General features: G+C 60.5%; 70 protein-coding genes, 2 pseudogenes and 1 riboswitch. Of the genes and pseudogenes, 41 read left to right on the forward strand and 31 right to left on the reverse strand.

Annotated features, from left to right (window positions below; genetic code table 11):
* Positions 1-205: 205 nt before the first annotated feature.
* The 7 genes from ACIOMR_RS12230 (at position 206) to msrA (ending at position 6946) form a co-directional block, all read left to right on the forward strand.
* Positions 206-1171, forward strand: a complete 966-nt coding sequence (locus ACIOMR_RS12230) for an amino acid ABC transporter permease (RefSeq protein ID WP_008434702.1) — start codon at positions 206-208, stop codon at positions 1169-1171.
* Between the two features lie 15 nt (positions 1172-1186).
* Positions 1187-1951 carry an amino acid ABC transporter ATP-binding protein gene (locus tag ACIOMR_RS12235; RefSeq protein ID WP_023658742.1) on the forward strand — a complete coding sequence of 255 codons (765 nt, stop codon included), beginning with the start codon at positions 1187-1189 and terminating at the stop codon, positions 1949-1951.
* A 74-nt stretch (positions 1952-2025) separates the two neighbouring features.
* Positions 2026-2865 carry a transporter substrate-binding domain-containing protein gene (locus ACIOMR_RS12240; RefSeq protein WP_003215621.1) on the forward strand — a complete coding sequence of 280 codons (840 nt, stop codon included), beginning with the start codon at positions 2026-2028 and terminating at the stop codon, positions 2863-2865.
* An 82-nt stretch (positions 2866-2947) separates the two neighbouring features.
* Positions 2948-4255: an FAD-binding oxidoreductase gene (locus tag ACIOMR_RS12245; RefSeq protein ID WP_008434708.1), complete on the forward strand. Its 1308-nt coding sequence runs from the start codon at positions 2948-2950 to the stop codon at positions 4253-4255.
* A 27-nt stretch (positions 4256-4282) separates the two neighbouring features.
* Positions 4283-4753 carry an Lrp/AsnC family transcriptional regulator gene (locus ACIOMR_RS12250; protein WP_003215617.1) on the forward strand — a complete coding sequence of 157 codons (471 nt, stop codon included), beginning with the start codon at positions 4283-4285 and terminating at the stop codon, positions 4751-4753.
* A gap of 202 nt (positions 4754-4955) precedes the next feature.
* A complete protein-coding gene (locus tag ACIOMR_RS12255; RefSeq protein WP_003215615.1) occupies positions 4956-6443 on the forward strand; it encodes an MFS transporter in 1488 nt (495 codons plus the stop codon).
* Positions 6440-6946: a peptide-methionine (S)-S-oxide reductase MsrA gene (msrA, locus tag ACIOMR_RS12260; protein WP_003215613.1), complete on the forward strand. Its 507-nt coding sequence runs from the start codon at positions 6440-6442 to the stop codon at positions 6944-6946. Before ACIOMR_RS12255 ends, msrA begins: the two co-directional genes overlap by 4 nt.
* Positions 6947-7085: 139 nt before the next feature.
* Here the strand turns inward: msrA and ACIOMR_RS12265 are convergent, their stop codons facing one another.
* The 4 genes from ACIOMR_RS12265 to ACIOMR_RS12280 form a co-directional block, all read right to left on the reverse strand.
* Entirely contained in the window at positions 7086-8429 is a 1344-nt protein-coding gene (locus ACIOMR_RS12265; protein WP_003215611.1) for a cytochrome c, read from the reverse strand.
* Between the two features lie 17 nt (positions 8430-8446).
* Positions 8447-10699 carry a molybdopterin cofactor-binding domain-containing protein gene (locus ACIOMR_RS12270; protein WP_401194320.1) on the reverse strand — a complete coding sequence of 751 codons (2253 nt, stop codon included), beginning with the start codon at positions 10697-10699 and terminating at the stop codon, positions 8447-8449.
* Entirely contained in the window at positions 10699-11154 is a 456-nt protein-coding gene (locus ACIOMR_RS12275) for a (2Fe-2S)-binding protein (RefSeq protein ID WP_003215609.1), read from the reverse strand. The genes ACIOMR_RS12270 and ACIOMR_RS12275 overlap by 1 nt, the downstream gene beginning before the upstream one ends.
* Before the next feature lie 250 nt (positions 11155-11404).
* The gene (locus ACIOMR_RS12280) at positions 11405-12298 is read right to left on the reverse strand and encodes a LysR family transcriptional regulator (RefSeq protein ID WP_023658741.1); all 894 of its coding nucleotides are present in this window, start codon (positions 12296-12298) and stop codon (positions 11405-11407) included.
* Positions 12299-12392: 94 nt separating this feature from the next.
* Between ACIOMR_RS12280 and ACIOMR_RS12285 the strand changes: the two genes are divergently transcribed.
* From ACIOMR_RS12285 to ACIOMR_RS12300, 4 genes are all read left to right on the forward strand, one after another.
* On the forward strand, positions 12393-13577 hold the full coding sequence (locus ACIOMR_RS12285) for an MFS transporter (RefSeq protein ID WP_177080259.1): 1185 nt from the start codon (positions 12393-12395) through the stop codon (positions 13575-13577).
* Between the two features lie 184 nt (positions 13578-13761).
* On the forward strand, positions 13762-14283 hold the full coding sequence (locus ACIOMR_RS12290; RefSeq protein WP_102605921.1) for a helix-turn-helix domain-containing protein: 522 nt from the start codon (positions 13762-13764) through the stop codon (positions 14281-14283).
* 22 nt (positions 14284-14305) lie between these two features.
* Positions 14306-15415 carry an HlyD family secretion protein gene (locus tag ACIOMR_RS12295; protein ID WP_008434719.1) on the forward strand — a complete coding sequence of 370 codons (1110 nt, stop codon included), beginning with the start codon at positions 14306-14308 and terminating at the stop codon, positions 15413-15415.
* Complete coding sequence (locus tag ACIOMR_RS12300; RefSeq protein ID WP_401194326.1) at positions 15412-16977, forward strand: DHA2 family efflux MFS transporter permease subunit; 1566 nt, start codon at positions 15412-15414, stop codon at positions 16975-16977. Before ACIOMR_RS12295 ends, ACIOMR_RS12300 begins: the two co-directional genes overlap by 4 nt.
* A gap of 9 nt (positions 16978-16986) precedes the next feature.
* Here the strand turns inward: ACIOMR_RS12300 and ACIOMR_RS12305 are convergent, their stop codons facing one another.
* Positions 16987-17766 carry an SDR family oxidoreductase gene (locus ACIOMR_RS12305; protein ID WP_401194328.1) on the reverse strand — a complete coding sequence of 260 codons (780 nt, stop codon included), beginning with the start codon at positions 17764-17766 and terminating at the stop codon, positions 16987-16989.
* Between the two features lie 109 nt (positions 17767-17875).
* Between ACIOMR_RS12305 and ACIOMR_RS12310 the strand changes: the two genes are divergently transcribed.
* A complete protein-coding gene (locus tag ACIOMR_RS12310) occupies positions 17876-18316 on the forward strand; it encodes a helix-turn-helix domain-containing protein (RefSeq protein WP_003215603.1) in 441 nt (146 codons plus the stop codon).
* Here the strand turns inward: ACIOMR_RS12310 and ACIOMR_RS12315 are convergent.
* Together ACIOMR_RS12315 and ACIOMR_RS12320 are read right to left on the reverse strand one after the other, a co-directional pair.
* A complete protein-coding gene (locus tag ACIOMR_RS12315) occupies positions 18311-18844 on the reverse strand; it encodes a hypothetical protein (protein WP_178965921.1) in 534 nt (177 codons plus the stop codon). The two genes, ACIOMR_RS12310 and ACIOMR_RS12315, sit on opposite strands and share 6 nt — an antisense overlap.
* A 46-nt stretch (positions 18845-18890) precedes the next feature.
* Complete coding sequence (locus ACIOMR_RS12320; RefSeq protein WP_008434728.1) at positions 18891-19052, reverse strand: DUF2986 domain-containing protein; 162 nt, start codon at positions 19050-19052, stop codon at positions 18891-18893.
* Between the two features lie 145 nt (positions 19053-19197).
* On the opposite strand from ACIOMR_RS12320, the gene ACIOMR_RS12325 reads away from it, so the two are divergent.
* The gene (locus ACIOMR_RS12325) at positions 19198-19824 is read left to right on the forward strand and encodes a glutathione S-transferase family protein (protein WP_102368774.1); all 627 of its coding nucleotides are present in this window, start codon (positions 19198-19200) and stop codon (positions 19822-19824) included.
* A gap of 95 nt (positions 19825-19919) precedes the next feature.
* On the forward strand, positions 19920-20546 hold the full coding sequence (locus ACIOMR_RS12330; protein ID WP_102368773.1) for a LysE family translocator: 627 nt from the start codon (positions 19920-19922) through the stop codon (positions 20544-20546).
* Here the strand turns inward: ACIOMR_RS12330 and ACIOMR_RS12335 are convergent.
* Positions 20543-21406: a sensor domain-containing diguanylate cyclase gene (locus ACIOMR_RS12335; protein ID WP_087694680.1), complete on the reverse strand. Its 864-nt coding sequence runs from the start codon at positions 21404-21406 to the stop codon at positions 20543-20545. The two genes, ACIOMR_RS12330 and ACIOMR_RS12335, sit on opposite strands and share 4 nt — an antisense overlap.
* Before the next feature lie 97 nt (positions 21407-21503).
* On the opposite strand from ACIOMR_RS12335, the gene ACIOMR_RS12340 reads away from it, so the two are divergent.
* Complete coding sequence (locus tag ACIOMR_RS12340; protein WP_177122453.1) at positions 21504-21719, forward strand: hypothetical protein; 216 nt, start codon at positions 21504-21506, stop codon at positions 21717-21719.
* Complete coding sequence (locus ACIOMR_RS12345; RefSeq protein ID WP_008434733.1) at positions 21716-22288, forward strand: helix-turn-helix domain-containing protein; 573 nt, start codon at positions 21716-21718, stop codon at positions 22286-22288. The genes ACIOMR_RS12340 and ACIOMR_RS12345 overlap by 4 nt, the downstream gene beginning before the upstream one ends.
* A 17-nt stretch (positions 22289-22305) precedes the next feature.
* On the opposite strand, the gene ACIOMR_RS12350 is transcribed toward ACIOMR_RS12345, so the two are convergent.
* Positions 22306-22914 carry a LysE family translocator gene (locus ACIOMR_RS12350; protein WP_087694681.1) on the reverse strand — a complete coding sequence of 203 codons (609 nt, stop codon included), beginning with the start codon at positions 22912-22914 and terminating at the stop codon, positions 22306-22308.
* Positions 22915-23028: 114 nt separating this feature from the next.
* On the opposite strand from ACIOMR_RS12350, the gene ACIOMR_RS12355 reads away from it, so the two are divergent.
* The 3 genes from ACIOMR_RS12355 (at position 23029) to ACIOMR_RS12365 (ending at position 25348) form a co-directional block, all read left to right on the forward strand.
* Positions 23029-23892: a LysR family transcriptional regulator gene (locus tag ACIOMR_RS12355; protein WP_177019879.1), complete on the forward strand. Its 864-nt coding sequence runs from the start codon at positions 23029-23031 to the stop codon at positions 23890-23892.
* Between the two features lie 101 nt (positions 23893-23993).
* Positions 23994-24533: a kinase inhibitor gene (locus ACIOMR_RS12360; protein WP_401194336.1), complete on the forward strand. Its 540-nt coding sequence runs from the start codon at positions 23994-23996 to the stop codon at positions 24531-24533.
* A gap of 5 nt (positions 24534-24538) precedes the next feature.
* Entirely contained in the window at positions 24539-25348 is an 810-nt protein-coding gene (locus ACIOMR_RS12365; protein ID WP_401194339.1) for a helix-turn-helix transcriptional regulator, read from the forward strand.
* 135 nt (positions 25349-25483) lie between these two features.
* Here the strand turns inward: ACIOMR_RS12365 and ACIOMR_RS12370 are convergent, their stop codons facing one another.
* A complete protein-coding gene (locus ACIOMR_RS12370; protein WP_401194342.1) occupies positions 25484-26743 on the reverse strand; it encodes a serine hydrolase domain-containing protein in 1260 nt (419 codons plus the stop codon).
* 319 nt (positions 26744-27062) lie between these two features.
* On the opposite strand from ACIOMR_RS12370, the gene ACIOMR_RS12375 reads away from it, so the two are divergent.
* The 6 genes from ACIOMR_RS12375 to ACIOMR_RS12400 all read left to right on the forward strand — a co-directional run bounded on the left by ACIOMR_RS12375 (position 27063) and on the right by ACIOMR_RS12400 (position 32996).
* On the forward strand, positions 27063-28289 hold the full coding sequence (locus tag ACIOMR_RS12375) for an MFS transporter (RefSeq protein ID WP_003209751.1): 1227 nt from the start codon (positions 27063-27065) through the stop codon (positions 28287-28289).
* 357 nt (positions 28290-28646) lie between these two features.
* Entirely contained in the window at positions 28647-28988 is a 342-nt protein-coding gene (locus tag ACIOMR_RS12380) for a DUF6124 family protein (protein ID WP_401194345.1), read from the forward strand.
* A 411-nt stretch (positions 28989-29399) separates the two neighbouring features.
* A complete protein-coding gene (locus tag ACIOMR_RS12385; protein WP_401194348.1) occupies positions 29400-30458 on the forward strand; it encodes a DNA cytosine methyltransferase in 1059 nt (352 codons plus the stop codon).
* A gap of 2 nt (positions 30459-30460) precedes the next feature.
* Positions 30461-31513 carry a DUF262 domain-containing protein gene (locus tag ACIOMR_RS12390; protein WP_401194351.1) on the forward strand — a complete coding sequence of 351 codons (1053 nt, stop codon included), beginning with the start codon at positions 30461-30463 and terminating at the stop codon, positions 31511-31513.
* The gene (locus tag ACIOMR_RS12395) at positions 31510-32184 is read left to right on the forward strand and encodes an MAE_28990/MAE_18760 family HEPN-like nuclease (protein ID WP_401194354.1); all 675 of its coding nucleotides are present in this window, start codon (positions 31510-31512) and stop codon (positions 32182-32184) included. Before ACIOMR_RS12390 ends, ACIOMR_RS12395 begins: the two co-directional genes overlap by 4 nt.
* Before the next feature lie 515 nt (positions 32185-32699).
* On the forward strand, positions 32700-32996 hold the full coding sequence (locus ACIOMR_RS12400) for an HNH endonuclease (RefSeq protein ID WP_401194411.1): 297 nt from the start codon (positions 32700-32702) through the stop codon (positions 32994-32996).
* Between the two features lie 307 nt (positions 32997-33303).
* On the opposite strand, the gene ACIOMR_RS12405 is transcribed toward ACIOMR_RS12400, so the two are convergent.
* Both ACIOMR_RS12405 and yiaY read right to left on the reverse strand, forming a co-directional pair.
* On the reverse strand, positions 33304-34230 hold the full coding sequence (locus tag ACIOMR_RS12405; protein WP_401194357.1) for a DUF4238 domain-containing protein: 927 nt from the start codon (positions 34228-34230) through the stop codon (positions 33304-33306).
* Between the two features lie 397 nt (positions 34231-34627).
* Positions 34628-35776 (reverse strand): L-threonine dehydrogenase, encoded by a 1149-nt coding sequence (gene yiaY / locus ACIOMR_RS12410; RefSeq protein ID WP_102368759.1) that lies wholly within the window; start codon positions 35774-35776, stop codon positions 34628-34630.
* A gap of 389 nt (positions 35777-36165) precedes the next feature.
* Between yiaY and ACIOMR_RS12415 the strand changes: the two are divergent.
* Positions 36166-36294 (forward strand): annotated as a pseudogene (locus tag ACIOMR_RS12415) (DUF6691 family protein); the annotation flags it as partial.
* Between the two features lie 47 nt (positions 36295-36341).
* Positions 36342-37118: a nucleotidyltransferase domain-containing protein gene (locus ACIOMR_RS12420; protein WP_401194360.1), complete on the forward strand. Its 777-nt coding sequence runs from the start codon at positions 36342-36344 to the stop codon at positions 37116-37118.
* A gap of 225 nt (positions 37119-37343) precedes the next feature.
* On the opposite strand, the gene ACIOMR_RS12425 is transcribed toward ACIOMR_RS12420, so the two are convergent.
* Positions 37344-37643, reverse strand: a complete 300-nt coding sequence (locus ACIOMR_RS12425) for a hypothetical protein (protein WP_401194363.1) — start codon at positions 37641-37643, stop codon at positions 37344-37346.
* 1239 nt (positions 37644-38882) lie between these two features.
* On the opposite strand from ACIOMR_RS12425, the gene ACIOMR_RS12430 reads away from it, so the two are divergent.
* Positions 38883-40379, forward strand: coding sequence for a methyl-accepting chemotaxis protein (locus ACIOMR_RS12430; protein WP_401194366.1), 1497 nt, complete (start codon positions 38883-38885; stop codon positions 40377-40379).
* A 385-nt stretch (positions 40380-40764) separates the two neighbouring features.
* Complete coding sequence (locus ACIOMR_RS12435; RefSeq protein ID WP_177036103.1) at positions 40765-41565, forward strand: GNAT family N-acetyltransferase; 801 nt, start codon at positions 40765-40767, stop codon at positions 41563-41565.
* Between the two features lie 102 nt (positions 41566-41667).
* On the opposite strand, the gene ACIOMR_RS12440 is transcribed toward ACIOMR_RS12435, so the two are convergent.
* Positions 41668-42609: a LysR family transcriptional regulator gene (locus tag ACIOMR_RS12440; protein ID WP_177036102.1), complete on the reverse strand. Its 942-nt coding sequence runs from the start codon at positions 42607-42609 to the stop codon at positions 41668-41670.
* Between the two features lie 98 nt (positions 42610-42707).
* On the opposite strand from ACIOMR_RS12440, the gene ACIOMR_RS12445 reads away from it, so the two are divergent.
* On the forward strand, positions 42708-43907 hold the full coding sequence (locus tag ACIOMR_RS12445) for an MFS transporter (protein ID WP_401194370.1): 1200 nt from the start codon (positions 42708-42710) through the stop codon (positions 43905-43907).
* 440 nt (positions 43908-44347) lie between these two features.
* On the opposite strand, the gene ACIOMR_RS12450 is transcribed toward ACIOMR_RS12445, so the two are convergent.
* Complete coding sequence (locus ACIOMR_RS12450; protein WP_003210527.1) at positions 44348-45112, reverse strand: sulfite exporter TauE/SafE family protein; 765 nt, start codon at positions 45110-45112, stop codon at positions 44348-44350.
* Positions 45097-45759: an FMN-binding negative transcriptional regulator gene (locus ACIOMR_RS12455; protein WP_401194373.1), complete on the reverse strand. Its 663-nt coding sequence runs from the start codon at positions 45757-45759 to the stop codon at positions 45097-45099. The genes ACIOMR_RS12450 and ACIOMR_RS12455 overlap by 16 nt, the downstream gene beginning before the upstream one ends.
* Between ACIOMR_RS12455 and ACIOMR_RS12460 the strand changes: the two genes are divergently transcribed.
* The 5 genes and pseudogenes from ACIOMR_RS12460 (at position 45758) to ACIOMR_RS12480 (ending at position 53514) form a co-directional block, all read left to right on the forward strand.
* The gene (locus ACIOMR_RS12460) at positions 45758-47380 is read left to right on the forward strand and encodes a PLP-dependent aminotransferase family protein (protein ID WP_401194376.1); all 1623 of its coding nucleotides are present in this window, start codon (positions 45758-45760) and stop codon (positions 47378-47380) included. The two genes, ACIOMR_RS12455 and ACIOMR_RS12460, sit on opposite strands and share 2 nt — an antisense overlap.
* 297 nt (positions 47381-47677) lie before the next feature.
* On the forward strand, positions 47678-48181 hold the full coding sequence (locus ACIOMR_RS12465; protein ID WP_003210521.1) for an RNA polymerase sigma factor: 504 nt from the start codon (positions 47678-47680) through the stop codon (positions 48179-48181).
* Complete coding sequence (locus ACIOMR_RS12470; protein WP_003210519.1) at positions 48178-49017, forward strand: FecR family protein; 840 nt, start codon at positions 48178-48180, stop codon at positions 49015-49017. Before ACIOMR_RS12465 ends, ACIOMR_RS12470 begins: the two co-directional genes overlap by 4 nt.
* Before the next feature lie 109 nt (positions 49018-49126).
* Positions 49127-51508, forward strand: coding sequence for a TonB-dependent receptor (locus tag ACIOMR_RS12475; RefSeq protein WP_003210517.1), 2382 nt, complete (start codon positions 49127-49129; stop codon positions 51506-51508).
* A gap of 574 nt (positions 51509-52082) precedes the next feature.
* Positions 52083-53514: pseudogene (locus ACIOMR_RS12480) on the forward strand (IS1182 family transposase).
* A 256-nt stretch (positions 53515-53770) separates the two neighbouring features.
* Here the strand turns inward: ACIOMR_RS12480 and ACIOMR_RS12485 are convergent.
* Entirely contained in the window at positions 53771-54247 is a 477-nt protein-coding gene (locus ACIOMR_RS12485) for a GNAT family N-acetyltransferase (protein ID WP_003214507.1), read from the reverse strand.
* Positions 54248-54865: 618 nt separating this feature from the next.
* On the reverse strand, positions 54866-55174 hold the full coding sequence (locus ACIOMR_RS12490) for a hypothetical protein (RefSeq protein ID WP_003210510.1): 309 nt from the start codon (positions 55172-55174) through the stop codon (positions 54866-54868).
* A 333-nt stretch (positions 55175-55507) separates the two neighbouring features.
* On the opposite strand from ACIOMR_RS12490, the gene ACIOMR_RS12495 reads away from it, so the two are divergent.
* Together ACIOMR_RS12495 and ACIOMR_RS12500 are read left to right on the forward strand one after the other, a co-directional pair.
* Positions 55508-56269 carry a BPL-N domain-containing protein gene (locus tag ACIOMR_RS12495; protein WP_401194381.1) on the forward strand — a complete coding sequence of 254 codons (762 nt, stop codon included), beginning with the start codon at positions 55508-55510 and terminating at the stop codon, positions 56267-56269.
* A 163-nt stretch (positions 56270-56432) separates the two neighbouring features.
* Positions 56433-57485, forward strand: a complete 1053-nt coding sequence (locus ACIOMR_RS12500; protein ID WP_177080274.1) for a DUF1176 domain-containing protein — start codon at positions 56433-56435, stop codon at positions 57483-57485.
* Positions 57486-57559: 74 nt separating this feature from the next.
* On the opposite strand, the gene ACIOMR_RS12505 is transcribed toward ACIOMR_RS12500, so the two are convergent.
* Genes ACIOMR_RS12505 through ACIOMR_RS12515 form a run of 3 tightly spaced genes read right to left on the reverse strand, consistent with a single transcriptional unit; the run spans position 57560 to position 60117 of the window.
* Complete coding sequence (locus ACIOMR_RS12505) at positions 57560-58216, reverse strand: hypothetical protein (protein ID WP_177045014.1); 657 nt, start codon at positions 58214-58216, stop codon at positions 57560-57562.
* Complete coding sequence (locus ACIOMR_RS12510) at positions 58213-59685, reverse strand: M48 family metallopeptidase (protein WP_023658733.1); 1473 nt, start codon at positions 59683-59685, stop codon at positions 58213-58215. Before ACIOMR_RS12510 ends, ACIOMR_RS12505 begins: the two co-directional genes overlap by 4 nt.
* A gap of 3 nt (positions 59686-59688) precedes the next feature.
* Positions 59689-60117, reverse strand: a complete 429-nt coding sequence (locus tag ACIOMR_RS12515) for a hypothetical protein (protein WP_003210496.1) — start codon at positions 60115-60117, stop codon at positions 59689-59691.
* A gap of 161 nt (positions 60118-60278) precedes the next feature.
* Here ACIOMR_RS12515 and ACIOMR_RS12520 point away from each other — a divergent pair, with 161 nt between their 5' ends.
* Entirely contained in the window at positions 60279-61226 is a 948-nt protein-coding gene (locus tag ACIOMR_RS12520; protein ID WP_087694703.1) for an AraC family transcriptional regulator, read from the forward strand.
* Between the two features lie 37 nt (positions 61227-61263).
* On the opposite strand, the gene uvrA is transcribed toward ACIOMR_RS12520, so the two are convergent.
* From uvrA to lexA, 6 genes are all read right to left on the reverse strand, one after another.
* Positions 61264-63792, reverse strand: a complete 2529-nt coding sequence (gene uvrA / locus ACIOMR_RS12525; RefSeq protein WP_401194386.1) for an excinuclease ABC subunit UvrA — start codon at positions 63790-63792, stop codon at positions 61264-61266.
* A gap of 165 nt (positions 63793-63957) precedes the next feature.
* A complete protein-coding gene (locus tag ACIOMR_RS12530; protein ID WP_087694705.1) occupies positions 63958-65667 on the reverse strand; it encodes an ATP-binding protein in 1710 nt (569 codons plus the stop codon).
* A 113-nt stretch (positions 65668-65780) separates the two neighbouring features.
* Positions 65781-68870, reverse strand: coding sequence for an error-prone DNA polymerase (locus ACIOMR_RS12535; RefSeq protein WP_401194390.1), 3090 nt, complete (start codon positions 68868-68870; stop codon positions 65781-65783).
* Positions 68846-70261 carry a Y-family DNA polymerase gene (locus ACIOMR_RS12540; protein WP_401194393.1) on the reverse strand — a complete coding sequence of 472 codons (1416 nt, stop codon included), beginning with the start codon at positions 70259-70261 and terminating at the stop codon, positions 68846-68848. The genes ACIOMR_RS12535 and ACIOMR_RS12540 overlap by 25 nt, the downstream gene beginning before the upstream one ends.
* A gap of 7 nt (positions 70262-70268) precedes the next feature.
* Positions 70269-70880, reverse strand: a complete 612-nt coding sequence (imuA, locus tag ACIOMR_RS12545) for a translesion DNA synthesis-associated protein ImuA (RefSeq protein ID WP_087694708.1) — start codon at positions 70878-70880, stop codon at positions 70269-70271.
* Complete coding sequence (lexA, locus tag ACIOMR_RS12550; RefSeq protein WP_003210482.1) at positions 70880-71497, reverse strand: transcriptional repressor LexA; 618 nt, start codon at positions 71495-71497, stop codon at positions 70880-70882. The genes imuA and lexA overlap by 1 nt, the downstream gene beginning before the upstream one ends.
* A gap of 101 nt (positions 71498-71598) precedes the next feature.
* Positions 71599-71806, forward strand: a riboswitch (cobalamin riboswitch).
* A gap of 93 nt (positions 71807-71899) precedes the next feature.
* On the opposite strand from lexA, the gene ACIOMR_RS12555 reads away from it, so the two are divergent.
* Genes ACIOMR_RS12555 through ACIOMR_RS12565 form a run of 3 tightly spaced genes read left to right on the forward strand, consistent with a single transcriptional unit; the run spans position 71900 to position 75095 of the window.
* A complete protein-coding gene (locus ACIOMR_RS12555) occupies positions 71900-73834 on the forward strand; it encodes a TonB-dependent receptor plug domain-containing protein (RefSeq protein WP_401194398.1) in 1935 nt (644 codons plus the stop codon).
* 11 nt (positions 73835-73845) lie between these two features.
* A complete protein-coding gene (locus tag ACIOMR_RS12560) occupies positions 73846-74178 on the forward strand; it encodes a ferredoxin (protein ID WP_003210478.1) in 333 nt (110 codons plus the stop codon).
* Positions 74175-75095 (forward strand): ABC transporter substrate-binding protein, encoded by a 921-nt coding sequence (locus ACIOMR_RS12565; RefSeq protein WP_401194401.1) that lies wholly within the window; start codon positions 74175-74177, stop codon positions 75093-75095. Before ACIOMR_RS12560 ends, ACIOMR_RS12565 begins: the two co-directional genes overlap by 4 nt.
* A 292-nt stretch (positions 75096-75387) precedes the next feature.
* On the opposite strand, the gene ACIOMR_RS12570 is transcribed toward ACIOMR_RS12565, so the two are convergent.
* The 4 genes from ACIOMR_RS12570 to gspE form a co-directional block, all read right to left on the reverse strand.
* The gene (locus ACIOMR_RS12570) at positions 75388-87951 is read right to left on the reverse strand and encodes a filamentous haemagglutinin family protein (RefSeq protein WP_401194403.1); all 12564 of its coding nucleotides are present in this window, start codon (positions 87949-87951) and stop codon (positions 75388-75390) included.
* A gap of 201 nt (positions 87952-88152) precedes the next feature.
* Positions 88153-89316: a substrate-binding domain-containing protein gene (locus tag ACIOMR_RS12575; RefSeq protein WP_003210472.1), complete on the reverse strand. Its 1164-nt coding sequence runs from the start codon at positions 89314-89316 to the stop codon at positions 88153-88155.
* Between the two features lie 421 nt (positions 89317-89737).
* On the reverse strand, positions 89738-90949 hold the full coding sequence (gspF, locus tag ACIOMR_RS12580) for a type II secretion system inner membrane protein GspF (RefSeq protein WP_401194406.1): 1212 nt from the start codon (positions 90947-90949) through the stop codon (positions 89738-89740).
* Positions 90949-92367, reverse strand: coding sequence for a type II secretion system ATPase GspE (gspE, locus tag ACIOMR_RS12585; RefSeq protein WP_008432561.1), 1419 nt, complete (start codon positions 92365-92367; stop codon positions 90949-90951). The genes gspF and gspE overlap by 1 nt, the downstream gene beginning before the upstream one ends.
* Positions 92368-92626: the final 259 nt, after the last annotated feature.

Consider the following 92626-nt stretch of genomic DNA (forward strand, 5'->3'; position numbering starts at 1 on the left):
CTGGGGCGATGAATGCCCATGAGTCTGGCGCGAAATGATTGCTGGCGAAAGCCTGATGACTCCGCCCGGCATATGTACGGCTTCCCTCCCCTCATACGCTCATAAAAACCGCAAATCCCAACATTGCGCAGGGTGCCGCCCGGCATTTCGTCAACCCATAATGGGCTTACAACAATAAAGGGGCTCACCCCGGGGCGCGTAAGCCATGTACAGAGACCATATCGTCAAGACCCGCATGACGGACAGCGCGGTATTCATGGGCGCGGTGGCCGTGGTGATTTTCATCATCACGCTCGCCTGCGGCGTCGGTGAAGGCCGCCTCTCCCACTTGATGGGCCCCATCGTTCTCGACCTGAAGGCACCACTGGCACGAGATATTGCAGTGGGCGGCACGTTCACCCTGACGGTGGTGCTGAACCTGTTCATCCTTGGCCGCTTTCCCTTACGCGCGCAGATCATCACGGTCTGGTGCGAGTTGCTGGTGCTGTTCCTGTTGTTCTTCGACACCTTCAACCTTTCCTACAGTTTCATCGCGACCAAAATCGGCTTCATGATCACCCAGGGGGTGTTCACCACCGTCTACGTGTCGGCGATTTCGATTGCGATTGCGTTCGTCCTGGCGCTGCTGGGCGCCACCGCGCGCTTGTCTTCCAACGGCTTCGCGATTGCGATTGCGAGCTTCTATACCTCGTTTTTCCGCGGTGTTCCGCTGCTGATCCAGATCTATCTGATTTACCTGGGCATCCCTCAACTGGGCTATGTCGTCGGAGCGGTTCCAGCCGGGATCCTGGCGCTCTCGCTGTGTTATGGCGCCTACATGACGGAGATCTTCCGCGCCGGTATCAGCAGCATCTCGCGGGGCCAGTGGGAAGCCTCGCGGGCGATTGGCCTGAACCCGTTCCAGACGATGACCCGGGTGATTCTCCCGCAGTCCATGCGCTTGATCATTCCGCCAACGGGCAACCAGTTCATCTCGATGCTCAAGGACAGTTCGCTGGTGTCGGTGATCGGCGTCTGGGAGCTGATGTTCCTGGCACGAACCCAGGGACGCGCCGAGTTCCGGCACCTGGAAATGCTGATCACCGCCGCCGTGCTGTATTGGCTGCTGTCGATCGTGCTGGAAACCGTCCAGGCCCGCCTGGAAAAGCACTTCAACCGCGCCCATCGCTGAATCAGGAGCATGACGATGAATCAGCCCTCAATAGTCCCGGCTCCATACCCTGCGATATCGATCCAGGACATGCACAAATGGTATGGCGATTTTTATGTGCTCAAGGGCATCGACCTGCACATTGCCAGCGGTGAAATCGTGGTGGTCTGCGGGCCGTCGGGCTCCGGCAAGTCCACGTTGATTCGCTGCCTGAACCTGCTGGAAGACTTCCAGAAAGGCCACGTGTTCATCGAGGGCACCGAGTTGACCCGTGATGCCGCCTGCGTGGCGGGCATACGGCGCCAGGTCGGCATGGTGTTCCAGCAGTTCAACCTGTTCCCGCACATGACGGTGCTGGAGAACCTCATGGTGGGACCGCGCCTGGTGAGCAAGCTCAGCGAGCCCCAGGCCCGCGAGCTGGCCTATGAATACCTGGACCGAGTGCGCATCGGGAACCAGGCCGACAAATACCCCAGCCAGCTCTCGGGCGGCCAGCAGCAGCGCGTCGCCATTGCCCGGGCCTTGTGCATGCGCCCGCGCATCATGCTGTTCGACGAGCCCACGTCGGCCCTTGACCCCGAGATGGTCAAGGAGGTGCTGGACGTGATGGGCGAACTGGCCCAGGACGGCATCACCATGGTCTGCGTCACCCACGAGATGGGATTCGCCCGGCGGGTGGCCGACCGGATCATCTTCATGGATCAGGGCTGCATCATCGAGCAAGCCAAACCCACCGAGTTTTTTGACAACCCGCAGCACGAGCGTGCCCGGGAATTCCTGTCGCAGATTCTCAGCCACTGAGCAGCACCGTCGAACCTTGCGAAGTCACCGATAAAAACAACAGGCACCGCACTCAAGATACTGGAGGCTTACCCATGATCTCGTTCACTCGCTTCTTCACCGCAGCCGCTGTCGCCACCGCCCTCACCAGCCTCACAGGCGCGGCCTGGGCGGGCTCGACCCTCGACCGCATCCATGAAACCAAGGTGATCAAGGTGGCCACCTCGGCCAACTGGCCACCGCAATCGTTCCTGGGCCCGGACAATAAGCTGCAAGGCTTCGATATCGACGTCGCCAGCGAAATCGGCAAACGCCTGGGCAGCAAAGTCGACTTCGTGACGCCCGAATACGGGATCATCACCGCCGGGCGCTGGTCGAGCCGCTGGGACCTGTCGGTCGGCTCCATGACCCCGACTACCGAGCGCACCCGGGTGCTCGACTTCCCCGCGATCTACTACTACACGCCGTATGTATTCGCGGTGCACAAGGACGCGGCCGAGACCAAAGTGGCGGACCTGAACGGCAAGATCATCGGCGTCGAAGCCGGTACGACTTCGGAGGACTATATCAACCGCCGCCTGAAGATCGACGCCGCCGATGTGCCGCCGTTCACTTACGAAGTCACCCCCGGCGAAGTTCGCACGTACGGCGACAGCATGGGCCCGCTGGATGACCTGCGCATGGGAGACGGGGTGCGCCTGAACGCAACCCTGTCCGCCCTGCCCACCATCGTCGCCGCCGTCAAGAATGGCTACCCCATCGTCAGGGTGGAAGGCAAACCCGCCTACTACGAACCCCTGGCCATCGCCGTGGACAAGGGCGACGAGGCGTTCAACAGCGCGCTGACCAAGATCGTCGCCGACATGAAAGCCGACGGCACGCTCAAGCAATTGTCAGAGAAATGGTACGGCGCCGACCTCACCCAGGTGCAGTAAAAACCCCCACAGGCCGTACAGGCGCCCCGTCCTCGACGCGGCGCGCTGTATGCCTGCGCCGCGAAAAAGGACGGCCGACTTCATGTACACCTATAACAACAATTACTACACCGCCACGATGCGCGACACGACTGAACGCCAGGCGCTGTGTGGCAACGCCCGGGCCGATGTGTGCGTGATTGGCGCCGGGCTGGCGGGGCTGAGCACGGCGTGGGAGCTGGTCTCCCGCGGGCAGTCGGTGGTGCTGCTGGATGCCGGTCGCGTGGCCTGGGGAGCGTCGGGGCGCAACGGTGGCTTCGTGCTCCAGGGCTGGTCCGAAGGGTTGGCCGCCATCGAGCGACGCTGCGGCAAACCGACGGCCGCCGCGCTGTTCAAACTGTCGCTTGAAGGCGTCGAGATTGTTCGGGGCATGATCGCCCATCATCAGTTGCCCGGCTGCACGCCAACCCCGGGAAAACTGAGTGTGGTGCGCTACGAGGATGGCGACAACCTGCAGCGTGTGCGGGACAAAATGGCCGCGGATTTCGACTTTCACCTCGACTACCTGGATCGCCAGGCGGTGCGCGAAAAGCTCAAGACCGAGCGGTATTTCCAGGCGCTGCGCGACAACCATGGCTTTCACTTCCACCCCTTGAACTATTGCCTCGGCCTGGCCCGACTGATCGAGCAAAGTGGTGGCAAAATCCATGAACGCTCGCCCATGACCGCCGTCGAAAGCCGCAACGGGCGACACCGGGTCATCACCGATCAGGGCACTGTCGATTGTGCCCACGTGGTGTACTGCTGCGGCGGCTATGGGGGGCCTGAGTTCGGCAAATTACGCCGCGCCTTCCTGCCGATCGCGACCTATGCAGTGCTGACCGAGCACCTGGGCGATCGCCTGGCCGAGGCGGTCTGTACCTCCGATGCCGTGGGCGATAACCGTCGGGCCTCGGACTATTACCGCATCGTCGAGGGCGACCGCCTGCTCTGGGGCGGCCGCATTACCACGCGCAACCTGCAGGATGAGAAACGCCTGGGGCAATTGCTGACGCAGGATATCCTCGACGTTTATCCGCAACTGCGCGGCATCAGGATCGACAAGGCCTGGTCCGGGTTGATGGGTTATGCGCGGCACAAGATGCCGCACATTGGCCCGCTGGGGCAGGGATTGTGGGCGTGTACATCATTTGGTGGCCATGGTATGAACACCGCGCCGATCGGCGCACGCGTCATCGCCGAGGCGATCTGCGGCGAAACCGATCGCTACCGCCTGTTCGATGCCTACGGCCTGGAATGGAATGGCGGCCCCCTGGGCCCGGCGGCCGCACAAACGGTTTACGCCGGCCTGAAAATGATGGATATGTTTCAGGAAAAGCGCTCACAACACAGGGCGACTCATAAAAACTGAACCCCAGCGAGGGTCAAGGACGTGTCCATGGATACGCAGAATCCCGGTCCACTGTTTAACCTCACCGACAAGGACAGGCAATTGCTTGGCCTGCTGCAAGCCAACGCACGCGAACCCACCGCGTCATTGGCCCGCAAGCTCGGGGTCTCGCGCTCTGCGGTGCAGGAGCGGATTACCCGCCTGGAAAAGGCCGGCGTCATCACCGGCTACAGCGTGCGCATCGACCAGGACCGGCTTCAGCAGACGGTGACCTGCTTTACCATGACCTCCTGCACCAACAAGAGCTACACCGATGTGATGACCTCGCTGCGCAGGATGGAAGCGGTGCAGGCCGTTTACGCGGTCTCGGGAGAGTCCGATTTCATCATTCACCTGGCCACCGCCACCCTGAGCGAACTCAATGCCGAGCTCATCAGGATCAACATGATCAAAGGGGTGGCGCACACCGCTTCGCATATCGTGATGGAAACCAAGTTCAGCCGGAAACTGATGGTGTGAAGTGCTGCCGGCCGTGGGAAACCGCGCGTCTCACGCTCCCCCCTCGGCTGCCATAGGAACTCAGCCACCTGACAAGTCATTCCTTGCAAAATAATTCGCCTCAACGCAATATTAAAAGCAATTGCTTGGTTAATTACCTCAAGCCTGACGCTTATGCCCTTCGCCGGCTTCCATACCGCGAACGCATTACAAGGAATCGTTGATGCAAACCCAAGACAGCAGTTGGGGCGAGTTGCTTAGCGGCAAGAACGCCACCCGCTCCATTGCCCTTTCAGGCGGCATCGCGCTGTATGCCACCAACACCTACATCGCCACCACCATCCTGCCGTCGGTGGTTGCCGAAATCGGCGGCCTGGCGCTTTATGCGTGGAGCACCACACTGTACGTGGTGGCCTCGATCCTCGGTTCCGCCCTCACCTCCAAGCTGTTGCAACGCACCGGTCCACGGCTGGCGTATGCGCTGGCCACACTGGTGTTCATGGTAGGCGTGCTGATCTGTGCCCTGGCGCCGAACATGCCGGTGATGCTCGCGGGGCGCTCCATCCAGGGGCTGGGCGGCGGGGTCTTGCTGGCCCTGTGTTACTCGATGATCCAACTGGTGTTCGAAGAGCGCCTGTGGCCGCGCGCAATGGCACTGGTGTCGGGGATGTGGGGCGTGGCGACGCTCGTCGGGCCGGCGGTGGGTGGTGTGTTTGCCGAGATGGACGCGTGGCGCCTGGCCTTCGGCTCGATGGTGCCGGTGAGCCTGGCGTACATGGTACTCACCAGCCGCGCCCTGCCCCCGCGCGACACCACGGCGACCGCCACCGCCCGTTTGCCGGTGCCGCAACTGGTGCTGCTGGCGGGCGCGGTGCTGGCGGTGTGTGCCGGCAGCGTCTCGGCGCTGCCGAGCTGGAACCTGTTGGGTATCGCCACCTGCGTCGTGCTGGTGGTGCTGTTGATCCGCAAGGAGTCCAGCGCCACCGTGCGTCTTTTGCCCCGGGATGCATTGAAGTTCAGCACCCCGCTCTGCGCGCTTTATGCGACCACCTGCCTGTTGGTGATCGGCATGAGCAGCGAGATCTTCATGCCGTACTTTCTGCAGCACTTGCATGGCCAGTCGCCGCTGATCGCCGGTTACATGGCCGCGCTGATGGCGGCCGGCTGGACGGTCTCGGAAATCATCAGCTCCGGCTGGACCGGCCGCGGTCCACATCGCGCCATCATCGCGGGGCCGCTGTTTATCGTGGCGGGCTTGATGATGCTGGCGATCACTACGCCCATCGCCAGCCAGGGCGAATGGACATTGCTGGCCCCTATCTGCCTGGGGCTGTTCCTGGTGGGGTTCGGCATCGGCCTGGGTTGGCCGCACCTGCTGACGCGCATCCTGCAAGTGGCTTCGGAACAGGACAAGGACACGGCCGCTTCGTCGATCACCACCCTGCAACTGTTCGCCATGGCCATGGGCGCGGCGCTGGCGGGGGTGATCTCGAACATGGCGGGCATCAATGAAGTGGCGGGCAATGGCGGCATCGCCCATGCCGCGCGCTGGCTGTTCGCGCTGTTTACCCTGGCACCCGTGTTGGCGCTGTTGATGGCGCTGCGGGCAACGCGGACAAAGCCGATCGAAGGCGCGCCCCTCGACCTTGGAATCGTCCAACCAGCCCCCATAACTAGCGAGGTATCCAACAAGGGGAAGCACAGACCATGACCAACCCGACCGAAACCGCCCTGCTCGCCGGCGGCTGCTTCTGGGGCATGCAAGACCTGCTGCGCCGCTACCCCGGCGTGCTGCACACGCGGGTCGGCTACACCGGCGGCGATGTGCCGAATGCCACGTATCGCAACCACGGCAACCATGCCGAAGCCATCGAGATCGTCTTCGACCCGACGGTGATCACTTACCGGCAGATCCTCGAGTTCTTTTTCCAGATCCACGACCCCAGCACGCCCAACCGCCAGGGCAACGACCTGGGCCCCAGCTACCGTTCGGCGATTTATTACCTGAGCGAACAGCAACGCGACATCGCTGAAGACACCGCCGCCGACGTCGACGCCTCAAAACTGTGGCCGGGCCGTGTCGTCACCGAGATCGAACCGGCGGGGCCGTTCTGGGAGGCGGAGCCGGAGCATCAGGATTACCTGGAGCGGATTCCGAATGGCTACACCTGCCACTTCATCCGACCCAACTGGAAACTGCCGAAACGCGGTTGAAAATGTGGGAGCGGGCTTGCTCGCGAAGGCGGTGTGTCAGTCAGCAAGTTCTTCACTGACCCACCGCTTTCGCGAGCAAGCCCGCTCCCACATAAAGCAGTTCCTACACAAAGCGCCTCCCTCACAAGGCGCATTTCCCTCAGCGCATTTGCAGAATGATCGGGCTGCTGCTCGCCGGGCCCGTGTGCTCACGCAACTTGCCCACCGCCTTGGCATCCACCGCCCCACCCTGATTGCCCCAGGTGCCGCGCACAAACGTCAGCACTTCAGCAATCTCCTGGTCCGACAACTGCTCACGGAACGCCGGCATGCGATAAGCGTCCGCCACATTGGCCGCCACTACGCGCTGCGAGCCATTGAGGGTGATGTTGATCGCCGAGGCGTCCTCCTTGGCCAGTGCGGAGGTGGCGCCCGCCAGCGGCGGCATCCAGTCCGGTTGCCCTTTGCCTTCCAGCCCGTGGCACGAGGCGCAGCGGGTCACATAGGTATGCGCACCCGGCGCATCCAGGCGTTGCGCAGCCGACACCGCCTGATACTGCCAGGCCGCACCATCGCGCTGCTCGTCGCCCGGCAACGACCGCAGATAGCGTGCAATCGCCGCCAGGTCATCGTCGCTCATGAACTGCGTGGAGTTGTTGAACGCCTCGGTCATCGAGCCATAAACCACCGCATGTTTGTTGCGACCGGTCTTGAGGAACTGCACCACTTCCGGCTCGCTCCAGCGCCCCAGGCCGGTGTTGGGATCGTCCCGCAGGCTCGGTGCGTACCAGCCGTCGAGCAAGCCACCGGCCAGGTACGGCTTGCCACTTTCATCCAGAGCCTTTTCGTTGAAGGCCAGGCCCCGTGGCGTGTGGCAACTGCCGCAATGCCCCGGGCCCTGCACGATGTAGGCCCCCCGGTTCCACAGTTCATCCTTCCCGGCCTTCGCGACATACGGCTTGCTGTCGGTAAACACGCCATTCCACAGCGCGATCGGCCACCGCATATTCAATGGCCACGGGATCGAACTCTTGATATTGGCCTGCTGCACCGGCGCCACGCCCTTCATGAAGAACGCGTACAGGGCGCGCACATCATCGTCGCTGAGCTTGGCATAGGACGGGTACGGCATCGCCGGATACAGGCGGCGCCCACCCGGCGCGACACCCTGGCGCACCGCGCGGTCGAAGTCGGCGAGGCTGTAGCTGCCAATGCCGGTTTCCGGGTCTGGCGTGACGTTGGTGGCGTGGATCGCCCCCAGCGGCGTGGCCATTTCCAGGCCACCGGCAAAGGGCTTGCCGTTGGGCACGCTGTGGCACGCCACACAGTCGCTGAGCCGGGCGACATACTCGCCTCGGGCGACCAGCGCCGGGTCCGTGGCGACGGGCTCGGCCCCCAGCGGCGAGACAGGCTCGCGGGTGACATACCAGGCCAGCAGGCCTGCGGCGACCAGGCACGGCAGCGCCAGCCAGCCAACGGTTCTTGCGAATCGACGGTTGTTCATAAGTGCTCAGGCCCCGGTCAGTTGAAGGAGTGGCGGCTTAACGGCATGCTGCGAACACGCTGCCCGGTCAACGCCGCGACGGCGTTGGCCACGGCAGGCGCCACGGCGGGCAGCGGCGGTTCGCCAATACCGCCCATTTTTTCCCCGCTCTCGATCACGCGCACGTGCACCCGGGCCATCCGCGAAGGCGGCAGCACCGGGTACAAATCGTAGTTACGCGCCCGAGGCAAGCCGTCCACATACACCGCTTCCTCCAACAGCACCTGGGACAAGCCCAGCGACACCGCCCCATTCACCTGCGCCTCGACAATCGCCGGGTTGACGATGCTGCCCGGGTCGACTGCCTGCCAGATGTCGTGCACCTTGACCTGGCCGTTCTCGATCGACACCTCGGCAATCACCGCCGTCTGGGTGCCGAACGGTGACGCCATCGCCACCCCGCGTGCGCGCTTGCTGCCGTCCTCGGCAACAAACGGCCCACGTTTCCAGCCACCCGACAACTCGCCCACCGCCTTCAGCAGGGTGGTCAGCCGCTGGTTATCCCGCAACAGATGCAGGCGCAACTCGAACGGGTCCTTGCCCCCCTTGTCGGCCAGTTCATCCAGGAAAGATTCGTAGAAAAAGTCATTCAGCGAATTGCCCACCGAACGCCAGTAGCCCAGCATCACCGGGCCCTTCACATAGATCTGTGCGATACGCTTGTTGGGAATCGCATAGGACTTGCCGGACAGTCCCTCAAGGGCCGTCGGGTCGAGCTTCTCGCCCTGCTTGCCCGCCAGGGCCTCGGTTGGCCCCTCCGTGGCACTCACCGCTTCAATCGCCACCGGCCAGCCGTCGCTGTCCAGCGCCCCACGGAAATTCACCGCTGCGACCGGGCGCAGCACATCCCGCAGGAATTCTTCTTCGCGGCTCCAGATCAACTTCACCGGGCGCCCCACCGCCTTGGCCAACTCGATGGCCTGCGGGTAAGGACTGGCCGAGTCATACAGGAAGTGCCGCCCGAAAAAACCACCCAACAACGGCGAATGCAGGGTAATCCGCTCCGGGGCCAGGCCGGTGCGCTTGGCGATATCGGCCAGGAACATGTCCTGCGCCTGATTCGGCAGCCAGATCTCCAGCGAACCGTCAGGGTTGAAGCGCGCCAGCGCCGAAGGCGGCTCCAACTGGGCATGGTGCAGGTACTGGTTGTGGTAAGTGGCCTCGACCCTGGTCTTGGCATTGGCCAGCGTGCCGGCCACGTCGCCCTCGTTCTCATCATCACGGGCCGGGCCGGTTTCTGCGGCCAAGCGCTTGAAATGCTCGTCGCTGGAAAAGTCCTTCGGCATCCCGCGCACCTTGGAATCAGCCGTCGGCTCCAGCCAGTCGACCTGAATCGACTCCACCGCACGCTTGGCATGCCACCAACGCTCGGCCACCACCGCCACCGCACCGGGCAGGCGATGCACCGAATGCACGCCCGGCATGGCCTTGACCTGGTCTTCGTTGCGCAGGCTGCCCACGGTCATGCCGAGTCGGGGCGCATGCTGCACGGCGGCATGGAGCATGCCGTCGACCTTCATATCAATGCTGTACAGCGCCTTGCCGGTGGACTTGTCATACGCATCGAGACGCTTCACCGGCTTGCCGATCCAACGGAACTGGCTTGGGTCGCGCAGCTTCACACTGGACACATCCGGTACCGGCAGGTCCATTGCCCGCCCGGCCAACTCGCCATACGCAAGGGAACGCCCGGACGCCGCGTGTACCACCTTGCCCGGCTCGGTCGACAGCTCGCTCACCGGAACCTTCAGCGCCTGCGCCCCGGCCTCCAGCAACATGGCCCGGGCCAGCGCACCCAGCCGGCGCATCGTGGGGTAACTCATCCGCACCGACATACTGCCGCCGGTGATGCGCATGCCGTTCTCCATCACCACAAAGGCTTCACCGGGCGGGGCACACTCAACCAGGAACGTGGCCGGGTCGGCGTCCAACTCCTCGCCGACAATCTGCGCCATCGCGGTGAACGTGCCCTGGCCGCCTTCGATAAACGGGCTGAGCAAACGAATCGTGTTGTCCGGGCGAATCTCCAGGAAGGCCGGCACCTGTGTACCGCGTTCGGCGGTGGCCGCGGCGGTGGCCGCCTGCACTCGGCCAGACCCCAGCGGCAGGCCAAAACCGATCACCAGCGCGCCCACGGCCGTACTGGCCAGGAAGCGACGGCGGGACAGGTTCACCGGGTCAGTCAGCGCCGCGACCAAGGGCAGCGCAGTGGGATCAATGCGAATGTTCATCAGGCCTCTCCCTTCTGCGCAAGGTCATGCACGGCGGCATGAATGGCGTTATAGGTGCCACAGCGACAGAGGTTGACCATGGCGGCCTCGATCTGCGCATCACTGGGCTTGGGCGTGTGCTTGAGCAGCGCGGTGGCCGCCATTACCTGGCCGGATTGGCAGTAGCCGCATTGGGCGACCTGGTATTCGACCCAGGTGGCGACGACCCGCTTGCCGACGTCATCGGACTCGATGGCTTCGATGGTGGTGATTTCGCGGCCGACCACGCCGGAAACGGGCGTGACGCAGGAACGCACGACATTGCCGTCCACAAGTACCGAACACGCACCGCATTGCGCCAGGCCGCAGCCGTATTTGGTGCCGGTCATGCCCAGGTTGTCGCGGATGACCCAGAGCAGGGGCGTGTCGGGTTCGGCGTCGACTTGGTGGGTCTGCTGGTTAATTCGTAATTCCATGGCTCACCCGCTGATCATCGGTTGGTGTTGCATTTTTTAGTATTTTTAGACGGCAAGACGGGGCCTCGCCGATGGGCATCGATGGCCCGTCTGGTTCGCGCGCGCGTGGTTTGACTAGTCTAGCGGGCGATGGGAATGACTTTAGACCCTGGTTCATCAAGGCGCTATGCAGGGGTGGGCAAGATCGCAGGATTAGGCAAGTATTCAAGAGGATTGCGTCAGGAGGAGCGGCCTGTGGTGTCAGTGGCGGTCACGCCGGGTGGTGTTCCACCAGAAAGTCGACAAATGCCCTGACCCGCGCAGGCATCGCCGCGCCGCCGACGAACACCGCGTGAATCGGCTCCTGGTCTCCGGGGTTGTACGCTTCAAGCAACGGCACCAGATCACCGCTGGCCAGGTCATCTGCCACGCTGAATGCGCCAATGCGCGCGATGCCGGCACCCAGCTTGGCCAACTGGGACAATACCTCCCCGCTGTTACCCTCGATCGTACCCGACACCTGCAGCGAAAAATCGCGCCCGTCCACGCGAAACGGCCAGTCGGGCGCTGCCCGGCGGAAGTTGAAACGCAGGCAGTTGTGGTTGAGCAAATCCTGCGGCACCTGCGGTGTGCCATGACGCGCCAGGTAGTCCGGGGAAGCGACTATGACCTCGCCGATGGAGCCGATAAGGCGAGCGGTCAAGGGGCTGTCGGCCAATTGACCGAAGCGGATTGCAACGTCCGCTTGCCCGCCCAGGATATCCACCACCTCATCCTCCAGCCGCAACTCAACCACGATGGCCGGGTAGCGCGCGCTGAACGCGGCAACCAGCGGCACGATCGACAGCCGCCCGTGTGCGAGCGCCGCGCTGACCCTCAGCCGCCCCCGTGGCGCGCCCTGGTCGGTGATCGCATCCTCGACTTCGGCCATGTCCGCCAGGATCCGCCGGGCGCCGCGCAAATACGCTTCGCCTTCGGCCGTGAGCGTGATCGCCCGGGTGGTGCGCAGCAGCAGGCGGGTGCCTATGCGCCCCTCGATGCGGGTGATGATGCGGCTGATGGATGACGGCGTGAGGCCCAGCACCCGAGCCGCCCCCGAGAGGCTGCCCTGCTCCGCGACCATGGCGAACACCGCCATCTCCCCCGACCGACCGCCTATGTCCACTTGTGATCTCCACGCAAAGCTGTAGTGCCCCGCCGAGGGCTACCGCCTGAAAAGTCGTGATTGTAGCATTTGATACAAAGATGAGGAGTCACCTATGCGTATCAACCCACCCCTTGTAGCGCTGTCCATCGGCGCCTTCGGCATCGGGGTCACCGAGTTTGCCCCCATGGGCATGTTGCCCGGGATCGCCGCCGACCTCGGTGTTTCCATTCCCGCCGCCGGGCTGCTGGTCAGCGCCTATGCCATGGGCGTGCTGATCGGCGCCCCGATCATGACCCTCGCGACAGCCAGGGTGGCGCGCCGGTATCTGCTGGTGGGCCTGATGGCCATTTTCACCCTGGGTAATCTGCTGTCCGCCCTGGCCACCGACTACCAGACCCTGATGGTCGCCCGGTTGGTGACATCGCTGAATCACGGGGCATTCTTCGGCATCGGCTCCATCGTGGCAGCGAGTGTGGTGGCGCCCGACAAACGCGCGGGGGCCGTCGCCGCGATGTTCCTCGGGCTAACCCTGGCGACCATCGGTGGCGTGCCCCTGGCAACCTGGTTCGGCGAGAACTTCGGCTGGCGTACGGCGTTCTGGGGCATCAGCGGGCTCGGGGCGTTCGTGATGGTGGCCCTGTGGTGGGCACTACCGAATACGCCCGCTCCAAAAGGGGGAAGCCTGATGGCCGAAATCCGCGTACTGGGTCGCGGGCCGGTACTGGCAGCGCTGGCGTTGACCGTGGTGGGGTCCAGCGCCATGTTCACGGTGTTTACCTATATCGCGCCGATTCTGCGGGATGTCACCCACGCCTCGACCAACTTCGTCACCGCAATGCTCGTGCTGTTCGGGATCGGCCTGACCCTCGGCAACGTCTGGGGCGGCAGGTCTGCGGATCGTTCGGTGGACCGCACCCTGATAACGTCGCTCGTGGTCCTGATTGCCGTGCTGCTGGCCTTCTCTGTGCTCATGCAATGGCCGCTGCCCGCCGCCTTGTCGATCCTGCTGTGGGGCGCCGCCAGCTTTGCGCTGGTACCTCCCCTGCAGATGCGCGTGATGGAAGCCGCCAAGGATGCGCCCAACCTGGCCTCGGCGATGAACATCGGTGCGTTCAACTTCGGTAACGCCATTGGCGCGGCGCTGGGGGGAGCAGTGATCAACGCAGGGCTGGGCTACCCGGCCATTTCGCTGGCTGGCGCGATCATGGCGGCCCTGGGTTTGCTGATGGTGCTGGGCCTTGGCTGGCGCTCGCGGCGCGCAGGTTCACGTATCTGCCAGGAACCGGCGCAGGCATAAAGACAGCCGCGCTTAAACGCCCCCCTACACCCTCCCCTCTGAAAAGCCCCGAATCCCGGGGCTTTTTTGCGTCTGCCTGGCCGCCATCCATCGCTGCAAAAAATTTCAACTAGTGACTTTCATTATGAAATCCACTGTGCAATATTACTTGCGTAATATTTGGCAACAGTTCCCGGAGTCCCTCATGAAGAAAGCCAGCTTCCAACCCATGTCCTGCCCGGTCGCCCGTGCCCTGGAGCACATCGGTGATGGTTGGAGCCTGTTGATCCTGCGTGATGCGTTCTACGGGCTGCGCCGTTTCGACGAGTTCCTGCAGAGCCTCGGGATCGCCTCGAACACCCTGACCCGCCGCCTGAATGCGTTGGTGGCCGGCGGCTTGCTGGAACGGCGCCCGTACCAGGACAACCCGCCGCGCCATGAGTACCACCTCACCGAAGCGGGCCGGGACTTGCGCCAGGTCATCCTCACGCTGATGGCCTGGGGCGCGCGGCATGCCGAGGGCTCGACCAAAGTGTTTCTCGCCGACGAGTCCACCGGGCGCCCGGTGGTGCTGGCGTTGATGGATGCCAACACCGGCAAACCCATCACCCGTGCGGGCCACCGCGTACATGTCAGCGCCGATGCCGAACCGCTGACCCTGTGGCGCGCACGAACCGGCCGGGCCTACGCCGAAAAAGACCAGTTGGTCAGCCCCTTCCCCCACTAATATTCAACGAGGTCATTTCGTCATGGACGCTCCAGTCAGCGCTGTGCCCGAACCCACCCAACCATCCCGGCGCAAACAGGTTTTACGCCTGGGGCTGCTGACCCTGGCCGTGGCGGGCGGCGTGTGGTACGCCAGTCACTGGTGGCTGGTCAGCCGGTTTATCGAAGACACCGACGACGCCTATGTCGGGGCGGATGTGACGGTGATCAGCGCCAAAGTGCCGGGCTATATCAGCGAAGTGACGGTGCAGGACAACCAGTTCGTACGGGCCGGCGACGTACTGGCGCGCATCGATGTGCGCGACTACCGCACGGCCTTGGCCAAGGCCGACGGCGCCGTGGCCGCGCAACAGGCCTCGCTCGCCAACCTCGACGCCACCGAACAACTGCAACTGGCCGTGATCAACCAGGCCAAGGCGCAGATCGACGCCACCGATGCCGAAGCACAACGGGCCGGCGACGATCAAACGCGTTACCAGAACCTGGTGCGCAGCCAGGCCGTATCGGTCGAAAGCGCACAACGGGTCAGCGCCGTATGGAAGACCGCCCGCGCCGACCACTCCCGGGCACAGGCCGGGTTGATGGCGGCGCGCCGGCAAATCGACGTGATTGAAACCCAGCGCGGCCAGGCGCGTGCCGCGTTGCAACAGGCGCAGGCCGAACGCGACCAGGCGCAATTGAACATCAGCTACACCGAACTGCGGGCGCCGGTGGATGGTTACGTGGGCAACCGCCGCGCCCGGGTAGGTGCCTACGCCGCGGCCGGCAGCCAACTGATCTCGGTGGTGCCCGCGAAAGGATTGTGGGTGGATGCCAACTTCAAGGAAGACCAATTGGGGCGCCTGCAGGTCGGGCAAAGCGTGAGCATCCGCGCCGACATCCTCCCCGGTCGTGAATTCCACGGGCACATCGAGAGCCTGGCCCCTGCCACCGGGGCGCAATTCAGTGTGCTGCCGCCGGAAAACGCCACCGGCAACTTCACCAAGATCGTGCAGCGAGTGCCGGTGCGCGTGCGCCTCGACAGCAATGACGCCGACTTCGGCGCCCTGCGTCCGGGCCTGTCGGTGATGGCGAAGGTCAACACCGATGAGGCGTTCGAGGACCAGGCCAGCGCCCTCAAGGCCCAGCTATGAACAGCCCGTTGCCCGCCCTCAGCACCGCACAAAAGGTCGCGGCCTTCGCCACCATGTGCGTGGGCATGTTCATCGCCTTGATCGATATCCAGATCGTCTCCGCCTCCCTCAAGGACATCGGCGGCGGGTTGTCTGCCGGCGCGGACGATACGGCGTGGGTGCAGACCGCCTACCTGATCGCGGAAATCATCGTGATCCCCATGTCAGGCTGGCTCTCCCGGGTGATGAGCACGCGCTGGCTGTTCGCGGCGTCGGCGGCCGGGTTCACCTTGACCAGCCTGCTGTGCGCGATGGCCTGGAACATCCAGAGCATGATCGCGTTTCGCGCCTTGCAGGGGTTCCTAGGGGGCTCGATGATTCCGTTGGTGTTCACCACCGCGTTCATGTACTTCAACGGCAAGCAGCGGGTGATCGCCGCCTCCACCATCGGCGCCATCGCGTCCCTGGCCCCCACATTGGGCCCGGCCGTGGGCGGTTGGATCACCGACATCTCCTCCTGGCACTGGCTGTTCTACATCAACCTGCTGCCCGGCCTCTTCGTGACCTTTGCGGTGCCGATGCTGGTCAAGGTCGACCGCCCCAACCCGTCATTGCTCAAGGGCGCCGACTATATCGGCATGGCGTTGATGGCGGTGTTTCTCGGCTGCCTGGAATACACCCTTGAAGAGGGCCCGCGCTGGAACTGGTTCAGCGACAGCACCATCTCGACCACTGCCTGGATAGCCGCCATCAGCGGCGGGCTGTTTATCTGGCGTTGCCTGGAGATCAAGGAGCCGATCGTCGACCTGCGCGCGCTTCGGGACAGGAACTTCGCCTTGGGCTGCCTGTTTTCATTTATCACCGGCATCGGCATTTTCGCCACCATCTACCTCACGCCGCTGTTTCTCGGGCGGGTGCGCGGGTACGGCTCGCTGGATATCGGCCTGGCGGTGTTTTCCACGGGGGTGTTCCAGTTGCTGGCGATCCCGGTGTACGCCTTGCTGGCCAATCGTTTCGACCTGCGCTGGATTTTGATGTTCGGGTTGTCGTTATTCGCCCTGTCGATGTGGGACTTCTCCCCCATCACCCACGACTGGGGCGCCAAGGAGCTGCTGCTGCCCCAAGCCATACGCGGGTTTGCTCAACAAATGGCAGTGCCGCCGGTGGTCACCCTGACCCTCGGCGCACTGGCCCCCGACCGCCTGAAGCTCGCCTCGGGCCTGTTCAACCTGATGCGCAACCTCGGCGGCGCCATCGGCATCGCCGCCTGCGCCACGGTGCTCAATGACCGCACCAACCTGCACTTCCTGCGCCTGGCTGAACACCTGAACATCCGGAACGAATCGATGAATGTGTGGCTTGACCAGCTTTCCGGGAATGCCCAGTTGCTGGGACAAAACAGCCTGGATTCGAGCCAGTTCGCGCTGAGTCAGCTGTGGGCGCTGACCTGGCGCGAGGCGCAAACGCTGACCTATGCGGACGCATTCCTGATGATCATGGTGTGCTTTGTCATCGCGGTGCTGCTGGTGCCGTTGATGCGCAAGGTGCAGCCGCCGAAGCAGCCGTCTGCGGATGCGCATTGAATCGTCCGATCATGTTGAAGGCCGCAACGGCGCCAGCCGGCTGAGCTTGGTCATCTGTTTGAATATCAGGCCAGGCGCAACCCGGCTGGCTACCTTCAGCACCTTGCTCAACCCCGGGCATATGTCCAGTTGGCCGGCTTCGATTTGCCGGATGCAGTGCTGCACCATCAGCACCGGGTCCATGCCTTTTTCGTTCTTCATTTCTTCCGCGAACTCGGCCCTGAGCAGCGGTGTTTCGGTGCCGGGTGGGGCAAGCTCCACCACGGTGACGGCGCTGTGCTGAAGCTGTGCCCGCAGGCACTGGGTGTAAGCGTGCAATGCGGACTTGGACGCACTGTAGACGGGCGCCGCCGGAAACGGCACAAACGCCAGCCCGGACGAGACGTTAACAATCAAACCGCGCGGGTGCTTGAGCAGCCAGGGAAGAAACTGCTGGATCATCCGGATCGGGCCGTTCAGGTTGATCTCGATCTCTTCAGTCACGTCCGCCAGCGCCCGCTCTCCGGCCAGCTTGATATTGCGCATCACGCCCGCGTTATTCACCAGCGTATCGAGCCCAGGGAACTGACCGGTGACTGCCGCAAACAGCGTTTGGATGCTGGCGGGGTCGCGCACGTCGCTTTGAAACGTGTGCAGGCTCGGCAGCAGTTGCCGCGCCTCGTCCAGCCTGTGCTGATCGCGGCCCGTCACGATCACGGTATTGCCTCGTGCCACAAGCTGGCGGGCAAGCTCAAGCCCAATACCACTCGAACCTCCCGTCACTAGCACTGTTCGTCCGGTCATCTTCATCGAAACTCTCCAATGGTGGGTCACACGCAAGGAGCTTGAGGGATACACTGGCCTTAAGTAAGTAGGCACCCAAAAGATCTATACGCACCTGAAAGAGAGTGTCCAACGAATGAACAAACACCCTGGCTTTACCGACGAGCAGATTGCCGCCGCCCAGTTTTATGCCCGGCAAACACCCCCGAAGGATCTGGACCCACGGATCGCGCCCCTGGTGACCGACCTGATAGGTCGCGTTGCAGACAAATGGACCATGCTGATTCTTGAAGCCTTGATCGAGACGACGCCGCTGCGCTTCACGCGCCTGAGTGAGCGAGTCGGCGGCATCAGCCAGAAAATGCTGACGCAGACTTTGCGGGGGATGGAGAGGGACGGCCTGGTGGTGCGCAAGGTCTACCCCGTCGTACCGCCGAAGGTTGAATACAGCCTGACAACCCTCGGCTTTACGCTGGGTGCCGCCTTTTGTGGCGTGTGGGTCTGGGCGGCAAATAACCTGGAGGAGATTGAACAGGCACGGGCGGATTTCGATCTACGGTGCAACACCGAGTCATAAGGCCGCAAGGTACTGGAGCACCTCTCCAATCCCGTCAATATCGGGAGCCTCGCTCACGGCGGCTTGCGGGCTGCACCATGGGTAACTCAGGCCGGACACCCAGCTCATCACGCTCCCCAGGTCTGACGCCGGCAGTGTCTTCATATGCTCGATGGTAATCGTCAGCCTTTCGACCAGCCCCGCTTCGGCATTGAACTGCCATTCATACACACCACACCCAACCCGGGCTTCTCCCGAGTTCTTGTCGGACATGCCCACCAGCCATTTGCACTGATAGGTTTTGGCCCCCGCCTGCGGTGGCTGCCCCAGGCAAAACGTATAGACGTTTTCAAAGGTCTGCCCGAACCGCCTCACCAGCACATCGCCGATGCCGCCCATCCCTTCGACGTGGGGCGGAAACGAGATGGACCCGGTGCGCACCACCATGTCCAGGATTGCCTCGGGAACAAACGCCCGGCTGAGCAAATGCGGGCGGTTGCCGTCCTTGGCGAGTATGTAGTGCTGAATCGCGAGTTGAGCAGTGTTCATGGTTTTTCCGTCGATTCCCTATCAGGTAATGCTTAGGCCTTCTGGATCAGCTCTCAGAGGTAACAACAGGCTCATCACCGGACTCGGCAGCCAGCTTCAATCGGTCTGCTTTGCTGATGTATTTATCCTTTTTGGCCGGTGCCAATTTGGCGCTGGCCTTTTTGGCCTTGGCCTTGAACAGCTGCTGTAGTTTTTTTTGACGATTCATGTTTTCTATCCGGTGTGTAATCAGTACTTGCCGGCGAGATTATCCATCTTTCATGCCTTTATCGAAGCACATTTAATTCACGGCACTCCACAGCGCCACAGCGGTCTGTCCCTATACGTCCCTATTCTCGCCCAGCGGAGCCACCATGATCATTGTCCACCACCTCAACAACTCCCGTTCGCAACGCATCCTGTGGCTGCTCGAAGAACTCGGCCTGCCCTACGAGCTCAAGCGCTACCAGCGCGACCCGAAAACCAACCTCGCGCCCCCTGAACTCAAGGCGATCAATGCCCTGGGCAAATCACCGGTGATTCAAGACGGTCCCCACGTGGTGATCGAGTCCGGCGCCATCATCGACTACCTGATTCGCCGCCATGGTAACGGCCGCCTGCAACCGGATCCGGCCACTGCCACCTATGACGAATACGTGCAATGGCTGCACTTCGCCGAAGGTTCGGCCATGCTGCCACTGATGCTCAACCTGTACGTCGGGCGCCTGGGTGACGCGGGTGCGCCGTTGCATCCGCGTATCGAATCCGAGGTGGCGAACTACCTGGGTTATCTGGACAACGCACTGGGGCTCACGCCGTACCTGGTGGGTGACGAATTGACCGGCGCGGATATCCAGATGAGCTTCATCGGCGAAATCGCCCGGGCTCAGGGCAAGCTGCAGGCCTACCCGAATGTGGCGGCGTGGGTGCAACGCTTTCAGGAACGGCCGGCGTATCGCAAGGCGCTGGAACAGGGTGGCGCATACGCGTTCGCGAAGTAAAAGGCCAGGCGGTTCCGGCGGGTGTTCATCTGTATTGCGTTAATCCCCGGGATGAGGATTACTGTAGGACGCATCCGGCATTGAGATAACACAGCATGTTCGAACTCGCCCCCATCCTGACGTATGTCGCCGTGGTCATCGGCCTTTTCCTGATTCCCGGCCCAGCCGTGCTGCTGGTGATCACCCGCACCCTCCAGGGTGGGCGCAAGGTCGGGATTGCCACCGGGCTGGGGGTGGCCTCGGGCGACCTGATCCATACGCTGTGCGCGGCGCTCGGCCTGTCGGCCATCCTGATGACCTCGGCCGTGGCGTTTAACGTGGTCAAAATCGTCGGTGCCTGCTACCTGATCTACCTGGGCATACGTGCGTTTATGGCCAAGCCTGGCGCCACCACGCGCAAAGACCTGCCCACCGTGACCTCGACCCAGGCGTATTTCCAGGCGGTGGGTGCCGAAGTGCTGAACCCGAAAACCGCGATTTTCTTCCTGGCCTTCCTGCCGCAGTTTATTCACCCGGAATCGGGTTCTTCCCTGGCGCAGTTCGCGGTGTTGGGGTTGATCTTCTCGGGGCTCAGTGCGGTGTACACCACGCTGATTTCGCTGGCGATTCGTCCGTTGAGCCAATGGATGGTGGGCCTTTCAAGGCTGCGCCGTTGGGAGGGAAAGATCATTGGGACGTTGTTCATGGGATTGGGGCTGAAGATTGCTTTCCAGCAGCGTTAATCGGTTGCAAACCGCTGCCTTTTAACCCGGTACATCTCACCATCCGCGTGGCTGAGCAGGCTGTCGGCATCTGCCCCATCCGCCGGGTAAAACGCTACGCCGATACTGCAGGACGGCATCTTGACCGCGCCAAACTCAGCGCTCAGGGGCTGGGTCATCACCGCAACTATCTGCTGCACTTTGGCCGACACGGCTTCCGGTGACTGAATATCCGTCAGCAGCACGGTGAATTCATCCCCGCCCATCCGGGCCACCAGGTCGCTCTCACGCACACACCCTTCCAACCGTCGTGCAATCACGCAAAGCACGCGGTCGCCCACGGCATGCCCGTACACATCATTGATGGCCTTGAAGTCATTCACGTCCAGAAACAGCAAGGCCAGAGGACTTTTGTGGTGGTGAGCGGCTTGCAGGGCCTCGTCCAACCGGTCATTGAACAGCGAGCGATTGGTGAGAGCCGTCAACGGGTCGTGATGGGCGAGGAAACGCAGCTCTTCCTCCGCCTGCGTCAGGGCGGTTACGTCCCGCGCAACACCGATCCGCGCCCCCACTTCCTCGGACCAGAAGGCCGCCCACAGAATGTGCACCACACTGCCATCCTTGCGGATATAGCGGTTGCGGAAGTCGACGTGGGGTTTGCCATTCATGACCCGCACAATCGACGCCCGGGTGCGGGCCAGGTCTTCAGGGTGCATGTAGTGGGTGATCAGGGTGCCGGTCAGCTCCTCGGCGCGGTACCCCAGCAGCGCTTCGCAGGCATCACTCACAAACACGATCTGGTTTTCACTGTCGACCACGAACACCGTATCCAGCATCAAGTGGATCAGTTTGGGATAGAGGGCTTGCAGGTCAACGGGCATAGGTCTGGGGAGCGTCTGGTTCGGATTGGGCGATCATAGCCCGATCCCGAAGGATGGCGAAAAGGAATCATAGCGGCCCGCAGAATGACCCCCGGCAATGTTGCTGCGCCAACTGCGTCGCCACCAGCAGGCTGCGCCACCCTTCAAGGTCGTAGGAGAGCGCCCGCCAGAGCAGCCACGGCCAATAGTCGCAGAGGTGGAACACGCACCAGATCATTCGACACTCGGTTTTTATAATGAACGAATGATTGCTATGCTGAACACCCAGCAACAAAGCGTCAACCCATTTATGGATGATTTGAAGAACAAATGACCGACATAACGAACAATCTCAATCCAAGCCGAATCGACCTGCTGGCCCTGTCGATCAAGCGCGAACGCCAGGCTGCGGGGCTTTCATTGACTGAACTGGCAAAACGCGCAGGCGTGGCGAAGTCGACCTTGTCCCAACTGGAGTCCGGCATCGGCAACCCCAGCATCGAGACCCTGTGGTCGTTGGCCACGGCGATGGGCTTGCAGGTGACCCGGTTCTTCGAACAACCCCAGCAACACCTGCGGGTAATTCGCGCCAACGAGGGCCTGACCACCTATACCGAAACCGGCCACTACGCGGCCACACTGCTTGCGGATTGCCCGGCGGGCGTGCGTCGCGATATCTACCGGCTAAAGGTACAGCCGGGCGAAGCGCGCCTGTCTCAGCCCCACCCTGCCGGCACCGTCGAGCACGTGCTGCTGTGCAGCGGCAGCGCGAATATCGGCCCGGCCGGTGCGCCTGTGCTGCTGCACGCCGGCGACTACATCAGCTACCTGGCGAATGCGCCCCATGTGTTCGAAGCACTTGAGGCGGATACCACGGCGGTGATGGTGATCGAACATCCCTAAGCCGCGGGGATGTGCCCTCAGGCATGGATAGGCAGGGCCAACCCGAACAGCACAAAAAACCCGCCGCAGACTTTATTGAATCGGCGCCCGGTTCGCGCCAGCCAGGGCCGTACCCGGTGCGCGGCGCTGGCCACCAGGTACTCGACGATGAACTCCACCACGGCGTAGGTCAGGGCGATGGTGAGTGTCTGCGCGATGATGCTCCGGTGCGGGTCCAGGAACGGTGGAATAAACGCGGTGAACAGCAGCAAGGCCTTGGGGTTCGAGATCGCCGATACCAGCCCTTGGCGGAACAGCGGCCAGCTCCGCGAGCTGGTAGTTCCGGTCGCCTCAAGGCTGACCGGTGCCGCCCGCCACAGCCCGAAGCCCAGCCAGATCAGGTACAGCCCACCCGCCACCTTCAAGGCCGTGAATAGGCTGGCCGACGCCTGGATCAGCGCACCCAACCCCAACGCACACAGCGCCAGCACAATCGCAAAACCGAGCACGCCACCGCTGATGGTGAACAGCGTTTTGCGGCTGCCGTGAAGCGCACCGTGGGTCAGCGCCAATAACGCATTGGGCCCTGGCACCACCGAGATGCCGAAGCAGGTAACCAGGTAAAGCAACCAGGTATCAAAGGGCATGGATCCGATCCAGAAGGTGTTGGTTCAAGGCAGAATATTGCGGGTGAACAAGCGTCCATGAAAAGCGCATAATTCAGGCCTTAGCCATTCGATTAACGAATAGAGGTCAGCGCGATGCCCGCCAGCGATTTGCAACTCGATTGGCTCAAATGCTTTGTGGCCGTGGTGGATGCCGGCTCGTTGTCTGGCGCCGCCCACGAGGTCAACCGCTCGCAGTCCGCCGTCAGCATGCAGATGAAGAAACTCGAAGCCGCCCTTGGGCGACAGCTCTTGAGTCGCGGCCCGAGGCACCTGCAACTGACTGCCGATGGCCAGACGCTGCTGAGCTACGCCCGGCGCATGCTCGCCCTGCACGCTGAAACCCAGGCGGCGTTTCACGGTGAAGAGCTGACCGGGCGCATCCGCCTTGGCGTTGCCGAAGACTACGCGGCCCGGTACCTCACGCCGCTGCTCAAGCGCTATTCGCCGCGCTACGCCGGTGTGGAAATCGAACTGACCTGTGAACAGTCGACCACGCTGATCCCGCAGTTGCGCAGCGGCGATCTTGACCTAGCGCTGGTGTCTCGGGACTCGCCCCAAAGCGGCACCTTCCTGTTCAAGGAGCCCATGGTATGGGTAGGTTCACCGCAGTTCGAACTGTGGCGGCGCGACCCGATCCCCATCGCCGTCTACGAAAGCGCAAGCCTCGCCCGGCGGTATGCGGTGAACGCACTCACCCAGCAAGGCCGCGAATTCAAGGTGGTGTACAACAGCTCCAGCCTTGCCGGCCAGGTGGCCGCCGTCGAGGGCGGGCTCGCGATTGCCGCGATCACCCAATGCACCGTGCAGGATTCGCTTCAGGTACTCGGTGACGAGCACGGTTTGGGCAGCATTGAGCCCATGGAGGTTTCGATTCTGCGTAGCCGGGCGTCCCGCGGGTCCAAAGCGGTCAATAGCCTGCATGCGTTCATCATCCGGACGCTGAGGGCTCAGCCTTAGTGGGCAGAGCGTTTCGGCACAATCATCGAGCGCTTCGGCGCAGTGCCGTGCCTACGCGCTGTTTAGGATCAAGGCTCAAACCATGCCTGGACATCACCGCAATGAAACTCAAAGCACTTGCCCCCGCGATCACCCTGATCATGGCCGCCAGCGGACACGCCGCCAGCTTCTCACTCAGCAGCCCGGACATTGCCGACCAACGCCCGCTGACGCACCTGCAGGAATTCAACGGCTTCGGCTGCAGCGGCGGCAACACCTCCCCTGCCCTGTCCTGGGCCAACGCCCCGGCGGGTACCAAAAGCTTCGCCATCACCGTCTACGATCCCGACGCACCGACCGGCAGCGGCTGGTGGCACTGGACGGTGGTGAACCTGCCCGTCACCGTCTCCAGCCTGCCGAGCAATGTCGGCACCCACCTGCCGGCCGGGGCAGTGCAAGGCCGCACGGACTACGGCCAACCCGGCTTCGGCGGCGCCTGCCCGCCCGTGGGTGATAAACCGCATCGCTATCAATTCACCGTGTGGGCGTTGAAAGTCGACACCCTGCCGATCGACAATCAATCCAGCGGCGCCCTGGTCGGCTACATGCTCAATGCCAACAGCTTGGCCAAGGCCACAATCACGGCCCCTTACGGACGCTAGTCACGATGGATGTTCACGAAGGTCTGCGGCACCGGGAAAGCATCATCGAAAGCTGCGTGATCAGGGCCCGGCAACATCACACCCTGCAACGCGTGCCGGTCTTCATGAGCGCCCTTTGCCGCGTGCGCCAGGGGCAAAAACTGATGCAGTGGGATGAGCGCGAAATGCGCGCCGGCCCACAGCACCTGATTCTACTGCCGGCAGGCCGCGAGCTTGGGGTGACCAATTTTCCCGGTGCCCAGGGTGACTACATCGCTGATGTGGTGTCGTTTCCGGTGCCGGTGTTGCGTAACTTCGTTGCCCGGTATGGCGCGCAGTTCAAGGGCAGCATGCATGCCGACCTGTGCGTACGCCTGGACAAACAGACCCGACAAGCCTGGGACCAACTGCTGACCGCACTGAGCACCGGCGCCCCGGCGGCCCTGTGCACCCACTATGGCGAGGCCGTGTTGCTCTGCCTGTGCCTGGCCGGCCAGGCGGGACCGTTGCTGATGGATCGCAACGACCCCTTGAGTGAACGCGTGCAGCGGTTGATCGGCAGCAACCTGTCCAGGGACTGGACCGTTGCCACGGTCGCGCAGCAGCTGAATCTGGGGGAATCGACGTTGCGTCGGCAGCTGGCCAATGAGGATGCGAGCTTCAGGGCCATCCTGGAAAATGTTCGGCTGGGGGCGGCGTTGCAACAGCTGCAAACCTCCAGGGATTCCATCGGGGAGATTTCCAGTGCGTGCGGGTATGCGTCGGCGTCGCGGTTTGCGGTGAGGTTCAAGTCACATTATGGGCTTTCACCGCGGTCGTTGCGGGCGGCGATGTGAGGTACACACTACCTGAGTAGCCCATAACCTGTGGCGAGGGAGCTTGCTCCCGCTGGACTGCGCAGCAGGCCCATTTTTTTGGGGCCGCTGCGCGCCCCAGCGGGAGCAAGCTCCCTCGCCACAGGTACTTCGCGGTTATTGAAGCGCTTTGGCAACCGCATCAAAGGCAAACATATCGTCGATCACCTTGCCACCCGTGGGTTTGGTCTGCGCCTGCCACACCACAATCACCACATTCCTGGTCGGATTGATGTAGAGGTACTGACCAAACGTACCGGCCGCCGTAAAGGCTTTATCCGCTTTGGAGGCGTCGGTCCAACCTGGCCACCACATGGACGCAAAGTCACCATACGCCGCATCTGAACCCGTAGTCGCGCTGGCAAAACTCAACCAGCCTTCAGGCAACACTGGCTGCCCACCGGCCTTGCCACCGCTAAGCACGAACTGCCCAAAACGCCCGTAATCCTCAAGCGTCGCGCTGATACCGCTGCCGCCCACTTCATTGCCATTGAGGCCGTCGAGCCACCACTTGGCATCGGTTTGCATGCCGTAAGGCGCCCAGATCTTCTCGCTCAGGTATTGCGTCAGTGGCTTGCCCACCGCAGCGCTCACCAGTTGCCCCAACACTTGAGTTTCACCGGTGCTGTAGTTGGTGCGCGTACCAGGCGGCGCCGCCGTTTGCAGGCTGGCCATGAATTTCAGGAGCGACCCCGGTACTTGCTCGCTGCGCAGTTTGATCAAGTGGCGCTCGTCCGAGGTAGGGTCCGTGTATTGCTCGTTCCACTTGATCCCGGAGCGCATGGACAGGATCTGGCGCACGGTGACCTGGTCATAACCGCTACCGGCCAACGCGGGTAAATAACGGGTGACCTTGTCATCCAGGCTCTTGATGGCGCCGTCCTGCAGCGCCGCGCCCACCAGCGTCGAGGTGATGGACTTGGCCACCGACATCGACATCCACCGGGTGTCGGCGGTGTTGCCTTTTTCATAACGCTCATCGACTATCTTGCCGTCCTTGAGCACCAACAGCCCGGTTACCCGGTTGATCGCCACGTAGTCATCGAGGCTGTAATGCTTGCCTTTGTAGTCAAAGGCAACCGGCCCAAGTGGCTGGCTGCTACGGGGTAACGGGAACGGATGGCCGCCCGCCTTGATCGTGCGCGTCGGGAACAACCGGTCGGTATTACGGAAGGTAGTGACGGCCAAGTCCTCGCTGAGCCTGCCGTCATAGATGGCCTGCACGTCGCCGATCGGTTCCTGTGCATGGGGATAAGGCTTCGCGGGATCCGGGGTGGCCGCGCAGGCGGTTAACGACAGCGCAAGTGTCGACGCACACACCAACACATGAAGCGCGCTGCGTTCAACCGGGGATGAAGCGCGATGAAGCACGGGCATAAACACCTCTTTATTATTGTTTGATCGGCCTTGAAACGCTTCGGCACGTAAGCAAAACCGACATGCCGAGGCTCAGGATGCAGCGGGGGATTTTTTCTGGCGCGCGGGATCGGGCCGGATTACGCGCGGAGTCGGGCCATGGGCAATCGAGAGGGTCTACACGGAAGAGAACGCTCTACGCAGGCAGTCTTATCAACGAGACTGATGATTACTATCGAACCGGTCGCCTATTGGCTTACCAAAACCGATTCCTATAATCGCCTCCACTTTCTCCCTCCCGTCTGCCCGCAGGCGAAATCTCCTCCCGGAACCCAACACCATGCCAAGCGCAAGCCGGGCCCCTAGCGGCCTCCCCGAACATAATCAACAAACAGTCCTGCAGCAGTGGCTGGCGATTCTTTCCGTTGCCGTGGGCGCCTTCGCCCTGGTCACCAGCGAGTTCCTGCCGGTGGGCGTACTCAACGACGTCGCCGCCGACCTCGGCATCAGCGCCGGCCACGCCGGGCTGATGGTCACCCTGCCCGGCATCATGGCCGCCCTCGCCGCCCCGTTGCTGTCGGTGGGCATTGGCGCCATGGACCGTCGCTACCTGCTGATCGGCCTGACCCTGATCATGATCATCGCCAACATGGTGGTGGCCTACGCCAGCGACTTCAGCCTGCTGCTGTTCGGCCGCGTCCTGCTGGGCATCAGCATCGGCGGCTTCTGGGCCACCGCCATCGCCCTCAGCGGCCGCCTGGCGCCCAAGGGCGTCGGCGTAGCGAAGGCCACCTCGATCATCATGATGGGCGTGACCCTGGCCACCGTGCTCGGCGTACCCGTCGGCACCTGGCTGAGCGGCCTGATGGGCTGGCGCATGACCTTCCTCGTCACCGCACTGGTGGGCATCCCGGTACTGCTGGCACAGATGTTCCTGCTGCCCCGCCTCGAACCGGAAAAAGCCATTCGCATCGCCGACCTGCCGGCCCTGTTCATCAACCCACAAGCCCGGGTTGGCTTGATCGCCGTGCTGCTGATCGGCCTGGCGCACTTTGCCGCGTACACCTACGTCGCGCCGTTCTTCAAAAACAGCTCCGGCTTCGACGGCCCGACCATTGGCTCCCTGCTGCTGCTCTACGGCGTGGCCGGCGTAATGGGCAACGTCTTCGCCGGCTTCGCCGCCAACCGCAGCGTGCGCCACACCTTGCTGCTGGTCGCGCTGATGATCGGCACCAGCACCGCCCTGTTCCCCTACTTCGCCACCGGCATGAGCGGCGCAGTAATGCTGATCGCCCTGTGGGGCTTTGCTTTCGGTGCCTTCCCGGCCTGCGCGAGCATCTGGATGTTCGTGGTTGCGCCCAAGGATGTGGAACGGGGCATGCCGCTGTTCGTCGCGTTGTTCCAGGTGATCATTGCCGTGGGCTCGTTCTTTGGTGGGCAGATCGTCGACAAGATGGGGACGTCGGTGCTGTTGAGTTTGGCGACCGCGTTGGTGGGCGCCGGGTTTGTGACGGTGCTGGTGTTGGGGCGCAAGGTGAGTAATAGCTTGGCGGCCCAGCCTGCTTGAGAAAGGAAAACGGGACTGATGGATTTCAGTCCCGTGGCTTGAGGCTGTGAGCACGGCGCCTTGCTCCATTGCCTACAGTTGCGTCAGAATCCGCCGGCTTGTGCACCTGGGTTGGGGTCTCTAAGGTTGCTCGGTCGCTGAAACCTCAGTGATCGGGTTTAGTAGCCCGAGGTTTAACTCTAAGAGCATGAGCTTCCTCCATCAGACGTACCCGTCTGTGCTTGATGGTGGCTGTGTGCAGGGCGCCCTCGGGCGCGCCGGCTTCCTTGGAGTTCCCCGGTCTACTAACCTGCGCACAGCTGCCACCCCTTTGTTTAGTAGCCAAGGGGTGATGGCCCAGAATAGGTAATTCCAAGTATGTTCAAGGTAACGCCGAATCCTCCGGGAACTCCCGATTTGAAACTCAACCAAGCCGCGCACCGTGCCTTGGATCACTATCTCAATCCCTCCTCCACCAAAACCACCCCGCCGTCGGGTGCGCTGTTCAGTGTGGCTGCTGACGCCAGCAGTGAAAGTCTGATTACCAATAGCTATGAAACCTTCGCCTCGGTCAGCGCGTTGCTGCTTGATCTGTCGGATGAGCTGAGCGGGAAAGACCGTGATGTGGCGTTGGCGATTCACCAGCTCAGTGAGTTGGGGGTGTTGTTGATGGGGAAGTTGATGGATCGGGAGGTCCCGTGTAGCTCAAATCAGACGTAGTCCAATAGGACTTACCGTTCAGTGCACGCAATCGATTAGCCGCTGGGGCGTTGTAGGCATCTACAGCGACTCAGCGACGGCACACGTGCCAAGGCACTGCTTTTCTCCGGCTATGCTGAATGTCGGCTTTCAGCAATAGCAGACGTTTAGGTTGCGGATGAACTCATTGAAGCTGTAATCCTGCTCTGTCGCGAATGAGCGTAAGCTCTGCGCCAGGCGTGGTTGAGCCAATTATGAGCTGCATCCGCTCGCAAAATTAAAAAAAACTGCATACCATACCGAAATTTTATACGCACCGCCTTATGCAATCTGTGATGGAGCGTAAGCGGCGAATTTGATGGCCTGGGTTCACGTAAATGCCATAAATAATGGCGTGAATGTAGTTAAGGAAAAATACGTGGATATATTCTCTTGAATCTAAGCAAATCGATAAAAATTGTAGATTTGTTTTGCGGAATGGGGGGGTTGACCATCGGAGCCCTCCAAGCAGCGAAAGAGCTCGCATTGGACTTTGAAATAAGCTTTGCCTGCGATATAGATAAAACAACTTCAGATTTTTTTAGCAAAAACTTTGATAAATATTTAAAAGAATATTATCAAGGTGATATTTCAAAAATTATCAGTGACGATTTTTTGAGTGCCTCAACTACATTTGAACGAAAAATAGCAAAGAACTTAAAGGATATTGATTTTCTTTTTGCAGGCCCGCCATGTCAAGGGCACTCCAACTTGAATAATCATAGTCGGAGAGAGGATCCTAGAAACGCTCTTTATCTGAACACAATAAAAGTTATACAGCTTTGCGCTCCTAAATATTTCATTATTGAGAATGTTCCTTCAGTCGTGCATTCCAAAGAAAGCGTAATTGAACGGTCAAAAAAACTTCTTCTTGGTTATGGTTACGAGGTCGAAGAGGTAGTTGTTGAATTTAAAATGCTTGGCATACCGCAAAGCAGGAAGCGCCACGTTATGCTCGGAAGTTTAAACAACGACCTTCAGTCAGTCATTAAGGGTATATATACTAACGAAAAGTCTATGCTTTGTGACGTTCTGAAAGATCTGATTGGAATTGAAAGTAAAGAAATATTTGATACTTCCTCAAAGATGAGCGAAACCAATCTCAAACGCGCAGATTTCTTGTATTCTACCGACTCCTATGATCTCCCCAACGAGTTACGCCCCCCATGTCATCAAGGTCAGCACTCGTATAAATCAATGTATGGAAGATTAAAGTGGAATGATGTAGCGCAAACAATTACAGGCGGTTTTGGCTCAATGGGGCAAGGCCGGTTTTTGCATCCATTAGAGAGGCGAGTAATTACGCCTCACGAAGCAGCAAGAATTCAAGGCTTGCCGGACTGGCTTGACTATACACGCGTATCAAAAAGATCAGAACTTCAGAAAATGATAGGTAATGCTGTTCCACCAGCACTATCGAAAAGATTCGTGCTGAGCACACAAGGACGATGACATTGACAAACATAATTGAAATGGAAAAAGATGATCTGGCGCTTGTAGATGAGCAAATCTCTAGCTTTCAGTCCACAATTGCTTATGACACAAAGGAGTATGTTGTAGAAGTAATTGTAAAGAGATTCAATGATAAAAAATTATTTGTTCCGCCTTATCAGAGGAATTTTGTATGGCAAGGGCAACGAAAAACAAAATTCATTGAGTCCGTACTTATGGGACTACCTATTCCATTTATGTTTGGGGTACAGTGCGAAGATGGAACAGTTGAAATTCTTGATGGCGCCCAAAGAATACAAACTCTAAAGCAATTTATCGACAATGAACACCAACTAAAAAATCTAGATCGATTAGATCTGCTAGAGGGATTCTACTTCAAGGATTTACCAACTTCTCAACAGAATAAATTCTTGGATCGTACTATGAGAATGGTAGTGCTTCCCTCCTCGGTAAGTCTCGGTGTTCGACTTGATATGTTTGAGAGGATTAATACGGGAAGCCAAGAACTAAAGGCCTCTGAAATTAGGCGCGGGGCTTATTCGGGTAAATTTTCTAAGTTTATTGAGCGATGCGCAAGTGATGAGCAGTTTATAAAGCTTTGCCCTATATCGGAAAGTTCAAAGTCTCGCCGTGAGCACGAGGAACTGGTCTTGCGGTACTTTGCCTATAGCGATAGGTATGCCGAATTTAAGCATAGCGTTAAAGGTTTTCTGAACGAATACCTTATAGAGATGAATGACGCTAACTATATTGAGGAGGAGCTTTGGCAGAGTTTTAAAAGAATGTTGGATTTTGTTGAGGGTTCCTTTGAGGGAGGGTTTGCTAAATCTGCAACTGCGACGTCCACACCGCGAGTTCGTTTTGAGGCACTAGCTATTGGGTCAAACCTAGCCCTGATTGAAAAGCCAGAGCTCACACCAATCGATGGGGGTTTACTAACTTCAAGTAAAGAGTTCTCAGTTCTCACTACATCTCATGGAAGCAACTCCGGTCCAAGATTGAGAGCAAGGATCAACTATGTAAAGGAGTACATTCTAAATGGTGATCAAGTATGAATCACTTTCTTGAGGAGTATCAAAAAAGAAAGCTAGAGATAAGGTCATATCTAGGATTGGCGGCATTTATCAGTGGAGATAATGTCACGCTAATTAATGATGATGGGCGCTCTCATCAGATCAGTTTGCTGGAAGCTACTACTTTAAAAGCGACGTTCTATCTTGTGCTTTATAATCTCGTCGAAGCTACCGTGCGTGAAGGCGTGCGAAGCATTTATCATAAAATTAGTGACGAGGGGCTATCCTTTCTTGAACTCAATGAAAAACTCCAAGAGATCTGGTGGCAATCACATCACGAATCAATAACTGCCACGCCCCGAGATTCTTTGATTAGTAAGGTTTATGAGGTTTACTGCCTTTGCAGAACCGAGAGCAGTCCTGCATTTCAAGATTTCATTGCAGGAGTATCTGGAAATCTTGATGCAGAGGGCGTTCGGTCTGTGTGCCGGAAATACGGAATAGAAACAATCGCAGACGGACGGGATTTAAAGACAGTAAAAGATAATAGGAACTGGCTGGCTCATGGGAATAAATCCTTCTCAGAGGTGGGTAAGGACTCAACCCCTTCAGAACTAAAAAACGCCATGGAAAAGGTTTTTGTTTTTTTAGACTCATATGTATCAAACGTAACAGATTATCTTGCGAATTCCAAATACTCTATTGCAGTTTAGGTGCGGTTTTAGGGGCCAAACCCTTAAGGTAAATTCTTCTTGGATTCAGCTCGCTGGACTAATACAGCGTGCTCTATGCTTGGGCTGGATGTATCGATTGACAATTCATAATGCTATTTTGCGACGGTGATAGAAATGAACTCAGCGTATGCTTTCGATCTCAAGCTTGTATGCGGTGGTTACGGTTATTTCTCAACTTTCACGCTTGGTAGCGCGCCTGGCTTGGGTGGTTTAGAAGCTCGGATGTCAAGAGTTGTCGACTCTGGATTGTTCGCCGCAGAATTGCAAGAGCTTGGTTTGACATATTTTGAGGTTCACGATGAAGAAAGCTTTTATGACTGGACTTGCATACAGGGATGGGTTTTAGCCGAGAGAGATTTTGTCCGGAAACATATGAGTAAGTGGATCAAAAAACGCGACTGCCTCATTTCCCCTTCGGCTCGTTCACGGACGTAGCACTGGAATCGCCATCCGTACGAAAAAGAACATTTCGTGGCAAGTTCAAAGAAAAAATCGTGGAGCGCGATGGTAATAAGTGTTTGCTGTGCAAATGTAGCGCAGAGTTAACCCGGCAGCACGTTATGCCCTATTCCCGAGGCGGCGAAACTAGTCCTAGGAACTTGGTAACTCTATGCGAGACTTGTAATCAGCATATGGGTGCAGAAACTAACAGAGAACTCTACGATTTAGCAGACTTGCGTCACTCCTATGCCCCTTCTCTCGCAAAAGTTTCTGATTGGAGTGATCGAGCCATTCTTCGTGCCGCGAGGTTTTCACGTAATATCATGCATACTCGTTGTGAACTATATTAATTTTCTCACACTATGACATCTAATGATTTGAGTGTTTTTTTCTAAAAGTTCGTTTTTTCGGTCACGCTATTGTATCGACCGGTTAAATCCGATAGGTGACCCACGAATCTTTTTATTCGCTGAATGTGCGTGGAATTACATACAATATCGAAAAATGGCGACGAGGAAAACCTCATCAGGTGGTTCACAGCTTTAGGCCGGTATCGGTCACTCTCGGCCGTCTATCTTCAAACACTTCGGTAATCGCGTGCGTCTGGATTAAGCCGCTCCGTGAGGCGGCGTCGGCTTTAATAAGTTGTGAGATTGGTTACACCAACTTATTACCCGACTGCATAGCACCACCCTTGGCGATGTAATTAAAACTGCTTTTGGATGCAAAGACACGCTGGTAGCTGTTTGCGATAATCTTGCTATTTAACATTGCCACTAGATGTTTATTTGTCGTTTTTACGCCATCTGCTCCGCGAAACTCCCCAATCAAAGCAAGACTCTTGGATACCGGAAAATAGACCATTGTATCTGGCGAGCCAAATCCAGGTGACATAAAAGGGAATGATGCCGGATTATGAAAGGTCAAGCTAACAGGATTATCAGCGGTAATAAACTCTCCCGCATCGTCGCCAGCCTCTAATACAATCCAATTTCTTTGATGAAGTAACTCTGTGATTCTCTGCATTCCAACCAGCTCCACATGTATCTGATGCTCTCTGGATACGGATATTTTAAAAGCACCTTGCTCATATAGAGCTTTCATCTCTTCAAAGGTCTTACCTCCTGAAACATCCTCACCTGTATCTTTTTTGATTTGAGCAACCTGAAAGTCCCAACGCTCTTTTGACTCAAAAGTCATTGCCATTATGTGATTTGCAATCTGGGCTTGTGGTTTAGCCAAATGCTCTCGCATCTCTGGGGACTTGATTGCTAACATACCAATCAATTCTAAAATTATACCCTTCGTCTCACCAGAAAAATCAGAAGTTTCTTCAAGCTTTTTGAGTGCCGTTGCTGCTTTACTCTCAAAGTTGGATTGTGTTTTTTCAATAATTTCTGGATCTATGCCATTAATTTCCACACGATTAAAATCGCGAGTGCCGCCAATATTTCTTGGCGTTGATTCAAATTTCTTATTGCTCTTTAAGTCCAAAACTAGGAGCTTTGATTTTTTAGCGCTACCTTGCGTGAAACCCTTTAAGTAACACTGGGATAGATAATGGTGATGTCTTGAGGTACTCAATTTTTCGCTCCTGAGTATAAATAATACAAAAAAATACCATAGATTTATTCGACAACCCTAAAAATGTCGTTGTTCGTATGAGAATTACTGTGAGGGAAAGATGGGCGTGGACAATTGCAACGTCGGATTAGGCAAAATAAATTTTCAAATTGCCTGATATGGGATGCTAAAAGCATATGGCTGAATGATCGTTTATGGCCGTCAGCTGTCCGCTGCGAGGTGCATCTAGTGGTCGAAAGCAGCCTCTAGTGGCTGGCTGCTATTGGCCGACAGTTGCCCCTCCTGACACACCGCCGGCCAGCCAGTGAGCCCCTTCAACCCTATCGGTTAACAAAACCCAAACACCCCGCACTTCAACCAAAGGCGGGGCGTTCTCTCCAGCATCACTTCACATCAATCACATCGCCGTATGAAAAATCTGCTCAATCTCATCCTGATTGGCAGGGCGCGGATTGGTAAAACCGCAGGCATCTTTCATGGCATTGGCTGCCAGGGTCGGAATATCGTCAGCCTTCACACCCAGCTCAACGAGCCCGCTCGGAATCCCCACATCCGCAGACAGTTTACGGATGGCCGTGATAGCCGCCGCAGCACCCTTCTCCGCATCGAGCTGCTGAGTCTCAACCCCCATCGCATGGGCGATATCCTTAAACCGGGCCGGGCACACGCTGGCGTTGAAGCTCGACACATGGGGCAGCAGGATCGCGTTGCACACGCCGTGAGGCAGGTCGTAGAAACCGCCCAGCTGGTGCGCCATGGCGTGCACGTAACCCAGCGAAGCATTGTTGAAGGCCATGCCGGCAAGGAATTGCGCGTAGGCCATGTTTTCCCGGGCGGTCATGTTGTCACCCTGGGCAACGGCGGTGCGCAGGTTGGCCGAGATCAGTTCGATGGCCTTGAGTGCGCAGGCATCGGTGATCGGCGTGGCTGCGGTCGACACGTAGGCTTCGACCGCGTGGGTCAGTGCGTCCATGCCGGTGGCGGCGGTCAGGCCTTTGGGCATGGCGGCCATCAGCGAAGGGTCGTTGACGGATAACAGAGGGGTGACGTTGCGGTCGACGATGGCCATTTTCACGTGGCGGACTTCGTCGGTGATGATACAGAAACGGGTCATTTCACTCGCGGTGCCGGCGGTGGTGTTGATGGCGATCAGTGGCATTTGTGGTTTGGCGGATTGGTCCACGCCTTCGTAGTCGCTGATGTGCCCGCCGTTGGCGGCGCACAGGGCAATGCCCTTAGCGCAGTCATGGGGGGAACCGCCGCCCAGGGAAATAATGAAATCACAGTCGCTGCGGGCCAGCAGTTCCAGGCCCTTCTCCACGTTGCTGACGGTCGGATTCGGTTTGGCGCCGTCAAACAGGGTGGAGTCGATGTCTTGCTGGGCCAACAGGCCAGCGACCTTGGCCGCCACGCCGGCTTTGGCCAGGCCGGCATCGGTGACGATCAAGGCTTTGCGGAACCCGTACTTGCGGATTGCGAGCATCGCCTCGTCGAGGCTGCCAATGCCCATCATGTTCACGGAAGGAATGAAGAAGGTGCTACTCATGATAAATCCTCTTTTTATTATGGAGACACGGGAGTCAGTGAGGTTTTCTACTCATCTCGCAGGTGATGCGGCGCCTCTTGTTGTCATCGTTGACGATCACAAAGCTGAGCCTAAACCTATGGCGTCAGACCGAAATGGTCCTTTAGCGGGCATTGACACCTCCTTTAGTACTGGAAGCAGGGCTTCACCATTCCATGGGGGGCGGCAGCAAAATCTGACTTGCGCAGACCCAGCCCCGCACGGATGGTTATGATGGTTCGCTGATCAACAGCCCTCACCCACTCTCCTGTGCAGGAACTGCAAAATGAGCATTGCTTGGATCAACTTCACGCCTTGGGCTTCATTAGGCGCAGGCGCCTTGATCGGGCTGTCCGTCAGCGTGTTTGTTCTCGGGTATCTGCCCTGGGCCTGCGGTCGCCCTTCTGTTTACCGGGCACTGGCAAATTCTCATCTTCGTAGTGGCGATGCTGGCGGGTATGTACGTGTTTTCCAGCCTGGAAGGCCGGCGCACGTCTTGATGGGGTTTGACCCCGATTTTTACTGAGCACCACTCACGGACGGCTTCATGGAACGACTCCAACCTCGTGGCATTGATGCGGACGGTTATATCCTCGCCGTGTCCAACGTCGAGACGCAGCCACAGTTTCAGGCTTTGCTGACGGACGTTTGCATGACGCTCGCGCGGCCGGAACCTTTGCTGGACGGGATTTATCTTTATGGCAGTGTCGCTAGAGGCGACGCCGTGCCGGGGGTTTCTGACCTTGACCTAACCCTTATTCTGCACAGCCCTCCTACCTCGCAGGATCTGGAAATGCTGGAGTCGAAAAGGCGCACGCTGGAAAGTCGGCATGCCGAAGTCACCAAGATCGATTTCGATATCGGTAGTCGTGCTGAAGTATTGGCACCTGACAATCGATTGAGCTGGGGGTATTGGCTCAAGCATCACTGTCGTCGCTTATGGGGCAATGATCTGACCCAACGCTTCGACCGGTTCAAGCCGTCGCGCGATATCGCCATTGCCGTGAATGGTGACTTTGAATCCGTACTGACCCGGTATGCCGACCTTATCGACCAGGCGACCACTCCGACGCAATCGCTGCGCTTGCAGCGAGAAGCTTCGCGCAAACTCATCCGGTCAACTCAAGTGCTTCGCTCTGAACAGGACCTGATGTGGCCGCAAACACTGGAAGAGCTTGTCGAGCAGTTTGTTCAGCATTACCCGAGTATGAGAATGCAGATCTCTTTTTTCTTGTCCCAGGCAAGGAACCCGGATGCCAAGCCAAAGAAATTTACGACTCAGCTCCATGATTTTTTGACCTGGATGGCTACACAAACCGGTTGAATCCATAACGCGCCTATGAAATCAGGGGCGATTCATGTACCTACAGACGGGTTATCACGCATGCCATTACCGCGAAATTCGATATCCATAACCTGTTGGCTGCTCCGTGGTGTTACTGAATTGAGTGAGTCACCCTAAGCGATCCAGGATCACCATCGAAAGATACGCCTCCAAGCGACAACAGGCCTTGGATCAACTCCCCATAAATGGCCGATACTCCTCTTCTTATTGATGAGTATCAGCCTCCTCTGCGGGATAAAACTCGCCCTCCTTCCCCATTTTTTTCAGCCGTTCGCGCACAATTACCTCAACGCTGGCTAAGGCGGTTTGATCGTCAGGGTTGACCAACTGCAAGCATAGGCGTTGGACATTCTGATCGTGGGTGCCCTCGCTCATCATCTCGTGGGTGAAGACCTGTTCGCCACGCCATAGGCATAGCTGGGTATGCGTCCCGCCAAGCCATATTTCGTTGATTGATCCAAGGTCGGTGGTCGCTAGTTGATCGACGGTGATTGTCTTATCCATTGCGCTGTACCTTACCCATGAGTAGATACAGGTAGACTTGCCTGCATAGCGGGTCGTTCCACGCGTTGGCAGTTCAACCGGGCTAATGGTGGTTAAGCACGTCCCGGTTAGAACCAGGACAATTGACGATTGAAGGCGGACAGTACGAGCCGAGAAGGGCAATCACATGACTGATCCTGCTGTTCCACATGCAAATGGCCGCGCCTGGATCAACTTTGATCTCCCCTCCTCGGGCCGATACTGCCAGCTCACAGATGGCGTGCAGCCTACGGAACGACCGGCTGCTATCGGCCAGAAGCAGCCACTTGGCTGGATCCTTTCGTTTGATTAACGGGTGGGGTTTATCCCGTCCCGGACGAATGAAGCGAACGCTTGAACCGTAGGCTCGGCTCTAGGAGTACACGGTACCGGGCGACATCTTTGTGCCGCTCAGTGCTCGATAGCAAACACCATTTCCATATACTAAGCATTTATCGTGGACTTGGGCTTTGAGCATTAACGCTCGCAATCTTTGGACAATCCGAACGGCTCGACGTCTGAATAACAGCGGTTTGATTGGCCGCTTATCTTGCCTTGGATGTTGAATTTCACCGAGATACTCCTGCCAACTTTTTGGTTGCTGACAGAGTTGTGTTTCGAGATCTTTCAAAATTGCCAATACGTCAGCTAAATCGTCATTTCTCAAGCGGAACATTACATTCATTGATTCAATGCCTATCCCTGCATCTCTTTGTGCATATCGTTCAAAAGCAGGTGCTATAAGGGAAAAATACCCAAGCGTATGAAAGCATTCAGATCTGAAAACAATTCGGTCTTCTGCGTCCAGGGACCACAAATGCTCTGTTTTTTCCGAGGTATATAAGCCGATTATATGATGCATGGTGCCTGTACCCGACTACTGACATACCTATGGATGAAGGCAGACTCCCACTCCTGTGAGGACTCAGCGTAGCAGGTTCGTGCTATCCATTGGCCACTTCTTCTGGCCGTTTTCTGACGGCTTTCACCGGCAGCTATGGGTCTATAGCAGTTGATCATGACTTACCGCTTTTGGCCGATTGCAGCCCCTCGTAACAAGCAGCTTCTGGCTTATCCCCCCTAAAGCCCCACCCAACACCGCCGATAACCTCCTACCACCAACCACCCCCCGCTCCCCCACACCCGATTCGCTCCCCGCATGCCCGTATGGCACGTCGCATGCTTGCCTCACCCCGGCCCGTCCACATGGAGTACGAGTGAATGCCTGCCCAAGCCCGTTTCATCGAGCACTACCGCAAAGCCGACCGCATCATGCTCGCCCTGATCTGGCTGATGACCCTCTTCTCCCTCGGCCTGGCGTTCTGGCACGACACGCTGCTTCAAGCGCTCTTCATAGGCGGCGGCACCAGCGTGGTGCTGACCCTGGCCTATCGCGTCATCGGCGGCACCCGCCTGATGCGTTGCGCCCTTGGCGTTGGGCTGATGGTGATGGCGGCGTTGCACATCAACCAGGCCCAGGGTGTCATCGAATCGCACTTCGGTATCTTCGCGCTGCTGGCGGTGCTGACGTTCTACCGCGACTGGCTGCCTATCCTGGTGGCCGCCGTCACCATCGCGGTGCACCACGTGGCGTTTCATGCGTTGCAGCATCAGGGTTTCCCGGTGTTTGTGATGGAGCATCACGGCGGCTGGAGCATGATTTTCGTCCACGCGTTCTACGTGGTGATGGAGACGGTCGCCCTGCTCTACCTCGCGGTGCACAGCCAGACCGAAGCGGTAGAAAGCCAGGAAATGCTCGAAAAAATGCTCGCCGTCACCACGCAGTTCAGCGGTGAGGCCGTCAAGGGCAGTCCGGAAAAAGTGCATGTCTCCCTTGCCACCCGTTTCGATCACTTTCTGACCCAGATCACCGGCCTGATCGACGGCGTCGCCCGCGACTCCCACGGCCTCGGCCAACTCGGTCAGGAGCTGGCTCACGCCAGCGGCACCCTGGAAAAAGGCGCGCGCCACCAACTGGCGGAAATCGCCCAGATGACCGGTTCCATGCAGCGCATGGAAGATGCCATGGGCCATATCGCCGTGCACGTTGAGCATGCCGTCGAGCACGCGGGGCAAGCCAGCCAGCAGATCATCCGTAGCCAGGAAAGCGTCGGCCGCGCCCAGCTGGAAATCACTCAACTCGCCACCCGCCTCCACGACACTAACGAGACGGTCGAAGGGCTGGCCGTGCAGGCCGAACAAATAGGCTCGGTGCTGGAGGTGATCAACAGCATCGCCAACCAGACCAACCTGCTGGCCCTCAACGCCGCCATCGAAGCCGCCCGCGCGGGTGAGCAAGGGCGCGGGTTTGCCGTGGTCGCCGATGAGGTCCGCAGCCTGGCGCAGCGCACGGCGGTGTCGACCCAGGAGATCAAGACGATTATTGAAGGGCTGCAACACGGCAGCCGGCAAGCGGTAGAGGCCATGCACGACAGTCGCCAGGGCGTGGAGCGCTGCGTGGAGGACAGCCAATTGGCGGTGGAGATGCTGCGGGCGGTGGGCAATGATATTTCGCAGATCGATCAGTTGAATGGGCGGATTGTGTCGACCACCCGTGAGCAATCCACGGCGAATGTGGAGATTGTCGGGCGGCTGCAGTCGGTGCAGAGCATTGCGCAGAATACGGCGCAGGATGTGGAGACGCTGGCCAGGAGCAGTGAGCGGTTACCGCCGATTGCGGTGCGGCTGGATGCGCTGGGGCGCCGGTTTCATCAGTGAGTGGGAGCATCGGCCGGTGCTTGATTCAAGCCCTGCTTCTGACGCGGATTGTTAGTCCAGGCGTGAGCGTCGCTACGGGCAGATCGGGTTTCAATCAAATGAATCGGGCCCTTTCTGCTCCTTTATTTGGACGTGGCGTGTTCATTTTGAGCGTGGGCCGGATAACGCATAGCGGCTTGCCTCTTCCATCAAGTCATCGCACATCGGATTGGCTTTGAGCATGTACGCAGCCGGGTCGATTATCGACAAGCCAAGCGATGTCTCTTCTGTGGCAGATGCCCAAACTTCTCCCATTGGCCTGACAATCTATTTCACTGCCCTCGCAGGTGCGTAGGGGTTGATTTACCGCTACCTTCCCTGGAAATCTTGCAAAGAGACGATGCACATGGATGTTGAATGGGCGCATGCCATCGAAGCCGCAGAAAGCGAGTACTTGTGTTCCCGCGTTGAGAGCTTGTCGCGGGTTAGTGGAAATCCTTTTGGTGCTCGTGTGTTTTTCAATGGGGCCTTTCCGTGCTTTCAGGTGAAGGCAACACCTAGCCCGATGTTCAATCGTATCTACGGTGACAGCACCGGCAACCCCCTTTCACTGCTGAGCTTGCTCAAGGAGTCAGCGGAGTATTCAACAGTAACGCCCCTTATCGGGAAAGCCTCGACGTTGGAGCAATTCGCTTTTGTGGGTGAGGAGCGATTCGAGCGTTTGAGGGGGTGGACGCATCTGCAGCTTGCGTGCCCCATCGAGGATGCGGTGTTGACCCCCCAATTATTCAACATCGAAGAGGCCACTTCAGACTCTCTCCCGGAGTTCGCGGCAGTTCATGCGAGTGGCTTTCATACCAAGCCAGAGCATCGTCAGTTGAGCCAGGCTTGTTTTGCAGGACTGATGTCGAATGAACGCCTGAAAATCTACGTCCTTAAAGCTGATGGGCAAGTCGTTGCAGGCGCGTTGATGTACCTGGCCAGCAATGGCGTTGCCTACCTGGGCACGGCTGCCACTCGAAAAAATGCACGAGGCTTGGGCTATCATGGAGCGCTGATATCTCACCGGATAGAGCAAGCAAAGAAGCACGGCAGCCTGGTGATTGCTGCAACTGCGCTTCCAAGTTCACAGAGTCGCCGTAATTTGCAGCGCATTGGGCTGGCGGCGTCTCATGCTCAGGCGCTGTACCGCTTGGCAGATGGTTGAAACAGATTCGTAATCTACCTTCCGCTTGTGCGAACGGTAGATGTAAAAAGCTGCTGCGCCTATGGCGAAAATGGTAAGTCAGCCAGAGCTGTTCATATTCATTTAAAACCTCGGCACATCGACGTCGCGCAGAAGTTCCTCGGTGGCACATTTGAAACGCTCCACCAGAAAGTCCAACAGGACCCGCACTCTGGCAATTCGGTACCGATTGCCATGCAGCACCGCAAACACCCCAGCTTCTGCTACGCAATAGTCAGGCAGCAGCACCTTCAACCGCCCGGCACGGATATCCGCTGCTGCGTCCCAAATGGTCTTGCGTGCAATGCCATGACCGGCCAATGCCCAAGCACGTGCCACGGCGCCATCGTTGGTTTCCCAGGCGCTTTCCAATGGCACACTGTGGTTCCATGTCTGGCCGTCCACCCTGAAATGAAAGGTGTTTAAAGGACCCGCCGGAGTCACCAGCAGAATAAATTTATGCCCGGTGAGCTCGGCCGGCGTCTGCGGCTCGCCGTGGCTCGCCAGGTAGTCCGGCGAGGCACAAAGCACCCGCCAGTTGGGTGCCAGTTGCCGGGCGATCAACGAGCTATCACGCAGTGGGCCGAAACGAATGGCCAGGTCGACATCGTCCTGTACCAGGTTAGACATAGCGTCCGACAAGGTCAGCGCCACCTTCAACTGCGGATGCTGCGCGCAAAAGGTCTCGAGCCAGTCATTAAGCAGGTGACGGCCAAAGTCAGTAGAGGCAGACAGACGGACTTTACCGCGTACTTCCTGCTGACTCGCCTGCAACCCCGCCTCCGCCTCATCAATGGCGCGCAAAGCGACCCAGCATTGCTGCAGATAGAACCGGCCTTCATCAGTCAGCCGCAGTTGACGGGTTGTGCGATCAAACAAGCGGGTATGCAGTGCCGCCTCCAATTTGAGCAACCGTGCACTGGCCGCCGCCGGCGACAACCCCAACTTGCGTCCAGCGGCTGAAAGACTGCCGAGGTCGGCAGCCTCAACGAACAAGCGCATGTCCCCCAATCGATCAGTGGCCATCTTCAATCCAGATTTGATTAAGCATCAAATTCTAGACCAATTATCAAATCACAGACACTTCATCACAATCAGGCCTCACCTGTTTTTCGAGCAAGCTCATGAACCGCGAAGAATCGATTCAACCCCCCCCCCCGCCGTCCTCAGAACTACCTATCACTGGCTTACTGGCCCTGACCACCGCGAGTTTTATCGCCACTGCCAACGAGAGCGTACCCGCCGGCCTGTTGCCACACATCTCCGACACGTTTGAGGTTTCCCAGGCATGGGCGGGGCAATGGGTCACCGCGTGTGCCCTCGGTTCCGGGCTGGCGGCCGTTCCCTTGACCTTGGCCTTGCAAGGTTGGCCACGGCGCCTTGTGTTATTACTGACAGTGGGGGTGTTCTGTTTGTGCAACGCGGTAACTGCCTTGTCGCCGTATTTTGCCCTCACCCTGGTCGCGCGCCTGATCGTCGGGGTCGCCACTGGTGTGGCGTGGAGCCTGTTGGCCGGTTATGCGCGACGCATGGTCGCCGCGCCCTTGCAAGGCCGCGCGATGGCAGTGGCTATGCTGGGTATCCCCGTCGCCTTGGCGCTGGGCGTACCACTGAGTGCCTGGCTGGGTGAACAGATCGGTTGGCGCAATGTGTTCGGGCTGCTAGCGGCGTTGAGCCTGGCGCTGATGGTTTGGATTCGGCTGAATGTCCCTGACTTTGCCGGGCAACGGGCTGGCCAGCGCTTGTCCCTGGGTCACGTTTTTTGCAGGCCAGGCGTGCGACCGGTGCTGACGGTAGTTATGCTGTGGATCATGGCTCATTACATGCTCTACACCTATATTGCGGCATTCCTGGCATCGGTCGGGTTGGATGGACAGGTCGAGCAGGCATTGCTTGCGTTCGGCATTGCGGCTCTCGTGGGTATCTGGCTCACTGGGCTATTGATTGACCGCTGGCTGCGGCGGTTGGTGCTGTTGAGCCTGGCCGGGTTTGCGCTGGTATCGCTGACATTGGCGTTGGGTGGCCTGCCTGCCATAGCGGTTTATCTGGCGATGGCTGCCTGGGGCCTGAGTTACAGCGGTGCACCGACCCTGCTACAGACAGCTTTGGCGAATGCTGCTGCCGACGGTGCCGATGTGGCTCAGTCGATGCTGGTGACCGTGCTGAACCTCGCGTTTGCGGGCAGTGCCGTAGTGGGCGGTGTACTGCTTGAGACGACAGGCGTGGGATCGATCCCCTGGGCAACCTTGGGATTGGTGCTGCTGGCCTGGTTGGTTGTTAAGGTGGGTGGCCAAGCTGGGTTCAGGAGCTTGTCCAAGCCCTGACCGGTTTTACTGCCGCTTAGTCCGAATTCGGCTCAGCCAAAATGCAGGCAAGCCAGTTCACACAAATGCTGTGTGATGCCTTCCTCGGAGTGTTCCGGAGCTGCAATCAACAGCATCTCCGAGGCACTCGATGAGGCTCAAGCGACGGCACGCAATGCCGGTGATATTACGCCGCCGCTCAATCTCAACTTCGTCACTCTAAGCAGCTCGATTAAATTGTTCGGAGCGCCGTCTGAGTATCTGCGTCCAGTTCAGATGCTCGGTTACTACCCTGACGAAGTCCTCAAGCGCTAATTTTAGCTCGATGAAGCACGCCTAGCCGAGCAGAGCAGAGCATCCTAGTGTCACAGGCCATTTGAACGGCCTCTGACTGCTAACATTCCGTTGGCAGCCAGTCGGATAATGGCCGTAACGTTGGGCCTCATAGTGGTGAGGCATTTTCAGACGATATAGCCACTTATGCCGTCCCACAGAAGTTTCACCGCCGTCACTACGAGCAGGCAGTAGCAGGCAAGGTACATCTGGCGTTGATCCAGCTTGGTGTGCAGTCGCCAGCCCAGCCAGACACCACTTGGAACTGCTAACAGGCAGATGACCATCAGGCTTAGCACGTTACCGGTGGGCCTGGCTAACAGCAGCCAAGGCACTGCCTTGAGCAGATTGCCTACGGTAAAGAACATGCTGGTGGTGCCGGCATAGGTTTTCTTGCTTAGACCGAGCGGCAACAGGTACATCGCTAATGGTGGCCCACCAGAATGCGCGACCATAGTCGTGATCCCAGAGGTGACGCCTGCGGACACCGCCTTGAGCGATGAGCGCTGGCTGACCCTGATTTCCCCACCGGTTTTGAACCAGAGGCCGACAAAAATCAGGGTAACCGCCGCCATCACTAACGCGACTGCGCGGTGATCCATGACGCGAAAGAGTAGATAGCCGACACCGATGCCGACAATCAGACCTGGTAACAACAGCACCAAGTCGGGTTTAGACCAAGTGGATGGCTTCCAGTAACGCAGGCCGAACAGGTCCATCGCGATAAACAACGGCGCTAGCAGTCCGCCGGCTGTGAGCGGATCCATCACCAGCGACAGCAGCGGAATGCCGACAATGGAGAAGCCTCCACCGAAGGCACCTTTCATAAAGCAGATCAAAAAAACTCCGGCGAAGGTCACCAGAATCGTGGTGGTGGTCAACTCAAGGTCCACGGTGCTGCCCCCTGATCCGGCTGCTCAAGGTTGGCCAGCATTATCGAAGAAAGCTCAACGTGCCCGCGCTCGCGCAAGTGCGCGATCGCAGACAAGCGATCAGCGTGCGACTTGTTTTGATTGAGCTTGCGCTTGCATTCAACGCACTGCATTTCGATCTCGATACCGACAACTTTCGACACCATCTCGTCCAGATATTCACGCGGCGCATCGCCCATCTTCCAGGGCTTGATCTCCTTGGACTCCTGGTGGCGAGTCAGCTGGGCCAGGGTGCGGCGCAGGAGCTTTTCTTCCGACATCACGCGCATGACGCCATGCACATGCACCACCTCGTAGTTCCATGTGGGAACCTGGCGATGCGTTTCGTGCTTGGACGCATACCAGTTGGGCGAAATGTAGCCTTCTGCCCCCCTGAAGATCACCATGACAGGCGTGCCGCCGGCGCAACGTTGCCACACAGGATTGGAGCGGGCCACATGAGCGGTCAGCAGCCCGTATGTTCCGTGGCCGGTATCGAGTTCAAAGGGAATGTGGTCCGCATCCATGCCGGATTCACCCTCAGTCACGAGGATGCCCAGCGGATTGTCGCGGATAATTCGGTGCAACTGTTCCGGGCGGTGCTCTGCGAAGTGTTCGGGAATGTACATGGGATTTCACTACGGATTGTTGGGAGTCCATAATGTCGACCACGACCTGCATCATCGAAAGTGCCAGTTTCGAGGTTTTTCCATGGGCCAGTTTTCAGCCAATCCGGATGCATTTTCCCGCGGCGCGCAACGTCGGATCTATGCCAGGCTGCGCGCGCAGATAGAAGACGGCACGCTTGCCGCCGGCACGAGGCTCATGTCGACGCGGGCAATCGCGGCCGAACTCGGCGTGTCGCGAACCATGGTAACGGCGGCTTACGAGCAACTGGCGGCCGAAGGCTTTGTCCTGACATCAGTGGGCAAGGCCGCCACGGTAGCGAGCATAATCAGCACTCAATCCGGGCATGCCCAAGGGGACTCGGCGCAGCAAAAGGAACTGCCGCCAGTGCTTTCCCTTTACGGGCAACGAGTGGCCATCATGAAGCCGTACAACATGGCGTCACCCCAAGCCCGCATCGATTTCAGGTACGGCTCGGTCGCTACCAGGGATTTTCCGGCGCTGGGTTGGCAGCGCGCCTATCGTTCCGAACTAGTCAAGCGTCAACCGAGCCTCGCTTACGGCCACCCCGAAGGGGAAGAGCGCTTGCGCAATGCGCTGCAAGGTTATCTGCGACGCGCACGCGGTCTGGCGTGCGATGCGGATCAAATACTCGTCGTGCATGGCTCGCAGCAAGGACTTGACCTGTGCGCCCGGCTTTTGCTGAACCCGCAAGATGCATTCGTCTTCGAAGAGCCTGGCTACCGCATGGCCAGATATTGCTTTGAGGCCACGGGCGCGACGGCGTTGCCCATACCCGTCGATGCCTCTGGACTGGATACCAGTGCTCTGCCGGAAGGTGATCGCGTGCGCCTGGCCTTTGTCACTCCGTCGCACCAGTTTCCCATGGGGGCGGTGCTTCCTGTCGCACGTCGCCTCGAACTGCTGAGTTGGGCGAAGCGACATCGCGCGTGGATCATTGAGGACGATTACGGCGGCGAGTTTCGCTATGGCCAGCGGCCCATCGACGCACTGCAATCCATGGACGCAGATGCTCGCGTCATTTATGTCGGAACGTTCTCCAAGGCACTCTCACCGCAGCTCAGGTTGGGTTATCTGGTTCTTCCACGCGAGTTGGTTCACGTTTTCCGTGAAGCAAAACGGCTGACCGATCGACACTCACCGCGCTGGGAGCAAAACGTGCTCGCCTCATTGATCGAAAGTGGAACCTATGAGCGTCACGTTCGCCGCCTGCGGCGGGAAAATGAACTGCGGCGAAGGGCATTACTGGAGGCTTTTGAACAGCATCTGGCGGAATATGGGCAACTGGCCGGCATGGCGGCGGGCTTACACGGCGTATTAACGCTACCCGCGCTTCGCGCTCAGGATGAGCCGACGTTGCAGGCGATAGCGCTCGAACGCGGGGTTGGCGTATATCCGCTTTCGCCGCTGTTTGCCGAACCAGCGTCGGTAGAATACGAGCGATCGGCAGGACTCATTTTGGGCTATGCCGGCCTGACAACGCAGCAGATTCATGAAGGGATCGGCATTCTTGGCACGGTGATTCGGGAGGTTAAAGAGCTTCGGACTCGAGCAAATTTACAAGGTAGAGATAAGGCGAATAAGAAAAAGTGGTCGGCTTGAGTGACTGCTAAGGGTGGAAACTGGTTCTGGACGGAGGCACCGCTATTGGCCGATTGCTGCTTGTCACGAAAGGCAGAAATCGGCCAATAGCTGCTGGGCGTGATCGACCGCTAATGGCCCAGAGTGTGTAAAAACGCTTCGCCAAAATTGAAGTGTGCGCTTCTACGTTAAATCTGAAATTTATCGGCACGTCAGCAGTAGCCTTGAACTCCCCCTCGCTATCTCCCCCTCAACCCTTTATGATGAGATCTATTCTCATAAACGCCAGTTCTCGGAATGCCCACACATCACCCCCTGATGGCCGCCCTGGCTCTCCATTACGACGACCTAGTTGACTACATCAAGCGTCGCTTCCACGGCCGAGACTTCGCACGCGACTTGATGCATGAAGTGTGCGTGCAGATGCTGGAGAAACCACCCCGCGACCCCATCGCCACGCCTTTGGCGTTCCTGCGTAAAACGGCGTTCAACCGCGCCATCGACCGTATTCGCGCCGAGCGTACGCGGCAGGCTCATTTAAATGGCCATGTGCCCGAGTACCTGAGCGTCGACGATTGGGACGGCGCCCAGGCGCTGGATTTCGAGCAGCAGCTGGCGGCGTTGCTAGACATCATCCAGGCGTTGCCCGTGCGTCAGCGGCAGGTATTCCTGCTGCATCGCATCCATGACATGTCGCAACGGGAGATCGCAGAGGAGCTGGGAATTTCGGTGAACATGGTGACCCAGCATTTCGGGCGGGCCATGAAGACCATCGGTCAGCATTGGGAGCCGGCGCGCCGAGCCCTTCGGAAAAACCCATGAATTCCTCGCCTTCCCGTGACCCCAAAAACGATCTGCTGCAGCCGTTCGCGGACGCTTTGCGTGAGCGCGTGCCGTCCAAGGAAACCTTGCTGGCCGAAGGTAAAGCCTTCACCAAAAGCCGCCGCAGCAAACAGAAATCCCTGGGTGCCGGATTGTTGGTCCTGGCGCTGGCAGGTGGCTTGTGGCAGTTGGATCCGGCCTGGCAGACGGAGGATGTGCAGGTCGCCATCGGCCAACGTCAGGAAGTTCGTTTGCAGGATGGTAGCTTGGCGATGCTCAATTCCGGCGCTCATCTGCGTATCGAAAAACGCCTGCGCAGCCGTCAATTGGAATTGCTGAACGGCGAAGCGATGTTCACCGTGGTACATGGCGATTCGCCGTTTATTGTGCGTAGCCAGGGCGTACGAGTGCGGGACATAGGCACAATATTCAATCTACGCAGCGATGAGCGTGGGGTGGATGTGGGTGTGATCGAGGGCAGTGTCGAGGTCAACAATGACCACACCGCGCCACGCCTGCTGAAGGCGGGCGAGCAGGTGCGTGCCACCGCTGAAGGGGTCGGCACGGTGGCACCGGCAAGCCGCGAGGCGCTGACGGCCTGGCAGCAGGGTAAGTTGCGCTTCGACGGTACGCCACTGAGTGAGGTCGTGCGCGACCTTCAGCAGTACCGCGAGCAGCGTATTAAAGTGGCCAATACAGCCACCGGTGAACTGCGCCTGTCGGGGGAGTTCGACAGCAAAAGCGTCGAGACACTGATCGAAATGCTGCCGCGGATTCTACCGGTGAGCCTGATACGTACCGCCGATGGCCGCGTGATTCTTAACAAGACTCGCTAACAGACAAGAATTATTTTCAACACGACATCAAGATTCCTACAGCGTCATACGCCATTGCCCATAGAGAGCACTTTCATCACTGGGGATCACAATGGGTAAGAACACGCGAGTGCAACGTCTGGCATTACTGGCTTCCAGCCTGTTACTGGCGGGGGCCGCCAATGCGCAATCCGCCACCTACCGCTTGGATATTCCCGCGCAAGCGCTGGATAAGTCCCTCAATGCGCTGGCGCAACAAACCGGCAGCCATGTGCTGTTCGCCACGGATATCGCCGAGGGCCGGCAAGCCCCGGCGCTGCACAGCCAGATGACCGTGGAGCAGGCCCTGCAAAGCCTGATCGGCCAAAGCGGCCTGCAGGTGCAGAAGGTCGACGACGGCAGTTATTTGATCGCCCCATCCGCCAGCGATGACGCGCTCAACTTAGGCGCAACCACGATTCAGGGGCACGCGCTGGGTGTGACGACGGAGAACTCCGGGTCCTACACTACGGGCGCGACGAGTACGGCAACCAAGTTGCCGCTTACCCTGCGCCAAACACCACAATCAGTGACGGTGATCACTCGCCAACAAATGACTGATCAGAGCTTGGGCACAATCTCTGATGTATTGGGGCAAACCCCCGGTGTGTCGGTGATGCATGACGACAGCGAGCGCTTCAACTTCTATTCCCGTGGTTTCGCGCTGAATAGCTTCCAGTACGACGGCGTGCCTACTTCAGATTTCACCACTAACACCAACGGCCTGGGTGTGCGGGACATGGCCATCTATGACCGGGTGGAGGTCGTACGCGGCGCCACTGGATTGATGAGCGGCGTCGGCAGCCCGGCGGGCGTGGTCAACTTAGTGCGCAAGCGTCCTACCACGGAATTCCAGGGGTACGTGTCTGGCAGTGGCGGTAGCTGGGATCGCTATCGCACTGAGATGGACCTGTCCGGGCCCCTCACGCAAAACGGCGCAGTGCGGGGTCGGGTCGTCGCGGCGTACGACGACTCCAACTCCTTCATCGATTACTACTCGTCGAAGAAAAACGTGTTCTACGCCATCGGTGAAGCCGACATCAGCGACAACACCATGGTGTATGGCGGTATCGACTATCAAAAGATCAACTCCAACGGTTCCAGCTTTGGCCAGTTGCCGTTGTTTTACGCCGATGGCACGCGTACCGATTTTTCCCGCTCGAAAAACCCGGCGGCCAGATGGGCCTATGCCGACAGTGAAAGCACCAAGTACTTTGGCGGTGTCGAGCATCATTTCGACAATGACTGGATGCTGCGTGTCGAAGCCAGCCACTGGAAAGGCGACACCGAGCAACTGCAAGGCAACCTGATCGGTTGGGGCCCTTACCCAGACCAAACGACCCGTCAAGCCCAGTTGTTCCGTAGCCACAAGACCTATGTCATCAACACCGATTCGGTGGATGCTTATTCCACCGGGCCGTTCTCCTTGCTCGGTCGCACCCACGACTTGATCCTGGGGCTTAATGTCAGCGACCGCCGCTCGGATTACTTCTCGCAAAATGCCGATGCAACCTCTGCGCGCCTGAGCGTGGACTTTGACAACTGGGGCAATAATGCGCCTCGCCCTACGTCCTACGTAACCTGGAGCTCCCAGGATTATCACATCAAGGAAGTCGGCGCTTTTGGCGCGGTGCGCCTCAAACCTACGGACGATCTGTCCGTTATCCTAGGTAGCCGCGTCGTCAACTACAAGCGCGAAGGCGAGCTGGGTTATAACTCTGACCCGGCCAACCCTGACCATGATGATGCCAAGAAAACCGGCAAGGTCATCCCCTACGCTGGCGTGGTCTATGACCTGACTGAGCAGCATTCGGTCTATGTCAGCTATACCGACATTTTTGAACCGCAAAGCAACATCGATATCAGCGGCAAAGTCTTGGAACCCATGGCCGGCAAGAACTACGAGGCTGGCCTCAAGTCCGAGTTCTACGGCGGTGCATTGAACACCAGCATCGCGGTGTTCAAGACCAAGCAGGACAACTTTGCGCAGTACGTAGGCAGCACCGACGACGGTCGTGATGCTTACGAGGGTGTGACCAATACCACCAAGGGCTTTGAGTTGCAGGCCTCCGGCGAAGTATTGCCGGGCTGGCAGGTACTGACCGGGTTCACCTATTCCCAGCCGCGTGATGAGCAGCACAACCGTATCGACTCCCAGCGCCCTGAGCGCCAGTTCAAGCTGGCAAGCACCTACAAGCTCAACGGTGCGCTCAAGGACCTGACGGTTGGCGGCAACGTTATCTGGCAGGGCAAGACATACTTCGTCAACGAGTCACTGGAATCGGAGGCCAAGGAGGGTAGTTTTGCCGTGGTCGGTTTGTTGGCACGTTATGACATCGATAAGCACCTGAGTGCCTCGCTTAATTTCAATAACATCTTTGATCGCGAGTACTACACAGGCTACGGCCTCTACAACAGCTACTACAGCGGTGATCCGCGCAACGTGATGGTGGGGCTCAAGTACCAGTTCTGAAGACGCCTGCGCCATTCAACTGCCAGAACACCCGTCGATGGTGGCCAGGGAGAGTAGACGACTACGCTCCACTGGCCTATGGCACGATCAGTAAGCTGACTTTCCAACACGCATTATCGAACAACCAACATTTCAGGATCTTGTCCGCTTTGACGCGATATTCGCCTTGAATGAAGCATTTCATCAGGCAGTTCCTGCGTTAAAATCTCCAGCAATCATACACACGATGACATTTATGAAAGCGCCGAGAATGACTAAGACACATTCCTCTCACATGGCTCGAAAGCTAGTGAGACTTGGCAGGACTGTTAAACATGAATTCAAGGCTGACAACGAAACATACGAGTGGTATTTGGAATGGGAGCACGTTGAAGAGCCTCCATTACTTTCCTCACAAGATAATTAGGATAAACCCAGCCACGAACGCTCCTGTGACTGATTAAGGTTGGAAGATTTAACGCTGCAGATCTAAGTACGATGGAAGCCTTTTTACACAGTCTCGGCCCAGAGTGTGTAAAAACGCCTTCGCGAACTCTTGCTATGATTTCTGAGGATTTCATCGCAGGGATCGCCCATGAAGCGCTTTATCCAAGGTGAACATCGAGGCCAAGGCACCTTACTTCCCGAGAGCCTCGACGACTACGTCAGCGATACCAATCCGGTGCGGGTAGTCGACGTCTTCGTCGACGAACTCGACCTGGTCAATCTGGGTTTTGAAGGTGCCATTCCAGCTGATACTGGCCGGCCGGCTTACCACCCTGCGATCCTGCTGAAGATCTACATCTACGGCTATCTCAACCGCATCCAGTCGAGCCGACGTTTGGAGCGAGAAGCCCAGCGCAACGTCGAACTGATGTGGTTGACCGGGCGTTTGATGCCGGACTTCAAGACCATCGCCAACTTCCGAAAAGACAACAGCAAGGCCATCAGAGGCGTCTGTCGCCAGTTCGTTGTGCTATGTCAGCAATTGGGGCTGTTCGGAGAACATCTGGTCGCCATTGATGGCAGTAAATTCAAAGCAGCCAACAACCGCGACCGCAATTTCACCAACGCCAAACTGAAGCGGCTCATGGAAGAAATTGAATCGAGTATCAACCGTTACCTAGCGGCACTCGATGCTGCCGAGCGGCAAGAACCCATAGCTTCCGAGCCCAGTGCCGGGCGGCTGGAAGAGGAAATCGCCAAGCTCAAAACTCAAATGAAGGAGCTTCAAGCGATCGAAATCCAGCTCAATGAATCGCCGGATAAACAGGTCTCACTGACCGATCCAGACGCCCGTTCCATGATGACGCGCGGCACAGGAATCGTCGGCTACAACGTGCAGACAGCGGTCGATACTCAGCACCATTTGATCGTTGCACATGAGGTGACCAACGTCGGTTCCGACCGGGATCAACTCAGCTCAATGGCCAAGCAGGCCCGCGAGGCGATGGCGTCAGATACGTTGTCGGTAGTGGCTGACCGAGGTTACTTCAAAAGCGAACAAATCCTGGCTTGTCACGATGCAGGTATCACCGCCTATGTGCCCAAGCCGATGACCTCTGGAGCCAAGGCAGACGGGCGTTTCAATAACGATGCCTTCATCTATGACGCGGCAAAAAACGAATACATTTGCCCGGCTGTAGAGGCGCTGATCTGGCGCTATACCAACGTTGAAAAAGGCCTGACGTTGCACCGTTACTGGAGTTCGAAATGCCGGGGCTGCGCAATGAAGCCGCAGTGCACACCGAGCACACACCGGCGGTGTTCGACGCTGGGAGCATGAAGCCGTATTGGAGGAGATGCAGCTTCGGCTGAGCAAAGCACCGGAGATGATGCGAGTCCGAAAGCGGACGGTTGAGCATCCCTTCGGGACGCTCAAACAATGGATGGGTGCGACGCACTTCCTGACGCGAAAGCTGGCCGGGGTGGGCGCGGAGATGAGTTTAAATGTGCTCGCCTACAACATGAAACGAGTCATGAAAATCATCGGTGCTCACGGTTTGATGAAGGCGCTATCGGCATAAAAAGCTGATTTTGGCCCATCCCAGAGGCTGTAAAAACAGCGTTGAAGTGTTCCAGGTCGCGACTGATGCAATACGCAGCATTTGCCATGCGATCGTTCAGCCACGAACGTCAATGATCCAAGACGATGAGGCCTTGAGCGTTTTTACACACTCTGGGCCGACTGCTGCCCTTCATGACCGGCAGATTTCGACCCAAAGCTGACTTTCGTCAGTGAATCAAATTCCTCCAAGCGCCCGTGGAGGTATGCAGAATAAATCACTCCAACTCAAGTTCCATGTGAATGATTTCTATGGGTTGCCCACCCACACCATGGCTGAAAAAACCGTGCTTTTGTGTCACAAAGCCATGTTTTTTATAGAAGCCTTCAGCATTCAAAGTCGACTCTACCTTTATGACGCGGATGCCAGGCCCACGCGCATTATCAATACCTGTCTTGAGCAAATGAGCACCGAGCCCCTTACTGGAGGCCTCGAGAAGAAGAAAAAGCCGTGTCACTTCTCCTGGCTCTGAATCCACAAATCCAACGATCCTTCCCAGATGCAGCGCCACGACCATTTGCCCTTGCTTTATCAGTTGCTCATAAAACTCTGGGGTTCTTTCGCCCATCCAGCCATTGAGTTGCTCTGGGGTATAGAGTCCGTTCGACAGCTCGGTTATTGACTGCCGAGTGACATGGAAAATAGCTAGGCCATCTCCTGGCAGTGCAGTCCGAAGGGTAAATTCCTTTTTCATGTCCGCTACTCTTTTTTCTGATTTATGGTGCCCTTGAATATTGTTCGAAGGTCAGCTTTTGGCCGATTGCAGCCCATCGTGACGGGTAGCTTTTTGAAAATTGCCCCCCGTTATCGGCCCCAATTTTTCGATGCTGATAATTGGCTACTTTTCCCCGGAAAACCTCCTGGCTTGGGTCGAAGTCGTCGATACAACTACCACCGCCTCCACCACGCTTTCTGAGCAACCACCTCAGGCTTCAGCGAGGCGATCTTAGAGCCAGCAATCTTTACCGGTGCGACGTCCAGACCATCGAAGCTACCTAGACCCAGAGGGGGGCTTTCTGTTTGTAGAAAGCGAGTGGTTTCTGCTGAAGCCACCGCATGCAGTAACGATGAGGGCGTTATATTCCGACTCAAGACGTGAATGCCGTTCTCTGGGTCATGCAGACCACTTGCGTCGGTGCCTTCAACCCCATCTATCAGAAGCGGCTGGATCATGACCGTGCCAAGCTCGTAGGTGATATCCAGATCACCGCAAACGCAACGCAGCCTTTGCAGTTCACCATTCGACGATACACACACAAAATCCAGCCCTTCGTCATCTGTGCAAAAGCTGCAAACGTGTAATTGAAGGCTTTTACTCAGCGCTAAATTCACATTCAGGAAAGCTCTCTTGGAAGTAGTCGGCTAGCTGAGCATCCTTAAGCACTTTGTATATCCGCGATAGCGCTGCCAATTCTTGAGGGAGCTCAAGTGGTACATCCTTAATGGGTGGCATAGACGTAAAGGGCCATTTCCGTTCTTCGCCAGCCTTGAACGTGTCTAAGTAGAACGACGTGGCGTTTTCATCCTGGTGCAATGACCAACCAATGCTCACCGGCAACGTAGAAAGTGGTTCTAACTCCGGCTTCACATTCATCGCGTGAGCAACGACAAGGTACCCCATTGTTTAGATCCTTCAGGTACAGGGCTGAATCGCTCCAAGCATAGTCGATACTTGAGTGTGTGCTATTGGCCGATAGCATTCGCGCATGGCCGAGAGCTGACTCAAACGGCCTGAAAAATTCCGGGGATTGAAAATGGAAGAAACGCTCTCTTCGATATTTATGCACTAAAGGAAAACCCATAAATGTGAATGGGAAAACCGTCGTTGCGATCATCAACCCCAATTTTTCCTAGCCGATTTACAAATGTTAACTCCTTCAACTGCCTATTGGCTTTAGGCTTCGAATCACAAAGTCCGATCGGACCCAATCAGCTCTAAGACGACTCTACAACCATGAATCTGCACGCCATCGCCGCGACGCTTTTTGCGTTTTTCACACTGCTTCCTTCCTCAGTGCACGCCGCGCCCCCCATCGCCCATGTCGCTATCTACCGAGGCCCGGCGGGCTGCGAGGGATGTTCAGAGAATGTCAAAACAGCCCTGCTGCGCGTCCGCCCGAATGCGCAGATTGACTTTGTAGGTGCCGATGAATCGATCGACATCACGCCGCAAAGCCTCGCTCGTTATGACCTCTACGTTCAACCTGGTGGCGGTCAGGACATCCCTGCGGCGCTTGATAGTTTGGGGGATGCGCGGGTGCAGGCCATTCGTGACTTTGTCGCCCAGGGTGGGCGCTACCTGGGGCTTTGTATGGGTGCTTATCTGGCCGACGACAGCAATTTTGGCCTGATACCCTACGACCTTGATTCAGAGGCGGGCAGGCCTGGGTTTGAGGTCGCGGGCATTGCGGACGCGGCGGTGCAGGTTGTGTGGGATGGGAAAGCCGATAGCGTCTTTTATCAGGATGGGCCTTACTTCCCCAAGCCTGACGCGACCTCGCTTTCTTCAACCATTGCGACCTACCGGAATGGTGATGTGGCGGCAGCGCGTTACACCTATGAAAACGGGGTCGTGGTGCTGAGTGGCCCGCACCCTGAGGCGGATCGGGAGTGGTTCGAGAAGGCGAATATTCCCTTGAGCAAGATGCCGCGGGGTGAGCTTTTTGGGGCGTTGGTGCGCAGCATTGAGGGGCGCAACGGCGCAAAGTCACCCTGACTTGCAGCGCGCTGGACTGGCGACATCCCACGTTCAGGCGCTGGCTGGAACACCGTACCGATTGTTCCAGCCGGGGTTTCTGTTGTGCCTGACGGCCATGCAATAGGTATTGGCAAAGAACCCTGCCCTAATAGCGTTTTTCCAGTCTACAGGCACCTGTTTGATGACCCGACTCCCCCTCATATTCCTGATGGCTGCTGCAGTTACCAGTGCGAACGCCGCCGACAATGTCCCTTTGGAGCGTTCTATCAAGGACTGGATTGTCGGCTGTGATAACACGCGTGCCTGCACGGCTATCGGTGCCGTCCCGGAGCGTGACGATATCGGTATCTCGACGTTCAGCCTGCGGGTAACGCGTGAAGCCGGCCCACATGGAGACTTGCGGGTAGGCGTGTTCAGCTACACCGCCCCCCAGGGTCAGCCAACACTCGATGGCAAGCCGCTGAAAAATCGATTCGAGCCTGGCGAACTCAAAAAAGGTGAGGTATCTGAGGTGTTTGCTCTGACCGGAACGAATGCCGACGCCTTGATTGCAGAGTTGCGCAACGGGCGGGAGTTGATTTTACCCATTGAGGGCGGTACCTCCGTCGCCTCGCTAAACGGGATGAGCGCGGCGCTTTTGCTGATCGACTCGGTTCAGGGGCGGGTTGGCACACAGGACGCACTGATTTCCAAGGGGCAGGCGCCCGCCAGCAGCGTGCCGCAAGCACCGGCCGCACCGCCGGTACCGAGTTGGCAGGCACCCGTTGCGCTAACCCCGGACAGGGCAAAAGAAGTCGCGGATGCTGTGGTGGCGGCCACGCGCAAGGAGTGGCAAGCGGATCTGAATGAAGGCGTTGCGCCAAAGGCTAACGCCTATGCCTTGAGTGCAGATCAAGCGCTGGTGATCATCGAAACCGGCTGTGGGGCATACAACTGTTTCTACAATATCTACCAGGCGCCCCTGGACCACCCTGAGCAGGCGCGCCCAGCGCGGGTCGCCGAAGTGCCAAATCTGCCGGAAAGAGAGCCCAACGGCCTGGTCGATTTTGATCCGGCCACGGGTGAACTGAGCAGCCAGGCAATGGCGATGGGCATGGGCGGTTGTGGCACTGCGCTGCGCTGGCGCTACGACGGTAACGGTTTCACGCTGACCCATGCGGCTGAAATGAACACCTGCATGGGGCTGGAGCAGGTTCATTGGCCTGTGCTGTGGCGTACCGAGGCAAGTCGCTGAAACTGTCGAATACATCAATGTGTGTGGCGAGGCGCGAGCGCCCTCGCCACAAACGGGTGTAGCCCCCTACCCCTTCAGGAAGCCTTCAACGCCCGCAACTCACCCTCTACACGCGCCGCGTTGCAGTAGGTGTCCAGCATTTCCAGCACTTGTTCGCCGGTGAGGACGTTACCGTTCAGTTGCAGGCCGAACAGCGTCAGGCATATCTGAGGCTCCCGGGAGCGCTTGATCTTGACGTGGGGCATCAGGGGGCCCGCAGCGTTTTTGCAGGCGGGCAATGGCGCACCCTCGCGCAATGTCAGCGTGATCCATAGCTTGATGCGGCCCTCTTTGATGTGGATATCGCCGATATCCAGCAGATCGATTTCTGCATCAAGGTTGCGAAACCACAAGTGGCTATGGGTCAGGCGCATCAGGATTTCTTCGCCGGCCCGACGGTGCAGCCACACCCCGCTGAGCAAGACCAGCGCCACGATTGCAAAAATGCCTCCCATCAACGCGTTTTTGCCATCCCATGCACTCCCGCCCGCCATCACGAAAGCGAACACTGAAAAGAGCAACAGGGTGCGGCGCACCTTGCGTGGGTAGGCCAGTTCGGTGACTGCGGGAACCTCGGCCAACCACTCCTCGCGTTCCTGGATGGCCGCCTGCAACTGATCGCCAGTGTGCTGATTAAAATCCTCAGTGAGGGATTGGGCCAGGCTGGCCAGTGGATCATCAGGGTGGTTCATACCGGTACTCCATTCTTGTTGGCATCTTCAGCCGACTGCGGATCATGAGTGAGTTGACTGAACCACTGCCGGTCGTGCGCGGTGGGCGTCCGTGTTGCCTGGGCCAGCAACTGGTCGTCGAGAACCACACCCAGTTGCTGCAGGCGCACGGCAGTGGGGGGATGGGTATCGAACGGATGAGCGATCGCGTGATCCATCACCGCCTCGTTCAAGATCACCGGAGCCTGGCGAAGGTGGTCCGCTAACGCCTGGATCAAGTTGCTGTGGGTACGCTGCCCAAGCAGTTTGTTGACTTCGGCATCAAGGGCGATGACGCGCAGCAGCGCCTGGCAAAACAGCCGCTCGCCGGCAATTTGCGCCCCGACCTTATCCGCCACCAATTCCTGCGCACGACTCCAATGGTGCACGGCTATCTGGAAGTGGTGCAGAAAGCGCCACGTCATCCAGATCGCCGGGCGTTCGATCCAGGACGGCATGTCATCCACCGCGCTGATGTTCAGGAAATGCATGTACATCAAGCTGAACCGTGCCCCGGCTTCACTGCCGCGCTCGGTGTCGCGGCTGCTGAAGTGGCCAAGCTCATGGCCGATAATCGAGGCGGCTTCTTCCTGGCTCAAGGTCGACAGGAAAGTCAGCGGCAGGTACATCGTACGGCCCGTCAACAGTTGCCCCGAGGGTTGCAGGGCCACCTGGACACTGGTGACGAAAAACGATTGGTCGACCCCAATCACGATGTGGTCTGGCACGGGCGCGCGGGTGACGGCTGCCAGTTTTTCTATCCACTCCCATAAGGCCGGGGCGCTGGCCCGGCTGATTGAACGCCCCAGAAACCCGGATTGCGGCGTTTCCATATCCTGCCATTGCCGACGCAGGCGCCCAATCAACAGCACGCCCAGGTACAGCATCACCAGCAAGGGCACCACCACCAGCAGTATCACCATGCCGCTGTTCTGGCGGTTGCTCCAGCCCCAGCTGACTTCATACAGCAGGGCCATCGCCAGCGCCCCCACTATCAACCCGGTGTAGACCACCAGCCACTGCCCCAGCGCACGCCAGCTCAGGACCAGTCGGTCATAAAGAAAGTCCCGCGAACGCAACGCGCGCCAGGCATCCAGGCGCAGTTTTACCCAGGTCGCGCAGCCCGCCAGCACGGCCGCGACCGCCAGCCAGTAACCGAGAAACGCCAAGACCTGGCGCATGTGCACCGAGCCCTGGTCGGCATCGGCCCGAGCGACCTCACGCTGCAGGTAGCCGCGCAGGCTGTCGTCCGGGAGTACCGGCGTTTTGCGCCATTGTTGCGGCAGTTGCTGCCTCAATTCATCGCTCGGGCTGGCGAGCCATTGGCGCATCACCTGCGCTTCTTCCAGGGTACTGTCGGCACGCCAGCTCTGAAGGCTGCTCCAGCCCATCAGTACCAGCGGCAGCAGCAACATCGCCAGGCCCCACGACCATCGTCTCAACAGGCTCATGGCTCAGTTCGCCTGGAGATAGTCAGTGAGAAATGCTTGCGCATTGCCCTGACTCGCCAGCGCCTCGTTATAGGCGACGGCCAGCGCTTTTGCTTCGCCTGGCAAGTACAGCTCTCCCCAGCCGTTTTGCAGAATCAGTACGACGAACTTCTGACCGTCTACCGTGGTGTAATAGCGCGTGTCCTTGCTGGTCTTCTCGACAGACATCTTTTGGATTTTCAGGTTCCAGTCGTGGTCAGCCCCTTCCACTTGCACCAGTGCCTGATTTTCGTCACGGGCCCCGATACGCAGTGTCCAGACTTTCACCCCGGCCTCACCCGAATACGCAGCGACCTTATCTGCGACTTCCGGGCGATCTTGAGCGAAGGTATTGCCCGTCATGACGGCCAGTACCATGCTTAGCACGGCAGCCCATTTGCGATAAATCAGCATACTCAGGTTCCTTGAATTTCACGGCCGACCATTGAAAGTCACCCTCGGCGATCTGCCAACCGTGCAGGCCGTTGCGCACAACAATGAGACTGCGGTTCACAACGACGAGTGACGGGGTACAATGGCGCGAACACATAAGGACATGACTCAAACCCTTCTCGATGAAACGCCAGAATCCTTATCTCGACACACACTTCTGCTTCGATCACCCGGGTCCCCTGGACCAGGCCGGCGTATTCGACGACAGCGCTCGTCAGGTTATCGGTTCTGCCATCGGCCACTACCGCGCACGGACCGTTCGGCCAGACCTGCAGTATTTCGACTGTGACTTGCAGTTCCCCGAGCCGCTGAAGATCCACAAGGTATTGCCCGACAGTGTGTGCATCGTGCAGGTGCTCGGCGGCCAGTGGCAGCATCGGGTCGACGGTGTGCTCAATGAATACACCACGGGCGCAGTCCATGTGCTGGGCCTGAGTGAGAGCATGGAAACCGTCGATCAACTGCCCGCCGGCAGTCATGCGCGCATGGCCGGGCTACGCATCGCAGGCGATTATTTGCGCGAGCTGGCCGAAGAAGACTCGGCGCTCCAGCCGTTACTCAGCCTGCTCAATGACGGCGTTCAGTTTTCGGGACTGCACGGCTGCCCGGCACTGGGGCGTTTGCTGGAGCGGATATATCACTCTCCATACCAAGGCGCCTTGGAGCGCCTTAATCAGGAAAGCCTGAGCCTGGCAGCGCTGGTGGAGCTGGCGGCCCATCTCGCCCCTCAACCTGCCAGGCCAATACCTGCGGTACGCGGTCATTCAGACCTGGCCCATGAAGCGCGGTTTCAACTGGATGCCAACCTGATCGACCCTCCCGGCACTCAAGCGCTGGCCCGTAGCCTGGGTGTGGGGGAAACCACGCTGCGCCGGGCGTTCAGTCAAATCTACGGCCAGTCGATGCTGGATTATGTGCGCCAGCAACGCATGGAGCTTGCGCGCAATCTGCTTCGTCAGCGCAAGTGGCAGGTGGCGCAGATCGCCTACCGCCTGGGCTATGCCAATCCCGCTAACTTCAACCATGCCTACAAGGCCTACTTTGGTCACCCGCCAGGTGCCGAACGCTAGAGAGCAAAGCCATGAATAAACCCCTTCCGGCCATTAGCTATCCCAACTCCCGCCCCAAAAACGGCGCAGTCCGGCTCCCCTTACTCTTCGCCACCTTCTGCGGCGTCCCGCTCACCACCACCTTCCCGCCTCTGTCCCCAGCCCCCGGCCCGATATCAATCACCCAATCACTCTGCGCCACCACGCGCATTTCATGCTCCACCACAATCACCGTGTGCCCCGCCTCCACCAGATGATTCAACTGGCTCAACAACCGATCCACATCCCGCGGATGCAGCCCGGTCGTCGGTTCATCCAGCACATACAACGTCGCGCCCCGGGCATTGCGTTGCAGCTCGGTCGCCAGCTTGATGCGCTGCGCCTCCCCGCCTGACAACTCGGTCGCCGGCTGGCCAAGGCGCAAATAACCCAAGCCAATATCCCGCAGCACTTGCAGCGAGCGCAGCACACCCGGCTCTTCGGCAAATACCTCTACCGCCTGTTCAACCGTCAGCCCCAGCACCTGGGCGATGGTCAGCCCTTCCCACTTGATTGCTAACGTTTCCGGGTTGTACCGCGCCCCGTGGCACGTCGGGCATGGCGCGTACACGCTGGGCATGAACAGCAATTCAACGCTGACAAACCCCTCGCCTTCGCAGTTCGGGCAGCGGCCTTTGGCGACGTTGAAAGAAAATTGCCCGGCGTCGAAATGGCGCTTTTTCGCCGCGGGTGTGGCGGCGAACAGTTTGCGTACGTTGTCGAACAGGCCGGTGTAGGTCGCGAGGTTGGAGCGCGGTGTGCGGCCAATGGGTTTCTGGTCCACCTGGACCAGGCGGCGGATGTGTTCCAGCCCGCCGCTGATACGGCCGCCGCTGGTTTGCGGGGCGTCGTCTTCGAGGCTGGGTTCGTCTTCGGTTTCCACCACGCGGCCCAGGCCTGCGCCTACCAGTTCCAACAGCGCCTGGCTGACGAGGCTGGATTTGCCCGAGCCGGAAATGCCGGTGACGGCGGTGAAGCAGCCCAGGGGAAAGTCCACGCTGAGGTCGTTGAGGTTGTTGCGCGTGACGCCTTCCAGGCTCAGCCAGCCGGTGGGTTGGCGCGGTGGTTGGCTGACGGGGCGCTTTTCGGCGAACAGGTATTCGCGGGTTTGCGAGGCTTCAATCTGTGCGAGGCCGGCGGGTGGGCCGCTGTACAGGACTTGGCCGCCGTGTTCACCGGCAGCCGGGCCGACGTCGATCAGCCAGTCGGCGCGGCGCATGGTTTCCAGGTCGTGTTCCACCACGAACAGTGAGTTGCCGGCGGCCTTCAGGCGGTCGAGGGCGGCGAACAGGGCTTCGCCATCGGCAGGGTGCAGGCCGGCGGAGGGTTCGTCGAGTACGTAGATCACGCCGAACAACTGCGAACCCAGTTGGGTGGCCAGGCGCAGGCGTTGCAGTTCGCCGGAGGACAGGGTCGGTGTGCTGCGTTCCAGGGCCAGGTAGCCCAGGCCGAGGTCGGTCAGGGTGCTGACGCGTTCGAGCAGGTCCTGGGCGATGCGTTGGGCGGCCAGGCGTTTTTCCACGGAGAGCTTTTTATCGCCCTGCCCTTCAGCCACCGGGCGCAGCAGTTCGGCAAGTTGCAGCAAGGACATTTGCGACAGCTCGCCAATGTCCACGCCGGCAAATTTCACCGACAGCGCGGCCTTGTTCAGGCGTTTGCCTTCGCACAGCGGGCATGGGCTGCCTTGCATGAACTGCGACACGCGCTTTTTCATCAGGGCGCTTTGGGAGTGGGTGAAGGTGTGCAGGATGTAGCGGCGGGCGCCGGTGAAGGTGCCCTGGTAGCTGGGCTCAAGTTTGCGTTTGAGGGCGTCGCGGGTTTGGGCCGGTGTGAAGCCGGCGTACACCGGTACGGTGGGGGTTTCTTCGGTGAAGAGGATCCAGTCGCGCTGCTTTTTTGGCAGGTCGCGCCACGGGATGTCAACGTCGTAGCCCAGGGTGACGAGGATGTCGCGCTGGTTCTGGCCTTGCCATGCCAGTGGCCAGGACGCCACGGCGCGTTGGCGGATGGTGAGGGAAGGATCGGGCACCATCAGGGCTTCGGTCACTTCGTACACGCGGCCCAGGCCGTGGCATTGCGGGCAGGCGCCCTGGGGCAGGTTGGGGGAAAAGTCTTCGGCGTACAGCATCGGTTGCCCCGCCGGGTAACTGCCGGCGCGGGAGTAGAGCATGCGGATCAGGCTGGACAAGGTGGTGACGCTGCCCACTGATGAACGTGTGCTGGGTGTACCGCGCTGTTGTTGCAGGGCCACGGCGGGCGGCAGGCCTTCGATGGCGTCGACGTCCGGTACGCCGACCTGGTCGATCAGGCGGCGGGCGTAGGGCGCCACGGATTCGAAGTAGCGGCGCTGGGCTTCGGCGTAGACGGTGGAGAATGCCAGCGAGGACTTGCCGGAGCCTGACACGCCGGTGAACACCACCAGGGCGTCGCGGGGGATGTCCACGTCGACGTTGCGCAGGTTGTGTTCCCGTGCACCCCGCACCCGCACGAAGCCAGGGCGTTGGGAGGTGAGTGAGGTGTCTGGTGGCAGGTTGCGCTGGGAAGTCATGGGTAACCTTATCGGTGTGTTCAAGGCAGTGAAGATCAACTGTGGGAGCCGGGCTTGCCCACGATGACGGTGTGCCAGTTACCGGATGGGGTGCCTGACACTCCGCCATCGCGGGCAAGCCCGGCTCCCACAGTGGCTTGGTGTTACTGGCTGGATCTTCATTCGTCACATCATTCGGGAGGTCAGTACCGAGCGCACCCGTTGCGCCAAGTCATCCGGGCCATAGGGTTTGCTCAGCAGGTGAATGTCGTTGCCCAGCAGGTGGTTGCTGGAAAGAATGTCGCGGGTATGTCCGGAGGTAAACAGCACCGCTATCGCCGGCACTTGCCTGCGCGCCCACTCGGCCAGGTCGGTGCTTTTGACCCGGCCCGGCATCACCACGTCGGTGAAGATCAGGTCCGGTTGCAGGCCGGCCTGGAGCATCAGCATGGCCCGGTCGCCGTCTTCGGCGGTGAGCACGGTGTAGCCGGATTGTTCGAGCAATTCCACCGCGGCCGCGCGTACGCCTTCGTTGTCCTCAACCACCAGGATGGTCTCATGGCCGCCGGTGGGTTGTGTGAGCTCGACGGGCGCATCGTGGTTTTCCGGCTCTCCCAAATTGCGCGGGAAATACATTTGCACCACGGTGCCGCTGCCCTCCACGCTCTCGACCTCAACATGCCCGCCACTTTGGCGCACGAACCCGAACACCATGCTCAGGCCCAGGCCGGTACCGTGGCCATTCGGCTTGGTGGTGAAAAACGGTTCGAAGGCCCGTGCCAGGATCGTCGCTGACATGCCGGCGCCGCTGTCGGCGACGGCCAGGCGCACGTATTCACCGGGGTTGATGCTTTTACCGGCGCAATCCGGAGGGTTGAGAATGATGTTTTCGCCGGTGATCCGAATCACCCCCTCGCCTTTCATGGCATCCCGGGCGTTGATCGCCAGGTTGAGCAGTGCGTTTTCCAGTTGGTTGCGGTCGACGTTAATGCACCACGGATCCTGGGGCAGTTGCACATCAATGTGGATGGTTTCTCCCAACGCCCGCTGCAGCAGCTCGCCCAGGCCTTCATAGATGCGCAGCGGGTTGTACACCGCAGGTGACAGCGGCTGGCGACGGGCGAAGGCCAGCAGTTGCGAGGTCAGTTTGGCCCCACGTTCCACTGCCGCGATGGCGGCGCTGACGCGGCGCTGCACCTGGGGGTTGTCCGGTTCATGCCGGGCCAGCAGGTGCAGGTTGCCGGCGACCACTTGCAGCAGGTTATTGAAGTCGTGGGCCACGCCGCCGGTCAGGCCGCCAATGGCTTCCAGCTTCTGTGATTGGCGCAACTGTTCTTCGGCGGCGGAACGGGCTTGCACCTCCGCGGCCACGCGCTGCTCCAGGTTGTGGGTGAGTTCCTGGCGCAGGCGCTCGGAGATCATATGTTCGGTGGTCTCCACCACAATCGCCAGGACCCCGGCCGGTCGTTGGTCGTCACCGGCCACGGGGCTGTAATACAGGTCCATCCAGACTTCTTCCGGGCGGCCGTCGCGCAACAGTTCCAGGGGCAGGTTGCGGTAGGACAAGGTGCCGCCAGCCAGGCAGGTGTCGACCACATTGCGGTTGAAGTCGGCGACTTCCGGCCAGCCCAGTTCCACCGGCGCACCCAGCAGATAAGGGTGGCGACCGCCGGCAAATACCGAATAGCTGTCGTTGTAGATCATGTAACCGGCGTGCCCCCACAGCATCACCATGGGCATGGGCGATGCCAGCATCATCTGCACGGCGCTGGTCAGGCTGGAGGGCCAGGCATTCATCGGGCCGAGGTCGGTGGTGGACCAATCGAAAGCACGAATCCTCTGGGCCATTTCCCCAGCCCAACCCTCACAGCCGTGGGTATTGGATAAAAACTGCATCGGTCGGCTCTGCAAAAGATAAAAGGTGGGCGGCGATGAAAACTTTGAGCCCGGCAGTGGCGGTTGGTTTCATCGCATATTGCTTATGCCGGCAGGAAGGAGCAAGGGCCGGCTCAGCGAAAGTCCCGGCTGCGCACACTGATGCCCGACAGCAACGGGGTCAGGTCGGTCAAGCGCCCGGCGATCAGGTGCCGAACCTCGCCCACCGCCTCCCAGCGGCCATCCACCTTGAGCAACCGCGAGCCCACCAGCGCCTGGCGTTGGCGCTCGGCCAAATCGCGCCAGACCACCACATTGATATTGCCGAACTCATCTTCCAGGGTAACGAAGGTAACGCCGCTGGCCGTGCCAGGACGTTGTCGACCGGTGACCAGGCCGGCGACGCTGACGTTGCGGCCATGCTCAACCTGCAGCAATTCCCTGGAACTGCGGCAACGCCGCGCGCGCAGTTCATCGCGCAACAGCGCCAACGGGTGTGGGCCCAGGGTGGTGCCGACGCTGGCGTAGTCGGCATACAAATCTTCGCCGACTGTCGGTTGCGGCAGCTCCACCACCGCCTCTTCCGGGCTGGCGATACCGGCAAACAGGCCCAGTTGTTTCTGCACCCCGGCCACCTCCCAACGCGCCCGGTGCCGATGCCCGGCCAGGCCGCGCAAGGCACCGGCATCCGCCAGCAGTTCCTGGGCGCGAGTGTCCAATTGGGCACGCTCGCCCAAGTCGGCAATATCAAAAAACGCCCGGGCCTGGCGCGCCGTTTCGATACGCCGGCCGTCCTCTTCGCGAAACCCGGAGATCATGCGCAAGCCCATGCGAATCGCCGGTTGCTGGCCTTCGATCGGCTCAAGGCTGCAATCCCAGTCACTGGCCTGCACATCCACCGGGCGGATCTGCAAATGATGGCGACGGGCGTCCTGCAGGATCTGGTCGGGGCTGTAGAAACCCATGGGCCAGCTGTTGATCAGGGCGCAGGCGAACGCTGCCGGTTCATGGCATTTGAGCCAGCAACTGGCATAGGTCAGCAAGGCGAAACTGGCGGCGTGGGACTCGGGAAAACCGTAGCTGCCAAAGCCCTTGATCTGCTCGAAGATCTGCGCGGCGAAGGCTTCGCTGTAGCCGTTTCTCAGCATGCCGGTGCGCAGGCGTTGCTGATGGGGTTCGAGGCCGCCGTGGCGTTTCCAGGCGGCCATGGAACGGCGCAGTTGGTCGGCTTCGCCGGGTGTGTAATCGGCGGCGACCATAGCGATCTGCATGACCTGTTCCTGGAACAGCGGGATGCCCAGGGTGCGTTCCAGTACGGACTTGAGTTCCGGCGACGGGTAGGTGGTTTCTTCCTCCTTGTTCCGCCGCCGCAGGTACGGATGCACCATGCCACCCTGGATGGGCCCCGGCCGCACGATGGCGACCTCAATGACCAGGTCGTAGAATTTTTCCGGTCGCAGGCGGGGCAACATCGACATCTGCGCCCGCGACTCAATCTGGAACACGCCGATAGTGTCGGCCTTGCTGATCATCGCGTAGGTTGCCGCATCTTCCTTGGGCACCGAAGCCAGGCTCAGGTCCCGGTTGCGATGGCGGCGCAGCAGGTCGAAGCAGCGGCGAATCGCACTGAGCATGCCCAGCGCGAGGATGTCCACCTTGAGCAGGCCCACGGCGTCGAGGTCGTCCTTGTCCCACTGGATGATGGTGCGCTCGGCCATGGCGGCATTTTCCACCGGCACCAGGGTGTCCAGCGGGTGTTCGGAAATCACGAAACCGCCGGGGTGCTGGGACAGGTGCCGGGGGAAGCCGATCAGTTGTTGGGTCAAGGTCAGCACCCGGCGCAGCACCGGGCTGTCGGGGTCGAAACCACCTTCGCGCAAGCGTTCCAGGGGCGGTGCTTCGTCGCTCCAGCGCCCACAACAGTCGGCCAGGGCGTTGACCTGATCCGGCGGCAACCCGAGGGCCTTGGCCACGTCGCGCACCGCGCCGGCGCCGTGGTAGCTGCTGACCACCGCCGTCAACGCGGCGCGGGTGCGCCCGTAGCGCTGGAAGACGTATTGCAGCACTTCTTCACGGCGTTCGTGCTCGAAGTCCACGTCGATGTCCGGCGGCTCGTTGCGTTCGCGGGACAGGAAGCGCTCGAACAACATGCTCGTCAGGCTCGGGTCGATCTCGGTAATGCCCAGGGCAAAACACACCGCCGAGTTGGCCGCCGAGCCACGGCCCTGGCACAGGATCGAACGGCTGCGGGCGAAGCGCACAATGTCGTGTACGGTGAGGAAATAGCTTTCGTAGCCGAGGTCGCTGATCAGTTCCAGTTCGTTATTGATCTGCTGGAGGGTCTTGGCGTCGACCCCTTTCGGCCAACGCTGGGCGATGCCTTGCTCGGTCAAGCTGCGTAACCAGGATTTTGCATCCTGGCCTTCAGGTACCAACTCCCTGGGGTATTGATAGCGCAATTGGCCGAGGTCAAAGGTGCAACGCCGGGCAATGTTCAGGGACTCTTCCAGCAAGTGCGCCGGGTACAGCGCGGCCAATGCATCGAGGCTGCGCAAGTGCCGTTCACCATTGGGATGCAGGCGCGCGCCGGCTTCGGCCACCGGGACGTGGTGACGGATTGCGGTCATGGTGTCTTGCAACGCACGGCGACCGCGCACATGCATATGCACATCGCCGCAGGCCACCGCCGGCAGGTGCAGGCTGGCGGCCAGGTTCAGGCGTTGCTCAAGGTGACGGGCATCGTTCTGGCCGCAATGCAGTTCCACCGCCAGCCACAGGCGATCGGTGAAGGTGCTGCGCAGCCATTGGATATGGGCCTGGGTATCGGTGTCTTCGACCATCCATAACGCGAGCAAGCCGTGTACCGCGGTGAAGTCTTCCTGCAGCAAGCGGTAGTGACCTTTTTCCGCACGGCGACGGGCGATGGTGATCAGCCGGCACAGGTGTTGATAGCCTTCCAGGTTCTCCACCAGCAGCACCAGCTTGGGGCCGTTTTCCAGGCGCATCTCGCTGCCGATAATCAGCGGCAACCCGACTTCCTTGGCCGCCTGCCAGGCACGGACGATGCCCGACAAGGTGCATTCATCGGTGATGGCCAGCGCCTCGTAACCCTGCTGCCTGGCCCGTTCAAACAGCTCGCGGGCACTGGAGGCGCCCCGCTGGAAACTGAAGTTGGACAGGCAGTGCAGCTCCGCGTACTTCATGCAAACCAGCCTTGCAGCCACAGCGTGCCGCTTTCGCCCACGGTGCGGTAAGCCCAGCCCTGCTGGCCGGCGCGGGTGCGCACCAGGTAGTAATCGCGGCGCACATCGGCACCATCCCACCAGCCGGACTCGATGCGTTCCGGGCCCATCAGGATGTGTAGACCTTGCTCGGCCAGAGGCGTCGGTTCATGCAGCAACCAGCCCGGGCGTTGCACGTTATTTGAGGGGGTGCACGGGCGAGTGTCAGCACCGGCTTGCCAGGCGCATTCGGGGCGGTGGTCGGCGTGAAAGCGCAGGCCTTGCACCGCTTCGTCCCCCAGCCGCGCCCGCAGGCGTTCGCGCAGTTGTTCCCACGGCAGGGTTTGTTGCGGGCGCTCGTCGAACAGGTCCTGGCGCTGGGGCACAAACACCGGCAGGTCCTCGGCCACCAGGCGAAAGCCGCGCACCGGCGAGGTGACTTGCACTTGCTCCAGGCGCCCACGGGCCAGTTCGAACAGCATCGCTGCGTCACGCTCGGCGCTGAGCAGGCCGACCTTGATCACGCTGTCGGGCTCGGCCGCGTGCTCCAGGTGCAGGTCAAAACGCTGCACGCCACTGTCGCGACCACACAGGAACGCCGACAGATCGCCAGTCAAACGGCGCAAGGGAAACAGCAAGGCCTGGTGGGACAACACATCAAAATTCAGCTCGATGCGCACATCAAACCGGTCCGGCGGCTGGTAGAACGCCAGCGCCAGGGGCCGTTGGCCGCACAGTGCATCGAGGTGCTTGAGCAGCGCAGCGTCGAAGCGCCGGGCCAGGGTATGCCGAGGCAACGCCTGCACCTGGGCCAGGGTGCGCAAGCCCATGCGCGACAATGCGGTGGCGGCTTGCGGGTCGAGGCCGGCGCGGTCGATGGGGATCGGTGCCAGGGCGTGTTGCAGGTATTGCTCATCGGCCACGGCCAGGCCGTCGTAGGCATTCGCCAATATCCGCGCCGCCGCCGGGTTCGGCGCGGCGACGATGCGATGACGAAACCCCAGTTCGGTCAGCTCCTTGCGCAAGCGTGCTTCGAGCAACGGCCAGGGCCCGAACAGGCCCAGGCTCGACTCGATCTCGAACAGCAACGCCCGTGGGTAGAACACGCTGACCTGGGAGCTGAAACGGTAGGCCCAGGCGGCGAGAAACTGCTGCCAGTATTCGATCTGCGCCGGGTCGTATTCGGCGCAGGCGAACGCCTTGGTCAAGGCATGGGCCGCCGTCAGCGACTGGCCGGGGCGCAGGCCGAGTTTGCGCGCGGCGTCATTGACGGTTTGCAGCACCCGCCGCTGCGGCGTGCCGGCCAGCAGGGCCAACGGCTGGTCCGGTTCGGGGCGCGAACGCAGCACCCCGTCCAGCGCCAATTGCGGGAACACAATACACACCCAGCGCATGCCAACCTCAGTGCCCAAGCGCAATGGGCGCGGGATGGGCCAGGCCACCCCGGCACTTGAGCACCCGCACCTGCGCCGGGCTGGCCTCAACCGCCAGGCGCAACGCGGCCGGTGACGGGTTGATGGCCTCGCTCAAGGAGCGCCAGGCGAAGGCCAGGGTCTGGCCGGTTTCCGCCGCCACCTGCAAGCGGCGCAAGGCGCGGTCATCGGCCTTGCGCGGCCAGCACAGCACCGCGCCACAGCTGCCGGAACGCAGGCATTGCTCCACTGCCCACAAGGCATCGCGTTCATCGGCCTGGATCACTGACAGCTGGCGCACATCCACCCCGGCGTTTTGCCAGGCGTGGGGGTACGGCGTGTAGGGCGGCGCCACCAGCACGATGCGCTCACCGGCCGCCGCCAACCGTGCCAGGGTCGGCCACACCAGCTGCAACTCGCCCACGCCCTCCTTCGCCATCAGGATTTCGCTCAACGCCGCTTCCGGCCAGCCACCGCTGGGCAGCACCGCATCCAGGGCCGCAAGCCCGGTGGGATGGACGCTGGCCGGCGGCGCGGCGGGCCGGCCTTTCCAGACCCGGCCGCCATTGAACAGCGAGTCCAGTGCAACGACGGCGCCCATCAGCCTTGCCTCACCAGGCCGCAGAACACCCCTTCGATGGCCAGGTCCTGATCGGGCCGCACCACGATGGGTTGATAGGCGGGGTTGCGCGGCAGCAGGCGCACGCGCTCGCCCACGTGTTCGAAACGTTTGATGGTGACTTCACCGTCCAGGCGTGCCACCACGATCTGCCCGTTCAAGGCCTCGGCACTGCGGCGTACGCCTACCAGGTCGCCATCGAGGATGCCGTCTTCGATCATCGAGTCGCCCTGCACCCGCAGCAGGTAATCCGGGGTTTTCGCGAACATGCCCGGGTCGAGCAATAGACGGTTGTGCACTTCGGCATCGGCGCCAATGGGCAAACCGGCGGCCACCCGGCCGAGCACCGGAATATCCAGCAGCTCCGGCCGCGCCGGTTGATTGAGCAGGCGGATGCCGCGCGCCTGGTTGGGGTTGACCTCGATAAAGCCGCCCTCGGTCAGCGCCAGCACATGCTTGCGCGCCACGCTGCGGGAGGCAAAGCCGAACGCCTCGGCGATCTCGGCGAGGCTGGGGGACTGGCCTTGCTGCGCGATACGGTCGCGGATAAAGGTCAGGATGGCGGTACGGCGGGGCGTTAGATTCTTCATGGAGTACATTTGTACTCCTGTGGGAATTTTCTGGCAATATCCGTCAGTCGCTTCCCTGGCAACCGCCGGAAAAGTACCCGCCAAGTTGACGAACGGTCTTTCGAATGTTCAGATGCCGGCCTGTTTCAGGTGCCTCATGCCGCCGTGCATGGGGTGAAACGGGAAACCGGTGCCGCTCTTTTCGAGCCAGTCCGGTGCTGCCCCCGCAACGGTAGACGCGTGACCCCTTCGACACACCACTGTGGCCTGCGCGCCATGGGAAGGTGAAGGTGTCCATACGCGTGAGCCCGGAGACCGGCCTGGAATTCTGTTTGGCAAAATCCTGCGGTGGGCGGGCATGGGCCGGTATTGGCGTGTGCTCGGTGCCTACTCGTGCGTGCTTTTCGCGAAAGATACTTTTCCGAGAAGACTATGATTCGACCTTACAATACGTCCGTGCCCAGCCTGCTGCTCGGCTGCCTGTTCAGCCCCCTGCTGCTGGCCGACGACCCTCCCCTTGAGCTCAAGCAGCAGATCATTTCCGCACCGTCGGTGGAATCCACTACCGTGGCCGACATGGCCCAGTACGGCAGCAAGGTCGAGATCGTCACCCGCGAACAGATCGAACGCGCCGGCCCCGCCGCCGATGTGTCGCGCGTGATGCAGATGTTCATCCCCGGCCTGTACGTGGCCCCCAAGAACGGTCCGTTCGACTACGGCACCTATTCCCTGCTGGGCGGGCGCAACGATGACACGTTGATCCTGCTGGACGGCGTGCGCCTGAACAACCGCCTGTACGGCGGCCTGTACCTGGACACCCTGCCCGCCAACGCCATCGAGCGCATCGAAGTGCTCAAGGGTGGCCAGAGCCTGCTGTTCGGCACCCAGGCGGTGTCGGGAGTGATCAACATCGTCACCCGCAGCCCGCAAACCCGCGAGGCGTCCGGCGAGGTGAACCTGGGTGCCGACACCTTCGGCGGCACCACCGGCGACGCCCGGGTCGAGAAGATTTTCAATAACGGATTTGGCGACCTCGGCTTGCTGGCCTACGTCAGCCGCAACGCCTCCGAGGGCTACCAGCCGTTTCGCAACCGCGACATGAAAAACGTCAGCGACAAGAAACGCTCCTACGAAGTCACCACCTTCGGCACCAAGGCGATCCAGTCGTTTGGCGATGACACGCGCCTTGAGCTGTTTTACCAGTACGCCGACGCCAACCTCGATTTCGCCCGCCCGGTGGACAACCACAAGACCACCAACGACCGCGTGCAACAGATCGCCACGGCCACCTTCGAGCAAACCCTCAACGAGCGCCTGAGCTACTTCGTCAAAGGCCATATCAACGATTGGGACACGCGCTATACCCGCATCAACAATATCGAAGGCGGCGGCACCCGGGTCATCAACCACAACGACTACTGGGGCTTCACCGACTGGGGCGTGCAGGCCGAAGGCAAGGCCGTGCTGCCCGGCGAGCACGTGCTGGTATTCGGGTCCGATAACCAGTGGTTCAAGGGCCAGGACGATGTATTGATCATCGACGACAACAAGGCCCAGGCCCACGCGCTGTACACCCAACTGCGCCCGACTATCGAAGCCCTGCCGAACTGGCACCCGAGCATCGGCGTACGCCACGAAGCCATGAGCGGCGGCGACAGCGCCACCGTCGGCATGCTCACTTCGCTCTACGACCTCAACGACAACTGGGCCCTGCGCGGCCAATACGGCACTGCCTACAAACTGCCGAATGCCGAGCAACTGTTCGTCAACGAAGACGATGAAAAAGGCAACCGCAACCTCAAGCCGGAGAAGAGCCGCAACGCCGAACTGGGCGTCGACTACAAGGGCAGCCTGCTGGCCCGGGACTTCAGCGCCAGCGTCACGCTGTTCAAACGCAAGATCACCGACCTGATCACCCTGGACGATATCCAGTGGGTCAACGGCCAGGGGCAGATCCAGATGCGTGGTTTCGAGGCCGACGCCAAGCTGCAGCTCAATGAACAATGGAGCGTGCAGGCCGACATGACCCGCAACCTCACCGAGTCCCGTGCGGGTGTCACCATCAACGATATCCCGGGCTTCTTCGCCCGCTCGCGGGTCGGCTATGAATCGGCGGACCGCCTGTGGGGCGCCGGCACCGCCGTGCGTTACATCGGCGATATCGTCAGCTCGAAAAAGGTCGAATACGGCAACTACACCGTGGTGGATGCCGACGCCTATCGCTACCTCGACAACGCCCACCAACACCGCGTGAGCCTGCTGGTAGAGAACCTGTTCGACCGCGACTACGTCACCAGCCGCGCCAGCAACGTCGACAACCTCGGGCGGCCGTTCACCTCCGAAGTACGCTACACGTATCGCTTCTGATGAGTACGCCCGTGGAAACTCATCCGGACTGGTCCCACGTGCCTGACCACGCCCGTCACGTGTTCCTGTGCACCGGCCCGCGCTGTACGCAGCGTGGCGCGTTGCAACTGTGGAAAACCCTGCGCCGCCACCTGCTGCAACACGACTGCATCGAAAAGCCTGGCGGCGTGCTGCTGACACGCACCCACTGCCAGTTCCCGTGCAACCTGGGCCCGATTGTGACGGTGTACCCGGACACGTGCTGGTACGGTGTGCACAGCAACGCAGATGTGCAACGGCTGGTGGAAGTGCACCTGGTGGGCGGCGAAGTCGTCGAGGATTTGCTGATCAAGGAGCGCCCATGAAAGCCTCGTGGTTGCTGTTGGGCGCCCTGCTCTGCCCATCGTTGGCCCTGGCGGACCGTTATCGCAACTGCAACCAGGACTGGACGGCCACCCACTCACCGCCCTCGCGCATCGTGGCCCTCAACCAGCATGCGGCCGACCTGTTATTGGCGCTGGATGTCGGTACGGCATTGGTGGGCGTGGCGTATCTGGATGACAACGGTGTGGCCCACCGACACGGCGAGTATTTCGGCGTGCCGGTGATTGCGTCCAAGTACCCGTCCAGCGAAGTGCTCTATGCGCAGACACCGGATCTGGTGGTCGGTGGATTCGCTACTGCCTTTGGCACTGGTGTCACCTCCCGCACAGGGTTGGCAGGCAACGGAGTTGGGTCGTATTTGCTGGAGTCGGCGTGCGACGGTCATTCGCTGGATTACTTCGGGCATATTCGCAACGACCTGTTTACCCTCGGCGCCCTGGTGCACAAACAGCAACGGGCGCGGGCGTTGAGCGATGCCATGGACGCCGACCTGGCCAGTGCCCAGGCCCTGGTGGGCGAAGGTAAACCGATGTCGGTGTTCTACCTGGACAGTGAGGTCAACGGGCTGGACAGCGAAGGCCGGCGTGGGTTCGTCACCACGTTGGTGGCGGCCGCTGGTGCGCGCAATTTATTCGCCGGGATCAACCAATACCGCGTCACCGTGAGCAGCGAAACCCTGCTGATGAGTGACCCGGATGTGATCTTGCTGGCGGATGCGCTGTGGTCACCGGCCAGCCGCAAACGTCAGTTGCTGACCACCGACCCAGTGCTGTCGCGTTTGCGGGCGGTGCGGGAGAATCGGATGATCGATATTCCGTTTACCCATTTGGTGCCCACCGCGAATAGCGGCCGAGTCGTGTTGGAGTTGGCGAGGCAATTCAAACAACTGGCTGAATAATTCACGAGCGAAGCGCCTGACCAATTTACTCAGTCCATGCCACCGACCAAAGTTGTGAAACGCTGTAGGTTTCCAATGCTGAGCGCTTCGTACTTTTAATCGCCTCCAGCTCCTGGCCTGACAGATCAGGGTGATAGAGCTCGCACTTGGTGGCCGAGATATCACTCATCCCGGCCTCAGTGACTACCGGCTCGACCGCGCCACCATCCACCGGGAAAAGCCGGGCCCCCAAGACGAAAAAAAGGGGCGATCAATGATCGCCCCAAATACAACGAGAGGTCCTTTTCTAAAACTACAAGCTGATCTGCTGGCGCTCCTCATCCGTCAACCGCGCCCGCGCCTGGTCACTCAACGGTCCGGCGCCGAGTACCTGCACCGGGCTGTTGGGGTTGTAGCCCGAGGTCTTCTGCCCGTCCTCCGGCTTGCGCTCAACTGGCTCGCTGCCAAAGCTCAACACTTCCACCGTGACAATCGACGCCCGGCCCTGTTTGGCCGCCGCCTGCTGGCTGCGCGCGGCATCTTCCGCCGCCTGGGACGCCGCCGCACCGGCTGCGCTCGCCGAGGTCATGGCCCCGGTGTTTACCGCCGCCGACACCGGCACCCCGGACGACTTGCCCTGGGTCTGGATGTTGGCGGCGTTTACGACGCGCAACGCGGCAATGTTGATGTTGCCCGAGACCCGAATCCCCGCCTCACCCGCATCGATGGTGCCCAGCGGGGCGATCAGGTCGATGTCTCCGGCCGGCACTTCGGGAATCGGGTTCAAGGTGGCAATCCCCGCCCCGGTGCTCGGCACCGCCGGCGACAGGGTCACGTTGCCCCAGTTGTCGTAGACACGCTTGGGCGGCGTGTACACCACGGTGGTCTTGGATCCGCGACCGGCGTTGATGTCGCCCTCGCCGGACCAGCCCATGATCGAGCCGCCGAAGGTGGTCATGATGCGGCTCTGGCCCAGCAGGATGCTGCCCATGGAATACAGCTGGATATCGCCGGCGCCCTGGGTGATCACACCGGCGGTGGACGGCGGTGCCGCGCCTTCGATGCCGAAGGTCTGCCCACCGCCCGGGGTGAGCATCTGGATCGAGCCGCCGAAATTGGTGTGTACACCCGAGCCGCCGAACAACGTGATATCGCCCTTGTAGGTGATCGGGTTGCCGGCCACGTCCTTGTCCGGGAACAGCGCGGCAATCGCTGCACGCCCCCGTACATAGCTGCCCTGGCGCGCACCGCCCACCGCGTTGTACTCACGGCCGGCGGCCTTGAGTTCGGCGAAGTACACATCACGGGCGAACACCCGTTGCTGTTCAGCGGGCAGTGCGGCGTAAACCGCGCGGGCCTGCTCGCGGGTGCCGACGAAACCGAAGCGCTCGGCGAGCCAGGTGACCAGTTCGTTCTCATAGGTCTTGGCGACCTTGCCGCCCTGGATCGACAGGGCTTCGCCTGGCTGGACGAGGTTGGCCGGGGCCAGGTAGGCCTCGACAAAGCGCCGGTAATCCGGGCCGTTGGGGCCGACGCCAGCTTGCATGACGATGCCTGCGCCAGGGCGGTTGTCGCCCGCGACCACCGGGCCCAGGCTGGTGATGCTGACTTCGCCGCCCTTCGCCGGGTCACGCCCGGACATCAGGATATTGCCGCCCGCCGTCACTTCCAGCAGGCCAGGACCGGCAACCTGGAAGTTGCTGTACAGAATGTCGCGCCCGGCGGAGACGATGGAGATGTCAGTGGGGTTGTTGTGGATGAACAGGTTGCCGGTCGACTGCTCGCTGACCGCACCAGGGGCCGTATTAAAACGGCTGCCACTGCTGACAATGTCTCGCCCCGCCATCATCCAAACCGGCCCGTTGCCCTCGTACCAGGTCTGCCCCGAATGCAAAAACGTGGGGGAAGAATTGAACGTCAGGGTCCGGCCGCTGCTGACCCCCACCAGATCGCCGGTCAAGGCATAGAACCGCGCCGGTTCCGTTGGCGCGTAAGCGGCTGCCGACGCCGTGGCGGAGCCAAAGGCAAACAAAGGACGCGGAATGGAACCCGACGAGCTACCGTTCTCCGACAGATTGTTGCCATCGGCAACCACCTGACCATCAATGGTCCCGACGAACGCCGGCCGCCAAGGTGTGGCCATGATGCTGGGGTCGGCCCCGGAAGGCGTGACAAACATACCGCCCGCATAAATCGAGTCATGGGCCAGGAATTGCAACTGGCTGCTGGCACCGGGGGCGAGCACCAAGGCATTTATCGGACTCGTATCGGCTTGGTACCCCAGGACGGCGCTTCCGTAATAAATACTGCCGCCAGCCGCCGTCGCTCGAACGATCGATGGGTAGACAGTTGCCAGGTCGGACGCTGCGGCGGAGACAGATGGCGTCAAGTTGCCCCCCGCTGACAACAGGTCGATTGCCGTGTGACCGGTCCACAACGAGAACCAACTTTCGCCGGCCCCACTCGCCCCGCCACGGGTAAACGATGAGTTGTTCAGCAGGACGACACGGCCCGGGTCAATCACTTGCTGCAGCACCAGGTCACCCAATGTGGTCAGGTTGAATGTGGCATCCCCCGGCACCAGGGTGATACCCCCCACTGCCCGGCCACGGGTCGCCTGGAACGGATCGAATGCGCGGGTTTCGCCCGGGCTCTGCTCAGAGCTGTTGCTGCCGTAGGTCAGGTCGATCCGGCCCGTGGTCGCACTTTGCAGTTGGACATTGCCCCGGATATTCACCAACTGGCCGTTCTGATCGTTTACATCAACCACGCTGCCAGGGTTCAGGGCGCCACCGATACGCACCCGTAAATCACCACCGCCCGTCAACTGCAGGCTGCCATCACCGGCAACCCGCCCGGTACTGCCGACCGCCAGCACCAGCCCCTGGCTGCGCGGGTTGGCAGAGGCCGACATTGGGTTGCCGTCCATGCGCCGAAGCACACCGGCATCCCCGCCTACCTGTACATCCACGTCACCGCCGCCGAGGGTGCCGAAACCGGTAAACCCGACGAACGCATCAGCCTTGGAGGCGTTGGCGGTATAGCTACCGAAATTGATCCACCAGGCCGTCGGCTGCGCCTGCCCGCCGGTGTTCACCGTGCCGCTGCCCTGGCGCCACAGCCAGTTGGCCACATCGGCGGAGTCGATGCCGTTATCCAGGGGGTTGGGCCGACTTGGGTTGAAGACGCCTCCCAGGATATTCCCCGTCAGGTTGCCCCCCACGTTCACGCTCAAATTCCCCCCTGCCTCCGGGTACCAGGCACGGTACAGGCTGTCAGATGAGCCGTTGACGAACTGTTCAAAATAACTGTTGGTATCGTTCAGCACCGTCTTCGCGCTGTTCAGCGCCTTGGGCTGGTTGTAGGGGTCACCGGCACCGGTTGCAGTGGACGATGTACCGGCGGTGTAGACCCCGTACAGGGAGTCCATGCTCAAGTCGCCGGCGCTGAGCAGTTCGAGGTCGCCCGTACCGGTGCGAATCACACTGAAACGGCTGCTGGAGGGGGTCGCCGCATACTCTTTGCCGCTTTGGGCCTGGCAGTAGGCGGGCGAGCTTGCACAGAACTCATCGATGGACGGGATACCGAACTGGTCCAGGATGCTTTGCTCGATCGGCGTTCCGACGGTGACGATAATCCCGTTGTCCGCCAGGTCCTTGGCGCCGAATTCGGTCCAGACATAGCCAACTTTCACGGCGCAGTACGCCGGATTGCCCCCACAGAAATCATCAATCGAACCCAGCCCGAAATCATCGAGGATCTTTTGGTCGATCGGGTCGCCTTCCTTGACCACCACCCCATTGGCCGCAAAGTCCTCCACCGCGAAGGCGGTCCAGGTCAACTTGCCCTTGGCGGGCATCTCCTTGGCAAACATGCCGTAGTGGCTGTCAGCCAAACGCAGGTCTCCGCTGCGCGGATGGGCTTGCAGGATGCGGCTGTCGGCCGCCTCGGTGTCAGCACCTGCAACCAACCGCAGCGACCAGGATTGCGAACCTTCGGCCAGCATCGGCGAGAGGGCCCACAGCTTGCCCTGGCGCCCCGCCACTTCCGGGCGCAACGCCACCGACTCAGCCCCGCCCGGCAACTTGACGTTGGTGCCGGAAGGAATCAACGCGCCGCGCGGCAGCGGTATGTCGCCATTGAGGGTCACGTGGTTTTGCGTCGGGTTAAGCGCCTCGTAGTTCGTCGGCAACGGCACCCCTTTGGGCCAGGTCAGCGCCCCGAGCCGGGTGTCCTGGGTCAGCAGGCTGCCGGCGTCCAGCTGTGAGCCGGCCGCCAGGGTGTGTGCCTGGCTCAATAACGTGCCTGCGGCAAACAGCACATTGCCCGCGCTGTCGAACACCGCTGCGGCCAATACCGTACCGGCAGGCAGCGTCAGGTCCTGGTTCAGCGTCGCCCGGGTCGGCAAGCGCGTACCGGCGGCCGCGCCCACGGCCTTGATCGGCAGGTCGTAGTTGAGCACGGTGCCCGCCGGGAAGGTCGTGCCGTCCGCCAGGGTGATGCCGTTACCCGGCACGATGATCGTGCCCCCGGTAAAGTCGATACCCGGCAACAACACCCAGCCCTTGTCATCGACGGTCTGTGGTGGCGGTGCAAAACCGTCGTTGATGCTGCCGTAAATATTCAGGTCGCCACCGGCGCGCAGGGTCAGGCTGCCCGACTCACCGGAGCCATACACCGAGGTTTTCTGGCTGTTGGGGTTGAGGCTGGCGTAACGGTAGCCGGACAGGTCCAGATCGCCCTGCACCACCAGGTCACCGTCCGCGGTCTTGCTGACGATTTCCACGCCCGGGCGCAGGTGGAAGGCATCGGCGTAGGTTGCATTGTTAAGCCCGGCGAGTTTGTTTTGCAGCAGGTTCTGGTTGAGCAATGCACCGTTGATAAAGGCCGTGCTCAGCACATGCTTGCCATCCAGGTAGGCCTGGTCGATCTGTTGGTAAGGCCGCCCGCTGGCCGTCGGATCGGTGACCAGTGGCGCATCGTCGTAACTGATCATGCCGTTGAGGGTGATCGAGCGCACGCCCTGGATCGTCAGGCGGCCATGGGCATCGATGTTGATGTCGTTGCTGGTGCCATCGACGTTGATCAGCCGTGGTGCATTCAGTTCCAGGGTGCCGCGGTTGCGCCCGTCATTGCCCTGGACCGCCTCGGTGCCGTGGCGCAGGTCGATGCGTGCGCCATCGGCCAGGGTCAGTTGACCGGTGCCGGAGCCGAGCACCACCATGGCCCGGTTGGGCGAGTCGATGATCTTGCCGTAGCTGTCCACCCGCAGCTTGCTGCCATGGGCGTCGAGTACCGCGCCGCCGTCCAGCGTCAGGCCATGCTTGCCGGCCAGGTTGATGCTGCCGACGCGCTCGCCACTGGCGTCCACCAGGCCGGTGACCCGCAGGCTGCCATTGTCCACGGAGACGTTGACGGTGCCGGCCTTGAGGCCATTGCCGATGGTCAAGTCGCCCTGCTTGAGTTGGAAGCTGCGTGTGCCGAACACCTGGCCTTGATTCAGGCGCTGGTTGAGGTCGGCGAACTGCTGGTCCAGTGAACCGCTGCTGCCCAGGCGCTGGGCCTGGATTTCCACGGTACCGGCCTCATAAGGCATCGTGGTCCCGCCCGCATCGTAATAGCCACTGCTGCCGGCGAGGATCGTGCCTTGCAGGTCGACGATACCGCCCGCCGCGTCCACCGCAACCGCCCGCAGTTTGCCGGCCTGGTTGTTTTTGGCCGAGAGGTCGATGGTCGAGCCGGCAGCCTGCAGTATGTTGCCGCTGCGGCTGTCCAGCAGCACAGTGCCGCCCGCGCCGTATTGGCTCACATCGTTGAACACAGTGGCGCCACCGGCCACGTCGATCAACGCCGCATCCGTCAGCACCACATCACCCCGGGCGCCCAGGCTGACTTTGCCGCTGGGCAGCACTACCGCCGTGGCCAGGCGAATGCTGTCGCCTTGCAGGGACAGTTCGGCGCCCTGGCCGTCGGCCTTGCCACGCGCCCCCACGGACGCTGCAATATCAATCGCCCCACCTGCGGTCATGCGGTTCACCGAACCGGCTTCGCCGGTCATCAGCGGGGTGAGGATATTCAGGTCGCCGCCGCTGTACTGGAAGCCCTTCACCGGGTCATAGGCGCCCTGGCTCTGATACACCGAGAGGCTGCCCTTGTGGTTGGCGGTAATGCGCTCGCTGGCATTGAGGTTCACGCTGGCAAAGCCCAAAGCCAGGCGATCGAAACTGCTCACGGTGTTGGTCTGGGCAAAGGCGCCGTAGCCGAACTCAATACGCTCGGCGTTGATATCCAGGCGCCCGCTGCCAGTGCCCGCCCCGCCGGCGATCACCGAGCCCGGTGGGGTGGTCGCGCCCTGCCAGATCAGGTTGGCGGTATGAATGTTGGCCACGTCGCCAGCGCCACCGGCACCGTAGATCGCCGGAGTGGAGAGCATCAGGTTGCTCAGCCGCGACTTACCCGTCAGTGGGTCATAGGTGTCCAGGGAGGTACTGCCGTAGAAGTTGAAACTGTCCCGCGCCGAGAGCTGCAGGGTTTCCAGGGCCGGCGCACCGAACTGTGAATCACCTTTGAGCAGGCGATCAAGAAGCGCCTGGGTGAGTGTCAGGCCGGCCGGCAACTGATTGGCCACAGCGGCAGCGGCCAGGGCTTGGGCGCTGCCGAGGTTAATGGTGTTGACCCCCAGGTTGAGGTGACGGGTGCCGTAGCGCACCTGGTCGCCCAACTGGAAGGTATTGTTGGTCAACGCCACGATGCTGCCTTCGGAGTACAGCCCGGTTTGCCCGCTGCACAGGCCCGTGTCACACACACCGATGCTGATCCCGCCGCTGGGCACCGTCGTATTGAATGCAATGACATTGAGCAAGCCGTTGGACGCCGCCAGCATATTGGTGACTTTGTAGATAAAACCGTCACGAGCGTCGTAGCTGGCTTTGCCACGGCCGATGGTGTTGATGGATGCGCCCTGCTCCAGGACGATCGCGTTGGTGTCACTCAACAAAAAGACTTCCGGCGCTGCGAGCGTCACACCTTCCCGAAGCGTGACGGTGCTGTTGGCCCGACTCGTACCGCCAGCCAGGACGATGTAATTCCCGGACTGGCCATACGTAACTGCCGTCATCCCCCCCACCATCAAACGCGAGGCTCCCAAGGCGTTGAGGCTCTCATCGTTGAAGGTAATGCCGGAAAAACCGCTGGTTGCGGAACTGCCCGCCGCGACGACTTCAATACCCAGCTTGCCTGGATCAATCACCGCCACCGCGCCGCCATAGCCACCCGCCGCGGCCTCAAAACGGCCTATGCCCTGGAACGAAAACGCATCAGCGCCGCCCCCTGGCCGCAAGGCCAGTTTCAGGGTCTTGGCGTCGACGGCGAGCATCGGGCGTGGCACACCCTGTTTCGCAGCGTCGGCCATGGCGAACTGGGCGTAGCTGGTTTCGTTGTATTGGGAATAGCGACGCAAGGTATCGGCCGAGGTCAAAATCAACTGGCTGGCAACGCTGTTGCCGATCCCGGTGTTGGCGATGGACAAGCGCCCGGCGGTGGACCAGGAGCCATTGCGCATCCGCTGGGTGGCGGCATCACTGCCGAGCCCGGCCAGGCCGTTGATCTCGACGCGGAAAGCGCCGGGCATCAAGGCGTAGGTGGACGGCATCAGAGTATAAGTGCCCGCCGGCAGCCCCGGCACTCCGGCGCCGATGGTGACCTGCTGGCCCACCAACGGATCGACTGCGCCCTTCTCCGGTGCCACCGGCGCCGAGCCAGGCTGCACCCCGGGCACGATGGCGTAAATCGGGTTGGTGCCCAGGCCCGGCAACACAAAACCGCCATTGGCACCAAACTGCACCAGTGGGCTGTAGCGCGCATCCGTAGAGCCTCCGCGCCCGGAAACGAAACCGGCCCCCAGCAATTCGCCGCCGCCCGACAGGTCCAGGGTAGCCTCAGGCTGCACCTGCACCGACTGGCCGCCGAGAATCACCCCGACGCTGAGTTCCGCGTCCTGGTTGACCAGCCCGCCCTGGCCGACAAACGTCACGGTCTTGCCGTTGTACTTATAGACCTGCCCGTCCAGGGTGCCGCCATACGGCAGCACCAGGCCCCTGCCGCTCACCGACGTCACGCTGCCCGGCAGCAATTGCACCTGGCTGCTGCCCATGCTGCCGATATCGATCAACCCCAGGGGCGCCCGCACCACACCGCCCTGCCGCACCGTCGCGGCGCCCAGTTGCAGGCGCCCGAATGCCGAGTAAGGCACCGCGGCATCCGTGTTGCCGGTACGGCCAATGGTCAGGGTGCGCAGCGGGTCGAACGTGATGTTGAGACTGTTGAATTCGCTCAGGTAGCCGGCAATGACCCGCGCACCGACCTCCGTGGCCGGATACAACTGCGCCGCCCGCAAGGTCATATCGCCCTGGGTCAATAACTGGGTGCTGACCCTCAAGGCCACGCCGTCCGGGTTCGCACCCGCCAGGAAGCGCAGATCGCCCTGGCTGGTCAGGTTGACCTGATCAAAGCCGCGACGCTCAAGGCCGACCAGGCTGTCGTCGGCCTGGCGCAGTTTGCCCTTGCTGCCAAACAACACGCTGCCGCGCACATCGATCAAGCTGCCGCTGGCATTGAACTGCGCCTCGGTGGCGCGCAGCGAGGGTAACGGCAACACCGACACCGGGTTCACGTAGAACTCCCGGGCCGGCGAATCCATGCCGGACAGCAGCAGAGACGGTGCCGACAGATTCACCCGGGCATTGGCTGCCGCGCCCTCACTGAGGTTGAAGGCACCGCTATACAGGCGCAGGCTCTGGCCCATGTTCAAGGACACATCGCCGTCGAAACTCAACAGGCCGTTGCTCATCAATGCCAGGTTGTCGAAGCCGCCCGCACTGACCTGGTCGACGCCCAGGCGAGCGTGGCCGTATTCCAGGCTGTCGGCCGCGTCGGCGGCGGTGCCGGCGAGCGTGTGGGCCTGATGGGTCTGGCCGAGCACCAATTCACGCACCTTCAGCACGCGATCCGTGACACTGCTCTTGGTGTAATACGGGCTGTCCAGCGCTACGTTCAGGCTGCCGCCCGCTGCGCCGGCACCGCCGGCCCGGGCTACCAGACTGCCGTCGAGGTACAAGCCATTGTTGGACGCCAGGCTGATGCTGCCGCCATTGCTGGCCACCCGGGTTGCGCCCTGCCCCGGAACATCCAACACCGCTTGCGTGCCCGACGCGTCCAGCCGGGCGCCCTCGCGTACCACCACAAACAGGTCGCTGGCAGTGACCGTGCCGGTGCTCAGGTTGATCTCGCCACCGATACTGATCTTGCCGCCGTCACGGACCAAACCGTATTGGCTCCCGCGATTGTCCACGGCAGTCGCGGCCCGGGCGGCGACATCGATCAGTGCGTTTTCACCCAGCCAGATGGAGCGGCCGTGGCCAACCGCGTTGGCCGGCTCGAACGCACGCGTGGTCAGGCCGTTCAGGTTGACGCTGCCACCCCAGGCATTGAGCGTGCCGTCGACCGTCAGTTGGCCGATGCTGCGCAGGTTGATCGACTGGCCCGGGTCGACGCTGATCACCGCGCCCTTGCCGACCACCAGCGCGGTTGTCGGCAGTTGCTCGGCAGGCGACTCCAGGTGGCCGGCGGAAAGGGTCAGGCTGGCGCCACGGCGTTGGCCGAGTACGCCCTTGCTCGCGTCTTCCTGGTAAAGCGGCGGGGTCCAGCGCTCCATCACGCTGGCCGCAGCGCCGCCGCCCGGCGTCGTGGCGGCCTGCTCCGAGAGCCGGTAGGCCGGCACGTTCACATCCACCTGAGTACCATCGGCGACCAGCAGTCCTTCGTTGCCGGTGATGTCATAGGCCGAAAAACCCTTGTTGAAAAAATCCCCGGCCAACTGCAAGGTCTTGGCATCCGGCGCCTGCGGGCTCTGGCCGATCTGCACCTTGTTGGCCTGCAAGGTCAGGGTGCCGCCTGCGCTGACGCCATAGCCGCGAATCTCGGCGCCCAGGCCCAAAGCCCCCAGTGCGCCCACGGTCACGTCGCCGCCCTTGCCGCCCCGGACTTTGCCATCCAGGCCGATGGTTGCCCCGGACGACGTTTCCACCAGGCTGCCCGCCGCGAGCTTCACGTCGCCGGAGCTGCGCAGCGACACCTTGCCACCGTTGATATACGCCACCCCGTCAGTGGCCGAAGGGTCCAGCGCCAGATTATTCCAGCGCCCGGAACTGTCCAGCTTGACTCCGGCGGCCACATCGAGCCGGCCGATGCCCGGCAGAATCACATCGCCAACGACATTGGAGCGATTGAGGTCGACCTGGTTCAGCAGGTTGCCCGCGTTGATGCTGCCGCCGTGGGCCGTGAGGTTGGCATTGACTGAAACCACGGGGCCGAACAGGGTGATGTCGCCGCCGTCAGCCACCTTGAGTGCGCCATTGACGTCAATCTGCTGCTTTGCGCCGACCTTGATCGCGCCCAATCGGTAGCCATTGAGCTGGTCACTGTCGAGCACCAGTTTGCCCTGGCGTTCGGTCGGCAGCGCAGTGGCCAGGCCCAGGCCGTCGGCGATTTTTTGCGCGCTGCCCTCGATCAGCACCTGGTCGATGGTCGGCGTCAAGGCGTAGCGCAAGGTGCCGGTGGCCTTGTTGTACACCGGCGTGTACTGGCCAATGATCAACTGCGCCCGCTGGGCCATGGCCTGCTGTGACTGCTGATAACCATCAAGGTTGATATTCGGTGCCTGGGTCTGGCGATCGCCCTGGAATACATCGCTGATCAACTGGCCTTCCAGCACCGCGTTGGTGGTGCCCACCACCAGCTTGCCGGCGTCGCGGCCCACGGTGTAGCCCGCCTCGTAGCGGCTTTGCTGGGCCACCAGCGGGTTGTAGTAGAAATCGCTGCGGCCCCAGCGGACGCTGGTGTCTTCAAAGCCCTTGTAGATCCCCGCGTAGAGAATGTCCCCGGGGGCTTTCGACAGCTCATAGAGCTGGCCGTCAGGCCCCTTGAGCCAGGTCTGGCGGATGTAGCCGGCCTGCACATCGACGGTGCCGCCCGACAGATTGACCTGGGCACCCTGCTGGGTCACCACGTCCTTGCCGGTGAACGTCACAGTGCCGCCCTGGGCCATCCACTCGCCGACCGAGTGGCCCTGGGTGCCCAGGTAACCGCCGACTTCCAGCAGCCCGCCGGCGGTGTACCAGCGGTCCGTCGCATAGCCGTTGGTGCCGGCCGGGACGAACACCAGGTCCCGCAGGTCGACCCATACATCGTTGTTGATCAATTGCCCGCCGTCACGGTTGGCGGGCGCGTCGCGCTGTTCGTTGCCTTGCACGTTGATCTTGATGTTGTTGGCTTCCATCGCCACCTTGACGCCAATCGCGCCGGACACGTCGATCATCGCGCCGTCACGCACCAGGCTGCGCTGGCCGGCACTGACCGCCACCTGGCCGCCGGTGGCCAGGGTGATCGAGCCTTTGCGCAAATCCACAGTGCCGCCGCTGACGATCTCGATCCGCGACTGGTCGGTGCGGTCGGCCACCGCGCTGAGGTTGTTGAACTGGCCGGTGATCAGGTTGGCAGGCAAGCCGTCGAGCGTGATCAGGCCGTTGTCCTTCTGGCTGTTGAGGGCGGTGCTGCCGCTGGCGTCCAGCAGGATCGCCGTGGTACTGCCCTCGCCCAGGGTCACGCTGGCGCTGGTGTCGCTGGCGGCGTTGAGCAAGTGAATCGTGCCGCGGGTATCCACCGAGGTGCTGGCCAGGGCCACGCCGTTCTGCTGCACCTGGTGCCCGGTGAGGGTGATGTCGCCGGTCGACGCCATGATCAGGCCGCTGTTGCTGACCTTGCCCGACGTGCTGCCGGCCTTGAGGCTGGTGGCCACTTCATTGCCACGGGTGGTGGAGCGGTCGTTGCCGGTGGTGCCGACGCCCTTGCGGATATAAAAACTGTCGCCGGCGGCCAGGGTGGCCTGGCCCCTGGCGGTGATGATGCTGCCGGCGTTCTCGACCTCCGAGCCGAGCAGCAAGGCGTAGCCACCGGCGTCGGTAGAGGTGGCCGGGTTGTGAGTCTGGATCAACGCGCCGCGCTGCACCTCGACCTTGCCCGCCGCGTCGGTGAAAGTCGGCTGGGTGCCGTTGGCATCCACATAGATCCCGCGTTGGGTGAATTGGTCATCGGTGATGGTGGCGGCGGCCGCCACCAGGTTGCGCACATTGACCTGGCTGCTGCCGCTGAAGATCACCCCGTTGCGGTTCATGATCATCACTGTGCCAGGGGCGTTGATCTGGCCCTGGATTTCGCTGGGGCGCGCGTTGGGGTCGTTGACACGGTTGAGCACGGCCCAATTCGATTGCTGCTGGAAATCGACCGTGGTGTTGCGTCCGACGTTGAAGGTTTCCCAGTTGAGGATCGCCTTGTCGGCGGTCTGCTCGATGGTCACCGTGGTCTTGCCACCGGACTGGCTCTGGGTCGGGCCCTTGGCGTTGGTCCAGCCCTGGGTCAGGCTGTTGTCCACCTGCAAGCCGCCCTTGCCGAGGCCGTCGGGAATCGTCGAGACCTGGCCGAGCGCCGCTTGCCGGCCAGCGGCCTGGGCGGCCTGCTGGGCCGCAATCGCCGCGACACTGTTGTTGAGCGTGCTGATGGAACGTGACAACTGCTGGTTCGCCCGCGCCTGCTGATTCAACGACGGAATCCCCGGCACCTGCGCCCCGTTGAGGCGGGCCGCTGTCGCCGCCTGGGAGGCACCCTTGTCGGCAAACCAGCCGGAGCTGAACGCTGTCGCCGCGTGGGCGCTGCCTGCCACCATGAACAAGGCAATCGCCTGGGCCAGGGGTTTGAGGCGCAGGATCGTCTGGCCGCCAGGGCCTTGGGCATTCAGGTTGACCGGTGGTTTGCAGCGGACCATCAGGAAGCTTCCTTCTTTGTTTTTGCCCATAGGGAACTGGCGACGTGCGTCACGTATGGGAGTTAGGCGGTTGGCGAGGGGCGGGACTGAACTTCTGTCATGGAAAGTTCATGTAAGGCTGATAGCCGAGCCGCAAACGCAAAAATCAGCAACGGCACAGGCCGTTGCTGATCGGGTGTTGCCGGTCGGTAAAAGCGTGGGTTACAGCGGACGACCGATGGCGTTGCAGACATCAGACTTGCCGATGCTCAGCGCGCTGGTTGCGGTAACGAAGTTGCTGGTGATCGCGGCTTTCCAGGCAGCTGGCAGTGGCACGAAGCGGTTGGCCTTGATCGCGTTGTCGTTGCTGTTCAAGGCGCTGGCACCGAAGTGACGGGTGAAGAATGCACGCACTTGCGAGGTCTGGGTGGCGTCGGCGTAGCACTGGCTGAAGATCAGGTTGGTGAAGCCCAGGATCGGATAACCGCTGCTTGGGTAAGGCACGACGCTTGGGTCGTTGGCATCGGCGGCGGCAGCAAACACCGGTACCCAGGCGTTCTGGTTGGCGACGTTGGCAGCAGCCGGTACGGGCACAGCAGCGATGGCGGCGGAAACGTTATCAGGGGCTGGAGAAACACCGGCGACCTTGGCCACTTTGGTGGCGTCATCCAGGCCAGCCAAGGTAGGCGCGGCATAGTCCGGGCTCATGTAGGTGATGCGACCATCACCGGCGTTCAGCGCGGTCATCACGCCTTGGCTGGTCACGGCAGGCACGGCGCCTGGTGGCACGCCGAAGCTGTCCGCGAAGTTGGTGGTGACCACAAATTTCTTGGACTCATTGACGCACTTGGCCGCCAGGAAACGGGTGAACAGCTCGGTGGTGCCACTGGCTTCGTTACGGTAAACCACCACGATATTACCGGTGCGACCGGTAGCCGGGAGTTGGTTCCAGGTGGTGATGCGGCCCGAGAACACGCCGCACAGTTGATCAACGCTCAGGTCAACTGCGTTGGTACCGGCCTTGTTGAATGGAATGGCAACCGAAGTGGCGACCGAAGGCACTTGAATCAGCTTGCCCCAGGTCGCTTGTTTGGTGGAGGCGTAGGTGGACAGTTCAGTCGAGGTCAGCTTCGAGTCGCTGCCCGCCCAGTGAACGTTCTTGGTGCCGGTGCCGAACTGGCTGTAGTCGTTGTTCAGGAACGCCAGTTTGCCCTTGCCGCTGCCCACGCCGATGTACGGGGCGAAACCGGCGGTCAATACGCCGGAGGTCTGGTACAGCGGTTGTGGCAGGGTGGCGCCGCCGCCGTTGATGTCTGCCATGGCAGCCTGGGCCGAGCACAGTGCAGCGAGGGTCATGGATACCGCGAGAACGTTGCGCTTAAACATGAAGAAGCTCCTTTCGTCGTGTTTGTACGTTGGGGTAGATGACGCTATGGCTTCGGTCCCGGGCTGTGTTCCGGGGGGTACCCAGGGGTGAGGCCATGGGTATGAAATTTCGCAGCATCCGATGACAGCTAAAGGAAAAAACCTCGGGAGGAACGGCTTGATTTTTAAAAAGATTCTCGGGTGTTTTGGTCACACCTTTGAGCGATTTGGGGGTGAGGTGACAGCGAGGTTTCAGCGCGGATTTCGAGGACCGGGCTGGAGGCGTTACGGGCCGTGTGGTGGGGTTGGGCAGATGACAGAATGAGGAACCCGAGGTTGGGACCCGCGTGTCGGGCGCGCGAAAATAGTCTTGAAGAAACGCGATTCAAATGTGGGAGCGAGCAAGCCCGCTCCCACATTTTTGATCGTGTTTCGTCAGCAGTCAGGTCACCAGTTGGTTGATTTCGATGATCGGCAGCAGCACGGCCATGACGATGACCAACACCACGGCGCCCATCACCACGATCATCAGTGGTTCAAGCAACGCCGTCATGCCCATCGCCCGACGCTCGATATCCCGCGACAGGGTTTGCGCCGCGCGTTCGAGCATCGGCGGCAGCGAGCCGGTTTCTTCGCCGCTGGCGATCAGGTGGATCAGCACGGGCGGAAAGACCTTTTCCACCGCCAGCGCAGGAGCCAGGTTGACGCCCTCGCGCACCTTGGCGGTGGCATCTGTGACGCACTGGCTCAAGCGGTCGTTGGACAAGGTCTGGCGCGCCGCTTCCAGGGCGCGCAACAACGGCACGCCCGCCCCGCCGAGAATCGCCAGGGTCGAGGCAAACCGCGCGGTGTTGAGGCCCAGTACAAAACGCCCGATCAACGGCAGGCGCAACACCCGGCTGTGCCAGCTCAACCGCGCCACGGGGTTGCGCAGGTACAGGCGCCAGCTCCAGAAACCACCCACGATCCCGGCAAAACACAGCCAGCCCCAGGCGCGGATAAAGTCACTCGCATTGAGCATCGCCAACGTCAGCCCCGGCAGGTCCTGGCGAGCCTGGGAAAACGCACTGACCACCTGCGGCACCACGTAGCTGAGCAGGAAAATCACAATGCCGATGGACACCAGCCCCACCACGCCCGGGTAGATAAACGCCGTGAGGATCTTGCCCCGCAGGTTATTGCGTTCCTCGATGTAGTCGGCGAGGCGCTCCATGACCTGGGCCAGGTCGCCGGACTCCTCCCCCGCCGCGATCAGCGCCCGATAGATCGACGGAAAGTCCCGGGGCCGGGCGGCCAACGCATCGGCCAGGCGCATGCCGCTGCGCACATCGGCGCGCACCGCGCTCAAGGTCTGGGCAATGTGTTTTTTCTCGGCTTGCTCCACCGTGGCGCTCAACGCGGCCTCCAGTGGCAGGCTCGCACCGAGCAGGCTCGCCAGCTGGCGCGTGGCCCAGGCCAAGTCATTGTCCGAGAGCTTGGCGCTGAACCGGCCGCCACCGCCGGCACGCTCATTGTTGTTCTCGACCTGCACCCGCAAGGCCGTCAGGCCACGGCTGCGCAGGTGGGCAAAGGCGCCGCTCTGGCTGTCTGCCTCAAGGTGCCCGGACTCCAGCTTGCCGCTGGCGTCGGCGGCTTCGTAGCGGTATCGGTTCATCAGGCGTCCCGTGTTACGCGCAGGATTTCTTCGGGGGCGGTGGCGCCGCTGCGTACCCAGCGTTCGCCATCCTCACGCATGCTGAACATGCCGGCGCGGCGTGCGGCGGCCTTCAAGGCCTGCTCGCCGGCGCCCTGGTGGATCAGCCCGCGCAGCTCGTCGTCGATGCAGAACAATTCATGGATACCGGTACGCCCGCTGTAACCGATCTGGTTGCACTGCGCGCACCCGACAGGCCGCCAGGTGCCGGGCGCGGCCGGGTCTTCCTGCTTGCAGTGCGGGCACAGCCGACGCACCAGGCGCTGGGCCAATACGCCGAGCAGTGACGAGGCCAGCAGGAACGGTTCGACGCCCATGTCGATCAAGCGGTTGACCGCCGAGACGGCGTCGTTGGTGTGCAGGGTGGCGAGCACCAGATGGCCCGTGAGCGAGGCCTGGACGGCAATTTGTGCGGTCTCCAGGTCGCGGATTTCGCCGATCATGATGATGTCCGGGTCCTGGCGCAGGATTGCCCGCAGGGCCAGGGCGAAGGTCATGTCGATCTTGGCGTTGACCTGGATCTGGCTGATGCCCGGCAGGTCGTATTCCACCGGGTCTTCGACGGTCAGGATATTGCTGGTGCTCGCATCCAGCCGGGCCAGGGCGGCGTAGAGGCTGGTGGTCTTGCCGCTGCCGGTGGGGCCGGTGACCAGCACGATGCCGTGGGGTTGGCGGATCAGGGTGTCGAGTTTGGCCAGGACGGCGGGGTCCATGCCGAGGGTTTCCAGCTGCAGGCGGCCGGCTTGTTTGTCCAGCAGGCGCATCACTACGCGCTCGCCATGGCCGGTGGGCACGGTGGAGACGCGGATATCGATGGGGCGACCGGCCACGCGCAGGGCGATGCGGCCGTCCTGGGGCAGGCGTTTTTCGGCGATATCGAGTTGGGCCATGATCTTGATGCGTGAGACCAAGGCGCCGTGCAGGGCCTTGCGCGGGGACACCACGTCACGCAGCGTGCCGTCGACGCGGTAGCGCACCACGGAGTGGGTTTCGTAGGGTTCGATGTGGATGTCGCTGGCTTCGTCGCGGGCGGCCTGGGTGAGCAAGGCGTTGATCATGCGGATCACCGGGGCGCCGTCCTGGGTGTCGAGCAGGTCGGTGATTTCGGGGATGTCTTGCATGAGGCGGTCGAGGTCGACTTCGTTTTCGGCGGCGCCCACGACGGCGGCGGCGCTGCCGGTGTCGGCGTAGGCAGTGGCCAGGAGGCCGTCGAGTTCGTCGTCGCGCACCTGGATCAGGTGGGTTTGGCCGAACTGGCGGTAGACCTCGCTGATGGACCAGCCGGGGGTTGAGGGGCAAATGGTCAGCGTCGGGCCCTGGGTTCCCGGGTGAAGGAGGATACGTTGGGATTTGGCCCAGGCGTAGGGCAGGAGGCTCATGCTTTTGGGCTTCGTTTGGTTGAGTACATATCCATTCCTTCGGTTACGGCTTGTATTGGTTCCGCTCTTACAGCGGCTCACTTTTGAAAAGCCGGAATGCCGGCCCAGTCAAAAGTAAGCAAAACGCTCTTGCCCCACCACTCGGCACCTCGCCTAGGCTCGGAGTGCCCTCACTCCGGCTTTGGACCGTGGGCCGCCGTCATGGGCCATCCCTGGCCCAGGACGGCTAACCCGGCGTCCTGCCGGGTTACCCACGCTC

The organism is Pseudomonas sp. NPDC087814 (genome assembly GCF_044742865.1).
Classification (GTDB): Bacteria; Pseudomonadota; Gammaproteobacteria; order Pseudomonadales; family Pseudomonadaceae; genus Aquipseudomonas.

Coding starts and splice junctions, on each gene's coding strand:
- ACIOMR_RS12495 (WP_401194381.1), top strand. CDS start 55,508: ATGAATCTGCACGCCATCGCCGCGACGCTTTTTGCGTTTTTCACACTG.
- ACIOMR_RS12370 (WP_401194342.1), bottom strand. CDS start 26,743: ATGCCCGTGCTTCATCGCGCTTCATCCCCGGTTGAACGCAGCGCGCTT.
- ACIOMR_RS12320 (WP_008434728.1), bottom strand. CDS start 19,052: ATGAATCGTCAAAAAAAACTACAGCAGCTGTTCAAGGCCAAGGCCAAA.
- ACIOMR_RS12325 (WP_102368774.1), top strand. CDS start 19,198: ATGATCATTGTCCACCACCTCAACAACTCCCGTTCGCAACGCATCCTG.
- ACIOMR_RS12555 (WP_401194398.1), top strand. CDS start 71,900: ATGATTCGACCTTACAATACGTCCGTGCCCAGCCTGCTGCTCGGCTGC.
- ACIOMR_RS12540 (WP_401194393.1), bottom strand. CDS start 70,261: ATGCGCTGGGTGTGTATTGTGTTCCCGCAATTGGCGCTGGACGGGGTG.
- ACIOMR_RS12515 (WP_003210496.1), bottom strand. CDS start 60,117: ATGCTGATTTATCGCAAATGGGCTGCCGTGCTAAGCATGGTACTGGCC.
- ACIOMR_RS12305 (WP_401194328.1), bottom strand. CDS start 17,766: ATGAAGATGACCGGACGAACAGTGCTAGTGACGGGAGGTTCGAGTGGT.
- ACIOMR_RS12250 (WP_003215617.1), top strand. CDS start 4,283: ATGGATACGCAGAATCCCGGTCCACTGTTTAACCTCACCGACAAGGAC.
- ACIOMR_RS12530 (WP_087694705.1), bottom strand. CDS start 65,667: ATGCAGTTTTTATCCAATACCCACGGCTGTGAGGGTTGGGCTGGGGAA.
- ACIOMR_RS12235 (WP_023658742.1), top strand. CDS start 1,187: ATGAATCAGCCCTCAATAGTCCCGGCTCCATACCCTGCGATATCGATC.
- yiaY (WP_102368759.1), bottom strand. CDS start 35,776: ATGAGTAGCACCTTCTTCATTCCTTCCGTGAACATGATGGGCATTGGC.
- gspE (WP_008432561.1), bottom strand. CDS start 92,367: ATGAGCCTCCTGCCCTACGCCTGGGCCAAATCCCAACGTATCCTCCTT.
- ACIOMR_RS12425 (WP_401194363.1), bottom strand. CDS start 37,643: ATGGATAAGACAATCACCGTCGATCAACTAGCGACCACCGACCTTGGA.
- ACIOMR_RS12315 (WP_178965921.1), bottom strand. CDS start 18,844: ATGAACACTGCTCAACTCGCGATTCAGCACTACATACTCGCCAAGGAC.
- ACIOMR_RS12360 (WP_401194336.1), top strand. CDS start 23,994: ATGAAACTCAAAGCACTTGCCCCCGCGATCACCCTGATCATGGCCGCC.
- ACIOMR_RS12490 (WP_003210510.1), bottom strand. CDS start 55,174: ATGGGGTACCTTGTCGTTGCTCACGCGATGAATGTGAAGCCGGAGTTA.
- ACIOMR_RS12380 (WP_401194345.1), top strand. CDS start 28,647: ATGTTCAAGGTAACGCCGAATCCTCCGGGAACTCCCGATTTGAAACTC.
- imuA (WP_087694708.1), bottom strand. CDS start 70,880: ATGGGCGCCGTCGTTGCACTGGACTCGCTGTTCAATGGCGGCCGGGTC.
- ACIOMR_RS12270 (WP_401194320.1), bottom strand. CDS start 10,699: ATGAACATTCGCATTGATCCCACTGCGCTGCCCTTGGTCGCGGCGCTG.
- ACIOMR_RS12470 (WP_003210519.1), top strand. CDS start 48,178: ATGAATTCCTCGCCTTCCCGTGACCCCAAAAACGATCTGCTGCAGCCG.
- ACIOMR_RS12445 (WP_401194370.1), top strand. CDS start 42,708: ATGAACCGCGAAGAATCGATTCAACCCCCCCCCCCGCCGTCCTCAGAA.
- ACIOMR_RS12575 (WP_003210472.1), bottom strand. CDS start 89,316: ATGTTTAAGCGCAACGTTCTCGCGGTATCCATGACCCTCGCTGCACTG.
- ACIOMR_RS12350 (WP_087694681.1), bottom strand. CDS start 22,914: ATGCCCTTTGATACCTGGTTGCTTTACCTGGTTACCTGCTTCGGCATC.
- ACIOMR_RS12355 (WP_177019879.1), top strand. CDS start 23,029: ATGCCCGCCAGCGATTTGCAACTCGATTGGCTCAAATGCTTTGTGGCC.
- msrA (WP_003215613.1), top strand. CDS start 6,440: ATGACCAACCCGACCGAAACCGCCCTGCTCGCCGGCGGCTGCTTCTGG.
- ACIOMR_RS12310 (WP_003215603.1), top strand. CDS start 17,876: ATGAACAAACACCCTGGCTTTACCGACGAGCAGATTGCCGCCGCCCAG.
- ACIOMR_RS12345 (WP_008434733.1), top strand. CDS start 21,716: ATGACCGACATAACGAACAATCTCAATCCAAGCCGAATCGACCTGCTG.
- ACIOMR_RS12505 (WP_177045014.1), bottom strand. CDS start 58,216: ATGAACCACCCTGATGATCCACTGGCCAGCCTGGCCCAATCCCTCACT.
- ACIOMR_RS12255 (WP_003215615.1), top strand. CDS start 4,956: ATGCAAACCCAAGACAGCAGTTGGGGCGAGTTGCTTAGCGGCAAGAAC.
- ACIOMR_RS12265 (WP_003215611.1), bottom strand. CDS start 8,429: ATGAACAACCGTCGATTCGCAAGAACCGTTGGCTGGCTGGCGCTGCCG.
- ACIOMR_RS12300 (WP_401194326.1), top strand. CDS start 15,412: ATGAACAGCCCGTTGCCCGCCCTCAGCACCGCACAAAAGGTCGCGGCC.
- ACIOMR_RS12285 (WP_177080259.1), top strand. CDS start 12,393: ATGCGTATCAACCCACCCCTTGTAGCGCTGTCCATCGGCGCCTTCGGC.
- ACIOMR_RS12245 (WP_008434708.1), top strand. CDS start 2,948: ATGTACACCTATAACAACAATTACTACACCGCCACGATGCGCGACACG.
- ACIOMR_RS12275 (WP_003215609.1), bottom strand. CDS start 11,154: ATGGAATTACGAATTAACCAGCAGACCCACCAAGTCGACGCCGAACCC.
- ACIOMR_RS12510 (WP_023658733.1), bottom strand. CDS start 59,685: ATGAGCCTGTTGAGACGATGGTCGTGGGGCCTGGCGATGTTGCTGCTG.
- ACIOMR_RS12565 (WP_401194401.1), top strand. CDS start 74,175: ATGAAAGCCTCGTGGTTGCTGTTGGGCGCCCTGCTCTGCCCATCGTTG.
- gspF (WP_401194406.1), bottom strand. CDS start 90,949: ATGAACCGATACCGCTACGAAGCCGCCGACGCCAGCGGCAAGCTGGAG.
- ACIOMR_RS12295 (WP_008434719.1), top strand. CDS start 14,306: ATGGACGCTCCAGTCAGCGCTGTGCCCGAACCCACCCAACCATCCCGG.
- ACIOMR_RS12420 (WP_401194360.1), top strand. CDS start 36,342: ATGGAACGACTCCAACCTCGTGGCATTGATGCGGACGGTTATATCCTC.
- ACIOMR_RS12340 (WP_177122453.1), top strand. CDS start 21,504: ATGTTGCTGCGCCAACTGCGTCGCCACCAGCAGGCTGCGCCACCCTTC.
- ACIOMR_RS12520 (WP_087694703.1), top strand. CDS start 60,279: ATGAAACGCCAGAATCCTTATCTCGACACACACTTCTGCTTCGATCAC.
- ACIOMR_RS12365 (WP_401194339.1), top strand. CDS start 24,539: ATGGATGTTCACGAAGGTCTGCGGCACCGGGAAAGCATCATCGAAAGC.
- ACIOMR_RS12330 (WP_102368773.1), top strand. CDS start 19,920: ATGTTCGAACTCGCCCCCATCCTGACGTATGTCGCCGTGGTCATCGGC.
- ACIOMR_RS12290 (WP_102605921.1), top strand. CDS start 13,762: ATGAAGAAAGCCAGCTTCCAACCCATGTCCTGCCCGGTCGCCCGTGCC.
- ACIOMR_RS12335 (WP_087694680.1), bottom strand. CDS start 21,406: ATGCCCGTTGACCTGCAAGCCCTCTATCCCAAACTGATCCACTTGATG.
- ACIOMR_RS12440 (WP_177036102.1), bottom strand. CDS start 42,609: ATGGCCACTGATCGATTGGGGGACATGCGCTTGTTCGTTGAGGCTGCC.
- ACIOMR_RS12435 (WP_177036103.1), top strand. CDS start 40,765: ATGGATGTTGAATGGGCGCATGCCATCGAAGCCGCAGAAAGCGAGTAC.
- ACIOMR_RS12395 (WP_401194354.1), top strand. CDS start 31,510: ATGAATCACTTTCTTGAGGAGTATCAAAAAAGAAAGCTAGAGATAAGG.
- ACIOMR_RS12240 (WP_003215621.1), top strand. CDS start 2,026: ATGATCTCGTTCACTCGCTTCTTCACCGCAGCCGCTGTCGCCACCGCC.
- ACIOMR_RS12465 (WP_003210521.1), top strand. CDS start 47,678: ATGGCCGCCCTGGCTCTCCATTACGACGACCTAGTTGACTACATCAAG.
- ACIOMR_RS12230 (WP_008434702.1), top strand. CDS start 206: ATGTACAGAGACCATATCGTCAAGACCCGCATGACGGACAGCGCGGTA.
- uvrA (WP_401194386.1), bottom strand. CDS start 63,792: ATGACTTCCCAGCGCAACCTGCCACCAGACACCTCACTCACCTCCCAA.
- ACIOMR_RS12455 (WP_401194373.1), bottom strand. CDS start 45,759: ATGTACATTCCCGAACACTTCGCAGAGCACCGCCCGGAACAGTTGCAC.
- ACIOMR_RS12570 (WP_401194403.1), bottom strand. CDS start 87,951: ATGGTCCGCTGCAAACCACCGGTCAACCTGAATGCCCAAGGCCCTGGC.
- ACIOMR_RS12460 (WP_401194376.1), top strand. CDS start 45,758: ATGGGATTTCACTACGGATTGTTGGGAGTCCATAATGTCGACCACGAC.
- ACIOMR_RS12500 (WP_177080274.1), top strand. CDS start 56,433: ATGACCCGACTCCCCCTCATATTCCTGATGGCTGCTGCAGTTACCAGT.
- ACIOMR_RS12485 (WP_003214507.1), bottom strand. CDS start 54,247: ATGAAAAAGGAATTTACCCTTCGGACTGCACTGCCAGGAGATGGCCTA.
- ACIOMR_RS12375 (WP_003209751.1), top strand. CDS start 27,063: ATGCCAAGCGCAAGCCGGGCCCCTAGCGGCCTCCCCGAACATAATCAA.
- ACIOMR_RS12430 (WP_401194366.1), top strand. CDS start 38,883: ATGCCTGCCCAAGCCCGTTTCATCGAGCACTACCGCAAAGCCGACCGC.
- lexA (WP_003210482.1), bottom strand. CDS start 71,497: ATGTACTCCATGAAGAATCTAACGCCCCGCCGTACCGCCATCCTGACC.